The following is a 95191-nucleotide window of genomic DNA, read 5'->3' on the forward strand; positions in this document are numbered from 1 at the left end:
CACTCAAGATGATGCTCACGTATTCTGTACTGAAGACCAAGTTCAACAAGAAGTGAAAGCTTGTATTGAAATGGTTTACGATACTTACACAACTTTCGGCTTCGAAAGCATCGTTGTTAAGCTATCTACTCGTCCAGAACAGCGTGTAGGTTCAGACGAAATGTGGGACCGTGCAGAGGCTGACCTTAAGCAAGCGCTAGAGGCAATGGACATTGCATACGAGATTCAAGAAGGCGAGGGTGCGTTCTACGGACCTAAGATTGAATTTACTTTGCATGATTGTTTGGACCGCGCTTGGCAATGTGGTACAGTGCAGCTCGATTTTGCATTACCAGAACGTTTAGGTGCTACTTACGTAGGTGAAGATAACGAGCGTCACACGCCAGTTATGATCCACCGCGCGATTTTAGGTTCACTAGAACGCTTCATTGGTATTCTTATTGAAGAATACGCTGGCTTCTTCCCAACGTGGTTGGCGCCAGAACAAGCAGTTGTAATGGGCATTACAGACAAACAGTCTGAATATGTACAAGAAATTACGAAAAAACTGCAAAAAAGTGGATTTAGAGTCAAAGCAGACTTGAGAAATGAGAAGATTGGCTTTAAAATCCGCGAACATACTTTGAAACGTGTACCGTTCATGCTTGTGTGTGGTGACCAAGAAATGGAAGCCGGCGAAATTGCAGTACGTACACGTAAAGGTAAGGACCTTGGCAAATTTAAAGTGGATGACTTTATTTCATACATCCAAGCCGAGGTTTCAAGCCGTAAGCTCAATCTGGAGGAATAGCTATTAAAGGCGGAAGACGTGGCCAACAACCGGCCAAACAAAACCAGCACCGTTTAAACGGTGACATTCGTGGCGTTCGTGAAGTGCGTCTAACTGGCGCAGACGGCGAAGCTGTTGGTGTAGTATCAATCGCTGAAGCGATGGAAGCTGCAAATGAAGCTGGTATGGATCTTGTAGAGATCAGCCCTAACGCCGAGCCGCCAGTTTGTCGTGTGATGGACTACGGTAAGTTCCTCTTCGAGAAGAGCAAAGCTGCGAAAGAGCAGAAGAAGAAGCAAAAGCAGGTTCAGATCAAGGAAATTAAATTCCGACCTGGAACTGATATTGGAGACTATCAGGTAAAACTACGCAACCTGACTGGTTTCCTAGAAGACGGCAACAAAGTGAAGGTAACAATTCGCTTCCGTGGCCGCGAAATGGCTCACCAAGAAATCGGTGTTGACGTTCTTAATCGTTTGAAAGCGGATACTGAAGAATTTGCAGTAGTCGAATCTTTCCCAACGAGAATTGAAGGTCGCCAGATGATCATGGTGTTGGCCCCTAAAAAGAAGTAATTAACGGCTTTGCAAGTAATTGAACCCTGCAGCCTCAGGTTGCGGGGTTTTATTCGCCCTAATTACTATGTTATTAACAACTCAACAATGCGGAGTTATTCATCATGCCTAAGATGAAAACCAACAAAGGTGCTGCTAAGCGTTTCCAGAAAACTGCTGGTGGTATTAAGTTTAAGCACGCTGGTAAACGTCACATCCTGACTAAGCGTACTACTAAGAACAAGCGTCAGCTACGTCCGAACTCGATCCTTCCTAAATGTGAAGTTGCTCAAGTTCTACGTATGATGCCATACGCTTAATTCTTTTTAGTTTATAAATTCGTTTAGTTTAGGAGAAGCATAATGCCTCGCGTAAAACGTGGTGTACAAGCTCGTGCACGTCATAAGAAAGTTCTAAAACAAGCTAAAGGTTACTACGGAGCACGTTCACGTGTTTACCGCGTAGCTTTCCAAGCAGTTACCAAAGCTGGTCAATACGCTTACCGTGACCGTCGCAACAAGAAACGTCAATTCCGTCAACTTTGGATTGCACGTATCAACGCGGCATCTCGTCAAAATGGTCTATCTTACAGCCGTTTCATCAATGGCCTAAAGAAAGCATCTATCGAGATCGACCGTAAGATTCTTGCTGACATCGCAGTATTCGACAAAGCAGCATTTGCTGTTCTAGTTGAAAAAGCGAAAGCATCTCTATAATTTAGAGTTAGCTTAAAGGTTTAAGAAAAGGAGAACTTCGGTTCTCCTTTTTTATTGCCTGTAATTTGGCTTTGCCATACTCTCTCGCATCTCGCATCTCGCATCTCGCATCTCGCATCTCGCATCTCGCATCTCGCATCCCGCACCTAATTTTTATTCGCTTGAACACGCATTCTGGTATATAAACATTTACCTAACCTTTAAATGTAAAGCGACCGAAATAAATGACCGCACCGACCACTATGACGTTCTTCGAACGTTTTGAAACTGACATCCTATCTGGCAAGAAGACGATTACTATTCGTGATGAATCTGAGCGAGACTACCAGCCAGGCAGTGTTGTGGAAGTATCGACGCTAGAGCAAGACCGTGTGTTCTGTAATCTTAAGATCATCAGCGTTGAGCCAATTTTGTTTGATGACTTAGGTGAGTTCCATGCTCAGCAAGAGAACATGACGCTGCAAGTACTGAAAGACGTGATTCAAGATATCTACCCGGGTATCTCTCAACTGTATGTGGTTTCTTACGAGCTTGTGTAGCCCGCTTTAAATAGAATTTGTTGATCAATACTGCGTCTAACGCAGAGCAATGATAAAGGGAAGCCACAATGAGTGAATTACAGAGCGAAACAGTTCAGCAAATTTTGCTTCAACTTTATTGTCGTGAGCAAAATGAGCAGCCGTTAATCTCTAGAACTGATCTCGACATTGCTCTTTATGATAGCGAAGGCTTTCTAGCGTGGCGTGACACAAGGCGTAACTTTACGGTCAGTGATATCGAGAATCGAGTTTGGGTGAAGAGCTGCCCCGGCGGTTACATCACTGAAGTGCACTTCAATGCTGACGGTTCTTTGATTGAATATCGTTTGTTCGACCGATTTGAAACAACAGGGCAGTGGCAACTAAAAGACGGTTTGTTACACGTCGAGATTCTGAAGGGTGAGAACTGCTACCAGTTTGCTGTTGTGGCTCGTGCTGACCTTAATATTCACTCTGCGGTTGAGTATAAGAGCGGAGAGCTGCATTCGTACTTGAAGCTTGTTCAAGTTGAAAGCTAAACGCTGGTTCGTTTAATTAGCATATAAAAAAGCCAACAGTGATGTTGGCTTTGTTGTCTTCAATCTGACTGAATACTTCTATTAAGCTTCGAAGTTCGCCAATCGAGTATAAAGCTCGCTGTCTTGATCTTGCTTTGCACAAATCGTCAGTAGGTCTTCAATAAAGTACTTCAATGCACGTGCTTCAATTCGGCGAATACCTTGTTGATGTTCTTCAGTTAGGTAGCCGTAGATAGTCGCAGCGCCAAAGTCACCAAAGATCATCTGACCTTGTTCGTTCACTAAAGTGTTGTGAGCGTATAGATCACCATGAGAGACTTTATTGGCATGAAGGTGTTCAAACACATCAATCATCTGCTCTGTAATGCTATTGATTTGAGCAATTGAAAGTTCGAAACCTTCTGGGAAAGTATCACGCGTGCAAGTCTCGAGTGTTGGTGGTAGTCCTAGGTTGTAGTAGCTGTTTGGAATGAGTTCCATCACCAAAGCTAGGTAATCTTGTTCCTCTACTTGGGCGATAGATTTTACCAAGTTGTTATGGTGTCCAGCCTGCAAGCACGCTTCCAGTTCATCATGTGGGTAGCCGTCACTGGTGACTTCGCCTTTAAACACTTTAACCGCCACTTCCTGTGGAAAATCGAAGTCGCTGTTTAGCCAGCTTGCATGTGAGATCACGCCAGATGCGCCTTGGCCAAGTACTTGATTCAGTGAATAGCTTTGAGAGCTAACCGCAGGCACGCTATCTAAGCTGCTAGGGTGTTTGCAAAACGGGTTACCCGCAAACGCTAACCAAGCCAGTTTTGGTAGCTTGATAAGGAACTCTGGGAATTCAGTCAACTGGTTTGCAGACAGGCGAACTAGCTCAAGGTTGGATAGGTTTTCCATGCTTTCTGGTAACACGCGAATCTTGTTACCCGCCAATGCCAGTTTCTGTAGTCGCGGTCTTTCACCTAGTGAGCTAGGCAGGGCCTCAATCTCATTGTCGGTCAGGATCAACCAGCGTAATTGAGGTGGTAGAGATACTTCACTTACGGTTTTGATTTGGTTGGTCTTGAAACCGATCATTTCAAGCTTAGGAAGTGACCCAAGAACATCAGGCAGGTGCGTAAACAGGTTATTCGACGCGAAGATAATACGCAGGTTAGTCAGCTTTGATAACTCGGCTGGTAGGTCTGACAGCTGATTACCTGAAAGGTCTAGGATCTCAAGAGAATCTGCAAGCTCTATGATTTCTAGAGGAAACTCGGTGAGACTTTCCGACAGTTTTAAGCGCTTAATACCTTTAAGTTGCCCTGATTTTAATTGTTCTAGAGTATGCAAACCTTAGCCTTATGAATAGATGTTCGAGGCGCGTAGTTTACTTGTCTCAATCGAGAAAGGCGAGCACCGGAACGATGCTCACCTAACTAAGCTCAGTGAACGAATTTACAGAGCTTAAAGCTGTATGTGATCTTGGCTTACGCCGACCTCCTCAACAAAATCCGCATCATGACTGACCAAGATGAATGCGCCTTGGTATTCACGCAGAGCCGAAGCCAATATTTGCTTCGAGTCGATGTCTAGGTGATTGTCTGGTTCATCTAGCAGCAGTAATGGCGAATCCTGTTTATGGCTGACGATCAACATCGCCAGTTTCATTTTCTCTCCACCGCTTAGGTGAGCTATTTTGCGGTAGACGGAGTCTCGTCTGAATCCAATACCAGCTAACAAGGTTCGTGCGTCACTTTCTGTCATGCTGCCGCTATGTGTCACCAGGCTATCGAACATTGTGTCGTTGGTGTCTAATAGTCCAAAGTGTTGATCCAAGTATACTGTGGACCCTAAGCGTTTAATGGAACCTGTATAGTTCGAGTGTTGCCCATGAATGGCCTTTAACAGCGTCGACTTTCCGCAGCTGTTTGCACCAGTGAGATAACACCGTTCACCTTGCGACATAGAAAAGTTGATACGAGCGTCAGAACCAAAACTCAGATGGCAATCTTCAACGGTTAATAGCGAGTTCTTTTTACTGTTATTACTCTGTTGTAGATACAAGGCCTGTGGTTTTAGTTGTTCCTTTTGTTCTTTAAGAGATTGAAGCTTATGTTGGTTTTGGTCCTTTAAGTTCTTTTGACTAGTGGCTGATGCTCCTTGCGTTCGTCCTGCTTTATCTTTCATCGCATCCAATAATATCTTGGGTTGGCTACCGGACTTTCTGAGTCGATTACCTTGAGACTCACGTTGCTGTGCTTTTTCCTTATTAGCTTGAGTTTGGCGCTCCAGTCGTTTCTTTTCGGATTGGTGATGTGCAATCTGTTTATCTAGTGCATCGGCCTGATTCGACATTTGTTTGAAGTAGTCATCGTAGTTTCCTTTATAGAAACGTAACCCCAAACTGTTGAGATGGTAGATACCTTCCATTTGTCTCAATAAGCTTCGATCATGGCTGACGACAAGTACCTTACCTTCAAACAACTGGCATTGTTCTAGTAGCCAATTGCGTCCGTCGTTATCCAAATGGTTCGAAGGCTCATCGAGGATCAGTATGTCGTTATTTGATACGAATAGCTGATGAAGCTGTAACAGGGCGAGTTGCCCACCACTCAAAGAGCAACAAAGTGTGTTCAAATTACGAGTGATCTTTAATGTACCTAGCAACTGCTGGGTACGCGCCTCTAAATCCCAATCATCGCCAACGATATTGAAGTGCTGCAGTTCACAGCTACCTTGTTCTATGGCGCTTAACGCTTCTAACTTTTCGGTGAGTCCTAAGAAGTCAGCGATGGTGATGTTGGTATCCAGTAGCGTTGATGGTAACTGAGAGTAAAAGCCGATTGAACCTTGGCGCGAAACACTGCCCGTTGTGGGCTGTTTTTGTCCAACGAGCAACGAAAGTAACAATGACTTTCCAGCCCCATTTCTTCCGACTAGGCCTGTGAGGCGAGTGCTCAAATTAAAGGTGATGTTTTTGAATAACCACTCACCAGTATCGAGTTGGAATGAGAGATTATTGGCTAATATAGTCGGCATAGAAATACCTCCCTTTACGTGTAAACGAGTAAAAGGGGTGAGGCGCTTTTCTGTGCAAGCTCCTGCTGGATGCTAACAACAGATCGCCAAAGGCGTTACTTAGATAGATGACCAATGAAAGAGAGAAAGCGGTATTGAGATGGTTCCTGTCTTTGAGGTACTGATCTTAAAGATGTTTGTTTGTCAAAAAACGGATCTTTAAGAGCTTGATTTGTCGCGAAAATAGATGATGAAGTAACGCCCACTAACCCCGAGTGTCCAAATGATTTTTATAAAAATAAATCGGATGTCAGGATGTTAGTACTTCATTATGGCGTTATTCTCTTTTGAAATGATGGTGGGATGGTACTGAAAGAAAGTACTCTGAGTCAATATGTTGAGGTGATTAAATTGTGTTCAAATAATTAAAGCGCCTTTGTGGCGCTTTAGTGATCATTATTGGAAATCAGTTGAGTCTAGAACTTATATCTTTGGGTTTAGAGCTTAGAGCTTAGAGCTTAGAGCTTAGAGCTTAGAGCCTTGGGCTTAAAGCTAAAGCTACTTGGTTTGCCCACCAACGGCGCGCCAACACATATCAAAGCTATCGTTGATGTACTTCGATGTTTGCTCTGGTGGAGACTCGCTTTGTTCAATCAGCCAGTTTGCACAAATCAGAAAGTGGCTATGAATGAAGTGTCTAACAAGGTTAATGTCCAACACCATCAATTCACCATCTTGTTGCCCTTTCAAAATGATCTCGTCTAGCGATGCGAACATCTGTGAAACAATCACTTCTCGAGTTTGAGTCGTTGGGTCGAAATGAACATTGGTGAAGAACTTCATCGCAACCGGATTCTCTAATGCCCACTCAATTCCTGTGATCCACATGAACTTAAAGGTTTGGTAGCGATCTTCTACAGCCACATCAGTGTGCGGTTGAAGGGTCGAGAATAGCTCTAGCTTCAGCTCGCGAAACAGTTCATCAATCAATAGAGATTTATTCTCGAAGTGGTGGAACAACGTCGCTTTTGCCACGCCGGCTGTTTTCGCTATTTGTCCGGTAGATGTGCCCTCTAGCCCTTGTTGAGAGAAGAGCAGGAGTGCAGCATCTAGGATTTTTTGTCTTTTGGTGATCATCTATTGAGTACTTTGAACATCAGTTTCTTGATTGGGTTGTTGTAAGGAGGATGCATTAACTTGGTGAAGTTGATTTTTCCTCTACTTAGAACGGTTTTGGCATGGCTAAGGGTCTTGAAGCCCTCAATGCCGTGATAGTGTCCCATGCCTGAAGGGCCGATGCCACCGAATGGTGCGTCTTCTGCAGCCACATGCACCAAAGAATCATTAATACACACGCCGCCAGAGTGCGTGTCTGATAAAAGCTTGTCTTGGGTTTCTTTATTATGGCTCATTAGGTACAGAGCCAGTGGGCGTTCTCTCTCTGTGATGTAATTGATTGCTTCTTCGATGGAATCATAAGGCACGATAGGCAAAACAGGACCAAACAGCTCTTCTTGCATCGCGAGCATCTCATCGTTCACTTCGGTGAGAAGGTGCGGCGTCATTCTGTGGTTTACATCGTCTTGTGCTTGTTCGGTTACCGTGTGAATAACCGCGCCTTTGGCTTGTGCGTCTTCAATGACACCTTTCAAGCGATTGTATTGGCGCATGTTGATCACTGAGGTTAAGTCTTTGCTCTCAATACCGGCTTTATAAAGCTTCTTGAAATAACGCTTATAGGCTGTGATGAACTCGTCTGATTTTTCTCGCGGCAATAAGATGTAATCAGGCGCTACACATATCTGGCCAGCGTTTAGACTCTTGGCAAACAAGATACGTTCAACAGCGTCAGCCACATCAAAGTCAGGGGCAATGATGGTTGGAGATTTGCCGCCTAATTCCAAGGTAACTGGTGTTAAGTTGTTAGCCGCTGCTCTCATAACGTGTTTACCCACAGCGGTTGAGCCGGTAAATAGGATATGGTCAAACGGCAGTTGGCTAAATTTAGCGGAAACGTCAGCTTCGCCTTCGATAATCGCAACCTGATCTTTACTAAAGCCTTCGGCCAACATCGCTTTTAAAACTCGGTTGGTCGCTGGAGTAAACTCCGACATCTTGAGCATCGCCGTGTTGCCCGCTGCTAACGCTGTGATCAGAGGGCCTAAAGAGAGCATGACTGGGAAGTTCCAAGGCACGATGATACCAACCACACCTACTGGCTGATAATGAACCGTGATCTTTGCTGGCGTTAGCATCAAACCAGCTTTGCGGCGCGATGGCTTCAACCACTTCTTAAGGTTCTTCACGCTGTAATTGATCTGGTGAAGAGAAGGGGTGATATCAGCAATCAAGCTGTCGTGCTTTGCTCGATGGCCATAATCTTCAGATACTGCCTCAATCAATTGCTCTTGATAGCGCATTAACAACGCTTTTAATACTGAGAGGTTTTCTCTTCTCTGCTCAAGCGTAGGATTAACGTTATTGCGGTAGTGATCTTTTTGTCGGTTGAACATTTGATCCATGTCGTTGGTGCTCGACGTGTTTGGTTCAAGGTCTAGATTATGGCTCATAGTATCCCCTAAATTCGAAAGCTGACCGATTGGTTGGTCAGTTAAAATTACAAGAAGATTGAACCGAATACAAGATATGCGCGAGAAAAGTTCAAAAATTGAGCGGTTACAACATTGAAGTGAGCGAGTTCTAGTAGGAAGAATGAAGTGTTTATCGGCATCGAATCGCGGGACACAAGCTGTGTTGGTGATAGCGAGAGTTCAGATTGTGAAGTGCTTATATTTGTCACAACTCTGACTTAACCTCACTCAATTTACTAAAAATCTTTTGGTTTCTGCACATTTTTTCTCCCTAATTTAATGTGAGAAATTGCTTTATATTTAATGCGCTTCAGCCTGTTTTTTACCCTAAAACCTTGTAATTCCTTACCTGTCATTTTAAGTCGATCTGTCGATAAAAAAACGTAATCGTCACCACAAATATCAATGGTTGGACTCGCTCTTAATAATATCGGTTAATGCAGCCAACAAATCGTTTTTGAACGCTTTTTGTTGGGTTATACCTCGCTATTCCAAAGAGGTATCTTCTGTCGATGGCCCTATAGTGTGAGGTCTCTAGAATTGGAAAATTCGGTTAATTTGGAACGCATCCGTGCTGAGTATAATGTAAAGCACTGGAGCCAAGGTTTTTATGGAATTGATGATAACGGTGAGGTGTATGTTTCACCGAGCGAGACGGATCATCAAGTCCCACTAAGTAAGATCGTAAAACAGTTAGAGCAAAGAAATATTGGTTTACCTGCTCTTGTGCGTTTTCCTCAAATAGTGCATCAACGTGTGCACAATATCTGTAACGCATTTAACCAAGCGATCGACGAATATCAGTACGACAATCGTTACCTACTTGTTTATCCGATTAAAGTTAACCAACAAAAAGAAGTGGTTGATGAGATCTTAGCGAGCCAAGCTCAATTAGAGCAAAAGCAGCTAGGACTAGAGGCGGGCAGCAAACCTGAACTATTAGCGGTACTGGCGTTGGCTCAAAAAGCGAGCTCTGTGATCGTGTGTAACGGTTACAAAGACAGAGAATACATCCGCCTTGCACTGATTGGCGAAAAGCTAGGCCACAAAGTCTTTATCGTTCTAGAGAAGTTGTCTGAGCTTGATCTTGTTCTTTCTGAAGCGAAAGCACTTGGCGTAAAACCTCGTTTGGGTTTACGTATTCGTCTTGCTTCTCAAGGTGCAGGTAAATGGCAAGCAAGTGGTGGTGAGAAGTCGAAATTCGGTTTGTCTGCATCACAAGTGCTTACTGTTATCGAACGCTTGAAAGCCGAAGACCAGCTGGATGTACTTGAACTCGTGCACTTCCACCTAGGTTCACAAATGGCAAACATTCGTGACGTGCGAAATGGCGTGAGTGAAGCGGCTCGTTTCTACTGTGAACTGCGTGATATTGGCGCTCAACTGAAGTTCTTAGATGTTGGTGGTGGCTTGGCAGTCGATTACGACGGCACGCGTAGCCAATCTTCAAACTCAATGAATTACGGCTTGCTTGAGTACGCTCGTAACATCGTGATGACAGTAGGGGATATTTGTAAACTCTACAATCAGCCACAACCTGTGATTATTTCGGAGTCTGGTCGCTCACTGACTGCGCACCATGCTGTGTTGATCACCAACGTGATTGGTACTGAAAGCTACTCACCGGAAGATATGGCTGCGCCAGAAGCAGACGCACCACTGTTGCTAAACAACATGTGGAAGAACTTCTTAGAATTAGATGCTGGTAATGATGACCGTGCGTTGATTGAGATCTATAACGACACTCAGAGCGATATTGCAGAAGCGCACAACCAATTTGCGACCGGTATGCTGAATCTTCAGCATCGTGCTTGGGCAGAGCAAATGTCTTTGCGTATTAACTACGAGCTTAGCACTCGCATGAGCACAAAGAACCGTTACCACCGTCCAATTTTGGATGAGTTGAGCGAGCGTTTAGCGGACAAGTTCTTCGTGAACTTTTCACTATTCCAGTCATTGCCAGATGCTTGGGGTATTGATCAGGTGTTCCCTGTATTGCCTCTAAGTGGTTTGGACAATGCGGACGAGCGACGCGCGGTAGTACTGGATATCACATGTGATTCTGACGGTACGATCGATCAGTATGTTGACGGCCAGGGCATTGAAACAACATTGCCAGTGCCAGCGTGGAACCCAGATGAACCATACCTAATGGGCTTCTTCCTAGTAGGCGCGTACCAAGAGATCTTGGGCGATATGCATAACCTATTTGGTGATACGCACAGTGTTGTGGTGAATGTTGATGAAAGTGGTCAAGCGAATATCGACTACATCAACGAAGGCGACACAGTAGAAGACATGATGCGTTATGTTCATATCGATATGGACCTAATTCGTCAGAACTACAAAGAATTGGTAACGGCGAAAGTACCAGCTCAAGAACAGCAAAGCGTACTTGAAGAGTTAGAGCAAGGCTTGATGGGTTACACCTATCTTGAGGATTTTTAATGAACGATCTATTTACGAAACCAGATTACTCGCTGTATTCCAATGCGATGACGTTTATGCGTCGTCCTTTGGCACAGAACCCAATCGACAACGATGCTGATGTGGTTGTATTAGGCGCGCCGTTAGATATGGCGACGTCTGGTCGACCGGGTGCACGTATGGGACCGGATGCGATTCGTCGTGCTTCTGTGAACTTGGCGTGGGAAGGCAAAAAATTCCCGTGGGATTTCAATGTATTTGAACATACCTCGGTAATTGATGCTGGCGACCTTGTGTTTGATTGCGGTGATGCAGAAGACCTAACTCAACGTTTAGAAGCAGCTGCTGATGCGATTCTAAACAGTGGTAAAACATTGCTTGGATTAGGTGGCGACCACTTCATTACACTGCCTTTGTTAAGAGCATATGGCAAGAAGTACGGTGAGATGGCTCTGATTCACTTCGACGCGCACACTGACACTTACAGTCAGGGTAGTCGTTACGATCACGGTACTATGTTCTACCATGCGCCAAATGAAGGTTTAATTTCGCCTGAACATTCAGTGCAAATTGGTATTCGTACAGAGTACAAGCAGGAAGGGCACGGCTTTAACGTTATTAACGCGATGCAAGCGAACGACATGAGCGTGGACGATATCATTGCTCAAGTGAAAGGTATTGTTGGTAATAAGCCAGTGTACTTAACGTTTGATATCGATTGTCTGGATCCTGCTTTTGCTCCGGGTACCGGCACACCAGTATGTGGTGGTTTGAACTCAGATAAAGTGCTCAAAATCATCCGTGGCTTACAGGGTATCAACATGGTTGGTATGGACGTTGTAGAAGTGTCTCCTGCCTATGACCAAAGCGAAATTACGGCATTGGCTGGTGCGACGATTGCTCTCGAGCTGCTTTACGTCTGGACTGCAAATCGCCTTGCTAAATAGTTGTGTGTCATTGCTAACAGCATAACGCTATATACTGATTTTAAAGCCCACTAAGTTTCAACTTAGTGGGCTTTTTTGTTTTGCCGAGCAACAAAAATTCTATTCTCGCATCTCAGTAAGTAGTCTTTTCTTGGCTGTGAACTAATAGGCTAAAAGGCTCGTATTCTACGGTCTATCTCATGATTTGTGAGCGAAAAATCATCACATTGATTCTGAGAGGTGTCTCAAAGATGGGACTTGCCTCTGCTTTACTAAGGATGCAGAGCTTACCGCTATTAATGCCCTGTATTCGCTAATGATTTATCAACTTTGTTACTGTATATATTTATAAAACGAAGATGTGTATTTATATTGCGCGCTCATTTGCATATTAATCAGCATCCTACTAACTTTTGACTAGGGTTTTTAAGCCTTGAAAGAATACTTGGATTTGCGAAAAGATGTCTCTTCGCACAGACATGGCATTTTTTATGGGGAAGACTAGGCTTAAGGGTAAGTAAACTATAAAAAAACAGGTGAAATACTTCTCTCTTTTCAAGCCGATTGGGCATAACAATGGATTGCCATTGATGAGAGCTAAGTATGCGTTCAATTAAAACCTGAAATTGCTATTACAAATAATTTTCACAGCGCTTAAAAATAGTGCTTTGTGACAACGGGGGATGTATGGATATTGAAGTTTCGCGACAGGTTGCGGTAGTTGAAGCAACGAGTGGAGATGTCGTCGTAGTTAAGCCAGACGGCAGCGCAAGAAAAGTTTCAGTTGGCGATACCATCCGTGAAAATGAGATCGTGATTACGGCCAACAAGTCAGAGCTTGTATTAGGCGTTCAGAATGATTCGATTCCGGTTGCAGAGAATTGCGTCGGTTGTGTTGATGACAACGCTGCATGGGTAGATGCCCCAATAGCTGGTGAGGTTAATTTTGACTTACAGCAAGCAGACGCAGAAACCTTCACTGAAGACGACCTTGCTGCAATTCAAGAAGCCATTTTAGGTGGTGCCGATCCGACTCAAATCTTAGAAGCAACGGCTGCTGGTGGCGGACTAGGTTCTGCAAATGCTGGCTTTGTGACGATTGACTATAACTACACTGAAACTCATCCATCGACTTTCTTTGAGACCGCTGGTCTAGCAGAACAAACTGTTGATGAAGACAGAGAAGAATTCAGATCGATCACTCGTTCATCAGGTGGCCAATCAATCAGTGAAACACTGACTGAAGGCTCCATATCTGGCAATACCTATCCCCAATCTGTAACAACGACAGAAACGATTATTGCTGGTAGTTTAGCTCTCGCCCCTGACTCTTTCATTCCAGAAACTTTATCCCTCGCTTCACTACTTAGTGAATTAAACAGCGACATTACTTCAAGTGGTCAGTCCGTTATCTTCACCTATGACGCGACGACTAATTCTATCGTTGGTGTTCAAGGTACCGACGAAGTATTACGTATCGACATTGATGCCGTCAGTGTTGGCAATAACATTGAGCTTTCTCTAACCACAACGATTTCCCAGCCGATTGATCATGTACCGTCGGTTGGCGGTGGTCAGGTTTCTTACACTGGCGATCAAATAGATATTGCCTTTGATATTCAAGGTGAAGACACCGCTGGGAACCCGCTAGCAACACTCGTTAACGCACAAGTTTCAGTGTTTGACGGGATAGATCCGTCTGTTGAAAGTGTCAATATCACTAACGTTGAAACTAGCAGCGCGGCAATCGAAGGGACGTTCTCAAATATTGGTAGTGATAACCTTCAATCAGCCGTATTTGATGCAAGTGCACTGGACCAGTTTGATGGGTTGCTCAGTGATAATCAAAACACGCTTGCGAGACTTTCTGATGATGGAACAACGATTACTCTGTCCATCCAAGGTCGAGGTGAGGTTGTTCTCACTATCTCTCTAGATACCGATGGCACCTATAAATTCGAGCAGTCTAATCCGATAGAACAAGTGGGTACCGATTCACTGACGTTCGCTTTGCCAATCACGATTACCGATTTTGACCAAGATGTTGTAACCAATACGATCAACATTGCCATTACTGATGGCGATAGCCCTGTTATTACTAATGTTGACAGTATTGATGTTGATGAAGCGGGCATTGTTGGCGGCTCACAAGAGGGCACGGCGCCAGTGTCTGGCACTGGCAGTATCACCGCGGACATTTTTGAAAGTGACATCATTGACCATTATGAGCTAGAACCCACTGAATTTAATACTAATGGCACCTTGGTTTCAAATGGCGAGGCTGTGCTACTTGAGTTGATTGATGAAACCAACGGTGTAAGAACTTACGAAGGTTATGTTGAGGTCAATGGTTCGAGAATTACGGTCTTTGACGTTAAAATTGATAGCCCTTCATTGGGCAACTATGAGTTTAATCTTTATGAAGAACTTTCTCATCAAGGCGCTGAAGATGCGCTGTTAACTTTTGCATTGCCAATTTATGCTGTTGATGCAGATGGCGACCGTTCTGCACTGTCTGGAGGTTCGAACACACCAGAAGCTGCTGAGATCCTCGTTAATGTTAAAGACGATGTCGTTGAATTAGTTGATAAGGTTGAATCAGTCACCGAGCCGACCTTAGCGGGCGATACTATTGTTTCGTATAACCTGTTCAATTTTGAAGGCGCAGATGGTTCTACAATTCAATCGTTTAACTACGACGGTGTTGATTACTCACTCGATCAAAGCCTGCTCCCCGATGCTACCCAGATTTTCAGTTTTACTGAAGGTGTCGTCACTATCTCATTAAACGGTGACTTCAGTTTTGAAGTCGCTCGTGATATCGACCACTCAAGCAGTGAAACTATCGTCAAACAGTTCTCATTTTTAGCCGAAGATGGTGATGGGGATACTGATAGTTCGACGCTTGAGTTAAGTATTACCGATGGCCAAGATCCGATCATTGATTTGATCCCGCCTGTGACTCTCTCTGAAACCAACCTTAATGACGGCTCTGCTCCCAGCGGAAGTACAGTTAGCGCAACCGAGACGATTACCTTTACCGCAGGCAGCGACGATGTAGCAAGTTTCCGTATTGAACCAACAGAGTTTAATGTGGGCGGTGCACTTAAATCGAATGGATTTTCGGTTGAGATAAAAGAAGATTCGGCTAATCCGGGTACTTACATTGGCTTTATTACCAACGGTTCGGGCGCTGAAATCCCAGTGTTTACGATTGCTTTCTCTACGAGCACATTGGGTGAATACACCTTTACTCTGCTTGAAGCGTTAGACCATGTAGATGGTTTAGATAAGAACGATCTGAGCTTTGATCTGCCTATTTATGCGGTTGATACAGACGGCGACGATTCATTGGTGTCTCAGCTTAATGTGACTATCGGTGATGATGTTCAAATCATGCAAGACGGTACGTTAGATATCACCGAGCCAAATCTTGCTGACGGTACAATCACAACCAACACCATTGATGTAATGCCAAATCAAAGTGCTGATGGCGCGACGATCACTCAGTTCACTTATGACGGTGTCGTAAACACACTGGATCAAAGTATTTCAGGAGAACAGCAGTTCAGCTTCACAGAAGGCGAACTGTTTATCACCCTTGAAGGTGAAGTGCGCTTTGAGCCTAATCGCGATCTAGACCACTCAGTGAGTGAAGATATCGTGAAGTCGATTGTCGTGACTTCAAGTGATTTTGATAATGACGCTCTGACTTCAACCGTAACGCTGACGATTACGGATGGTGATAACCCTACGATTGACGTTATTCCGAGCGTTACTCTTTCTGAAACTAACCTGAGCGATGGCTCTGCTCCGAGTGGCAGCGCGGTGAGCTCTACTCAAACCATCATGTTTACCAATCAAAGTGATGATGTGGTTCGTTTCCGTATTGAGTCAACTGAGTTCAATACTAGCGACGATCTTAAATCGAACGGTTTAGCCGTTGAGTTACGTGAAGATCCGGCGGGGTCGGGTGACTACATTGGTTTTACTACCAGTGCGACGAATGTAGAAACCACGGTATTTACGCTGAGTTTCTCTAGCACCACATTAGGTGAATATACCTTCACTTTACTTGAAGCCTTGGACCACCAAGATGCCCGTGGCAATAACGACCTCAGCTTTGATTTACCTGTTTACGCGGTAGACAGTGATGGCGATGATTCACTGATGTCTCCGTTAAACGTCACCATCGGCGATGATGTTCAAATCATGCAAGACGGTACGCTCAATATTACTGAGCCGACGGTCGCTGATTTAGCAGCAGGCACACCGACGACGGCGATTTTCGATGTGATGCCAAATCAAAGTGCTGATGGCGCAACGGTGACGCAATTCACTTATGATGGCCAACTTCGAACGCTTGACCAAAATGACACTGGCGAGCAACAGTTTAGCTTCACCGAAGGCGAGTTGTTTATCACGCTTGAAGGTGATGTGCGCTTTGAGCCTAATCGTAATTTAGACCACACACTCAGCGAAGACATCGTGAAATCAATCGTGGTGACATCTAGCGATTCCGATAACGATGTGTTGACCTCAACCGTCACTCTGACCATTACCGATGGTGATATCCCAACCATTGATAATGTGCCAACAGTGAGCTTGTCAGAAACAAGTCTGAGTGACGGCTCTGTGCCAAGTGACAGCGCGGTAAGTTCAACTCAAACCATTACCTTTACTAACCAAAGTGATGACGTGACGAGTTTCCGTGTTGAACCGACTGAGTTCAATGTTGGTGGCGCTTTGACATCAAACGGCCTGGCAGTCGAACTGAAAGCTGACCCAACCACACCGGGTGGTTACATCGGTTTTGTTACGGATGGCTCGAACGTTGAAACCAACGTGTTCACGATTAGCTTCTCAGATACCAATTTAGGTCAATACACCTTCACTTTACTTGAAGCATTAGACCATGCGGATGGCCTTGCAAATAACGATCTGAGCTTTGATCTGCCAGTTTACGCCGTCGACAGTGATGGCGATGATTCATTGGTGTCTCAGCTTAATGTGACCATCGGTGATGATTTTCAAATCATGCAAGATGGTACGTTAGATATTATCGAGCCAAATCTGGCTGATGGAACAATCACAACTAGCACCATTGATGTGATGCCAAATCAGAGTGCCGATGGCGCGACTATCACCCAGTTTACGTATGACGGTCAAGTTCGCACTCTGGATCAAACTGACAATGATGAGCAGCAATTTAGCTTCACTGAAGGCGAGTTGTTCATCACTCTTGAAGGTGAAGTACGCTTCGAGCCAAATCGTAACTTAGACCACACAGCTAGCGAAGATATCGTGAAGTCGATAGTGGTGACCTCAAGCGATTCAGATAATGACGTACTGACTTCCACAGTGACGCTGACCATTACTGATGGCGATAACCCAACGATTGATGAGGTACCAAGTGTTACTTTGTCTGAAACTAGTTTAGCCGATGGCTCTGCGCCAAGCGGCAGTGTAGTCAGTCAAACCGAGATAATTACTTTCACCAACCAAAGTGATGATGTAGCGAGTTTCCGTATTGAGCCAACAGAGTTCAATGTGGGCGGTGCACTGAAATCGAATGGATTTGCGGTCGAGATAAAAGAAGATTCTGCTAACCCGGGTACTTATATCGGTTTTATTACCGATGGTTCGAATACTGAAGTTCCTGTATTCACGATTGCTTTCTCTACAAGTACGTTGGGCGAATACACCTTTACCTTACTTGGAGCGCTAGACCATGCAGATGGCCTAGATAAGAACGATCTGAGTTTTGATCTTCCTGTTTATGCGGTAGATAGCGATGGCGATGATTCACTGGTGTCTCAACTCAATGTGACCATCGGTGATGATGTCCAAATCATGCAAGACGGTACGTTAGATATCACTGAGCCAAATCTAGCTGATGGTAAGGTGACGACCAACACCATTGATGTGATGCCAGCTCAAAGCGCTGATGGCGCGACGATCACTCAGTTCACTTATGATGGTCAGTTACGAACACTTGATCAGAATGACACTGGCGAGCAGCAATTCAGCTTCACGGAAGGCGAGCTGTTTATCACCCTTGAAGGTGGAGTGCGCTTTGAGCCAAATCGCGATCTAGACCATTCCGTTAGTGAAGATATCGTGAAGTCGATTGTCGTGACTTCAAGCGATTTTGATAACGACCCGGTAACTTCAACCATTACGCTGACCATTACTGATGGTGATAATCCGACTATTGATGCGGTGCCGAGCGTATCACTTAAAGAAGCGGATCTCGCTGATGGCTCATTGCCAAGTGGTAGTGCGGTTAGCCAAACGGAAACCATCTCATTCACGAATCAAAGCGATGATGTTGAGAAATTCCGTTTAGAGCCTAGTGAGTTTAATAGTGATGACTCATTGAAATCCGATGGTCTGCCAATTGATCTGAAAGAAGATCCTGCAGGCTCAGGTAACTATGTTGGTTTTACAACTAGTGCCTCGAATGTAGAAACACAGATTTTCACATTAAGCTTTAGCGCTGCGACTCTGGGGCAATATACTTTTACGCTGTTGGAGAATATCGACCACGAGGATGGTCGTGGCAATAACGACTTCACGTTCGAACTACCAGTTTACGCGGTTGATACCGACGGTGATGACTCGTTAATGTCACCGCTATCGGTAACGATTACTGATGATGTTCAAGTGATGGTGAGTGGTTCGCTTAGTATCGAAGAGCCTACTGTTGCCGACTTGTCTGCAGGTACGCCAGCGACATCCGTTTTCGATGTATTAACATCCGCAAGTGCCGATGGCGCGAGTGTGACTCAATTTACCTATGACGGCACCGCTTACTCTCTAGACCCGAATGATGCGACCGAGCAAGAGTTTACCTTCACCGAAGGCTCACTGTTTATTACGACTCAAGGGGAAGTGCGCTTTGAGCCGAACCGAGATTTAGACCACTCAGCAGGCGATATTGTTAAAAATATCGTTGTGACATCAAGCGATGGCGATGATGACGTTCTTACCTCGACAGTGACGTTTACGATTACGGACGGCGATGTCCCAACCATAGATGTCATTCCACCAATTTCACTATCTGAAACGAATCTAGCCGATGGCTCTGATCCGTCGAATTCTGCGGTCAGTGACACCAAAGTCATTCAGTTTACTCATGAAAGTGACGATATTGAGTCGTTCCGTATCGAGCCAACAGAGTTCAATACTCTAGGTACGTTAACGTCAAACAACTTGGCGGTTCAGCTAAAAGAAGATCCTAACAGTGCTGGCGATTACATCGGTTTTGTTAAAGACGCGTCGGATGTTGAAACCAACGTCTTTATCGTTACCTTCTCTGGTACAAATCTAGGTCAATACACATTTACGTTACTTGAAGCGCTTGACCACGAAGATGGTCTGGTGAATAACAGTTTGAGCTTTGACCTGCCTGTTTATGCAGTAGACAGCGATGGCGATGATTCTTTGGTTTCTCAGTTAAATGTAACCATCGGTGATGATGTTCAAATCATGCAGGATGGTACGTTAGATATCACTGAGCCAAATCTTGCAGACGGCACAATCACAACCAGTACCATTGATGTGATGCCAGAGCAGAGTGCTGATGGCGCGACCATTACTGAGTTTACTTACGATGGTGGGACTCCACTGACGCTTAACCAAGCTGATACCGGTGAGCAAGAGTTTATCTTCACTGAAGGCTCTCTGTTTATCACACTTGAAGGTGAAGTACGCTTCGAACCAAACCGCAATCTAGACCACACGGTTAGCGAAGACATCGTGAAGTCGATTGTGGTGACTTCAAGCGATTTAGATAACGATGTACTGACGTCAACGGTCACTCTGACTATTACTGATGGTGATATCCCAACCATTGATGCAGTGCCAAGCGTTACTCTGTCTGAAACTAATCTTAGTGACGGCTCTGCGCCAAGTGGCAGTGCAGTCAGTCAAACTGAGACGATTACCTTCACCAATCAAAGTGATGATGTGACCAGTTTCCGTATTGAGCCAACAGAGTTCAATGTGGGCGGTGCACTGAAATCGAATGGATTTGCGGTTGAGATAAAAGAAGATTCGGCTAATCCGGGTACTTATATCGGTTTTATTACCGATGGCTCGAATACTGAAGTTCCTGTATTCACGATTGCTTTCTCTACAAGTACGTTGGGCGAATACACTTTTACCTTACTTGAAGCGCTAGACCATGTGGATGGCCGAGATAAAAACGATTTAAGCTTTGAGCTTCCTGTTTATGCGGTAGACAGCGATGGCGATGACTCATTGGTGTCTCAGCTTAATGTGACTATTGGTGATGACGTTCAAATCATGCAAGACGGTACGTTAGATATCATCGAGCCAAATCTTGCTGACGGCACTGTAACAACCAACACCATTGACGTGATGCCCGATCAAAGTGCAGATGGCGCGACCATCACTCAGTTCAATTATGACGGTGTCGTAAATACACTGGATCAAAGTATTTCAGGCGAGCAGCAGTTTAACTTCGCAGAAGGTCGCTTGTTCATCACCCTTGAAGGTGAAATGCGTTTCGAGCCAAACCGTAACCTAGACCACTCTGCGAGTGAAGACATTGTTAAGTCGATAGTCGTGACGTCGAATGACTTTGATAACGATCCGGTGACATCAACCGTTACTTTGACCATTACTGATGGTGATAACCCTACTATCGATGCTGTTCCGAGTGTTGCTCTTGAAGAATCGGATCTCGCTGATGGCTCATCACCAAGCGGCAGTGCGGTTAGCCAAACAGAAACCATCACTTTCACCAACCAAAGTGACGATGTTGAGAAATTCCGTTTAGAGCCTAGTGAATTTAACGTTGGCGATTCTCTCACGTCCGATGGTCTGGTGATCGAGATTAGAGAAGAACCTGCAGGTTCGGGTAATTATATCGGTTTCACGACTGATATTTCGAATACTGAAACTACCGTTTTCACTCTTGATTTCAGCAGTACTAATTTGGGTGAATACACCTTTACGCTTATCGAAGCGATTGACCACACGCCGATTCAAGGCAATAACGACCTCACATTCAACTTGCCAGTCTACGCGGTTGATAGCGACGGTGATGATTCGCTAATGTCGCCACTGGCTGTAACTATCACTGATGATATTCAAGTGATGGTTAATGACTCTCTCACAATTGAAGAGCCAACGGTTGCAGATTTGGCAGCAGGTACTCCGACGACAGCTTCCGTTAATGTACTTGATGAAGAAGGTGCTGATGGCACGACCATTACTCAGTTCACTTATGATGGTGGGGCGGTATTAACGCTTGATCAAAACGATACAGGTGAGCAGAAGTTCGTGGTTACTGATGGGGCATTATATATCACTCTGCAAGGCGATATTCGTTTCGAACCAAGTCGTAACCTTGACCATACTGGTGGCGATATCGTGAAGTCGATAGTCGTAACTTCAAGTGATTCCGATAGCGATCTTGTGTCTTCAACGGTAACGCTAACCATTACTGATGGCGATATCCCAACGATTGACACGGTGCCAAGCGTTACTCTGTCAGAAACGAATCTGAGCGACGGATCTGCTCCGAATGCAAGTGCGGTAAGTTCAACTCAAACCATTACCTTCACCAACCAAAGTGATGATGTGACGAGTTTCCGTATTGAACCTACTGAGTTCAATATTGGCGGCCTTCTAAAATCGAATGGACTGACGGTTGAGTTGAAAGTCGACCCAAGTACGCCGGGTGGCTACATCGGCTTTGTGACGACGGCGCCTAATGTTGAAACGAACGTGTTCACGATTAGTTTTTCGGATACCAATATCGGTCAATACACCTTCACACTGTTGGAAGCGTTAGATCACGTTGATGGGCTAGGAAATAACAACCTAAGCTTTGACCTGCCGGTTTACGCTGTTGATAAAGATGGTGATGATTCACTGGTGTCTCAACTCAATGTGACTATCGGTGATGATGTCCAAATCATGCAAAACGGCACATTAGATATCGTTGAACCGAATGTTGCTGATTTGGCTGGTGGTACTGTAACGACCAATACCATCGATGTGATGCCAACGCAAAGTGCTGACGGCGCGACAATCATTCAGTTCACCTACGATGGTCAACTTCGAACACTTGATCAAACTGACAATGGCGAGCAAAAGTTCAGCTTCACGGAAGGAGAGTTATTCATTACTCTTCAAGGTGAAGTGCGTTTTGAGCCAAATCGTAATTTAGACCACACAACGAGCGAAGACATCGTGAAGTCGATTGTGGTGACTTCAAGTGACTTCGATAACGATCCCGTGACAGCAACGGTTACGCTGACGATTACCGATGGTGATATCCCAACCATCGATGCCGTGCCAAGCGTTACTCTATCTGAAACTAACCTTAGCGATGGCTCTAGCCCGAGCGGTAGCGCAGTAAGTCAAACCGAGACGATTACTTTCACTAACCAAAGTGATGATGTGACGAGTTTCCGCATTGAACCAACTGAGTTTAATGTCGGTGGTGTACTGAAATCGAATGGGTTTGCGGTCGAGATAAAAGAAGATTCTACTAATCCGGGCACTTACATAGGCTTTATTACCAACGGTTCGAGCGCTGAAGTCCCCGTGTTTACCATTAGCTTCTCTTCAGCCACGTTAGGTGAATACACTTTCACTCTACTTGAAGCGCTAGACCATGTTGCTGGCCTAGCGAACAATGATCTGAGCTTTGATCTGCCTGTTTATGCGGTAGACAGTGATGGTGATGATTCACTGGTATCGCAGCTTAATGTAACGATTGATGATGATGTTCAAATCATGCAAGGTGGTGCGCTCAATATTACCGAGCCGACCGTCGCTGATTTAGCGGCTGGTACACCGACCACGGCTACTTTTGATGTCATGCCAAACCAAAGTGCTGACGGCGCGACCATCACTCAGTTCACTTATGATGGCGTCGTAAACACCCTCGATCAAAATATTGCAGGCGAACAGCAGTTTATCTTCGCAGAAGGCAAACTGTACATTACCCTCGAAGGTGAAGTTCGCTTTGAGCCTAATCGAGATCTTGACCATACGGCCGGCGATATTGTTAAGTCGATAGTGGTGACCTCAAGCGATTTCGACAAAGACTCAGTCACGTCAACCGTTACGTTAACGATCACCGATGGTGATATTCCAACCATTGATGTTATTCCAACGGTTAGCTTATCTGAAACGAACCTGACGGATGGTTCAGCCCCAAGTGGCAGTGCGGTAAGTCAAACCGAAACCATCACCTTCACTAATCAAAGTGATGATGTGGTCCGCTTCCGCCTTGAACCAACAGAGTTCAATACCAATGATGCACTCACATCGAATGGTTTAGCTGTTGAATTACGTGAAGATCCGCAAGGGTCGGGCAACTACATCGGATTTACAACCAGCTCGTCGAATGCGGTAACCACAGTATTTACGCTGAGTTTTTCTGGGACAACCTTAGGTGAATACACCTTTACCTTAATCGAAGCCTTGGATCATCAAGATGCACGTGTCAACAACGACCTGAGTTTTGATCTGCCTGTGTATGCGGTGGATAGTGACGGCGACGATTCGTTAGTCTCTCAGCTTGGCGTGACTATTGGTGATGATGTGCAGTTGATGCAAGGCGGCACAATAACCAGTCGTGAGCCTGCTGGAGTCGTCGAAACATCGAATACTCTGGACGTGATGCCAAATCAGAGCGCAGATGGAGCAAAAATCATTTCATTTGTGTTTGATGGAAACAGTGCAGAAAGCCTTGATCTCAATGTGAATGGCGAGCAAGAGTTTGTGTTCACTGAAGGTTCTGTATTTATTACCACAGAAGGTGAGATACGATTCGAGCCTGTGCGAAATCAAGATCACACGAGTGGTGATATTACTAAGACGATTGTTGTTACATCTACTGACATTGATGGTGATATCGTCTCATCTACCGTGACATTGAAGATTACCGATGGTGATCTTCCAACGATCGATTTGGTCCCTGGAATTACGCTCTCAGAAGTGGATCTCGCTGATGGTTCTTCGCCAACCGGCAATCCAGTGGCGATGACTCAAGTTATTACCTATTCAGAGGGTAGTGACGATGTTAGTTATTTCAGAATTGACCCTGCTCAGTTCAATACTGCGGGGGCTTTGAAGTCGAATGGATTAGAGGTTGAGATTAAAGAGCAGCCAGCGAATTCTGGTAATTACATTGGCTTCGTCAAGGACGGTTCTAACGTCGAAACCAACGTCTTCACGATCAGTTTCTCGACAACCAATCTAGGGCAATATACGTTCACACTGCTTGAAGCGTTAGACCATACAGATGGATTACAAAACAATACTCTAAGTTTCGATGTCCCTGTTTTAGCGGTTGATACCGATGGTGATGATTCTGCAATGTCGCCAATGACCGTGGTGATCACCGATGATGTACAAGGCGTTCAAGATGGGGCGTTAAGTATCACTGAGCCTTCACTTGCTGATATAGCAGCAGGTACGCCAACCACGCCAACAATCGACGTTATGCCGACACAGAGTGCTGATGGCGCGAAAGTGACTCAGTTTATCTACGATGGTGGCACGGCTGTTACGTTAGACCCAACTGTGTCTACAGAACAAGTTTTTACCGTAACCGATGGCTTACTGTACATCACGATTGAAGGTGAGGTGCGCTTTGAACCAAGTAGAAATCTAGACCATTCATCTGGCGATATCGTGAGAACGATAGTCGTGACGACCAGTGATTTTGATAACGATACCGATACCGCGGATGTCACGTTGACGATCAAAGACGGAATTGATCCGGTTATCGATGTAGTGCCAGATATTAACCTATCGGAAGTTGGTCTTGCTGATGGCTCTATGCCGAGTGGTTCAGCGGTTAGCTCGACACAAACGATCACTTATACCGTGGGTAGTGATGATTTAAGCCACTTTAGAATTGCAACCAACGAGTTCAATCCTGGCGACCTACTCAAATCAAATGGTCTTGTTGTTCAGTTAAAAGAAGATCCTGCTTCACCTGGCGACTACATCGGGTTTACTGATGACGGGGCCGGTAACGTAACTAATGTATTCACCATTGATTTTGATAGCGTTAATAAAGGGCAGTTCACCTTCACTTTGATTGAGGCGTTAGATCACCTTGATGGTGATCTTAATAACAGCCTCAACTTCAACCTGCCTGTTTACGCCGTTGATACCGATGGTGATGATTCGGTTAAACGCGATGTCATGGTAACGATACAAGATGACATTCAACAGATGCAAGATGGCACGTTAAGCATCACAGAGCCAAATACTGGCACACCAACCACTGCTACTGTTGATGTAATGCCTACACCAAGTGCTGATGGGGCGACCATTACTCAGTTTACTTTTGGTGGCGGTTCAGCGATCACCTTGGATCAAACTAACAATGGCGAGCAAGAGTTTACCTTCACTGAAGGCTCATTGTTTGTCACGCTAAGCGGTGATGTAAGGTTCGAACCAAACCGAAATCTAGATCATTCTGCGGGCGACATTGTTAAGTCGATTGTGTTTACGTCTTCTGACTTTGATAAAGATACCTTTTCATCAACAGTCACGCTTACGATTGTTGATGGCGATGGACCAACAATCAACGTTGTGCCAAGTGTCAGCTTGTCGGAAAGCTTACTTGCGGATGGTTCGACACCTAGCGGAACGCCTGTCAGTGTGACTCAGACTATCACCTCGCTAGCGAGCAGTGATGACATTGGAAAAATAGTCGTTGAAGCTGGGCTGTTCAATACCAACGGCGTGTTGAAGTCTGATGGCCTTGAATTGAGTTTACGTGAGGAGCCTGCGGGTTCTGGCGACTACATTGCGTTTACGACGGATGGTTCGGGTGGTGAGAAAATCATATTCACCCTAGATTTTGATGATACTAATCCTAGCCAGTATACCTTTACGCTGCTTGAGCGTTTGGATCACGTTGATGGCTTAGGAAGCAACGATCTGAGTTTTGATCTTTCTGTTTACGCGCAAGACACCGATGGCGATATTTCAGCGTCTAAACCGCTTTCAGTAACCATCACCGATGATGTCCAGTTAATGAAGTCTGGTGCGCTTAGCATCACTGAACCAAGCACGGGCACACCTACCACAACGACATTTGATGTGATGCCTGCGCAAAGTGCTGATGGCGCCACCATAACCAAATTTACTTATGGTAGTCAGCCTGAAGAGTCTCTGGTGCAAACCAACACTGGTGAGCAAGAGTTTGTATTTACGGAAGGTTCGTTGTTTATCACGCTTGAAGGTGATGTGCGCTTTGAGCCTAATCGAAACCTGAATCATTCTGGTGGTGATATCGTTAAGACGATTACCGTGACATCAGAAGATAAAGACGGTGATATTGTTACTTCGACCGTGACATTGACGATTTCAGATGGTGCTCCACCGGTAATTGATACTGTACCAACGGTTGCATTGGAAGAAGCGAATCTCGTGGATGGTTCATCTCCGAGCTTACCTGTGAGCCAAACTGAAACCATTGCTTTCACAGCGGGAAGTGATGATGTGAGCTATTTCCGTATTGATACCACTCAGTTCAACACGTCTGGTGATTTGAAATCGGATGGCCTAGTGGTTCAGCTTAAAGAAGATCCAGCCAACAGCGGAACCTATATTGGTTTCGTTGAGAGTGGGGGTGTTCAAACGGATATCTTTACCATCACTTTTAATAGTGTAGTGCTAGGCAAATACACCTTCACTTTGTTGGAAGAGCTCGATCATCTGCCTGTGCAAGGCAACAACGATCAAGTATTCACTCTGCCAGTGATCGCGGTCGACCAAGACAATACCGACTCTGTGATGAAACCTTTGATCGTTACTATCACCGATGATGTGCCTGTCATTACCGATACGACAGCGACCAGCACATTTGTGGTTGATGAAGATGATCTCGGCTCTGCGATTTCTCAAGCAACAGGTGCATTTGTTACCACAGAAGGTGCAGACCAAGTAGAGGTTTACGAACTGCGTAATATCTCTGCGCTTGAAGCGACATTGACCTCTGGAACTGAAGCGATTTCTATTACAGAAGTCACAGGTGCCGCCAACACAACGACCTATCAAGGTACGACGACAAGTGGAACTCCTATCTTCACGCTCGCGCTAGCGAATGACGGCTCTTATACGTTTACGTTGCTAGGTCCTCTAAACCACCCAACAAGCCCGAATTCCAATACCTTAACGATTCCATTTGATGTCGTTGCGGTTGATGGTGACGGCGATGATTCTAACCAATATGTATTGCCAATCGAGGTGCTAGACGATGCGCCAGTAATGAGTGCGCCGACGGGTGAAGCGGTTGTCGATGAAGACGATCTTACTGGTATTGGTTCCGATCAATCTGAAGACACCATTATTAATGGCCTGTTCACTGTCGATGAAGGCGCGGATGGTGTTGTGAAGTATGAACTGGTTGATGAAGATTTGGTTCTGACTGGCTTAACCTCCAACGGAGAAAGTTTAGAGTGGCTTGCTGTTTCACAAAGCGGCACAACATTTACTTACGTTGCTCAAACTGCAACGAGTAATGAAGCTGTGTTTGAGATTATTTTCGATACCTCGGATAACAGCTATCAGTTTGAATTGTTTAAACCACTTAAGCACCCTGATGGCGCGAATGAAAACGCAATTGACCTTAACTTTTCTGTTGTTGCAGAAGATTTTGATCAAGACCAATCAAACGCGATCGATTTGAAAATCACGGTGACTGATGATGTTCCATTGGTGACAACTCAATCGATCACACGAATTGAAGGCCAGGGCTATGGTAATTCCAAAGTTGACATGTTTGCTAATGCGACGGATGTCGGCGCGGATGGCGCGGTACTGAGTCGAATTGAGGGCATTACCAGTAATGGTGCAGATATTGTTTTCCGTACAGGAAACAGCGGGCCGTACAGCAGCAGTTTCGATTTAAATAGCGGTAGTCAACAAGTACGAGTGTACGAACAAACCGACGATGGTAGTGGTGGCGTGGACACCCGTGAGCTAGGGCGTTTGCGTATCAACTCAAATGGCGAGGTTGAATTTAGAGCTAACGGCTATCTCGATCATGACGGCCTAGACACCATCGATTTTTCGATTAATGTGATTGCGACGGATGGCGATTTAGATACCTCTGAAACACCGTTAGATATAACGATTACTGATAGGGACTCTACAAGAATCGCTCTGAAAGTGACGACCTTCGAGGATGCGGGTAGAGACTCAACCATACCTTATGCAACAGGCGATGAGCCGGCTCTTGAGAATATTCAAGATAACCAAAATGGTTTGCCTAATGCGCCAGCTCAAGTTGCGCTGCAAGTTAGTCTGTATGACCAAGATAACGCTGAATCTATTGGCCAGTTGACGATTAAAAGCCCGAACGGAGGTGATAGTCATCAAGGTACTTTTTATTACTTTGATGGTGCTGACTACATTGAATTAGTGCCTGAGTCAAATGGGAGCATTATATTTGGTCCTCCTCAACTCGAACAAAGCTTTGCTCCAAATCCGAATGAGTCAAGACAAACTATTGCGACGATAGACAACTTGTTCTTTGTTCCGGACCAACACGCTAGTTCGGGTGAAACTGGTGGGCGCGTTCGTTATGAGCTAGAAATTGAGAAAAATGGCAATACGGATCACACCGTTAACTCAAACTTCAGAATCGAGATTGAAGCGGTAGCGGATATTGCAACGTGGGATGACGCCAACAGTACTTATCAGTATCAAGTGAATGAAGATGAAGACAATGTTACGTTGCAGCTGAATGCTGAATCGCAAGATAACAGTAATACTGAGACGATTACCTATGAACTTGAAGCGATTCAGGGTGATGGGAAGTTTGAGTTACTTGATCAAAATGGCAATGTGTTAACGCCTGTTAATGGTGTTTATATCATCGCATCTGCTGATATCAATAGCACAGTCGTTAACCCAATCGACAACTTCTCTGGACAAATTGAGTTCAAAGCGACGGCAATTACGGAAGAGACGCTTAACCCATACGATGACTCAGCGAACGGCGGGTTAGACAAAACGACCGCTCGCTCTGTTGAGCAAAATATTATCATTGATGTGACTGCCGACGCGGATCCTGGTTCATTCAGTGTTAACAGGATTCGTATTAACGAAGACAATATTGATGACCCAGACTACCTAGGTCCTCTGGACAACAAAGATGCCTTCACGCTAGACGAAGTCATCACAATGAACGGCTCAGTGGACACTGATGGTTCAGAAGAGCTATTTGTTCGTATCAGTAATATTACCGAAGGGGCGGTGCTTTATTTCCTTGGAACTACGACCCCAGTTCCTACAATCACCATTAACGGTATTGATTATCAGGAAGTGGCGTATTCCGATCTCGCCAACGTAGAGATTGTTCCGACTAAACACAGCAATGTCGATTTTACTTTTGATGTAACCGGTGTGGTTAAAGACACTGCGAACCTCTCTACTGGTGCACAAGTTGATGAAGAAATCCTAGGAACTAAAACGGTTAACGTTGAGGTTAAAGGGGTTGCAGATATTCCTTATGGCGGTACAAACGGTTCGGCTTGGACAGCAATCACCGATGGCACAACACCTGGTGTTCAAACCACGATCCAAGAGAGCCAGAATGGAGACAGCTACGCCGAGCTTGATTTCACCGTGTTGTCGGGAGAGAGAAGACCTGATCCTGCAGCAGTAGATCAAACCCCATTACCTGACGATGGTTCAGAATCCATAACCGTTATCCTCTCGGGTATTCCTGATGGTGTTATTCTGGAAGACGGTGACGGTACCATTATTGACCTTAACTTTGTCGGTTACGAAACCGGTCCGGGTGGTAGCCCCGATCTTTCTAAACCTATCTACGAAGCGAACATCACTGACGCAGGTAAAACCTCAGGAATCCGCATCAGACCTGTCGATTCTTCAACAGAGAACATTCACATTCAGGGTAAAGTGATCGTGACTGAGAATGACGGTCATACGCTTACGTTTGACCAAGAAGTGCGAGTGTTGGTCGAACCTAGAATCGATACCTCAGCGACGTACAGCACAGTCACTAATGGCGATGAAGATACGGCGATCAGTATTGATTGGCACCCAGAGGGTACTGATTATATTGATGATGATGAGCATTTCACTTCTATTGTGATCAGTGCCATTCCGACAGATGTTGAAAGTGTTGTGGTTAATGGCGATGTAACTTGGGTTTACGATGCTTCAGCAGGCACTTTAACCATTACGCCGAAGAGTGGACAGACGGCAGAAGAGTTTACTCAAATTGCACTGAACAATAATTTTATTCAGATCACACCTGAACAAGACTCGAGCACCGACTTTACGCTTAATACGGTTGTCATGATCGAAGAGCGAGATCATGAGTATGTTGATGCGACTGATCCTGGTCAGGGCATCGCTACCGCGACAATCACGGGCTCGATTGATGTTATCGTACGTCCAGTCGTTGAGCCGAAAGACGCTAGCAACAAGCTTATCGTCGATGATGTGCTGGGTACTGGAGCACTAGCAACCGTAGTTGCTGATGCAAACACTGGCGTGCTTAAGTTCACAACCAACAGCGATAATACATCGGTTACGGATGAGTTCGTCATTCGATATCAAGAAACAGATGCTTCGTCCGCTATCGAAGAAGTTGACCAGTTAGTTATTGAATTAACAAACGTGGACGGTTCGGAGCTATCAGATGCTGTACTCAATCAACTGCTCGTTATTGGCGCTGCTTATGAAGGCAATGGGCGCTGGGTTGTAACGAATGAAGACATATTTAGCATCAGTGCATCGAACGGCCTTGTTCTTCCTTCAGGAAACAGCGGGGCAGGAGGGTTCAATGACATCAAGATGGATATCTTTAGCACGGTAATAGACCGAGGTGATGGTGCTGAGGTTGAGTCATCTACGGCCGCTCGTAGGGACGGAGAAGTCACTCTGTCATTCCCTCAAGTGGTGGCTGGGAGTACTAAGGTTGCAGCCGATATTGATATAACACCAGACAGTGTTGTTGATGCGATTGAGGACACCCAGTTAGATCTAGGTACGGCATTGAATGGTTTAATTACTTTCTCGGGCGAAGATGACTCAACTGATCAAGTGACCATCATTATTGATGACAGTGTGACCATTAATCCAGGAGCGGTGAACGAAGTCACCTTCCCAATTAGTTTATCGGGAAGCAGCGACCTAGACTTTGTTAATGGCAAATATGTATTCCAGACTACCGTCGATCAAGGGGTCTCGACCGACCTCTCTGGACTACTGCTTAACTTACCAGCCGACTACTCCGGCGACTTTAGGTTGCCGTTGACGATAGTAACTAAAGACGTATTGTCGGGGGATGAGAAAACTCTAGTGACAGAAGTAGTCATTAAAGTTGCTCCTGATGTTGAAGGTAACCCAGATATTGACGTTACTGTCGTTGGTTCGCTTGACGATTCGTTTAACCCTGTCGATACCGACGGTCAAGCAGGGCAAGATCCAGTCGGCTACGAAGATACCTATATCCAACTTGATTTCAGCTCGACCATTGATGACCAAGTAAGCGGAGTTGAAGGTGGTGACGAAAAATTCACCTCTATCACACTGACGTTAAATGACACGAGTGTTGGGGCTTTCTATACCAGCGCAGGGGTATCGCTTGGCACATCGGTGACCTTTAATGAAGCTGAGATTAATGCAGGCGCGTTGGATAATGTACTATTCCGACCGGCGTTAAATTACCCAACAGATAATGACGTAAATCAGGTGCAAGTGAATGTCAGCGGGACGATTACCGATACTGCTACATACAATGATGCAGCTTCGCCAACTGGCAGCGCGACTGATACCGATACTTTCTCTACCAATGTCAGTTTTGAAGTCGTTCCTGTGGTGGATGACGTGTCTGTCACTGGCCCGGGTAGCGATCCTGATGTTATCGAGATTACGGGTACTGAGGACCAGCTGATTTCTTTGTCGGGCACAGGGCCTGTATCGATTGCACTGACTGACCTTGATGGCTCAGAACAGTTTGTGTCGATTAAGTTTACAGATGTACCTGATGGCTTCCAGATGCGTGCAGATACTGGTTCGGCATACACGGTGAAGAATAATGGTGGTGGTGAGTGGAGTGTTCAACTACCTCAAGCATCAGGGTTATCGTTCGACTTGAGTGAGATTTCGATTTTACCGCCTAAGGACTTCAGTGGTACGGCTGAATTTGGTGTTGCCGTATTTACTCAAGAATCTTTGTTGGGTGTGCCTACTGCAGCATCAAATCTGCCAAGCTTTAAGCTGCATGTGGTACCTGTGGGTGATGATGTTGATACTAATCCAACAGATTCTGTGACAGGTAACGAAGGTCAAAACATTGATATCGAAATCAATGCGACGATTTTGGATAAAGAGCTATCTGCAACGGGCAACGGCACTTATACCGAGAATGCACCAGAGACACTTCGAGTAGAAGTTGCGGGCGTTCCTCAAGATGCCTCTATCTATTATCCAGACGGCACAACCTTGGCTAGTTATGATCCAGTTACGCAGCTTTGGACACTTGATGTTCCTGCACAGTCGCTCGATAAGATCGTATTCAATTCAGGTGAACACAATAGCGATACGGGTAATGTATTAGGCATTAATGGCCCGCTGCAGATTACTGTTCGCTCTGTGGATACTGACGCTGATAACACCGAATATTTGGGGACGCCAACCAGCTTCGATGTTGATCTGGTGATTGATCCTATTAACGATCAACCGATCTTTGTGAACGTAACGAATATTAAAACATCGGAAGACATTAGTGTTGCTATCGACAACTTTAGTATCTACGACGTTGATGCTAACTTTGATAATCCAGACGCTCCGTATGTTCTTACGTTGCAAGTCGATCAAACACTTCCGGGAGCGCAAGGTGTGTTTGAGTTTACGAGCTCACCTGACGTGACGTTTGTATTGCAACCTGGTGGCTCATTGGTGATTACCGGTAAAGAAGCCGATATCAATACCGCATTGACCAATGGAGCAGTGACGTTCAAACCCGATCCAGACCAGAATTACCTCAACCAGAGTGGTTTAGTCACGATCAATGCAACGCTCGATGATGGTGGTAATAACGGCTTGATTGACGCGGGTGATCCGAATACAGCACAGACCAACCAAACTACTTTCACCATTAAAGTAACGGAAGTGAATGACGCTCCTGTGGCAACTGATGTTGATTTAGGTTCGATTGCTGAAGATGGTCAAATAGTGATTGTGGAAGGAGACTTGATTTCAGTAAGTTCTGACATTGAAAACCATAACCTGACGGTTACGGGTGTAACCCTGACTCAAGGACAAGGCAAATTAACGCGCTTTGAAAACGCAGGTGGCGCCGATAACGCGGCGATTACCGGACCATTCTGGCTATTTGTAGCGGACAACGACTTTAACGGTGACGTTAAATTCAATTACTCAATTACTGATGACGGTACAACTAATGGCGCGGATGACTTCCTAACCGACAGTGCTGAAATTAGTCTTGAAGTAACGGAAGTGAATGACGCTCCTGTAGCAACGGACATCGACTTAGGCAACATCCTTGAAGAAGGTCAGTTGATCATCAAAGAGGGCGATTTAATTGCTGCGACGAGCGATCCGGAAAACGACACGATTACCGTGACTAATCTGGCGCTCGATGAAGGCCAAGGTCAACTACAACGCTTCGAGAACGTAGGTGGTGCTGATGATGCTACGATCACTGGCCCATACTGGGTATTTACGGCAGCTGATGAATACAACGGCAACGTTAAGTTTACCTATACCGTAGAGGATGATGGTACAACCAACGGCGCTAATGACTTCCTAACGGATACAGCGGAGATCACCGCGATTGTCGATGGAGTGAACGATACACCGGTCGTTAATGGTGACAGTGTCACTACGGTTATTGACGAGGATGCTGGTCAACTGTTGAGTGGTATCAATGTCAGTGACCCTGATTATGTAGATACATTTTCTGATGATCTGATGACCGTCACGCTGACGGTGGATTACGGTACATTGAATGTATCACTTCCAGCAGTGACGACGGTTGTTGTTAACGGCAACAACACGGGTTCAGTCATCTTAGTGGGGACATTGAGTGACCTGAATGCGTTGATTGATACGCCAACCAGTCCAAATGGTGTTTTCCTTGATGCGAGCCTGTCTCCAACCAATAGCATTGGATTAGAAGTTGTTGCCAAAGACAGCGGCAACCCTTCAGGTATTGCGATAGAGACAGCACCTGTGGTTTACAACATCGCGGTGACGCCAGTGGCGAATGCACCAACCCTGTCTATCGATAGTGCGACTAACTACGTGAGAAACATTACTGCGAGTCAGTCTGTGAGTGCGAGTGGCATTCCTTTAGTTGGGATTATCGCAGCCTTAACGGACATTACAGAAGAGCTAACGCTGCATATCAGTGATGTACCTGCTGGCGCTCAAATCACCAGTGCTGCGGGTTCTGTGACGGATCTTGGCGGTGGTGTTTGGGTAGCAACGGCAGATGCAATTGAAAGCTTGCAAGCGGTTGGGCTTTCTCAAACTCCAGGTAACTACACACTGAAAGTCGAGGCGGTTTCTGAAGAGACTGACAACAACGATACAGCAACCTCTGCATCGATTGACCTTAACTTGAACATTGTGTCTAACGCAGTTGATATTAACTTGGCTTCGGAAACCGATGATGTTCAGTTACTGGCTGGTGCTAATGCGACTGACTTAACGGGTGGTTCAGGGAATGATCGACTTGAAGGTGGCGCAGGTGACGATACGCTTGTTGGCGGTGACGGTAACGACACCCTGATTGGCGGCGGAGGCTCAGACATTCTGACTGGTGGTGATGGTATGGACTCGTTCGTATGGCTTAACATCGAAGATGGTGTTGAAGATACGATTACCGACTTTGATTTGTCGGAAGGGGACAGCATTGACTTGAGAGAAGTGTTGCCGGAGCTTAAAAATACATCTCCAGACATGACCGCGTTGCTACAACAAATAGACGCGAAAGTGGACGGGGATGATATTGAGCTTACGATCAACCCGGATGGCTTAGGTACTACGGAACAGGTGATTGTGGTTGAAGACCTTGCGCCACAGCTAACCTTAAGTAGCACCATGCCTTCGGACATTCTGGATGCATTGGTACAGCAGAATGTGATAACTCACGGTTAAAGCGAACCATTGAACCATAACGAAAGAGGCCAGCATTGCTGGCTCTTTTTTGTTACGGTATAAATTGAAAAGAGTTACTTAAGGGAGTTGTGGATCAGGAACTCTTCTTCAACACCTTTCAATTTCATCTCATCCATAATGAAGTTCACCGTGTTCAACAAACGTTGTTCACCTTTAGGAATCAGGTAGCCGAACTGACTGTTGGTGAATGGAGTTTCGCAGCGTGCCGCTTCAAGACGTTCGTCAGTTACTTGATAGAATAGACCTTCAGGCGTTTCTGTCACCATCACATCAACTTTGCCTTCTGCTACTGCTTTCGGTACGTCGAGGTTGTTCTCGTAGCGTGTGAAGCTTGCGTTCTGCAAGTTCGCGTCGGCAAAGATCTCGTTAGTGCCGCCAATGTTCACGCCCACACGAACAGAAGAAAGGTTCACTTTCTCAATGCTGTCGTACTGTTCTGCGGTGCCTTTCGCAACCAAGAAACACTTACCAAAGGTCATGTAGCCTTGAGTTTGTTCCGCGTTTAACTGACGCTGCATTTTACGCGTAATGCCGCCCATCGCGATGTCGTACTTATCGTCGTCTAGGTCGGTCAGTAGAGCTTTCCATGTGGTACGAACAATCTTCAATTCAACGCCTAATTGTTCCGCGATGTGCTGTGCAACATCGATATCGTAGCCAGAGTAGCTTTTACCATCGAAGTAAGAGAAAGGCTTGTAGTCGCCAGTAGTGCCCACACGCAAAGTGCCTGATTTTTGAATGTCTTCTAGCTGGTCAGCTTGTGCGACACCAGAAAGTGCCAGAGCAATGGAGGCAAGTAATAGTGATGTTTTTTTTATTGTAATTGTCTGTTGTGTTTGTGTTGTCATTCAAAGTAACAGAAACAATCAGAGAAAGAGATCAAACCATTGGAAAGGTTGGAAAAGAAGATAAAACGAGGGCAGGAGATAGGTATTTCTATGGTTTGTGAGCATTGATCGAGGTGCGTTTCATATTCCGTTTTGATAAACCGAAGACAAACAAAAAGCCCATGTTATCGAATAACATGGGCTTCATTTTGGTTTAACTTGTTAGCTGCTTATTTAGCTATTTAGCGACTGACTCGTTGTTCATCTTAGCCGGAGCTTTAGATGCGTTAACCAATAGGATACCAACGGTTAGTACCATTGAACCACATAGTAGGAACAACAAGCGTCCTGTTGGTTCGTTTGGAATCAGAGCCATTGCTAGGATACCGAAACCTGCTGTGCTGATAAGCTTACCAAGCATTGAACGCTGTTTAGTATCTAGGTTTTGTTGCTCTTCACCTTCCGCTACAAGCGGCGTGTTCCAGTTAGTGAATAGTTGGTCAACTTCTTTCTCACGCTCTGGCGATAGGCCTTTGTAGAAGCGAGAAGTCATGATGAAGTAACCACCTGTGAACACTACGTGAGCAGCTAAGCTAAGACCTACTTTCAAGTCGCTCCATTCACGGCCTGTAAGCGCTGTTTCTAGACCAAATAGGTTCTCGATGTCTTCTGCTTGCAGAGAGATACCGAAGATGTAAGAAACGAAACCACCAACCACTAGAGTAGACCAACCAGCCCAGTCAGGTGTCTTACGAATCCACATACCTAGTAGGACAGGGATAAGCATTGGGAAGCCAATCAACGCACCTACGTTCATTACGATATCGAACAAGCTTAAGTGACGCAGAGAGTTAATGAATAGACCAATCGCAATGATGAAAATACCCATCATGATAGTCGTTATCTTACTTACAATAACCAGCTCTTTCTGAGTCGCATTTTTACGAAGAATCGGGCTGTAGAAGTTCATTACAAAGATACCAGCGTTACGGTTCAAACCTGAATCCATAGAAGACATCGTTGCAGCGAACATTGCTGACATAAGAAGACCAACCATACCTGCTGGCATTACGTTTTGTACGAATGCTAGGTAAGCAGCATCACCGGCTTTGTCGCCCATTGATGTGTATTGCTCAGCGAACTCAGGCATGAATGCACTAACGTACCAAGGTGGTAGGAACCAAATTAGTGGACCAACAACCATAAGGATACATGCTAGGCCTGCCGCTTTACGTGCGTTTTCACTGTCTTTTGCACATAGGTAACGGTATGCGTTGATGCTGTTGTTCATTACACCGAACTGCTTCACGAAGATGAATACAACCCAAAGGATGAAGATGCTCATGTAGTTTAGGTTGTTACCTAACATGAAGTCGCCGTCGAAGTTAGCAACAATGTTAGTTAAGCCGCCACCGTGGAAGTAAGCTGCTACCGCACAAGTGATTGTCACGGCCATGATTACAAGCATTTGCATGAAGTCAGAAGCAACAACCGCCCAAGAGCCGCCGGTTACTGCCATCAATACTAGAACCATACCCGTTACCACAATGGTAGCTTCCATTGGGATGTTGAATACCGCTGCTACAAAGATAGCTAGACCGTTTAGCCAGATACCTGCAGAGATAAGGCTGTCCGGCATACCTGCCCATGTGAAGAACTGTTCAGACGTTTTACCAAAGCGCTGACGAATAGCTTCGATCGCCGTTACCACACGAAGTTGGCGGAACTTTGGAGCGAAGTACATATAGTTCATGAAGTAGCCAAAAGCATTGGCTAAGAATAGGATTACAATAACGAAACCGTCATTGAATGCGCGTCCTGCGGCACCTGTAAACGTCCATGCTGAAAATTGTGTCATGAAGGCAGTTGCACCAACCATCCACCACAACATTTTGCCGCCCCCTCTGAAGTAATCACTTGTAGAGGTGGTGAACTTACGGAACATCCAACCAATCGCGATTAAAAAGAAGAAGTAGGCGAGAACAACAAAAGTATCAATAGTCATCTTTTCAGCCTTTTAAATATCATAATTAACTGGGCTTAGATTAACGCGTCCCAAGGTTTATTTGTACTACAATATGTCTTTAGTATGATCTAGGTCGCATTGATTTTTCGGCCTCTAACACGTGGTTATATAAGTATTTGTTTTAATTGAATTTAAATGTGAGTGTATTTTGTTTGAGATCTAAAATAAATTGAGGGTTAAATGTTTATATGTATTACAATATAAACAAAAGCGCTTACTTTGCCGTATCTATAAGATTTTAATTATAACTGTAACAAATGTTCTACAAATTGGTGTGTTGTGCGACGACATTCACGTTAATTTGGAACCCTATACTGAAAATTTTTGTATTGAGATTTCAAGTGTAGCTCATTGTTTTCACTTCGCTATTTTCTGTTTATCTGCGGCCATGAAGCCTTTCTATGCTATTTATTCATCATAGAGGTGCGTATTTGGAATTTTTGTCACTGAGTGGGCGTTAAACTGGACGACGGGACACATTTTGCGGCTCACTTTGTCTATTGTGGTCTTCAGTGCATGCCATGAGAGATGCTTGATGACGTATCGAAAAGGACCATTGCTGGGTAAGGGGCTGGATAAGAAACTGGATAGGCGATAGGGGGCACCAGTAACGCTTCGCTAGATGCATACTGACGTAGATTGAAAGCCTTACATTACTCGTTCTTGCCTGTCTTAGTCACGGATCTTTACGAGCCCATAGGGAGAAAGGCGATAGGGTATAGGGGAAACAGAACGTTGATTGAGCGTGTTTACGGTTAGTCAGCGCAATAAATGACAGATAACAAAAAGCCCCACCGAGGTGAGGCTTCATCACTCAATCTAAAATAGATTAAGCGTTTACGTGATCAACTGCGTCACGAACTAGCTTGCCTAGTTCGTCCCACTTACCTTCGTCGATAAGGTTAGTTGGAACCATCCAAGTACCGCCACACGCAAGTACAGAAGGGATCGATAGGTATTCATCTACATTCTTCAAGCTTACACCACCAGTAGGCATAAATTTAACAGGGTAAACCGCTGTTAGTGCTTTAAGCATGCCAGTACCGCCAGAAGGCTCAGCAGGGAAGAACTTCAACGTGCGAAGGCCCATTTCCATTGCTTGCTCAACTAGGCTTGGGTTGTTAACACCCGGTACGATTGCAACACCCTTATCGATACAGTATTGAACAGTGCGCGGGTTGAAACCTGGGCTTACGATGAAATCAACGCCAGCTTCGATAGATGCATCAACTTGCTCGTTAGTCAGTACAGTACCTGAACCAATTAGCATGTCTGGGAATTCTTTACGCATGATGCGAATCGCTTCGATTGCACATTCTGTACGAAGCGTGATTTCTGCACATGGCATGCCGTTTTCAACAAGTGCTTTACCTAGAGGGATAGCGTCTTCAGCACGGTTGATAGCGATTACAGGAATTACTTTTAGGTTTGCTAGTTGTTCATTTAATGTCGTCATGAATTCTTTCTCACGTTAAATGTGGGCTTGCTTTCAACTAAGCAAACCCTTGATTAATAGTTAAAGTGCGTAATTATAGAGACAGATCAGGCGTCGCTTCTAGAGGAATGATAGCACCTGGATGCTGAATCACAGTCCCTGCCACAATATGACCTGCTAACGCTGCATCACGTGCATTGCCACCGCTTAAGCGCTTAGCTAGGAAGCCCGCGCTGAACGAGTCGCCAGCCGCTGTAGTATCAACAATGTTGTCTACTGGGTTTGGAGCAACGTACTGAGCGCTTTGGCTTTCAACTACTAGGCAGTCTTTAGCACCACGTTTAATGATGATCTCTTTCACACCAGATTCAGACGTACGTGCAATACACTGTTCAATGCTTTCGTCGCCGTACAACTCTTGCTCGTCATCGAACGTCAGTAGAGCCGTGTCAGTGTACTTAAGCATCTTCAAGTACCAAGAAATCGCTTCTTGTTGACTTTCCCAAAGTTTTGGACGGAAGTTATTGTCGAAGAATACTTGGCCGCCTTGCGCTTTAAATTTGTCTAAGAAGTTGAATAGCTGCGTGCGTCCATTCTCTGTCAAGATAGCAAGCGTAATACCGCTTAGGTAAACCGCATCAAAAGAGAATAACTTGTCAAGTAGAGCAGGTGTGTCTTCCTGGTCAAACATGAATTTTGCTGCAGCATCATTACGCCAGTAGTGGAAACTGCGTTCACCAGTTTCATCGGTCTCGATGTAGTAAAGCCCTGGTTGTTTGTGATCAAGCTGAGCAATTAAGCTAGTGTCGATACCTTCCGCTTGCCACTTTTCTAACATGTCGGTACTGAATGGGTCAGTGCCTAGCGCTGTTACGTAGCTCGTGTTGATATCTTGCTCTTTTGTTAAGCGAGACAAGTAAAGTGCAGTATTTAGTGTATCGCCACCGAAACTTTGCTTAAGCCCGTCTTGTTTCTTTTGTAGCTCAACCATGCACTCGCCAATGACCGCGATGTTTAATGATTTCATATGCTTACCTTAGCAACTGAGGTTGCGCTGTTTATTATTTTAGGAAATCTTCACGCGCAGGGTTGAAGATATCAAGAAGGATGCTGTCTTGCTCTAGTGCAACTGCACCGTGCATCATGTGTTTACGAGCGAAGTAAGCATCGCCTTCTTTAAGGACTTTCTTTTCGCCTTCAATCTCAGCTTCGAAGCTACCACGAACTACGTAACCGATTTGGTCATGGATTTCGTGAGTATGAGGGTGGCCAATCGCGCCCTTATCAAAACATAGGTGTACTGCCATTAGATCGTCAGTGTAAGCAACGATTTTACGCTTAATGCCGCCACCAAGTTCTTCCCATGGGTTTTCATCTAGGATAAAGAAAGAGTTCATTGTGTATCTCCTAATCTGTTTAAATCTTTTAAGTGTTACTTAACTTGCATCCATCATAAGGGAATGAGCCTAATTGTAATACAATATATCTAAATTTGTGTGATATTGATCAAGCGATACTTTATATAGCGTAAATAAATCAACAACTTAATAAATGGCTAATATTTACCATTAGCCAGCTACATCAATGACTTATGGCTAATTATGTGACTCTACTCATCATTTAGCGACGAATAGGTATAATTAAAGCTCATATTGTATTACTTTATATGGAGTTTGAAAATTTAATCAAAGTTTAAGCAGATAAACTCTTTATTGAGGGTGACAAAGAATATGACGACTAAACCAGTATTGTTGACTGAAGCAGAAATCGAGCAGCTTCATCTTGAAGTGGGCCGTTCTAGCTTAATGGGCAAAACCATTGCAGCGAACGCGAAAGATCTAGAAGCATTCATGCGTTTACCTATTGATGTCCCAGGTCATGGTGAAGCTGGGGGTTACGAACATAACCGCCATAAGCAAAATTACACGTACATGAATCTAGCTGGTCGCATGTTCTTGATCACTAAAGAGCAAAAGTACGCTGACTTTGTGACAGAATTACTAGAAGAGTACGCAGATAAATACCTAACGTTTGATTACCACGTACAGAAAAACACTAACCCTACAGGTCGTTTGTTCCACCAAATCCTGAACGAACACTGCTGGTTAATGTTCTCAAGCTTAGCTTACTCTTGTGTTGCTTCAACCCTGACACAAGAACAACGCGACAATATTGAGTCTCGCATTTTTGAACCAATGTTAGAAATGTTCACGGTTAAATACGCACACGACTTCGACCGAATTCACAATCACGGTATTTGGGCAGTAGCGGCTGTCGGTATTTGTGGTCTTGCTCTTGGCAAGCGTGAGTACCTTGAAATGTCGGTGTACGGCATTGACCGTAACGACACTGGCGGCTTCCTAGCGCAAGTTTCTCAGCTGTTTGCACCGTCTGGCTACTACATGGAAGGTCCTTACTACCACCGTTATGCGATTCGTCCAACGTGTGTGTTCGCTGAAGTGATTCACCGTCATATGCCTGAAGTGGATATCTACAACTACAAAGGCGGCGTGATTGGTAACACAGTACAAGCGATGCTTGCGACGGCTTACCCGAACGGCGAATTCCCAGCTCTGAACGATGCATCTCGCACAATGGGTATTACAGACATGGGTGTTCAGGTTGCAGTGAGCGTTTACAGCAAACATTACTCATCTGAAAACGGCGTTGACCAAAACATTCTTGGTATGGCGAAGATTCAAGACGCAGTTTGGATGCACCCATGTGGTCTTGAGCTATCTAAAGCTTATGAAGCGGCGTCTGCTGAGCAAGAAATCGGCATGCCTTTCTGGCCAAGTGTTGAATTGAACGAAGGCCCTCAAGGTCACAACGGCGCGCAAGGCTTTATCCGTATGCAGGATAAGAAAGGCGACGTTTCTCAGTTAGTGATGAACTACGGCCAACACGGCATGGGTCACGGTAACTTTGATACGCTGGGTATTTCTTTCTTCAACCGTGGTCAAGAAGTACTGCGTGAATACGGCTTCTGTCGTTGGGTGAACGTTGAGCCTAAATTCGGCGGCCGTTACCTAGACGAAAACAAATCTTACGCTCGTCAAACAATTGCACATAACGCAGTAACGATTGATGAAAAATGTCAGAACAACTTTGACGTTGAACGTGCAGATGCAGTACACGGCTTGCCGCACTTCTTCAAAGTAGAAGACGAGCAAATCAATGGCATGAGCGCATTTGCTAACGATCATTACGAAGGTTTTGACATGCAACGCAGCGTGTTCATGCTAAACCTTGAAGAATTAGAATCTCCGCTACTATTAGATCTTTACCGTTTAGATTCTGAGAAAGGCGGTGAAGGTGAGCATCAGTACGACTACTCACACCAATATCAAGGTCAGATTGTTCGCACTAACTTTGAATACCAAGCAAACAAAGAGCTGAACACGCTAGGTGAAGACTTCGGTTACCAACACCTATGGAACGTGGCAAGCGGTGAAGTGAAGGGCACAGCACTGGTAAGCTGGCTACAAAACAACACGTACTACACTTGGCTAGGTGCAACGTCTAACGACAATGCTGAAGTGATCTTTACTCGCACTGGCGCTAACGACCCAAGCTTCAACCTACGTTCAGAGCCTGCATTCATTCTACGCAGCAAAGGCGAAACAACACTGTTTGCTTCTGTTGTTGAAACGCACGGTTACTTCAACGAAGAATTCGAGCAATCAGTCAATGCTCGCGGTGTTGTGAAAGACATCAAAGTAGTGGCTCACACCAATATCGGTTCAGTAGTAGAAATTACGACAGAGAAATCAAACGTGACAGTGATGATCAGCAACCAACTTGGCGCGACTGACAGCACTGAACACAAAGTAGAACTGAACGGCAAAGTATACAGCTGGACAGGCTTCTACTCAGTAGAAATAATTTTAAACCCAGAATTAGCAAGCACAGCAGAGCAGGGGAAATAATAATGAGCTATCAACCACTTTTACTTAACTTTGATGAAGCAGCAGAGCTTCGTAAAGAACTTGGCAAGGATAGCCTTTTAGGTAACGCACTGACTCGCGATATTAAACAAACTGACGCTTACATGGTTGAAGTTGGCATTGAAGTTCCAGGTCACGGTGAAGGCGGCGGTTACGAACATAACCGTCACAAGCAAAACTACATCCACATGGATCTAGCCGGCCGTTTGTTCCTTATCACTGAGGAAACAAAATACCGTGACTACATCGTTGATATGTTAACTGCGTACGCGACGGTATACCCAACGCTTGAAAGCAACGTAAGCCGTGACTCTAACCCTCCGGGTAAGTTGTTCCACCAAACGTTGAACGAGAACATGTGGATGCTTTACGCTTCTTGTGCGTACAGCTGTATTTACCACACGATCTCTGAAGAGCAAAAACGTCTGATCGAAGACGATCTTCTTAAGCAAATGATCGAAATGTTCGTTGTGACTTACGCACACGACTTCGATATCGTACACAACCACGGCTTATGGGCAGTGGCGGCGGTAGGTATCTGTGGTTACGCGATCAACGATCAAGAGTCTGTAGATAAAGCACTTTACGGCCTGAAATTGGACAAAGTAAGCGGCGGTTTCCTAGCGCAACTTGACCAACTGTTCTCGCCAGACGGCTACTACATGGAAGGTCCTTACTATCACCGTTTCTCTCTGCGTCCAATCTACCTGTTCGCAGAAGCGATTGAACGTCGTCAGCCAGAAATCGGTATTTACGAATTTAACGATTCAGTGATCAAGACAACGTCTTACTCAGTATTCAAAACTGCATTCCCAGACGGCACATTGCCTGCTCTGAACGATTCATCGAAGACGATTTCTATCAACGATGAAGGGGTTATCATGGCGACGTCTGTGTGTTACCACCGTTACGAGCAGACTGAAACTCTGCTTGGTATGGCTGATCACCAAAAAAATGTTTGGGTTCATGCTTCTGGTAAAACACTGTCTGACGCGGTTGATGCAGCAGACGACATCAAACCATTCAACTGGGGTAGCCTGTTTGTAACAGACGGGCCTGAAGGCGAAAAAGGCGGCGTAAGCATCCTTCGTCACCGTGATGTGCAAGACGACGACACAATGGCGTTGATCTGGTTTGGTCAGCACGGTTCAGACCACCAGTACCATTCTGCGCTAGACCATGGTCACTACGATGGCTTGCACCTAAGCGTATTCAACCGTGGCCACGAAGTGCTGCACGATTACGGCTTCGGTCGTTGGGTAAACGTTGAGCCTAAGTTTGGCGGTCGTTACATCCCGGAGAACAAGTCTTACTGTAAGCAGACGGTTGCTCACAACACAGTAACGGTTGATCAGAAAACGCAGAACAACTTCAACACAGCATTGGCTGAGTCTAAGTTTGGTCAGAAGCACTTCTTCGTAGCAGACGACCAGTCGCTACAAGGTATGAGCGGCACAATTTCTGAGTACTACACTGGCGTAGACATGCAACGCAGCGTGATTCTTGCTGAACTACCTGAGTTCGAAAAACCGCTAGTAATTGATGTGTACCGCATCGAAGCTGACGCTGAGCACCAGTACGACTTACCAGTTCACCACTCGGGTCAAATCATTCGCACTGACTTCGATTACAACATGGAAACAACGCTTAAGCCATTAGGTGAAGACAACGGTTACCAACATCTATGGAACGTGGCTTCAGGCAAAGTGAACGAAGAAGGTTCTCTAGTAAGCTGGCTACATGACAGCAGCTACTACAGCCTAGTAACCAGCGCGAATGCGGGCAGCGAAGTGATTTTTGCTCGCACTGGTGCTAACGATCCAGACTTCAACCTTAAGAGTGAGCCTGCGTTCATCTTACGTCAGTCTGGTCAAAACCACGTGTTTGCTTCTGTACTAGAAACGCATGGTTACTTTAACGAGTCTATCGAAGCCTCTGTAGGCGCTCGTGGTCTAGTTAAATCAGTATCTGTTGTGGGCCATAACAGTGTCGGGACTGTTGTTCGCATTCAGACTACTTCTGGCAACACTTACCACTACGGTATCTCAAACCAAGCTGAAGACACGCAGCAAGCAACTCACACTGTTGAGTTCGCGGGTGAGACATACTCGTGGGAAGGGTCATTTGCTCAACTGTAAATGATCAACACACATACCGTTTAACGATGGTGTGTGCTGATGTGGTGCTTTGCGGGAACGAAGCGTCACATTGAATTCAGTCGTGATTGCAAAATCGTTCGTTGATACCAACAACGACTGAATACATCGGGAATAAGTCAAACCGAGTAACTCATTGCGAGTTGCTCGGTTTTTTTATGCGTGTAGGAAACAGAATAGAACGTTGCAACAAACGAAAGCCTACTCACTGAGTAGGCTTTGATCCTAAATAACCGTCTATTTGACGTTGTTTTAGTATTTAGATAAGGGCTTTTCTTGCTTTGGCTGCCACCCATTCGGAGAAGATGACCGTCACTAGAATCGCACAGAAAATCACAGTCACTTGAGGCCATGCCAGCATTGCCATCGATTCTTGCAGTTTTAAGCCGATACCGCCAGCGCCCACCAAACCTAAGACGGTAGACTCTCGAATATTGATGTCCCAACGGAACAAGCTCGTGCCGATGAAACTTGGCATTACTTGCGGAAGAATGCCGTAGTTCAAGACTTGCAGTGGAGATGCCCCCGTCGATTCAATCGCTGGCATCTGCGTGACGTTTACTTCTTCAATCGCTTCGTACATTAACTTCGCCACGAAGCCAATCGAGCGTAGCGCAATCGCGATAATACCGGCCAGTAACCCTGGGCCGATGATAGCCACTAACAGGAGTGCCCAAATTAATGAGTTGATTGAACGACTTGCCGCAATGATGAACAGTGCGATAGGCCTGATAAACGTTGTGCTTGGCGTTGTGTTGCGTGCGGCTAAGAATGCAACTGGAAATGCCAGTACGATTCCTAACAGTGTGCCAATTGTTGCGATGTTAATGGTGTCCCACAAAGGGCTCCAAAGTGACTCTAAGTAGCTCCATCTTGGTGGCCACATACGTGACGAAATATCAGCAAGTTGATTCGGTGAGTCAGTCACAAAGTACCAAATCGTGTCCTTGTTCATGACTTGCCATGCAAAAACCGTTAGCGCAACAAAGCAAAGCCAGCCAAGCCAAAGCATAAGGCTCTGTTTACTGTCGTAACGCTGCCATTGGGTACGATTCATGGCGCTTGTAGAGGTGTCATTTAGCGTGCTCATTGGTCGTTCCTTACTGCACATGCTTGCGGATAATGGTCGATAGGTATTCACACAACATCACAATCACAATAATAATCAATAGAATAGCGGCCGCTGCGCTGTATTCGTAACGGTCCATTGCGGTGTTCAATGTAGCACCGATACCCCCTGCGCCAACAATGCCAATTACCGCTGACTCTCGGAAGTTGATGTCGAGTCGGTACATCGAAAGCCCGATAAAGCGTGGCATTACCTGCGCTTGAATCGCATAGTTCACCTGTTGTAACCAACTTGCGCCAGTTGCGCGCATTGCGGTGAGTGGTGCTGGGTCGATGGCTTCAATTTCATCGGCAAACAATTTCGCGAGAAAGCCGATGGTTGCGAAGGTCAGCGTGACAAAACCCGCAAACGTACCAAAGCCAAACAGAGCCACACACAGAATCGCAACGATGATCTCTTGTAAGCTACGAGCGATCGAAATAAACGCACGGCAGAATAGATAAACGGGAGTAGGGGCAAGGTTTTTGGCTGCGCCTAATCCGAATGGGATTGAAAGAAGGACACCCGCCACGGTTGATGTCAGGGTCATGGTTAAACTCTCAATCAAACCTTGTGAGATGTTGTTCCATCGGCCACCAAAATCTGGGTTCATGAAAGCCAAAATGAACTGCCAGCCGCGTTCGCTGCCTTCGTAAATTCGAGTCCAGTTGACGTGTACCGATTGAGTCGCAAGGTACAAGTAAACCGCGACAATGATGATTAAGCTCCAGCGTAACCATGGGCTAGAAATCAGTGGCGGCTTTGTCCACTGTGTCGGGTATTGTTTGGAATTCTGTTTTCCTGACTTTAAATGCTGCTGAACTTGATTTGGATATGGTTGAGTCATATTGTTGCCTCAGACAAGCGAGGACTTGTGATGATGAGGTCATCGGCCTCTTCTTCTGCTTGTTGACTCCAGTCTTCTTCACCGTAGATTTGCGTTAAAACATATTCAGTGAGCAGGTTTGGTTTGTCATCAAATACGACACAACCTGCATTTAAGCCGACAACACGGTCAACAAACTGCTTTGCTAATTGAACATCGTGAATATTGATGATGGCAGGGAGCTGTTGCTCTGAACAAATCTCACTGATCAGTCGCATGATTTGGCGCGCTGTACGTGGATCAAGTGCGGCCGTTGGTTCATCAATCAACAGTAATTTCGGTTTCTGAGCAAGTGCACGTGCAATACCAACACGTTGACGCTGACCACCCGACAGAGCATCGGCCCTTTTATTGGCGTGTTCTAACAATCCAACACGGTCGAGTAGCGCATAAGCGGCTTGGATATCCGATTCAGGGAAACGGCGAGTAAAGCTTTGCCAGAAATTCACGTAACCCAAACGTCCTGAAAGTACGTTTTCCATCACCGTCAAACGCTCAATCAGCGCGTACTCTTGGAAAATCATCCCGATTTCACGGCGTGATTGTCTCAGTTGTCGCTTAGACAGCGTTTCTAGATTGGTATTGGAAAAGATCACTTCGCCGCTGGTGGGTTCGGTGAGCCGATTAATACAACGGATAAGCGTTGATTTACCCGCACCAGATGGACCAATTAAACCAACCACTTCACCGGCATTGACCGACAAGCTAACGTTGGTAAGGGCTTTATCAGAACTGGAGTAGTGCTTGGTAAGCCCTTTAAGGGTAAGAGTAGACATAGAATTCCTATAAGGACGGTGTACTAACAGTTCGCCTGAGGCAGAAATCGGAAGCAAACCGCTGAGAGTGGTGAGTAACTGCAGGCGATTACACCTGCAGTTAGTTTTATCGGTGTGTGATTGGCTTTTTAGTTCGGTTGAACTTAGCTACACGTGTAAGAGACTTTGTTTGCCGTATCGATCGTGCGGATCACTTCCCAGTGCTCTTTGTAAGTAATAGGAACGAACTGCGCTTCGCCGTTACGTTCGAATTCTTCTTGAAGCTTTGTGCCTTCCCAATCGAAAGTGAAGAACGCTTTTTGAATCTTCTCTTGCAGCTCTGGCGTCAGGTTGTGCGCTGTGCCGTAAGCGGTAGTCGGGAAGGTTTGAGATTTGTAGATGCTCTTGATTTGGTCTTCTTTCACAACATCGCGTGAAAGCATGCGGTTCAATACTGAGTTAGCAACTGCTGCAGCATCGTAATCTTTGTGCGCCACACCCAAAATAGAGTTGTCGTGTGCGCCAGAGAATGCTGGTTTGAAATCTCGGTCAGGTTGAAGTTGGTATTCAGCGTCCAAAATCGCAGAAGGTGCTTTGAAGCCAGAGTTAGACGTTTGTGATGTGAACGCTAGGTTCTTATCTTTTAGGTCTTCCACTTTCTCAATGCCAGAACCAGGGTAAGTGATGATTTCCATTTCGTAACCGAAAGAGCCATCTTCTGCAGCCATCATTGTGAATGGGGCAAAGCCTGCACAGTTAACCGCCAGTGGTGTAGAACCTGTGTTGAAACCTGCGATATGTAGGCGACCTGAACGCATTGCTTCAATTTGAGCAGCGTTATTTTGAACAGGGAAGAAACGAACCGTCTTTTCCGTTGTTTTTTCAAGGTGGCTCAAAAACTCGCTCCACACATCAGCGTATACTGCAGGATCTTCAACTGGCGTATAAGCAAAAATTAGCGTGTTTGGGTCAACCCATTGTGATTCATCTTGAGGAACATCAGCAACCAAGTTGCCAGAGCGATCTTCGTATCGTGTATCCATTGCTAATGCAGAACCAGAAAAAATCAGCGCAGCAGTAATAGCGCTCTTAAGCGTGAGATTTGTTTTTGTCGGTTTCATTATGTCAGCCCAATTGAGTGATGTTTTTGGGAAGGGAGTATAGAAATCGAGGATGACAGAACCGATGCGTTTTGATGACGGATTTATGAATGGTGTAACATAATGTTTCTAGCTGTGTGGAGTTAGATGCTTTATAAGTGTTTGATTCATTGAGTAAATTAATAGAACGCGACTCGTTGCTAATTTACTCAATTGGCGCTAGGTTGAAATCCTGTTATAGTGATCCTTAAATAATACATAAACATAACATATAAAATAAGTGAACTTATGGTTAGCACTTTTAATTCAATCTCGGGCTCGAAGCGCAGCCTGCACGTGCAAGTAGCGCGTGAAATCGCTCGTGGAATCTTGTCTGGTGAACTGCCACAAGGTTCTATTATTCCTGGTGAAATGGCGCTGTGTGAACAGTTTGGTATCAGCCGTACGGCACTTCGTGAAGCAGTTAAACTACTGACTTCTAAAGGCCTGTTAGAGTCCCGCCCGAAAATCGGTACTCGTGTAGTGGATCGCGCATACTGGAACTTTCTTGATCCTCAACTGATTGAATGGATGGATGGTCTAACCGACATAGACCAATTCTGTTCTCAGTTTTTAGGCCTTCGCCGTGCGATTGAACCTGAAGCGTGTGCATTAGCTGCAAAATTTGCGACTGCTGAGCAACGTATCGAGCTTTCAGAGATCTTCCAGAAGATGGTAGAAGTGGATGCTGCTGAAGTATTTGACCAAGAAAGTTGGACAGACATCGATATTCGTTTCCATAGCTTGATCTTTAATGCGACAGGTAACGATTTCTACCTGCCATTCGGCAATATTCTGACTACCATGTTCGTTAACTTCATCGTGCACTCTTCTGAAGAGGGCAGCACATGTATCAATGAACACCGTAGAATCTATGAAGCGATTATGGCTGGCGACAGTGAAAAAGCTCGTACAATGTCAGCGGCTCACTTGCAAGACGCTAACCACCGTTTAGCCACTGCAAGCTAAACACGGTTTTCAACTTCATTTGAACCAATCAAAAAGGTATGCCAAGTGCATGCTTTTTTGTTTTTAGAAAGCGTGTTGCACCATGTGTGGCACTGTTTTGGTTCATCCTCGCTTAACTCCTTCTTAAGCCAGTTCCTTCTTGTATACGCCTAGCGGTCGTTCTCTTTACCATCATAATAAAAATAATATTACGCTCGATATTCGTTTTAGACACTCTCGACCCCCAAATAATTATGCGTCATCCATGATTTTTCATTTTTGTATATTTTGAATCTACCATCGTTTGAACTGGATATGCCTCTTCTATATTGATTAATTTAAGTAGAATTCTAATGAAATTATCCACTCTCAATAGATAAAAAACGCTGGTTTATTGTGTGATAAATGAGGGTGATTTAGCTCTGATTTGGCTTTTATTATTTTTGAGGATTTTATATTTATATGTGTTTGGTTGTATTTGTTAATAAGTGTGCAAAGTCTCACTTTATCATAAGCCTTTGATTTTAATGGGTGTGATGTTCTTTGGCCTTGTTTTTTGAGTTTTTACCTCAAACACCAGTAATTGCCTTGATGGATTGGCCATATTCCATCCTATGTCATATATATAATTAACTTAATCAATCAAAATAAGATCGCCATCACTTATTTGGATTATTGTACTACAAATAAAGTTTGAGATTTCCTATAGTCCTCGTAACAAAATACAACGGACAAAGGATACACGATGGAACTCAACACGATTATTGTCGGCATTTATTTCCTATTCTTGATTGCGATAGGTTGGATGTTTAGAACATTTACAAGTACCACCAGTGACTACTTCCGCGGGGGCGGTAACATGTTGTGGTGGATGGTTGGTGCAACCGCCTTTATGACCCAGTTTAGTGCATGGACATTCACCGGTGCGGCAGGTAAAGCGTATAACGATGGTTTTGCAGTAGCGGTCATCTTCGTAGCCAACGCATTTGGTTACTTCATGAACTTCGCATATTTTGCTCCAAAGTTCCGTCAACTACGTGTAGTAACGGTAATCGAAGCAATTCGTATGCGTTTCGGTGCGACTAACGAACAAGTGTTCACTTGGTCTTCAATGCCAAACAGTGTTGTTTCTGCCGGTGTATGGTTAAACGCACTAGCAATCATCGCTTCTGGTATCTTCGGTTTCGACATGACAGCAACTATCTGGATTACCGGTTTGGTTGTATTGGCAATGTCTGTAACGGGTGGTTCATGGGCGGTAATTGCATCTGACTTTATGCAGATGGTTATCATCATGGCAGTAACCGTGACATGTGCTGTTGTTGCTGTTGTTCAAGGTGGCGGTGTTGGTGAAATCGTGAATAACTTCCCTGTAGCGGAAGGCGGTTCTTTCCTTTCTGGTAACAACATTAACTACTTAAGCATCTTCAGCATTTGGGCATTCTTCATCTTCGTGAAGCAGTTCTCTATTACTAACAACATGCTTAACTCTTACCGTTACCTAGCGGCTAAAGACTCAAAGAACGCGAAGAAAGCAGCGCTACTAGCGTGTGTGCTAATGCTTTGTGGTGTATTTATCTGGTTCATGCCTTCTTGGTACATTGCAGGTCAAGGTGTCGACCTAGCAGCAGCTTACCCAGAAGCAGGTAAGAAAGCGGGTGACTTTGCCTACCTATACTTCGTACAAGAGTACATGCCAGCAGGTATGGTTGGCCTTCTAGTTGCGGCGATGTTTGCAGCGACAATGTCTTCAATGGATTCTGGTCTAAACCGTAACTCGGGTATCTTTGTTAAGAACTTCTATGAACCAATCGTTCGTAAAGGTACGGCTAGCGAAAAAGAACTAGTAACGGTTTCTAAGATTACTTCTGCCGTGTTTGGTATTGCTATCATCCTTATTGCACAGTTCATCAACTCGCTTAAAGGTTTGAGCCTGTTCGATACCATGATGTATGTAGGCGCACTGATCGGCTTCCCAATGACAATTCCTGCATTCCTTGGCTTCTTTATTAAGAAGACTCCGGACTGGGCTGGTTGGGGTACGCTAGTGGTTGGTGGTTTTGTTTCTTACTACGTGGGTTTCGTTGTTAACGCTGAAATGGTGTCTTCAATCTTCGGTCTAGAAGAGCTAACAAGCCGTGAATGGTCTGATGTTAAGGTTGCTATCGGTCTGATTGCTCACATTACGCTGACAGGTGGTTTCTTCATCCTATCAACTCTGTTCTACAAGCCATTAACTGAGAAGCGTCAAGCAGACGTTGATAAGTTCTTCGGTAACCTGTCTACTCCATTAGTTGCGGAGTCAGCAGAACAGAAAGTACTGGATAACAAACAGCGTGAAATGCTTGGTAAACTGATTGCGGTTGCGGGTGTCGGTATCATGCTAATGGCTCTACTCACTAACCCAATGTGGGGACGTCTAGTCTTCATACTTTGTGGTGTGATTGTTGGTGGTGTTGGTGTGCTATTGGTTAAAGCGGTCGATGACGGCGGCAAGCAAGCGAAAGCAGTAACTGAAAGCTAATACATAGAAAACGATTATAATAGAATGCGACGACTCGAAAGGGCGTCGCATTTTTTTTGCTCTGCGAAACGGAAAAACGGTCAGGTGGAAGATATCTGACCTAAATCACGAAAACTGTACAAAATGGTTCAATCGAACCGAAATAGATTTAATTGTCCTACAATAAGACGTATATTATTGCTAATTCCTTTCAATCAACTTGAAAAATAAGTGAGTTAGAATGAGCGACCAAAAATCTCTTGATGCAATCAGGAAGATGAAGCTGGAGAATGATACTTCAGCAGGTAATCTTGTAGACCTACTCCCTATCGAAGTACAGAAACGTGACTTCGACCTATCATTCCTAGACAACTTGAGCGAAGCACGTCCACGTCTTCTTGTTCAAGCAGATCAGTTAGAAGAATTCAAAGCGAAAGTGAAAGCTGATGAAGCTCACTGCATGTTTGATGATTTCTACAATAACTCGACAGTTAAGTTCCTTGAGACTGCTCCTTTCGAAGAGCCTCAAGCGTACCCAGCTGACACGGTAGGCAAAGCTTCTCTATGGCGTCCTTACTGGCGTCAAATGTACGTTGATTGCCAAATGGCACTAAACGCGACACGTAACCTAGCAATTGCTGGTGTTGTGAAAGAAGACGAAGCGCTAATTGCTAAAGCAAAAGCTTGGACTCTAAAACTGTCTACGTACGATCCAGAAGGCGTGACTTCTCGTGGCTATAACGATGAAGCGGCTTTCCGTGTTATCGCGGCTATGGCTTGGGGTTACGACTGGCTACACGGCTACTTCACAGATGAAGAACGTCAGCAAGTTCAAGATGCTTTGATTGAGCGTCTAGACGAAATCATGCACCACCTGAAAGTGACGGTTGATCTATTGAACAACCCACTGAACAGCCACGGTGTTCGTTCTATCTCTTCTGCTATCATCCCAACGTGTATCGCGCTTTACCACGATCACCCGAAAGCAGGCGAGTACATTGCATACGCACTAGAATACTACGCAGTACACTACCCACCATGGGGCGGTGTAGACGGCGGTTGGGCTGAAGGTCCTGACTACTGGAACACGCAAACTGCATTCCTAGGCGAAGCATTCGACCTATTGAAAGCATACTGTGGCGTAGACATGTTCAACAAAACATTCTACGAAAACACAGGTGATTTCCCGCTTTACTGCATGCCTGTTCACTCTAAGCGCGCGAGCTTCTGTGACCAGTCTTCAATCGGTGATTTCCCAGGTCTAAAACTGGCTTACAACATCAAGCATTACGCAGGTGTTAACCAGAAGCCTGAGTATGTTTGGTACTACAACCAACTGAAAGGCCGTGATACTGAAGCACACACCAAATTCTACAACTTCGGTTGGTGGGACTTCGGTTACGATGATCTTCGCTTTAACTTCCTTTGGGATGCACCTGAAGAGAAAGCACCATCGAATGACCCACTGTTGAAAGTATTCCCAATCACGGGTTGGGCTGCATTCCACAACAAGATGACTGAGCGTGATAACCATATTCACATGGTATTCAAATGTTCTCCGTTTGGCTCAATCAGCCACTCTCACGGTGACCAAAACGCATTCACGTTGCATGCATTCGGTGAAACGCTAGCGTCAATCACTGGCTACTACGGTGGTTTCGGTGTTGATATGCACACTAAATGGCGTCGTCAAACGTTCTCTAAGAACCTTCCACTATTTGGCGGTAAAGGTCAGTACGGCGAGAACAAGAACACGGGCTACGAAAACCACCAAGATCGCTTCTGTATCGAAGCGGGCGGCAACATCTCTGATTTCGACACTGAATCTGATGTGAAGATGGTTGAGGGTGATGCAACGGCATCTTACAAGTACTTCGTTCCTGAAATTGAATCTTACAAGCGTAAGGTCTGGTTTGTTCAAGGTAAAGTATTCGTAATGCAAGACAAGGCAACGCTTTCTGAAGAGAAAGACATGACTTGGCTAATGCACACAACTTTCGCAAACGACGTGGCAGACAAGTCTTTCACTATCCGTGGCGAAGTTGCGCACCTAGACGTAAACTTCATCAACGAGTCTGCTGATAACATCACGTCAGTTAAGAACGTTGAAGGTTTTGGCGAAGTTGACCCATACGAGTTCAAAGATCTTGAAATCCACCGTCACGTTGAAGTGGAATTCAAGCCATCAAAAGAGCACAACATCCTTACGCTTCTTGTTCCTAATAAGAACGAAGGCGAGCAAGTTGAAGTGTCTCACAAGCTTGAAGGCAACACGCTAATGCTAAATGTTGATGGTGAAACGGTTTCAATCGAACTGTAATTCGCTGAAGCAACAGAAGCTAGATACTAAAAACTCCGAGTGAAAGCTCGGAGTTTTTTTGTTTGCACAGAACAGGCAGTAGCCTACGAGGTGGGAAGAGGTTGCGTTGGTTAGTTAGAGGCTAAGTAGCAAGAGTGCCAGGCTTAGTAAGTGGCGACAAAACTTGGTTTAAAACCCGTGTTCAGTAAACCTTACTAAGGCTAGGGCAGTGACTGTCTTCCAATAATTTGTCAACTACTGACAGTGGGCAGCCTTAATCTTGTCTGAAAAAAGGGACGGCAGGTTAATAATCGTTATTGGAGTGGCTTATTCTCATTAATCGTATGACATTTAGAGTGCATTATTTCATCAATAGGTTATTTTTTGATTGGGATATCGCTCTTGTAAGTACAAAGCGTGACCATATTTTCTCGTAAAGTGAATCCCCGTCACAACTTGCGTCTAAGCATTGAAGGATTACCCTAAAACTATTGCGTAACGGAAAAGACGTCGTTATTATAATGACCATATAATCATACAATACTATATTTGGAGTTTGAACATGACTAAACCTGTAATCGGTTTCATTGGCCTAGGTCTTATGGGCGGCAACATGGTTGAAAACCTACAAAAGCGCGGCTACCACGTAAACGTAATGGATCTAAGCGCTGAAGCTGTTGCTCGCGTTACAGATCGCGGCAATGCGACTGCATTCACTTCTGCTAAAGAACTAGCTGCTGCAAGTGACATCGTTCAGTTTTGTCTTACAACTTCAGCTGTTGTTGAAAAAATCGTTTACGGCGAAGACGGCGTTCTAGCTGGCATCAAAGAAGGCGCAGTATTAGTAGACTTCGGTACTTCTATCCCTGCTTCTACTAAGAAAATCGGCGCAGCTCTAGCTGAAAAAGGCGCGGGCATGATCGACGCACCTCTAGGCCGTACTCCTGCACACGCTAAAGATGGTCTTCTGAACATCATGGCTGCTGGCGACATGGAAACTTTCAACAAAGTTAAACCTGTTCTTGAAGAGCAAGGCGAAAACGTATTCCACCTAGGTGCTCTAGGTTCTGGTCACGTTACTAAGCTTGTAAACAACTTCATGGGTATGACGACTGTTGCGACTATGTCTCAAGCTTTCGCTGTTGCTCAACGCGCTGGTGTTGATGGCCAACAACTGTTTGACATCATGTCTGCAGGTCCATCTAACTCACCATTCATGCAATTCTGTAAGTTCTACGCAGTAGACGGCGAAGAGAAGCTAGGTTTCTCTGTTGCTAACGCTAACAAAGATCTTGGTTACTTCCTTGCTCTTTGTGAAGAGCTAGGTACTGAGTCTCTAATTGCTCAAGGTACTGCAACTAGCCTACAAGCTGCTGTTGACGCAGGAATGGGTAACAACGACGTACCAGTAATCTTCGACTACTTCGCTAAACTAGAGAAGTAATCGACGTACGACCTCGCTAGGGTATTGCCTGTCTTTTTAGGCGGCGATACCTCAGCGAGGTTCGTTTTTATCTGCCATACCCAACCCTTTGTTCCCTCGTTAAACTCTTCTACTTCTACTTCCTCAGCTACACCTACTCAAAACTCTGTTCAACTTTGTTACTGCCTCAATTCCTATTTTTGTTTCTATATCTATATCTATTTGTAAATTCAAAGCCTTCTAGCACCAACTCACTCACTTTTCCTCGCAAGCTTAAACCAGTGCACTTAACTGATTGTTGGCGATGGCTTAACACCGCTCGTATATCGGGTCTGAAAAGAAAGTAAAAAAAACCCACACAGCTGGTGACTGTATGGGCATGTTCGGACGAGCCGTCTGGAAAAACAAATGATCAATAGAAAGTGAAAAAACGAATAACGAGATCCCCCGACAGTTTCTACGTTAAACGAGTTCAATGACCTTAAAGCGGCTGCTTCAATTATCACTTTGAACTGAACAAAAGCATCCAGAAAGAACTTAAGTTATGATTCAAATACACCATAACTTAAGGCTTATTGTATTACAAATAAATTTTAAGATTGAATGCCTTGAGTGAATGGTTAGTTGGTAGAAGTGTGAGTTAAGACTCATTTTTGCATACTATTAGGTAGCGTGGGACAGTAAAATCTGGTGATGATAATTATCGACAGAAATATGACTTTTCACTATGAAATTGGACGTTTTACAAATTTATAGTGATTTTATTCAATGAGATGAAAGTCAAAACGCATAAATGATAACTATGTCACAGGGCTATTTTAGCCAGTTTTAATATGTCAAGATTGCTCACAGAATGATCGGTCAATTAAGCATACAATATTAATTAAATTGATGGTTGTGACGATGGAACGGCATGAACAAGTTTTGCTTCCCGTATCTTCGAATATCTAAAAAATGACCATTTCATTCGGATAAAAATAATAGACATAGGTTGATATGGATTATGAGTTTTATGAATTCAAAATTGTCTCTAGGGTTTAAAGGAAAATTGATTTTAATGGTGGCGATCGTCAGTTCCAGTGCCTTGGCATTTACGAACTGGTTCACGCTTAACTTGGCGACTGATCAAGTAAACCAAACGATTTATAACGAGATTGATCACTCGTTAACGATAGAAATTAATCAGATTGAAAGCACCGTCCAGCGCACCATCGATACGGTCAATTCCGTTGCACAAGAGTTCATGAAATCCCCATACCAAGTACCAAACGAAGCGCTGATGCATTTTGCCGCTAAGCTCGGTGGTATTGACAAGATTGTAGTGGGTTTTGATGATGGTCGTTCTTACACTTCTCGTCCTTCAGAGTCTTTCCCAAACGGTGTTGGAATCAAAGAAAAATACAACCCAACGACTCGTCCTTGGTATCAACAAGCGAAATTGAAATCAGGTTTATCTTTTAGTGATCTGTTTTTCACCAAGAGTACTCAAGTACCTATGATTGGTGTGACTTACACCTATCAAGATCGCGTCATCATGGCAGACATTCGATTTGATGATTTGGAAACTCAGCTTAAACAGCTGGACAGTATCTACGAAGCCAAAGGCATTATTATCGACGAGAAAGGGATGGTGGTCGCTTCAACAGTCGAAAACGTACTTCCGCAAAGCAATATATCTTCTGCAGATACTCAGATGAGACTCAATAGTGCCATTGAACAGCCTGACCAATTCATTGAGGGTGTGATTGATGGCAACCAGAGAATTTTGATGGCCAAGAAAGTGGATATTGGCAGCCAGAAAGAATGGTACATGATATCTAGTATCGATCCTGAACTCGCGCTCAATCAGTTGAATGGCGTGATGTCGAGTGCGCGTATCCTTATCGTGGCATGTGTGCTTGGCTCGGTGATATTGATGATTTTACTGCTGAATCGCTTCTACCGCCCAATCGTGTCACTGAGAAAAATCGTCCACGATCTATCTCAAGGTAACGGAGACCTGACTCAAAGGCTTGTTGAGAAGGGGAATGATGACTTAGGGCATATCGCCAAAGACATCAACTTGTTCATCATTGGTCTGCAAGAGATGGTTAAGGACGTCAAATTTAAGAACTCGGATCTCGATACTAAGGTACTGAGTATTCGTGAAGGTTGTAAAGAAACCAGCGATGTACTGAAAGTTCACACTGATGAAACGGTTCAAGTGGTCTCTGCAATTAACGGCTTATCTGAAGCATCAAACGAAGTCGAGAAGAGTTCTCAGTCGGCGGCAGAAGCAGCAAGAGAGGCCGCTGTGTTCAGTGATGAGACGAAACAAATTAACACCGTGACGGAAACCTATATCAGTGATCTTGAGAAGCAAGTCTGCACCACCTCTGATGATATTCGCTCAATGGCGAATGAAACGCAGAGCATCCAGTCTATCGTGTCTGTGATTGGAGGAATTGCGGAACAAACTAATTTGCTGGCATTGAATGCGTCAATTGAAGCGGCGAGAGCGGGTGAGCATGGCCGAGGTTTCGCGGTGGTTGCTGATGAAGTCCGTGCGTTAGCCAACCGAACTCAAATCAGTACTTCTGAAATTGATGAAGCGCTGTCTGGCTTGCAGTCTAAATCAGATGGTTTGGTTAAATCGATTGAGTTGACCAAAAGTAACTGTGAAATGACGCGTGCCCAAGTGGTTCAAGCGGTAAATATGTTGGCCAAGCTAACGGAACAGATGGAAACGGTAAGTCGTTTTAATAACGATATTTCGGGTTCGTCTGTTGAGCAGAACGCCCTTATTCAGAGCATTGCTAAGAACATGCATAAGATTGAAAGCTTTGTTGAGGAGCTTAATAAGCTAAGCCAAGATCAGTTGATTGAATCAGCAGAAATCAAAACACTTAACGGCAGCGTTAGTGACTTGATGAGCAGCTTTAAGGTTTAACTTTTCTAATATTTATATTTAAAAATCAACATACTAAGTTTAGTTGTTAATCTGAGAGCCACTCAATAGCTTGCGAGTTTAGAGTGGCCTTTCTGCGTTTTTCTTGAGTCTAACTCTACGCAATACTCATTCATCCCACTTCATTTGCCGCATCTCACATTCTGATAAATATATAATTGACATAAAATAGTACAAATATACATTGTCACTCTATTCTTATGGATAAGTGAGATAAATGTGAATAAGCCAATCTTCGTCGTAGTACTCGCTTCGCTTACGTATGGCTGCGGTGGAAGCAGCTCCAGTGACAGCAGTGATCCTTCCGATACCAATAACCCAGGAATGCCCGCTGGTGTTGTTGCTCCCTATGATATTACCAAGTATCAAAACATCCTTTCCAGCTCAGATCTTCAGGTCTCTGATCCTAATGGAGAGGAGGGCAATAAAACCTCTGAAGTCAAAGATGGTAACTTCGATGGTTATGTCAGTGATTATTTTTATGCTGATGAAGAGACGGAAAATCTTATCTTCAAAATGACGAACTACAAGATGCGCTCTGAAGTTCGTGAGGGAGAAAACTTCGATATCAACGAAGCGGGCGTAAGGCGCAGTCTGTATGCGGAAATAAGTTTGCCTGATATTGAGCATGCCATGGCGAGTTCTCCCGCTGATCATGATGAAGTGACGTTGCTGCAGATACACAATAAGGGGACTGATGAGAGTGGTACGGGTTATATCCCTCATCCGCTATTGCGTGTGGTTTGGGAGCAAGAACGAGATGGCCTCACAGGTCACTACTGGGCAGTCATGAAAAACAATGCCATTGATTGTAGCAGCGCTGCTGACTCTTCGGATTGTTATGCCACGTCATACAATCGCTACGATTTAGGTGAGGCGGAATTGGACAGTTTTACCAAATTTGATCTTTCTGTTTATGAGAACACACTGTCGCTCAAAGTGAATGATGAAGTAAAAGTGAATCAAGACATCGCTTACTGGCAGCATTTATTGAGCTACTTCAAAGCGGGTATCTATAACCAATTTGAGAATGGTGAAGCGATTGCTTACTATCAGGCGTTGAGATACACCACGACTCAAATCGATGGATCAAACGATTGGGACATTAATGATTGGAAGCTGACTATTCCACCGAGTAAGAATGATTGGTATGGAAGCGGTGGTGACAGTGCTGCTGAGTTAGAACCAGAACGTTGTGAATCGAGTAAAGATCTTCTTTCAAATGACAGCGATGTGTACGACAGTGATATTGATCTTTCTTACTTCAATACTGATGAAGGAAGAATGCACTTTAGAGCGGATATGGGATACGGCACCTCTACCCAAAACTCTAGCTATATTCGCTCTGAGCTCAGGGAGTTGTATCAAAGCAGTGTTCAACCGGATTGTAGCACCAGCGATGAAGATACAAGTTGGTATTTGGACGACACTAGAACGAACGCTACCAGTCACGAGTTAACCGCAAGCTTGCGAATTGAAGATTACCCGAACATCAACAATCAAGATCCAAAAGTGGTACTTGGACAAATCCATGGTTGGAAGATCAATCAAGCATTGGTGAAACTGTTATGGGAAGGCGAGAGTAAGCCAGTAAGAGTGATACTGAACTCTGATTTTGAGCGCAACAACCAAGACTGTAATCATTGTGACCCGTTCAGTGTCGAGTTAGGGACTTATTCGGCAAGTGAAGAGTGGCGATATACGATTCGTGCCAATCAAGACGGTATCTACTTGGCGACTCATGATTTAGATGGAACCAACACCGTTTTTCATTTAATCCCTTGGGGACAAGATTACACAGATAAAGATGGGGACACGGTTTCGTTAACATCAGATTGGACATCGACAGACATCGCTTTCTATTTCAAAGCAGGCATCTATCCACAATTTAAGCCTGATAGCGACTATGCGGGTGAAGTGTTTGATGTGAGCTTTAGTTCTCTTAGAGCTGAACACTATTTGAATTAGCTAACGTTTGAGTAACAACAATGACTGCTTTAAAGACCATATTGATTCCTAACAATGTGGTCTTTTTTTAACTGCTGCGACACTGTTAAATGAGATGTTCTGAACGATAAATGCTCTGCTCGAGTGATGCACATTCTCACCATTACCGCTCGGATTTTTCGCCCTTGATAGCCCATTTCGCATTCTAAATTTTCATATGTTGTCTTTTATCAATAGGAAGTGTGATCCAGTTAAAGTATGGAAAAAGCGAAAAGTGTTCCCAGTCTCATTTATTCAACGAAGTGTTTTATTTGTATTATAAGATTACGTAATATTTTTGTGTTATCGCAAATACTGAGAGAGAAAACGCCTTATAGCTCGTGTTTGCCAATTTATCTTTCACTTACGAACGCTGTCTTTGTATTATAATAATGGATTAGATATGAAACAAATTACTCTAAAAACCTTACTCGCTTCTTCTATTTTACTTGCAGTTGGTTGTGCGAGCACGAGCACACCGACTGTTGATTTCCCAAATAACAAAGAAACTGGTGAAGCGCTTCTGACGCCAGTTGCTGTTGCCGCTAGTAGCCATGATGGTAACGGACCTGATCGTCTCATTGACCAAGACCTAACTACACGTTGGTCTTCAGCGGGTGACGGTGAGTGGGCAATGCTAGATTATGGTTCAGTTCAAGAATTTGATGCGGTTCAAGCATCTTTCAGCAAAGGTAACGAGCGCCAGTCTAAATTTGATATTCAAGTAAGTGTCGATGGTGAAACCTGGACAACCGTACTTGAAAACCAACTGAGCTCAGGTAAAGCGATCGGCCTAGAGCGTTTCCAATTCGAGCCAGCAGTGCAAGCGCGCTACGTAAGATACGTTGGTCACGGTAACACCAAAAATGGTTGGAACAGTGTGACAGGGTTAGCTGCGGTTAACTGTAACATTAACGCATGTCCTGCTAGCCATATCATCACTTCAGACGTGGTAGCAGCAGAAGCAGTTATTATCGCTGAAATGAAAGCAGTGGAAAAAGCACGTAAAGATGCGCGCAAAGATCTTCGTTCAGGTAACTTTGGTGTAGCAGCGGTTTACCCTTGTGAGACCTCAGTTGAATGTGACACACGCAGTGCACTGCCAGTTCCGACAGGCCTGCCAGCGACACCAGTTGCAGGTAACGCGCCAAGCGAAAACTTTGACATGACGCATTGGTACCTATCTCAACCATTCGACCATGACAAAAACGGTAAGCCTGATGATGTTTCTGAGTGGAACCTTGCAAACGGTTACCAACACCCAGAGATCTTCTACACAGCTGACGATGGTGGTCTAGTCTTCAAGTCTTACGTGAAAGGTGTTCGTACCTCTAAAAATACTAAGTATGCGCGTACAGAGCTTCGCGAAATGATGCGCCGTGGTGACCAGTCTATTAGCACTAAAGGTGTTAACAAGAACAACTGGGTATTCTCAAGCGCACCTGAGTCTGACTTAGAAGCTGCTGCTGGTATTGATGGCGTTTTAGAAGCAACGTTGAAAATCGATCACGCAACAACAACAGGTAATGCGAACGAAGTAGGCCGCTTTATCATTGGTCAGATTCACGATCAAAACGATGAACCAATTCGTTTGTACTACCGTAAACTGCCAAACCAAGCAACGGGTGCGGTTTACTTCGCACACGAAAGCCAAGATGCAACTAAAGAGGACTTCTACCCTCTAGTGGGCGACATGACGGCTGAAGTGGGTGACGATGGTATCGCACTTGGCGAAGTGTTCAGCTACCGTATTGACGTTAAAGGCAACACGATGACTGTAACGTTAATGCGTGAAGGCAAAGACGACGTTGTACAAGTGGTTGATATGAGCAACAGCGGCTACGACGTAGGCGGCAAGTACATGTACTTCAAAGCCGGTGTTTACAACCAAAACATCAGCGGCGACCTAGACGATTACTCACAAGCGACTTTCTACCAACTAGACGTATCGCACGATCAATACAAAAAGTAATCTAACCGAATAACACTTAATATTAAAGCTATCGCAATAGCCTCCAGCCTTAGGGTTTGGAGGCTTTTTTGTGCCTGCTGTTGGTTGGGCTTAAGCGTATGATTTAATTGAGTAGGAGAGGGGTAGTTATCAGTTGCACAGAGTTTAAGACATTATCATTAAGCTCATTCAGTATTAACTTTAGTCATTATCAGTTTCAGTCACTATCCTTTCCCCAATCGCCGATCACCATTAACCTCAGTCATGATTAATCTCAGCTGATAACAGGTCATATTGGCTCTCATTCAAAGCTAAACAATGCCAATATTATTTTGGAATCGCCATAGCTAGAAAACTTCGACTTCGTTCTCAAGGTATGTACTAATGCGACGTCTACACATGAACGTATTGTTTTGCCTGGTCTACTAATAAGCGTTAGCTCGGCTGATTACTCCCGTTTTGTTCTTGAAACCGTCACTTTTGGGTTGTTTAGCAAGACTCTTAGCAACAGCCATAAATCGTGCTCTAACTCTTGCATAAATAGAAGGGCGGTTAGCCATCACTTTATTAGCGCCAATGCTTAATGAAATACTCAGGCGGGCTCAAGTCGATGATCAAACGCATCTAGTGCTCAAGGGGATACGCTTGAGGGTTAGTTGCTTGCAGGCCGTAAATACCTTGATTGTATGCTACGGTGATGCTGAATAATAATTTGTGGGTTGAGTGCAGAGCTGAGGGGTTTTGTTTATCTATGATAGATACAGGGCTTTTGAGAGGGTTAAATAAGTTAGAGAGGCAAGGGGGCATTCGTTACTAGCAGCATCGGTGCTTATTCAACGCTGAAGCAAAGTTCCGCTGAGTCAGAGAGCTTAACTGAATCGCCAGTCTGCTTTTTATTCTTGAGCTAACAATAAAAAATCCCTATCAAATTACGTTGATAGGGATTTGTTTTATCTAGCAATCAAGTCAAACAGACTTTCTAGTGAGAACTAGAATAGGTCTGAATCTAGGTTGTCGAAGTAGGTGTATGTCCCTTTTGAACCATTGTCACCATTGTATAGCGCAATAGCGGTCGGGGAACCACCTGCACTTTCAGCTTTTAACCCAGTGTAGTCTGTTCCATCAACATTGACGGTAATGTCTGTATCTACCCATGAAATGGTCACATCTACCCATGTGTCTTTTGAGTATGAAGCAAGGTCAACTTGGCTGCCTGATTCGTTGCGGAATTTAATCATACTAGATGTAAATACAACTTCAGTGAAGCGACCACTAGATGATGCATCGTTATTAGAACCTAAGAAAATGTATGATGCTTTTACATAGCCATCGCTAGGGATGTATACAGATGTAGAAACAGAGCCAGTTTCTGCTGCGCCATTAGCAAAGTCGCGGCCAACGATAGCTTTGTTATTATCAGTGGTTGAGTCCGCACCATCTTCAATTCGTAAAGAGTTAGAACCCGACTTGGCAAAGTCACTACTGATCACTGCTGTATTTAAAACCCCATCAACACCTTTTGTCTGGTACGCAGGGTTAGCCACATCGATCTGCGTACCTACAGTATAAGAATCGAAGTTGTCTGTTACTTCGCCGGGTTCTGGATCTGGTTCAGGTTCTGGCTCAGTATTGCCGCCATCAACAACAACAGTCGCTTCCGCAGTATTGTTGTTATACGGATTGCCTGACAAAAGTTGCCCATTCGGATAGTTATTAAAGTTATCTTCAAATACTAACTCGTCAGTAGTCGTGTCATTTGAATAAACTTTAAAGTTATCAGCGTTCAATTCGTAATGTGTTGTGTTGGAAGTATCACCAAGCTTCAATGACACGATAGTAACGGCAGCTTTGTCGAAAGCCTCAAAACCGTTGCCGCTATTGTCGTATACAGTGTCATTGACTTTGAATGTGTAGTAACCGCTCGCCCAACTGATTTCAACCGCGAGATCTTCACCTAAAGTGTAAGTGCCTACAGGCTCATCAGGAATTTGAGGTTTACCGCTACTATCGGTAACCGTGGAACGGTAGAAAATTTCTCCAGCATTAAAAATAACTTCGCCGTGTAAATTAGTGTTAGAAGTACCAGAAGCGTAGAGACTAATATAAGCGTTGTTACCTGAACCATTCGCTTCTTGCTCGGTGTCTTCATCTACTTGGTAGATTAAGTCAACGGTTACCTTTCCTGATGCGATACTGTCTACTGTTGCCCCTGTGCTGCTGTCAGACAATTTCAAACGTAGTTCACCCACATCATTCTTTACACCGCCATTGTTGGTGTCCAAGATTTGAACGTAGCCATTGATACCATTTGCTTTATTGGCTTCACTGATAGCTTCTTGTACGGCGTCAGTCGCAGTTTGGTCTGAACCAGAGTAGTCTATGCCAGTGGTGTTATCTGAAATATTCAGAGCACCAGCGTCATCGAAAGAAAAAACACCATCTAGAATTTCGATCGTTGATGTGCCTGTTTCATAATATGTGAAAGAGACCGTACCGGCTTCTTCATCATAATTATTAGTAGAAGCACTTGCATCTTTAATCGTGTAAGTACCTAAGTCGTCGTCGTCGTCATAGTATTTATGATTACCATCTTCTTGGAAAACATACACATTTGGAAGATCTGCATTTGATGACGCGGATATTGAAGCGGAGTTACCATCACTGATTTGCCAGTAACCCGTAGTTAATGCTGAAGGTTGGTTACCTGGATCGGTAGAACCATCCGTCGGAATAGGTAAACCATCACTGTTACAACCAAATAATAAACCTGTCGAAAGAGCAACAGCTGTAGCGACTTTAGAAATCTGCATAAAATATTCTCTTTATGATATTAAATCCATATGTAAATCACATAAGAAGTAGATAATGAATAGTCGTTAAATATTTATTAGGATGAAACTAACGTTAATTAGAACATCCTATTATTTAAGTAAAGTGCTTAAAATATGCCCCAAAAATTTACAAGAGGAGAGGGGTATTTTATAAATTGACTATTTCTAATTAGAATGAGTAAGCAACACCAACACGGTATTTTGCTTCGCGATCTTTAGAAGATGAGCTGATATCAGAAGACCAAATCTCAGCAAAAGGTTTCCAAGAACCGAACTTGTAGTTTACTTTTAAGCCAGCATCCCATTCCCAGTCATCACTATTATAAAGAAGTACGTTATCCAAAGATTTTACATAGTTTGCTTCGTAAGAAAGACCAAGCTTCGGTAGAGACTCAATTTTATATGCACCTGTTAGCGTTATTTTGGATTTTTGAGCTGATTCTAAACGTTCGCCAGTTTCTGAATCCTTATCACCAAATTGAGTGTGGTTGCGGAAATCAGCATACTCGTGACGGTAACGAATGGCAGTCGTTAATCCCATATCCGCATTATAACCAACACGGAATTGAGGTTTGTAAGTGACTTTTTTCATCTTCCAGTCACCGCCGTTGTAGTTCGGCTCATCCCAGTCCCAAGCGATCGGCATACCAACTTGTAGATACCAGTTGTTATCGACTTTGTAAGTTGCTGTATTTTCTACTTCCATACCGTAAATATACCAATTGCCGTCATAGAAGCTTCTACTGTTTGCTGATTTAACTTCGCCAGAATCTGCGTCGTAGTAAGAATCGTCAGTATGGAATTTAACTTCAAGGCCCGTTGAGTGCTTCCACTTATCTGACAGTTTAAAGCTTTCACCTAGCTTCACTCGGTGTTGATGGCGAGCGTCTACGTGAGCCGTGTCGCCATTTGTTTTTGTATAATCCGTCGCAGCACGATACTCGTAACGATAATCAAGAGATGCACCAGTAGCTGTGCCCGCTAAAAGAGTACATGCAACAGCTGCAGAAATTTTTGTAACAGAATTCATACCTTTGTCTCACTATTATTTTTTTATTCTGGATACATCCAATGTACCCGTGGCTCACAAACCAATACCTTACATGGTATTAAATTAATGTATGACAAATATGGTATTTACTATTGAGTCAGATTTCTGTGAGATCTATCAAAAAGTTCTGACTAATGGCCCAAATATATAGCTAAATGTTATGAATATCTCAATTTAGGGCTTGTGTATTAAATCAATCATGACGTACTTCTCATATTCACAAACCTTAGAAACTCACTTTTTTGCATGTGTTAAAATAATACAAATATTAAGTGTTTCTATATGTTAATAATGATGATTTTAACCATCGTGGCTTAAACATAGGGAGCATGTTGAGAGGCATAAATATAAACCATAGCCAGATGTTTAATAAAAGTTACAAAATGGCTAAATGTAAATTCTATTTATCGGTTGGCTTATTTAAGTCGAAGAGAAAATATTTAGTACTAATTCGTGTTCAAAAGTGGTTTCTGTACTGAGTGTGTACTCGGTATCTGTTAACAATAAAGGATGAGTCATGTTTAAGAAAAACATATTAGCAGTGGCGCTATTAGCGACTGTACCAATGGTTACTTTCGCAAATAACGGTGTTTCTTACCCCGTACCTGCCGATAAATTCGATATGCATAATTGGAAAATAACCATACCTTCAGATATTAATGAAGATGGTCGTGTTGATGAAATAGAAGGGGTAGCCATGATGAGCTACTCACATAGTGATTTCTTCCATCTTGATAAAGACGGCAACCTTGTATTTGAAGTGCAAAACCAAGCGATTACGACGAAAAACTCGAAGAATGCGCGTTCTGAATTACGACAAATGCCAAGAGGCGCAGATTTCTCTATCGATACGGCTGATAAAGGAAACCAGTGGGCACTGTCGAGTCACCCAGCGGCTAGTGAATACAGTGCTGTTGGCGGAACATTAGAAGCGACATTAAAAGTTAATCACGTCTCAGTTAACGCTAAGTTCCCAGAAAAGTACCCAGCTCACTCGGTGGTTGTTGGTCAGATTCACGCTAAAAAACATAATGAGCTAATCAAAGCTGGAACCGGTTATGGGCATGGTAATGAACCACTAAAGATCTTCTATAAGAAGTTTCCTGACCAAGAAATGGGTTCAGTATTCTGGAACTATGAACGTAACCTAGAGAAAAAAGATCCTAACCGTGCCGATATCGCTTATCCAGTGTGGGGTAACACGTGGGAAAACCCTGCAGAGCCGGGTGAAGCGGGTATTGCTCTTGGTGAAGAGTTTAGTTACAAAGTGGAAGTGAAAGGCACCATGATGTACCTAACGTTTGAAACCGAGCGTCACGATACCGTTAAGTATGAAATCGACCTGAGTAAGGGCATCGATGAACTTGATTCACCAACGGGTTATGCTGAAGATGATTTTTACTACAAAGCGGGCGCATACGGCCAATGTAGCGTGAGCGATTCTCACCCTGTATGGGGACCTGGTTGTGGCGGTACTGGCGATTTCGCTATCGATAAAAAGAATGGCGATTACAACAGTGTGACTTTCTCAGCGCTTAAGTTGAACGGTAAATAGCACATAGCATAACCAATAGGCTAGCTAGACGCAGTCCTTAAGGAATATTTTCGAAGACCACTTAACCGAATGTTGAGTGGTCTTTTTGTTTTATATGAGTTTTAAGATGACCTTGGTATTAATGTGACCTTGGTATCAATGAGGGTGTGCTGAAGCCTACCAATGAATGGTACAGCTAAAACAATACAACCTTGTCAAAAGACAAGGTTGTATTCAGAACGCGTGGGAAGATTTTAGGACGGCAACTCGATACGGAGTTTAGTCATACATCAACTCTTTAGCTTTGTCGGCATCAAACTCTTTAAGAGACTTTCGAGCCAAATGACGGAATGGGAAAGCTTTAACGACTTCTTCGAATGGTTGGATAGCGAAAGCCCAAAAGATAGAACCGTCTAATCCAAAGATGATCAATGCACACAATGGAATTGAAATTACCCATTGACCAGTAAAGTTGATTTTGAAGACTGCGGTCGTTTTTCCTAGTGCTCTTAGTACATTCCCATGAACCGTGTTGTAGCCACGAACAATTGGCAAGAATATGTAGAGTGGGGCGATAACGGCCAATGCTTGATAGGTAGATTCATCCAAGTTCGGGTAAATGTCACCAATGACCAGACTTAATCCTGCGAATAAGAGTGCACAAACGAAAGAAATGACGACTGCAATATCGATACTGGTATCGACGTTTTTGACTAGGTCATCCATCTTTTTGGAGCCAATCGCTTGGCTGATAGTAATCGCGGAAGAGTGAGCCCAAGCGGTAATAAATTGAGAGACAGCCCTGATCCAAGGCATCACCAAAGTAATCGCTACGTAAGCGTTGATGTTAAGTTGCGAATACAACAATTGATATATCGTTGCGCCAATCAAAAGCATGGTCACGTTCGCTGCTACGGGGAATATTTCGATAAAGTGACGGCGAACGTTGGTAAAGAATTCAGATCGCTGAGCGTCTAATTTGAGTGAAATCGCAGAGCTTAAATGCACGCACAAAACTAAATACAGCAAGCGGATCGTTATTGCAATAATGCTGCCTAATGCAGCACCTTGTACACCAATGCCTTCAAAATTAGAAAAGCCATGAATCAGCACATACGAGAGTACAGCATTGATAGGCAGTTCAATTAAGTAACCTTTGAATGGGACTTTGGTTCTGCCTAGCGCATTAAATAAAGCAATGATCACCTGCGTTAACGCGGTAAAAATAACGATGTATTTCGAGATGTCTAGATAGCGGCTGATTTCTAAGTGAAGGGAAGCGTCGTCTGTTAATGCTTGAATCAATGGTTGTTCGAAAAAAGTAAGTAGAAGCCAAAACAGTGTTGCTACGCCAAGGTTGATAAATAACCCTGCCCAAAATGCTTTAGATAATGACGCGGCGATACCAGAGCCCACTGCGCGGCTTAATACTAACTGAGTACCGTTTGCCAGCGCCATTTGAATTCCCAGTACAAAGGCAACGATAGTCGTCGCAATCCCCATTGCAGCTAAAGGGATTTCACCAAGAGGAGAGACAAGCAGTGTGTCGATCATCAACATCGACTGCATCAAGATACCGTTTAAGGCGAGGGGCCAGGCGAGAGAGAAATTTTTCCTTACGTACGATTGTGAAGACACAAACAACACCTTATGTGTATAACCGTAAGCTTTCTCTGAGGTGGCGGAGTAGAGCGTTTAAAGAAGAAAACACTACGGTAGTTGATGGTTAAAAAATGGGTGCTAAAACAAGACTGACTTGTGTCTTTGAAAAACAAGTCAGTTTGGTTAATCTCGGTTATGCGATGGCTAATTCAACCCTAGAGAGCTTTTGGTTCTCATCGTCTAGCAGGACTTGAGAAGCAATTCGAGCTTGCTTGGCATCGCCAGACATTATTGCGTCGTAAATCGCTTTGTGTTCTTCTAAACAGAAGCGACCGCCTTCAGCGGAGTGGTCGATAAACTGCTTGAAGATAGTCGACAGAATGTTCGCGAATGGAATGTAAAATTGATTACCTGTCGATAAGAAAATCGTTTGGTGAAACAGGTGATCGTTGGTCGTCCACTCTTCATAATCGAAGCTATTTGCTGCGATGGTCATTTTCTGGAAAAGAATCGAAAGCTCTTTGCGTTGCTCTACAGTTGCATTGGTTGCAGCGAGCGCACACGCTTCCGGGTCAATCGCTTTTCTTAAGCCTAAAAATTGAGACAAGAAGGGTTTAGTATCTTCTAAATCTTGGATCCAGTACAGCAATTGCGGGTCCAAGAAGTGCCACTGTGTTCTCGGTTTGATACGAGTGCCCACTTTTGGCTTCGACTCGATTAAACCTTTTGCCGAAAGTAGCTTAGTTGATTCTCGAAGGGCAGTTCTGCTCACTCCAAAGATTTCGCACAGCTCCATTTCGCTGGGTAACTTTTGATTTTCTTCTAACTCGCCTGACAAGATCTTGCGAGCAATTTGTCTCGCCACTTGAACATGAATTCGGCGGCTTGAATCTTCCACCAATGTAAATATTGACATTTAAACCACCTGAAATTGAAACTTTGAAAACACTAAAAGCCAGACGAATCTGGTGTTTAGTGTCAGTGTATACGTCGAATTTAGTGTGAGGTTTTCCCTCATCTACTCGGGTCTGTTAACCTTATATAGTGTGGCGAACTTAAATCGCTGAGTGAGCTTATATAAACCAGCTAACTAGGGCGTTATTTGTCCGCCATTAACATCTAGGATTTGACCTGTGATGTAACCGCTGCAAGCGTGCGATGCAAAGAAAGCAAATGACGGAGCAACTTCATCAATATTGCCAAAGCGTCCCATTGGAATGTTGTTAGCAATGGTCGCTTTCAAATCGTCGCTCTTGCCATCGTGAAATGCGGTGTCGATAGTGCCCGGTGAAACAATGTTGAAACGGATATTGTCTTGCGCGAACTCTTTCACCCAATTACGGTGAATATCGTGTAACCAAGCTTTCGATGCGGCATAGATGCCAGCACCAACACCACCGCCTTCGCGAGCGGCAATAGATCCTGTGCTAATCACACAAGATGTTTGCCCGGACTCAGCAGCAGAGGCGCGTAAGTGCGGGATAGAGAACTTAGTTGTCATCAGCGCAGAGCGAACATTAAGGTTCATTACGCGCTCATAAAACTCATCATCGATATTTTCTAGGTTGGCACGACCGCCAAGACCGCCTGCGTTATTGATCAACACATCCATCCCACCGAAGTGTTCGGTGAACTCGTTAACTAATTTTTCGCAATCCGATGTTTCCATCAAGTTCGCAGGGAAAAATGCAACATCGCCACCAAGCTCCTTGAGTTCGGCAACAACGTCATCAACTTTTGGGCTAGAAGCACGACTATTGATACCAATTTTTGCACCATACTTTGCGAAAATACGTGCTGTAGCTAAGCCCATACCTGCAGTAGAGCCAGTAATTAGAATGCGTTTGCCTTTTAAATCGTTAAACATCACAGTCGCCTATATTGTAGATCATTCGCGTTAATAAATCATACAATAACACTTGCAGTATTCAAGGATAGTCATCTCAAAACTGATCATCAACGACATAAATAGTGAGAGTAAGAGTCGTTTTGTGAGTTTGCGCATACAAAAAACGGTGTAAATAAGAACCATTTGTATGAATAAATGTTTTTAATTAGTTTGATGAACTAAATACTTATAATATTCATAAAATCTTCGCTAGCCTATATCATTCGTGACCTCACGTTATTCTTATACTTAGTTGGTGCAGATATAAATCAGTGCTATAGTCCGAGTTAAATAATACATATCTAATAAGTAAGTAGACACATGGCTGGCTCTTTCAATTCTATTTCAGGCTCTAAGCGAAGCCTTCATGTGCAAGTTGCACGTGAAATCGCTCGTGGTATTTTGTCGGGCAATTTGCCTCAAGGTTCTATTATCCCTGGTGAGATGGCTCTGTGCGAGCAATTTGGTATCAGTAGAACAGCATTAAGAGAAGCGGTTAAGCTTCTGACTTCAAAAGGCCTATTAGAATCTCGTCCTAAGATCGGTACTCGCGTTGTTGACCGTGCATTCTGGAACTTCTTAGATCCACAATTGATCGAATGGATGGACGGTTTGGCCGATACAGACCAATTCTGTCATCAGTTTTTGGGTTTACGCCGCGCGATTGAACCAGAAGCATGTGCATTGGCTGCTCAGTTCGCGAGCGCTGAACAACGCATTGAACTGTCGGGCATTTTCCAACAGATGGTAGAAATATCAGGTGCTGAAGAGTTTAACCAAGACAGTTGGCTAGATATTGATATGAAATTCCATAGCCTCATCTTCAATGCAACAGGTAATGACTTTTACCTTCCATTTGGCAATATCTTAACGACAATGTTTGTTAACTTTATTTCTCATTCTTCAGAAGAGGGAAGTACGTGTATTAATGAACACCGTCAAATTTATGAAGCAATCATGGCGGGTAACAGTGATAAAGCACGCCAAGCTTCTGCAAGTCATCTATTAGATACTAACCACAGATTGCCAGTAGCAAGCTAGCTTAGTGTTTTGGGTGAGGTTTCAACTCTAAGGTCTTAGCCGTTTCTATCGAGCGTTGCTCTGGATACCTAGTGGAGTCAACCTAAAATTGCTGTTACTACAGACAGTTATCTATTGAAAGCACGTTTAATACGTGCTTTTTTTACATCCAAAATTGATGAAAACTTGACCGATGTCCAATATTTAGTCTTATGTGCGTTGTTTTGCTAAAACCGCTAGTAACCAGCATTGTTAGTTATATAATAATACTAATCAAATTAATGCGAGTGTGATTATATGCCTCAGTCTCTATTGCCAAATATTCTTCAGTTCATCGGTCAGATAGACCCTTTCGATAAGATCCCTAAAGAAGCGCTTCGTGACCTCGCTTTTAATGTTCAGATTACCTATCTAGCCAAAGGGGATGTCGTCGATCTATGCGAGTCAGGAAAAGAAAAGTCGCTCTATATCATTCGAACAGGATCTATGGAGCAAAGAAAATCGGACGGTGTGCTTCGTGCACGGTTAGGCAGTGAAGATCTGTTCGGCTTCACGTTCTTAGATTCTGAAGTTAATGATGATAAAGGCTATAGAGCTGTCGCAATTGAAAACACCTTACTTTATGTTATTCCACACTCGGCGCTTCAAACACTTTTCAAAGCTTTTCCAAGTTGTGCTGAGCATTTTGCTTCACAGGCCCAAGTTCGTTTGAAATCGGCACTGGATGTGGTTTGGTCAAACAAAGAGAAAGGCTTGTTCATTCGTAAGGTTGAAGAAGTCGCAAGCGGACAGGTGGCAATTGTTAAGTCCCAGCAAACCATCCAATCGGTCGCGGTTGAAATGCTTCATCAACGCTCACCCTGTGCTGTAATTTATGAGGATGAGTCGATTGTAGGCTTAATTACTGACCGAGATATGACTAAGCGAGTGATTGCCCACGGCGTGAGTACTGATAGCCTTATTTCTGAGGTGATGACGCATTCTCCTCTTACGGTTAAACCGGACGATTTAGTGCTACACGCCGCGTCTATTATGATGCAGTTTAATATTCGCAACTTGCCGGTTGTGAAAGAGAACAAAGTCATTGGGCTTCTTACCACGTCTCACTTGGTTCAAAACCACCGTGTTCAAGCCATTTTCTTGATTGAGAAAATCAAATACGCGGGCAGTGTGAAAACCATGTCTTCATTTACCTCGGAACGACAAGCTATATTTGAAGCGCTGGTGGAAGGTAAAGTTGCACCGGAAACAGTGGGTAAGGTAATGACCATGATTATGGATGCCTACACCCGCCGATTAATTCAGATAGCAATTGACAAGTTAGGCCCACCACCTTGTGACTTTTCTTGGATTGTTGCGGGTTCTCACGCTCGCAATGAAGTACACATGTTATCGGATCAAGACAGCGCGATTGTACTTTCTGACGATGCAACCGACAGTGACCGTATTTATTTCAAGCATTTAGCGATGATGGTAACAAATGGATTGGCAAGTTGTGACTATCCGTTATGCCCAGGAAAATTCATGGCTGCGACGCCAAAGTGGTGTCAGCCACTGGGTGTTTGGAAGCACTACTACAAGAAGTGGGTAGCAAACCCTGAATATGAGCGTCTACTCAATATCAGTGTTTTCCTTGAAATTCGCACTATTTACGGTAACAGTGAATTTGAGGGCATTCTTCGTGATGAGTTGCACTCCAATATTCGCAATAATCGAGAATTTTTGAGCACGTTGGTGAAAGATGCGGTGAACACTAATCCACCATTGGGCATTTTTAACAGCTTGGTGTTAGAGAAGTCGGGAGAGAACAAGAAAACGCTCAATGTGAAGAAATACGCGATTAACCTGATTATCGATCTCGCACGTATATACGGGCTAGCCGTTGAATGTGATTTGTCTGCAACCGACGAGCGTTTTGCAGCTGCGAACGAGAAAGGTATGCTCAGTGATGACGCGTTCAAGAACATTCTGGGTGCGTATCAGTTCATTTTATCTTTCCGATTTGGTCATCAACTTGAAGCTTTGAAGAATGGGGAGGTACCAGACAACAACATCAACCCTGATAGCTTTGGTAGCTTTGAACGTAAGCACTTGAAAGATGCCTTTAGGATCATAGCTGATCTCCAAGAGGCGGCGAAGATTCGTTTTGGAGCGCGCTAATGAGAGCATTGTTAAATTATTTTCATCCGCTTGAGCGAGTCAAGCGCAAGCGAAAGCAATACCTAAATACGGTTAAACTGCCTGAAGCATTACACGATCTTGTTGAACAGCCGTGTCCAGAGATGGCGGATTTGGCTAAAGATAGTGAGTATATTGTGTTAGATCTTGAAACGACGGGCTTAGACAGTGAACAAGATCTGATTTTATCGATGGGGTGGGTTGATGTGGTTAAGGGGCGAATTGATTTGGCATCTGCCAAACACATCTATCTTAACAACGACTCTCAGATCAACGCAGAAACCGCGGTTATTAATCACATTACGCCGCAAATGTTGGAAGAGGGCGCGTCAATTCATGATGCCATGCTGACCTTTTTTGAAGCCGCAAAAGGTAAAATCATTGTTGCGCACGCTTGTGTTGTAGAAGAGAAGTTCATTAGTCAATATCTACTTCGATGTTACGGATTGAGAACGGTGCCTTTGCTTTGGTTAGATACATTGTGTATTGAAAAATCTATGGAGAAAGCGATCAGTAATCATGAAGAGGTAGATTTAACTTTGGCAGGCACACGTGACAGGTATGGTCTTCCTGAGTATAACAGCCACAATGCGTTAGCTGATGCCGTTTCGACAGCGGAATTGTTTTTGGCTCAGCAGAAGCGAGTTGTGCCTAACGATAATGTGACCGTTGCCTTTCTCTATCGGATTAGTCACTAGGAAAAAGAGCTGCAAGTGCGCGGCTCTTATTTTACTGATTTTAAAGGAAAAAAAGCCAGCGATTAAGCTGGCTTTTGTTTAGGTCTTAGAAAATTAGGACAGTAATTATCTTAGATTATTCATGTAGCTATCGATTAGAAGCTGTAAGTTAGACCAACACGGCTACGCAGTTCACGAGTCGCTTTAGTTGATGAAGTGCTCACATCACCAAACTCTACATATGGTGCCCATTGACCCATAATATGGCGAATGCTTGCGTTCAACTCGTAGTTGGTATCGTCGTTGTCGTAGATGTCATAGCCATCCGCTTTGTAGTAGTTACCTTCTAGACCAAAGCGCCAGTTTTCCATTGAGTAGTTAACGTTTGCCGTTAGACGGTGACGACGTTGATTAGAAACGTTTTTATTAACCGTGATTGGAACACCGTCACTATCAACAATAACATCACCATTGTCATCGAATTGATACTCTGAGCTGCTAGTGTTCTGTCTCATATCGTAACGGTAACGAGCACTTAGGCTTAGGCCATCAACGCTATCCACTTTGTATGTTGCACGAACTTGAGGCTTGTATGTAACGCCAGATTCACGAGCTTCAATTGGCATACCGTAAGTCATTGTCCAGTTATCGTTTAGTACATGACGGTAGTTTAGACCAAGCTCCCAACCATTGTTCTTCAAATCTTCCATGAATTTACCGTCTTCTCCCTTGAATTTCGCTTCGATATCTACAAGGAAGTTGCCAATGCTATCGCCAAGTTTTACACGAGTAGCGTGTTGATCTGTATGACTCTTGTATTCGTGTCTCATATCGAAAGACGCAGCAGATACAGAGCCAGCAGCGAGTACAGATGCCACAGCAATCACGATTTTAGTTTTATTCATGGTATTAATTCCATATTTATATGGTTGAGTATTGGCCATAATTACAAGCCAAATAGAGTAGTTCTTGTCTTAAATGCATTTTGTTTTTGAAATTATTTCTTGGTTATTTCAAATTTGTTTTGCATTTAAATAATACAAATATGGTAGCGATCCGAGGCGTGATGATCTGTGAACTTGATCGTGTTGTTAGGACAAAACCACTATTTACAAAGGGTTACAAAATCGAGTTGTTTCGTTAAGTTGATGTTTTTTAGTGATTTGTTTGGCTGTTGATAATGGTTTTGAAGAGTTTTGTTCATCAATAAATGTGCGCTACAGCAAAAAATTGAACCTTTAGATATCATTTTTATTTGTAATACATTATTATTTACTAACTTTCTGTAGCAACACATAACTTTGCTGTGTTGATTGCATGAACAGACGGTGTGAAGCCGAATAAGTAAGAGTGGTCTTGAAGCTAAATGGATTAAATCCACCGCTTTAAGAACATGAGACATTTACTTGAGGTGATTTAAAGCTCAATCAGAGAAGGTTTGAAATGTAGTAGGCAAGGTAGTGACATAGCCTGCTATATAAGTATGAACTTGATAGGAATGAACTGGGTTCGAATCGTTACCCGTTGTTCTCATCAGCGACAAAGAAGAAATCGTTGAAGTGCTTGCGAAAGCATTTTGATTATTGCTCCCAACTATTCTAATTATAACTTCTGCTTTCATCTAGAAAGGTAGGAGATGGTAGTCGAAGATCTACCCTTGCGCTCATGTTGATACAGGCAACATGAGCGTTTTTTTATTTGAAATTTGAGTAGAGAGTCGTGTGCGGCTCAATAAGCGTGTAAACCGCGGCTTAAGAATAGGCTTTTAGGTTGGTGACAACACGCTCAAGTGAGTCTGTTACAGCATCAAAGCCACGAACATTCACGCTTAATCACATGAATGTTCGTTTCTCTTCTCTTCTCTCTTAGTTGCAGACGTGTAGCTGCAAACTTTAACAGCAGGCGTTTAGTTATATCAAAGAGCTCCGTGAGAGCTGTTCTTGAGGCTTAGCTTTCTGTAGGCATCCACACCTGTTTAGAGGTGACTTTGTGATCTTTAAAGGTCAGTTCTTCAACTTTGTCACCGTTAGTATTCCAGCGAGTAAGTTTTCCGTTCGCGACTTCACCTTCATCAAACTTCGCTTGGCTGGCCTTATTACCGTTCGGGTAGTAGTCCGTTACCAATCCATCTTTTTGTCCGTCGCTGTATTCAGCTGTCAGGCTTTGTTCCCCATTGGGATACCAGCGAGAGGCGGTGCCTGATAGTTCATTGTCTTTATAATTGAGTTCTGCTTTTTTCTGTCCGTTTGGATACCAGGTTTCAGCTTTGCCTTGCAGTTCACCTTTTACGTAATTCACTTTAGAAGCGACTTGGCCATTCGGATACCAGTTAGTTTCTAGCCCAAGTTCTAAGCCATCGGCAAACTGAGCTTGGGTCGCGACTTGGCCGTTATCGAACTTCTCTTCAAATTGACCAGTGAAAGGTTTTGAATGGTTTACTTGGTAAGCCACGCCTTTACGCATCTGTAAGTAGTCAACAGCATCTTCACGCGGTGTTGCTGCATAGCTCATAGAAGATACCGTACTAAGAGCAATTAAGATTGGAACGTATTTCTTCATAATGACACCTTTTTATTGGACGGGGAAAGTGTAACGGGTGTGTTAAAAGCATTTCACTTCCGTGTATCCCTGTCAGTATCTAATAGTGGTTTTCAAGTTTTCATTATTGGCTGCCTAATATAGGGAACTTTTAAAAGAAAATTTCCAATTCTATTTGTACTACAAATGAGTTGGTTTGATTTATTTTTATAAATTATATCTAACGATATTTTTGCTGCTCTTCTTTAAGTTTTGATCGTCAAGAATAATAGTTTTTAACGATGAATCTTCGATTTTTAGAGACTTTGTTCATGTTTTTCGGGGTTTTGGTCGAAATTTAGTGCGGATAACTGCACTGACTTGAGGAATTGCGCTCCTAGGTGGTGCAACTTTGAACTCGATCACTTGTATGATTAATTGAGTGTCAGACTGTAAGATCATTGTCACGCATTTGGATTATTGTAGTACAAATATACTTGCCATTTATTTATAGTGACCTCAACAAAAAAACATAAATAAAAGGTCTAACGATGGAACTCAATACCCTGATAGTTGGCATCTACTTCCTATTCTTAATTGCGATAGGGTGGATGTTTCGAACGTTTACAAGTACGACAAGTGATTACTTCCGTGGGGGAGGTAATATGCTGTGGTGGATGGTAGGTGCAACCGCATTTATGACCCAGTTCAGTGCTTGGACATTTACTGGTGCAGCAGGTAAAGCCTTTACCGATGGCTTTGCCGTAGCGATTATCTTCATCGCGAACGCATTCGGTTACCTAATGAACTACCTTTACTTCGCTCCGAAGTTCCGTCAACTGCGTGTTGTGACGGTAATTGAAGCGATTCGTATGCGTTTTGGTAAGGTGAATGAGCAAGTATTTACTTGGTCTGGTATGCCAAACAGCGTTATCTCTGCAGGTATTTGGTTGAATGGTCTAGCAATCATCGCATCGGGTATCTTCGGCTTTGATATGACAACGACGATTGTCCTAACGGGTCTGGTTGTACTGGTGATGTCAGTGACGGGCGGCTCTTGGGCGGTAATCGCATCTGACTTTATGCAGATGGTTATCATCATGGCAGTAACGGTGACATGTGCAGTCGTTGCTATTTACCACGGTGGCGGTGTTACGCAGATCATTAGCGACTTCCCAACGGATTCGTTCATCACGGGTGACAACCTTAACTACATGAGCATCTTCAGCATCTGGGCTGTGTTCATCTTCTTAAAGCAGTTCAGCATTACCAACAACATGCTTAACTCTTACCGTTACCTTGCTGCAAAAGATTCAAACAACGCACGTAAAGCAGCACTGCTTGCTTGTGTACTAATGACGCTTGGTCCAATCATCTGGTTCATGCCTTCTTGGTTCATGGCTGGTCAAGGTGTTGATTTAGCAGCTGCTTACCCAGAAGCTGGCAGCAAAGCCGCTGACTTCGCTTACCTTTACTTCGTTCAAGAATACATGCCTGCAGGTATGGTTGGCCTTCTGATTGCCGCTATGTTCGCAGCAACAATGTCTTCAATGGACTCAGGTCTAAACCGTAACTCAGGTATCTTCGTTAAGAACTTCTACGAGCCGATTCTTCGTCCTAAAGCGACAGAGAAAGAGCTAATGGTTGTTTCTAAACTAACGTCTACCTTCTTCGGTATCGCGATCATCTTGGTTGCTCTGTTCATCAACTCTCTTAAAGGTCTGAGCCTTTTCGACACCATGATGTACGTGGGCGCATTGATCGGCTTCCCAATGACAATTCCAGCATTCTGTGGCTTCTTCATCCGTAAAACACCGGATTGGGCAGGTTGGGGCACGCTAGTTGTAGGTGGTGTGGTTTCTTACTTCGTTGGTTTCGTTATCACTGCGGACATGATTCAAAACTGGTTCGGTCTAAATGAACTAACTGGCCGTGAGTGGGCTGACCTGAAAGTGGCTATCGGCCTTATCGGTCACATCATATTTACTGCTGGCTTCTTTATTCTTTCAACACTGTTCTACAAGCCTCTTGCTGAGCACCGTGAGAAAGACGTAGACAAGTTCTTCAACAACCTAGCGACGCCACTAGTTGCTGAAAGTAATGAACAGAAGAAACTGGATAACAAGCAACGTCGTATGTTGGGTTCACTTATCGCGGTAGCGGGTGTGGGCGTAATGACTATGTTCGTACTGCCAAACCCAATGTGGGGACGCATGGTATTCGTTCTGTGTGGCTTGATTGTGTTCTCTGTTGGTCTGTTACTTGTTAAAGCAGTCGATGACAAAGTCGAGCAACAAGACGAAGTGACTCCAGCCGAAGGCTAATTTAATACGCATCCTAAATAACATCACGGCCACCTGAACGGGTGGTCGTCATTTTTATAATCCAAACTTTAATGTGAGATGTACGATGAACAAAAAACTATTATCGGTAAGCATTATTAGCGCGTTCACACTCGCTTTTGCAACAGGCTGTACAACACAAGAAAAAACAGCATCCGTAGTCAGTGTCGCTGAACAAGCTACGCCTGCTGTTAGCGAAATTGACCGTAGTTACCTATTGAGCAGTGACCGCTTAACAGAGGTAGATGGCGACACTTTAGCCGTTGCTTCGGAAGAGCAAGTGGCTGCGCTTAAAGCACAATTTGAAAACCTAAAAGATGGCGACGAAGTGGTTATCCCTGCCGGTAAATACGCGAACTTAGGTCAAGTGACGATCACGGCGAATGACATCACTATCAAGGCAGAGCAAGCAGGTTCTGCGTGGATCACGGGGTTGATTCAGTTTGAACTGAAAGGCGATGACATCACGCTTGATGGCTTGGTATTTACTGAAGGCGGCCCTAAAGAACGCTTTGGTGCAGTTCGTATGATGGGTAATGGCAATACGCTTCAAAACTCAACATTCTACTACTTCAACCACGATTACACGTACGAGCCAGACGAGCGTCGTTCTGAGTATCCAAAGTACCTTTGGGTTTCTCTATGGGGTAAAGACGGCAAAGTCATCAACAACCGTTTCGAAGGTAAGCAAAAACGCGGCACTTTGATTGGCGTACAAAAAGATGACACAGCTGATAACCACCTGATCGCAAACAACATCTTCATGGACCAAAAGCCTAACCAGTTCAACGAATTCGACATTAAAGAAGCGATTCGTTACAACGGCAACAGCTGGGAAGCGATCCGTATTGGTGATTCTAAAGCTTCACAGTGGGATTCAAGTTCTAAGTTCGTGAACAACCTAATGATCGATATGGATGGTGAGCGTGAGCTTATCTCGATTAAGTCGGGCGACAACACGATCTCAGGTAATACTATTTTCCAAAGCACTGCGCTTATTTCACTGCGTCACGGAAAAGGCAACACAGTTGAGAACAACATGATTCTTGGTAATGGAAAGCGCCTAACGGGCGGCGTCCGTATCTACGATGAAGACCATGTGATCCGCAATAACTACATTGCAAATACTCGAGGCCGCGATGGCTTGATTGAAGGCAACGCTGACCTACGTGGCGGCATTGTTATCAACACAGGTATCATCGACGTAGCGAATGGTGAGCAGTTAGATCAATCGGTGAAAGGCAAAGAGCTTAACAAGCAGTGGACACCGAAAAACATCACTATCGAGAACAACTCTCTAGTTGATACTGAGTGGGGCATTGTTTACGGCAACCAAAGTCACCGTGTAAGTTTGTTTGACAACGCAGAAGTGGAAGGCATTTATGCGGGTGTTGATGTGGCGTTTAAACACAATGTGGTTGATAACTCGCAGTCACCTGAATTTGTAAGTGTCCGTGCAACGCAAGACTTCCCATTAGTTGGCGCAACCTACACAGACGAAACTTACGTAGGTCAAGTAACGGATTCTGAACTGATCGAAGGCTACTCGGTTGAGCTACCAAAAGTCGTTGTAGAAAATGGCATTAACGCTTACCAAGGTGAAGGCGCAGACGTGTCTAAACTTGCGGTTGTGACAGCTGAAACAGCGGGTCCAGACTACGTGCTTGAGAATACGACTAAGTAATTTATTAGTTAATGGCTAATGGCTAATGGCTAAAGGTTAATGGCTTGAGCTACCAAATCAATTCACGATAGCTGTCCTGACCATAACACTTAAAAAGCCTCAACAGATAATGTCTGTTGAGGCTTTATCGATCTTAGGTCGTGATCATCTCAATCTTACGTCGAGACTACTGTGATTTATACTTATGCAGTAGATCCCAAGGGATATGACATAAGTGGTGATCTTCAGGGAAGTGACTTAAGTGATGCTGGTGGATGTCGTCGCTGGCAACATAATTGGTCAACGGCAACACCTCAACAGCGATACGGTCGGCATCATCTCTTGAAGAAATATAGTGCTTAGCTTCGGTTAAGTGTTCTGCATTAGTGCTGTATACACCTGTGCGGTATTTCTCTCCGACACCTTGTTTATTCAAGCTGTAAGGGTCGATAATCTCAAACAAGTGTTCCATCAAAATCGTGACTGACGTGATGTTTGGATCAAATTCAATTTGTACGCACTCCGCGTAGCCATTGTAATCGCTTTGTGTGCCGTCGCTTTGTGTCGTTTTGTTCTCTGTTGGCTGGGCGCTTCCATTAGCACGGCCTGCTTCTGTGCTGATAACACCAGGAACGTACTTAATAAATTCTTGTACACCCCACAAGCAGCCGCCAGCTAAATAAATTTGTTCCATACTTCTCTTTGAGCTCTCTGTGTTTGTTGATGTTCGTTAGGTACCCGAATCAATACGATGATACCCGTACGTATAAAAAAGCGTCTATAAAAATGAGCGCGCAAATAAAAACAAGCGTTTAGGCATTGTAAACCTGTGCGACTGAACAAACATAAGTTTAATATGATTTGTGATTATATAAGTCAGTATTGCTTTGTCATCAACTCGAATCTCAACATCAAGTGAGCGTTACTCTAAACATGTTTGATCAAATAAAAGACTTCATTAATCCGAGCAAGAACCCAGACTTGACTCAGGCTCATGAATATCAGCGCAAGCATCTTCCTACATTGTGGCTGTTGGGCAAAACGGGGGCGGGCAAGTCATCGTTTATTCAAGCGGTCACGGGCGACTCTTCTGTAGAAGTGGGCAATGGTTTTGCGCCTTGTACCATGACGGCGATGTCGTATGAGTTTCCGCAAGACAAACCCGTGATGAGGTTTCTTGATACCAGAGGACTCAGCGAAGCGAATTACGATGCGAAAGAGGATTTGGAAGAGATTGGTCAGGCAGGTAATGCGTTAGTCGTTGTAATGAAAGCCGACGAACCTGAACAATCCGCTGTGCTTACGGCTCTAAAACAGATTAAGAAACAGAAGAAGATTAAACACTTGTTGCTGGTTCATACGGCGGTGTTGTCTTCCAGTGAACCAGATCGAGCAAGGCAAATTCAGTTCAACACCAACCAAGTAGAGAAGGCTTGGGGTAAAGAGTTTGAATCGGTAGCGGTCGATTTCGAAACGGATGACAACGCTATGTCTAACAGCGAAGCGGTTTACAACTATGACATCTTGTTAGAAAAGCTGAGCAGTATTCTTCCGGTGATAGGAATGATGGTGCAAGACAAAGAACATTCCACGCAAGAAGAAGCCAACTTTGATCAAGTAGAAAACGAAGTGCTTTGGTATGCAGGAAGTGCCGCAGCGAGTGACCTGATTCCGGGTGTTGGTTTGGTGTCGGTACCTGCGATTCAAGCCAAAATGCTTCACAGCTTGGCCAATCAATATGGGGTCGAATGGAATAAGAGAGTCTTTAGTGAGTTGATAGGCACTCTGGGAAGCAGCTTTGCTTTGCAATACGGAATGAAGCTGGGCACTCGACAGTTGATAAAGCTGATTCCAGTTTATGGTCAAACGGTAGGTGCGGTGGCTGCAGCGGCAATGAGTTTCGGCACCTCTTATGGTTTAGGTCGCGCGGCTTGTTTTTACTTCTATCATAAGAACAAAGGTGAAGAAGTGTCTGAACAAGAGATGCAGAAGATCTACAAAGAATCTCTGAAAAAAGGAAAGGCGGCGTCGGGTTATGAAGAAAATTAGAAACCTATTTCGATTACTGGCGGTGCTATCGAGCGGACGCTGGGGCATTGCCCTGATTTCGGCGATCTTCCCAAGCATTATCATGATGGGTTTTGGTGTCTTCTTGGCGATCAAATACGGTTATCTACTCGAAATGTCGATTGCCATTGCCGTGAGTACCTTGGTGTTCACCATTCCTTTATTCATTTCTAGCCGTTCTTCAAGCCGCTCTTCAAATAAAGAGTCTTTCTCGAATAAAGAGAGTGGCGGCCTTGGCGAGGATACTGCTGAAGCTGAATCACAGCATAAAAAAGCTGATATCAACGATGCATTGGTTAAGGCTTCGGCTGATTGGTCTCAAAAAGAACTGTCGATCTGGAATGATTCAAAACACCATGTACGCCAACAATTAATGGTCGACATAGAGTGGGGTAACCTAGACCAAACCGGTTTAGAGGTACTTGAATTTGTTGCGAAAAAGTTTGATAAGAAATCGCTCGATTTCTCGATTCCTGAAGGGCTAAAGCTGTTCGAAGAGGTAAGCCGACGCTACAAATTGGTAGTGCGAGAGCATATCCCCGGCATTGAGTATCTCAAGGTTTCTTACATCAAAGCGGGCTACGAAGCCTACGATAAATACGGTGAGCTAGGACAGAAGATCTTCAAAGCGGCTATTTGGGGTAACCACCTTAAAAACTTGTATTTGAATCCACTCAAGGTGATTTCTGATTTAGGGAGAGAGCAAGCGACATCTTCAATGACAAGAGGTGTGGTTGATGACATGCAATACGCCGCCAAACAAGCCTTATTAGATGAAGTTGCGGCGGTGGCGATTGATCTCTATAGCGGACGTTTCAGCATTGAAGATGAAGCATTGAAAGCGTCCGATGTTTCTGAACTCGACGAACAACGCTTTGCTCCAGAGCTAGAGCCTGTGCGAATCGTGCTGGTGGGACAAACCAGTTCGGGTAAATCTTCACTTATCAATGCACTCAAGCAAGAGTTGGTTGCAGAAGTGGATGTGCTGCCATCAACCGACACTTCAACGGTGTATAACGCGTTTGTCGACGACAATGATGTTCGCGTTGTTGATCTTCAGGGGCTTGATGGCAATCCTAAAACCGAAGCCTTAATGCTGAAAGAGATGACCCAAGCGGATGTGGTGCTATGGGTGCTTAAAGCCAATCAGTCTGCACGTGATTTGGATAAGCAATTGAAAGATAAATTTGATGCTTTCTATGACGATCCTAAGAACATCTCACGCAAGAAACCGATTGTGGTGTCGGTTGTGAATCAGGTAGACAGATTAAAGCCTGTAGACGATTGGCAGCCACCGTATGACTTAGAGAATCCAACATCGACCAAAGCGAAGATCATTGCTCAAGCGCTCGAATACAATCATATATTGCTGCAAACCGATATCGTGTTACCGCTGGCGATTGCGCCAGAAAAGGTACAGTTTGGTTTAGATAGTTTAAGGCAGACGTTGATAGAGCGTATCGCTGACGCAAATAACGTTCAGAGAAACCGCCAACGTTTAGAAGCCATGAAAAGAGGCTCGTCGGTTAAAGGCCAACTGAATAAAGCAGTCAAAGTGGGTAAGAAGGTGGCACCCAGCGCATTGAAAGCGGCGACACCAAAACTGGCTGAAATGGCCATCAAGCAAGCCGTGAAGAAGAAGTAAGTCATTCACTGCGAATACGGTTCTGGTGAGGTTTGAGCCTCATCAGAATTTATCTTTTCTAGATCGGCGAGTTTTGGATCTTGGCTTTATTAGATGATGGCTTTATTAGATGATGGCTTTTTTAGAAAATAGCTATCTTCGCCCCTTATTAGAGAGGTGTTGATTTCAAAAGAGATTTGATATTATTAAGGTTCTCGCTGAACTAGTTTAATAGCATATAAACAGCTGTGATTCACATTTTATATAACACGCTATCGTATTTAATCATCATTCTAAATATTGATCACATTTATACTTTTTTAAGCTGTATTTATAAAACAATTGCACTATATTTAAACTTCGGATCATCTTGATTTCAACGTAGGGATATATTGTGAACATGTATCTGAAATGGCAATCAACAACTTGGCTAACCTTGTTAGCTTGGTATACCTTAGATCACCAACTCTCGTTCCACCTTTCTTCAGAGTAGTACCCTCTAGGCGTCACGCGCCAGCAAAGCAGCGAGCTTTGTTTACCTATCAGCAGCTTTGATAACCTTTGAACGTATGAATGTCGCACTTATTATTCCGTGTGGGGTATTCGTTTTTTGTCGTTCTCGCTAATTATCTTAGCCTCTGTTTAGGTTTGATTAATAAGTCATTATTTAATTTGTTTATTTTCACTGTTAATTTTCTGTGTATCTTTATACGGAACTATTAATTTAATAGTGAGGACTCGTGACATCTAAAGAAAATACATTTCGACCTGATCGGAATGTATTGAAAGGTATTATTATGGAAAACTTCAAACATCTACCAGAACCGTTTCGTATTCGTGTTGTAGAGCCAGTAAAAAGAACAACTCGCGCCTATCGTGAACAAGCCATTGTCGACGCGGGCATGAACCCATTTTTGCTCGACAGTGATGATGTGTTTATCGACTTACTGACAGACAGCGGAACAGGATCTATCACTCAGCGTATGCAAGCCGCGATGTTAATGGGTGATGAAGCTTACAGTGGTAGCCGCAGTTACTACGCATTGTCGAATGCGGTTAAGGATATCTTCGGTTACGAGTTGACGATTCCAACACACCAAGGACGCGGTGCAGAGCAGATCTACATTCCGGTTCTTATTAAGAAGCGTGAAATGGAGAAAGGGCTCGATCGCAGCAAAATGGTCGCCTTGTCGAACTACTTCTTCGATACAACACAAGGCCACACTCAAGTGAATTGCTGTGTGGCGAAGAACGTTTATACCAAAGAAGCGTTCGATACCTCAGTGAACGCGGATTTCAAAGGCAACTTCGATGTGGTGAAGCTGGAAGAAGCGATCTTAGAAGCGGGCGCAGCCAATGTTCCCTACATTGTGAGCACCATTACTTGTAACTCTGCTGGTGGACAGCCAGTGTCTATCGCCAATCTAAAAGCCGTGTATGAAATCGCTCAGAAGTACGATATTCCTGTGATCATGGACTCGGCACGCTACGCAGAAAATGCCTACTTCATTCAACAACGTGAAGCGGGTTATCAGGATTGGACAATCGAACAGATCACGCGTGAGTCTTACAAATACGCGGATGGTTTAGCTATGTCTGCCAAGAAAGATGCCATGGTACAAATGGGCGGCTTGTTGTGCTTTAAAGACGACGCTTTCATGGATGTGTACACAGAGTGTCGAACCTTGTGTGTGGTGCAAGAGGGCTTCCCAACCTATGGTGGCTTAGAAGGTGGCGCGATGGAGCGTCTTGCGGTTGGCCTTTATGACGGCATGCGCCAAGATTGGTTAGAGTACCGTATTGGCCAGGTTCAATACCTTGTTGATGGCTTAGAAGCGATGGGCATCGTGTGCCAGCAAGCAGGCGGTCATGCTGCGTTTGTCGATGCGGGTAAATTGCTGCCTCATATCCCGGCTGGTCAGTTTCCCGCACATGCTTTGGCGTGCGAACTCTATAAAGTCGCGGGTATCAGAGCGGTTGAGATTGGGTCTTTGCTGCAAGGACGCGACCCAGCAACAGGTGAACAACACCCATGTCCTGCTGAGTTGTTGCGCCTTACCATTCCTCGCGCGACCTACACACAAACGCACATGGACTTCATCATCGAAGCATTCGAAAAAGTGAAAGAGAATGCTGGGAAAGTGAAAGGGCTCGATTTTACTTACGAACCGCCGGTGTTAAGACACTTCACCGCGCGCTTGAAAGAGGTAGAGACTAGCGAGAAAAAAACAGGAAAAAAGAACGAACAAACGCTCGAAGAAGCATTTTAAAATAAAAACATAAGCGAATAGTCACTAGAACCCTAATCAAAGGCTCCCTCGGGAGCCTTTTCTTTTTTTGGATGGTAGGGGAGTTAGGCAGTTAAGCCTTTAAGTAGTTAACCCGTTAAAAGCTGAACTACGCTTGTTTGTTTTTCAGGGTAGACTTCAACATTTGGAATAACCACTGATTCAAAGGTGCGTCTTTTTGCGAGCGGCGGCAGCTCATCACATAGCTCACATCTATGGTTCATGTTCGATTGTTAAAGTTACTCCAACAAAAACACAGATACCAAACGAACAAAGAATTAGAAATACAACGAGGTGATGTATGAACAAGTTAATCGCACTAGGCTTAATGGCTCTTTCAATGAACACGGCTTTTGCTGCCGACGGTACGTATACAGGGACTATCGACATGACAAGAAGCGAAGGTAATCAAGTAAAGGCTGAGCGTGTTGAATCTGACTTAACACTGGAAGGAAGAAATGAAGCGTCTAACGGCGGAATCCAATTCCAAAAGAACGTAGATCAAGACCAAACGATCCAGCTTACAGGTCGTCGTGATTAACGTTAAAGATGTGCTTACCATTGTCATGAGAAATGCTGCGCCCTCGGGTGCAGCATTTTTCGTTATTGGGTTGTGGAGTATTTTATAAACTCTAGCGATCTAGCCTTGGCATGTTGTGTAACGTGTGGCATTTTGTTGTTCTCAAATTTAGATCGCTATTAGGTGTTGGTTAAGCATTACAAACCAGTAAGCGAACGACTCGAAAGGACAAGGAATGACTCAAAAAGAAACGGGAATGATTCGTCATATTCTACTGATTAAGTTTAAAGAAAACGCTGAGGCTTCAGAGGTTCAAAAACTAAAGATGCTGTTTGAAGCGATGCCAAACAAGGTTGAAGGGGTCACTTCAGTAGAATGGGGATTAAATGACAGCCCTGAAAACAAGAATCAAGGTTATACCCACTCGGTGTTAATGACGTTCGCCGATGAAGAAGGCCGCCAGAATTACCTTCCGCACCCTGAGCATGATGCGCTGAAAGATGTGTTTCGTCCGCTTTTAGAAGACATCATTGTGTTTGATTACTCCCTGTAATTAGGTTCTGAGTAGGTCTCTTGTGTTTGACTTACCTTCGATAATGAAGAGTTAGGGCCTAGAGATTAAGCCCTAACTAAATAAGAAACGACTTACTCTGTTGGCGAAATCGTGACTGGTGCAAACGATGCGACAGCATTTCCGCCTGCGCCCGGACGGTCTACATAAGGCGTGTTCTGCATTAAGGTGTAGTACACATCCACGAAGTCATCATCATTCACTAATACGCCATCAGGAATCACGTCGATAATCTTGCCTGTGATCTGAGGGATGATCGCATAACCTTGAACTTCTGGATCAGGAATCATCTTCAGTATCTCTTCTGCGGCTTGAACTAAGAGTTTTGCTAGCGCTTTGTAGTCTGTGCCATCATCGTGTTCCATTAAGATCATGTCTGCAGCGCCCCAACGGTAGCGAGGCCAGAAGATGACGGTCTGGTTCGGGTAGTACGTTTGTTTGTCGTAGTCCAGATAAGGCATCTCAACGAGGTCGATCTGGGGCTCTAAACGACTTGAATCGACACCCGTCACGATAGCGTAGATTTCCGCTTTACCAGAGATCCAAGGTTCTTGGTCGACGGCTAAACGGATTTTGGTTAATTGTGTGGTATTCAACGGCTCAGGTTCCGACAAGGCCATCGAGCGACGTGCCCTGTTCATCAAAGACGATTTTTGAGGTTTACTCTCGTCGGTATTGGTATCGCTAACGGCATTGATTTGCGTTGTAGTACCCAGGTTTTGCATCTCTGCCTGCATCGCCATTAGGCCTGCTTTGAGCTCTTCAGCACCGTTACTATCAACCACAAACACTGGGACGTCTGGCATTTGGTACACGTCTAGTTCGTGAACCTGCCCATACACATCATAGGCTTCGATGTATTGCCAGTTTGAATCATCGCCTGATGGTTCGAAAGCAAACAGCGGGTTTTCACCATTCTTCCAAGCTTCGATCATCGCTTCATCAGCCATGCGAACCTCTAACACAGAGTCGCTGAAGTCGTTGATCCCTTTCATCTTGCGATAACCAAGATCCGCTTTCTGCATCCGGCTTGAAAATGCAGAGTAGGGCTGAGTAGAGCTCAATTTATCTACAGGCGCGGATAAGTTCTTTTCTGAGATCTGAGCCTTCAATGAAAGCTCAAGATCGGAATAACGCTCGCTGATTTGTAACGCCAAAGATTGCTTTTGCGCAGCGCTACTTTCTGCAATACCTAATGAATCCGTTGTCTCAATATTTTGCGCATAAGACTGGAAGCCAACCACTGTCGTTGCAAGCACCATACTGATAGGAAAAGATGGTCTCATAAATAGTCCTTATTTTAGTTTTTATCATTAATAGAGCATTTGCCCTATAAGGATTAACCTATCAGTAACGTGAATGTGTTCAAAAGTTAGTCAGTTATTTTTGTTTCGTTGTGCAGCACAGGATCTCAATTTAAACTGTTTTTATAAAACAATACCTAAGTAACCTTGATATTTATAAATTAATAAACGTATCAGTAAATAACTTACAATATTATTAGCTACTACGGTGTGTCATAAAAAAACCTACTCAAAGTGAGTAGGTTTTTATTTCGCGGTTAACCGCTAGTTCTCGATTTACAACTTGTTTGAGAGGCTCGCTCTAACTCAATCTAAACGTAACGTTAGGCCAGAGTAGTTCGAGTATCCGCGCAGTAACACATGATAGGTCACACCCGACTGAGCGCTCACACTGCACTGCTCAATGTTTCCAGCGCGATAAGGGCGACAGTCGTAACTTGATGTTGTTGGCTTGCTTCCCGATTTCACATAAAGGTCGGCATCACCTGAACCACCAGACATTGAAACCGTCACGTTGGATGCAGAATCAACGGTGAACGTGTAGAAGCTCTCTGAAGATTGGTTTCCACTTAAGTTCGAAATCGGTGTGCCTTTCGTTAATACATTGCCAGTTGGAGGCGTGACACCACAACTTGCATTAACGCCGACGGTATTAAAAGCATCTTCAACATCGGCAACCACATAGCCCATGTCTGCTGCGGCTTTCGCTACGCCACAAGCTCCTGCGTCAAAGGTACTGTTTGCCGTCCAATACAACTGGTTGGCAACCGTGAATATTTCAAAGCCCTTACGTACATTCCAACCCGATTTGTTCGCTAAAAGATAAAAGGCACGGTTATAAACACCGCTAGATAAGTGAACGTTTAAACCGTCGTAGTATTGCGAGGCGTGATCAATCGAACGACCATCTTTTGAAGGTTGATCAAAGTAACGCAAGCCGCCTTCTGATTTGAATATATCGCTTCCGACCACCCAATCCACACTGCCACGTAAGTAGTATTCAGCCGCTTCGCCCGCAATATCGGAGAAGGCTTCATTGATACCGCCCGACATGTTTTGGTACACAAGGCCGGAGTTTTGCTCGGTGAACCCGTGGCTAACCTCGTGAGCACTCACGTTGATATCGACCAATGGGTAAAAGGTGTTTTTGCCATCTCCAAATGTCATGGATGAGCCATTCCAAAAGGCGTTTTCATAATCGGTACCGTAATGAACGCGCATCGTCAGCTGGAAAGTTAAAGGCGACGTGTTCATCCAATCTTTATACATATCGAACACGACATTACCAAAGTAGTGCGCATCGTTGAGAGGCGAGTAAGCCCCGTTGATGTATTTATGATCGGTGTAGTTGGTTCCGTCGGCACAGTTGTAGCTGTAGGCTGCGCTGCCAGACGTTCCGTTCCTCAAATCGACTGTCTTAACTGAATCATTTTCTAACGTACAAGTCGTGCCTGCTTTGTCGATGGGAAAGCTAGGGAAGTCACTACCATATTCATATCGAGTGGTTTTTATATTACCACCGGGGCCAGTACCCAATGCTTTAGCGTGGTTCAACCCATTCCATTTTTGGAGCACATCGCCAGTCGTGGCATCAATAAAGTAGAAAGGGCGCTCTGGCATAGAGGACGCGATAAAGAAATCGACCAGATACACCACTTGGGCGACTTGGTTCTCATCCAATCTCACCATCAGTTTCGCGTTTTTGTTTTCAATCGACTTTTTGCCGACAGTAAACGTGCGGTGAGAGGATATCGCAGCTTCAATCGCTTGTTCTCGATTCAGTTTTGGCGCGATGCTGGATAGGTCACCACTGATCCCCTGTGCCATGGAGCCGAACACCTGAGTGGGTTGGTTCTTGGAAAGGGTGGCGACAACGGAGGTATCAAAGACGGGTAAACCTAGGTGAGTTTGTTGATAGCGGACTTTCGTTTTTCCATTGGGCAATACCACCCGTTTAACTTCAGAAAAACCTAATTCAAGTGGGGCAACACTCTTCGACTGCTCGACGAGGCTTTGTTGTAGTAATGCATCATTATCGACTCTGACCATTTCTGCAGCGTGTGCATTAAAGCCAAAAGATGTACCTAGAATAGCTGCTATTTTCCAGCTTAGTTGACGTTGTTGGTTCATTTTTCGTTCCTGATTTTAATATAAACTCCTTCTTCCCAACGGCTTTATAGGAAGTCTATATGCAATACATCTGTGCCATGTGTTGCGAATCAAGATTGGAAGAGCATTTGGATTTATGACAAGTTTATCAGGGAGATTTATTTTTAGAGTATGTAATTCAAAGTTTACAAAACTCTTATTGATCAAATTGTTTTTTATAAAATTAAATTTTATAATTTATCGTAAACATATGAAGGGGTGGGAGTTATTAAAATCTGTTTTGTTTGAATATATAGAATGAAATTATCTAAGTTAACTTCGATATTTTTCTGATTTTATCTTAATTACAAATTAGTAAACAACTGGTTTTTTGAAGTGGGAATATTGTCTTTATTATCAATAGTAAACTTGTATTAACAATACCACTAAGCACAGATCTCATCTTTTTTAACACTTAGTCTCGTTAGATAGGAAAACATCTACATTTTCATGTTCAATCACAAACTAAGAACGATAAGTCATTGTTATGAATGGAGTGAGTCGCTTAAGATAGACAGCATAAGAAACTAGACAGAAAAATTCTGCATTTAAATACAGAATTTGTCTGTCTAATAGCTGTTAGTTGCCTTCAACAACTTTGAGTAAGGGTTTAACAATGATCGAGAATCTTCCCGAACCAGATGAATTTAAAAGTCTTAGCATCCAATATTTGGCGCAGTCTATAGATCATGTTTTCAAAACGGAGCAAGCTATTTCGCCCGCTGTAATTGTAACGGGTTTTGGTGACAGTGACTTGGAAGAGGAATGGGAGTCAAGGCAAGGGGTCCTTGGTAACTCATTGATAATGCTATTTCTTAGCATTGAAAACTACTTTAAGTATGAAGTCAGCAAACTAAATCCATACGAATTATTAACTGATGAGTCCAAAGTTCATATAGAAACTCCAGAAATAGTTGATTTTGAAGAACTGTATTTAGAGGGGAGTGAAATTTTATGCGCAAAGTATCAAAAACTCACAGGTGAGACTCTAGATGGTAATGCACTAAAGATGCTCGATGAACTAAGAGTTAAACGAAATAAGTTTACTCATGGTTTGCATCGAGACTTTATCGAACCAAATTACATTGTTGAGGTTATTGCAGAGTTCTTAACTTTAATTTGGGGTACATCTTGGATTTCAGATTTCAGAGAGGTTATGGTCACAGAACCATTATATGGTCTCTTTGACGAAGATGAAGAGAACATGCAGTTGCTGCAGTACTTTAAGTTCTTTGAAGACTACTTGTCCCAACGAAAATTCAAAAAGTTGATCGGTATGCCTAACAGTGGGCGGAGATACCTTTGTCCCCATTGCCAAGAAAACTCTATTGAAACAGGTGGTTTAATCAATGCAAATTTTGCATGTTTAGAGCCAAATGAACCGGATGCCATCGAACTTCACTGTTGGTTATGCGACGGGTATGCAGAGGTAAATCGAACCCCATGTGAACATGAAGAATGCCTTGGCAACGTTATTTATCCTGAGGATTCGAGTATGTTTCATATGACTAATATTTGTTTAACCTGCAGTGGTGAACAAGGCAGCTAACAAACGACTATGGCGTCAATGATTAATTTTTGGCTGTGTTTTCATCCCACATGGCGCCATCTCTGAGCATAGAGTTAAGTGTCACAACCATCTTTCGTACGCACGCGATTATTGCGACTTTTTTAGGTTTCCCAGCAGCTAAAAGTCGAGCATAAGTCGCTTTGAATATGGGGTTACATTGCATGGCTGACATCATCGCCATGTATAAAACGGTTCGTACTTGCGCTCGACCGCCTTGGATCACGCGCTTACCT

At 44.1% G+C, this 95191-nt stretch carries 54 protein-coding genes and 1 pseudogene (1 of these 55 running past the window's edge); 30 read left to right on the forward strand and 25 right to left on the reverse strand.

Going from position 1 to position 95191, the window contains the following annotated elements:
* The 6 genes from thrS to ACED41_RS05825 form a co-directional block, all read left to right on the forward strand.
* On the forward strand, window positions 1–790 hold the end of the coding sequence (thrS, locus tag ACED41_RS05800; protein WP_017059786.1) for a threonine--tRNA ligase. Its footprint begins 1139 nt before the window's first position; only the last 790 of its 1929 coding nucleotides appear in the window; the start codon falls outside the window, past its left edge; the stop codon is at window positions 788–790.
* A 2-nt stretch (window positions 791–792) separates the two neighbouring features.
* Window positions 793–1344 carry a translation initiation factor IF-3 gene (infC, locus tag ACED41_RS05805; protein ID WP_076654893.1) on the forward strand — a complete coding sequence of 184 codons (552 nt, stop codon included), beginning with the start codon at window positions 793–795 and terminating at the stop codon, window positions 1342–1344.
* Between the two features lie 104 nt (window positions 1345–1448).
* Window positions 1449–1643 carry a 50S ribosomal protein L35 gene (gene rpmI / locus ACED41_RS05810; protein ID WP_004738430.1) on the forward strand — a complete coding sequence of 65 codons (195 nt, stop codon included), beginning with the start codon at window positions 1449–1451 and terminating at the stop codon, window positions 1641–1643.
* A gap of 42 nt (window positions 1644–1685) precedes the next feature.
* Window positions 1686–2039: a 50S ribosomal protein L20 gene (gene rplT, locus ACED41_RS05815; protein ID WP_004733517.1), complete on the forward strand. Its 354-nt coding sequence runs from the start codon at window positions 1686–1688 to the stop codon at window positions 2037–2039.
* A gap of 224 nt (window positions 2040–2263) precedes the next feature.
* Entirely contained in the window at window positions 2264–2578 is a 315-nt protein-coding gene (gene yqfB / locus ACED41_RS05820) for a N(4)-acetylcytidine aminohydrolase (protein ID WP_017063603.1), read from the forward strand.
* A 68-nt stretch (window positions 2579–2646) separates the two neighbouring features.
* On the forward strand, window positions 2647–3096 hold the full coding sequence (locus tag ACED41_RS05825) for a hypothetical protein (protein ID WP_017063604.1): 450 nt from the start codon (window positions 2647–2649) through the stop codon (window positions 3094–3096).
* Window positions 3097–3177: 81 nt separating this feature from the next.
* Here the strand turns inward: ACED41_RS05825 and ACED41_RS05830 are convergent, their stop codons facing one another.
* The 4 genes from ACED41_RS05830 to ACED41_RS05845 all read right to left on the reverse strand — a co-directional run bounded on the left by ACED41_RS05830 (window position 3178) and on the right by ACED41_RS05845 (window position 8654).
* A complete protein-coding gene (locus ACED41_RS05830) occupies window positions 3178–4416 on the reverse strand; it encodes a leucine-rich repeat-containing protein kinase family protein (RefSeq protein ID WP_017063605.1) in 1239 nt (412 codons plus the stop codon).
* 114 nt (window positions 4417–4530) lie between these two features.
* Window positions 4531–6105, reverse strand: coding sequence for an ATP-binding cassette domain-containing protein (locus tag ACED41_RS05835; protein WP_371724634.1), 1575 nt, complete (start codon window positions 6103–6105; stop codon window positions 4531–4533).
* 537 nt (window positions 6106–6642) lie between these two features.
* Window positions 6643–7221 carry a TetR/AcrR family transcriptional regulator gene (locus ACED41_RS05840; RefSeq protein ID WP_017066051.1) on the reverse strand — a complete coding sequence of 193 codons (579 nt, stop codon included), beginning with the start codon at window positions 7219–7221 and terminating at the stop codon, window positions 6643–6645.
* Entirely contained in the window at window positions 7218–8654 is a 1437-nt protein-coding gene (locus tag ACED41_RS05845) for a coniferyl aldehyde dehydrogenase (protein WP_371724635.1), read from the reverse strand. Before ACED41_RS05845 ends, ACED41_RS05840 begins: the two co-directional genes overlap by 4 nt.
* A 561-nt stretch (window positions 8655–9215) precedes the next feature.
* Between ACED41_RS05845 and speA the strand changes: the two genes are divergently transcribed.
* From speA to ACED41_RS05860, 3 genes are all read left to right on the forward strand, one after another.
* Complete coding sequence (gene speA / locus ACED41_RS05850) at window positions 9216–11123, forward strand: arginine decarboxylase (protein ID WP_371724636.1); 1908 nt, start codon at window positions 9216–9218, stop codon at window positions 11121–11123.
* Complete coding sequence (speB, locus tag ACED41_RS05855) at window positions 11123–12049, forward strand: agmatinase (protein WP_371724637.1); 927 nt, start codon at window positions 11123–11125, stop codon at window positions 12047–12049. The genes speA and speB overlap by 1 nt, the downstream gene beginning before the upstream one ends.
* A 666-nt stretch (window positions 12050–12715) precedes the next feature.
* Window positions 12716–35206: a retention module-containing protein gene (locus ACED41_RS05860; protein WP_371724638.1), complete on the forward strand. Its 22491-nt coding sequence runs from the start codon at window positions 12716–12718 to the stop codon at window positions 35204–35206.
* A 74-nt stretch (window positions 35207–35280) separates the two neighbouring features.
* On the opposite strand, the gene ACED41_RS05865 is transcribed toward ACED41_RS05860, so the two are convergent.
* From ACED41_RS05865 to ACED41_RS05885, 5 genes are all read right to left on the reverse strand, one after another.
* On the reverse strand, window positions 35281–36045 hold the full coding sequence (locus ACED41_RS05865) for a transporter substrate-binding domain-containing protein (protein ID WP_029235150.1): 765 nt from the start codon (window positions 36043–36045) through the stop codon (window positions 35281–35283).
* Between the two features lie 247 nt (window positions 36046–36292).
* Window positions 36293–38059, reverse strand: a complete 1767-nt coding sequence (locus tag ACED41_RS05870; protein ID WP_017061487.1) for a sodium:solute symporter family protein — start codon at window positions 38057–38059, stop codon at window positions 36293–36295.
* Between the two features lie 850 nt (window positions 38060–38909).
* Window positions 38910–39536 carry a bifunctional 4-hydroxy-2-oxoglutarate aldolase/2-dehydro-3-deoxy-phosphogluconate aldolase gene (locus ACED41_RS05875; protein WP_017069898.1) on the reverse strand — a complete coding sequence of 209 codons (627 nt, stop codon included), beginning with the start codon at window positions 39534–39536 and terminating at the stop codon, window positions 38910–38912.
* A gap of 73 nt (window positions 39537–39609) precedes the next feature.
* Window positions 39610–40542, reverse strand: coding sequence for a sugar kinase (locus ACED41_RS05880; RefSeq protein WP_017061485.1), 933 nt, complete (start codon window positions 40540–40542; stop codon window positions 39610–39612).
* A 34-nt stretch (window positions 40543–40576) separates the two neighbouring features.
* Window positions 40577–40912: a cupin domain-containing protein gene (locus ACED41_RS05885; RefSeq protein WP_009846518.1), complete on the reverse strand. Its 336-nt coding sequence runs from the start codon at window positions 40910–40912 to the stop codon at window positions 40577–40579.
* Between the two features lie 333 nt (window positions 40913–41245).
* Here ACED41_RS05885 and ACED41_RS05890 point away from each other — a divergent pair, with 333 nt between their 5' ends.
* Window positions 41246–43444, forward strand: coding sequence for a heparinase II/III family protein (locus ACED41_RS05890; RefSeq protein ID WP_017067324.1), 2199 nt, complete (start codon window positions 41246–41248; stop codon window positions 43442–43444).
* Window positions 43445–43446: 2 nt separating this feature from the next.
* The gene (locus tag ACED41_RS05895) at window positions 43447–45600 is read left to right on the forward strand and encodes a heparinase II/III family protein (RefSeq protein WP_371724639.1); all 2154 of its coding nucleotides are present in this window, start codon (window positions 43447–43449) and stop codon (window positions 45598–45600) included.
* A gap of 277 nt (window positions 45601–45877) precedes the next feature.
* Here ACED41_RS05895 and phnE (ACED41_RS05900) read toward each other — a convergent pair whose 3' ends face one another.
* From phnE (ACED41_RS05900) to phnD, 4 genes are all read right to left on the reverse strand, one after another.
* Window positions 45878–46708, reverse strand: coding sequence for a phosphonate ABC transporter, permease protein PhnE (gene phnE, locus ACED41_RS05900; protein ID WP_371724640.1), 831 nt, complete (start codon window positions 46706–46708; stop codon window positions 45878–45880).
* 10 nt (window positions 46709–46718) lie between these two features.
* On the reverse strand, window positions 46719–47573 hold the full coding sequence (gene phnE / locus ACED41_RS05905) for a phosphonate ABC transporter, permease protein PhnE (protein WP_240698126.1): 855 nt from the start codon (window positions 47571–47573) through the stop codon (window positions 46719–46721).
* Window positions 47570–48388 (reverse strand): phosphonate ABC transporter ATP-binding protein, encoded by an 819-nt coding sequence (phnC, locus tag ACED41_RS05910; protein ID WP_102320520.1) that lies wholly within the window; start codon window positions 48386–48388, stop codon window positions 47570–47572. Before phnC ends, phnE (ACED41_RS05905) begins: the two co-directional genes overlap by 4 nt.
* 143 nt (window positions 48389–48531) lie before the next feature.
* The gene (gene phnD / locus ACED41_RS05915; RefSeq protein WP_048607068.1) at window positions 48532–49488 is read right to left on the reverse strand and encodes a phosphate/phosphite/phosphonate ABC transporter substrate-binding protein; all 957 of its coding nucleotides are present in this window, start codon (window positions 49486–49488) and stop codon (window positions 48532–48534) included.
* 267 nt (window positions 49489–49755) lie between these two features.
* Here phnD and ACED41_RS05920 point away from each other — a divergent pair, with 267 nt between their 5' ends.
* The 7 genes from ACED41_RS05920 (at window position 49756) to ACED41_RS05950 (ending at window position 63584) form a co-directional block, all read left to right on the forward strand.
* On the forward strand, window positions 49756–50475 hold the full coding sequence (locus tag ACED41_RS05920) for a FadR/GntR family transcriptional regulator (protein WP_371724641.1): 720 nt from the start codon (window positions 49756–49758) through the stop codon (window positions 50473–50475).
* 724 nt (window positions 50476–51199) lie between these two features.
* The gene (locus ACED41_RS05925) at window positions 51200–52978 is read left to right on the forward strand and encodes a transporter (RefSeq protein WP_017061477.1); all 1779 of its coding nucleotides are present in this window, start codon (window positions 51200–51202) and stop codon (window positions 52976–52978) included.
* Window positions 52979–53198: 220 nt separating this feature from the next.
* The gene (locus ACED41_RS05930; protein WP_017061476.1) at window positions 53199–55277 is read left to right on the forward strand and encodes a DUF4962 domain-containing protein; all 2079 of its coding nucleotides are present in this window, start codon (window positions 53199–53201) and stop codon (window positions 55275–55277) included.
* 541 nt (window positions 55278–55818) lie between these two features.
* Window positions 55819–56700 carry an NAD(P)-dependent oxidoreductase gene (locus ACED41_RS05935; RefSeq protein ID WP_004733521.1) on the forward strand — a complete coding sequence of 294 codons (882 nt, stop codon included), beginning with the start codon at window positions 55819–55821 and terminating at the stop codon, window positions 56698–56700.
* A gap of 1036 nt (window positions 56701–57736) precedes the next feature.
* Window positions 57737–59608, forward strand: coding sequence for a methyl-accepting chemotaxis protein (locus ACED41_RS05940; protein ID WP_102320524.1), 1872 nt, complete (start codon window positions 57737–57739; stop codon window positions 59606–59608).
* 237 nt (window positions 59609–59845) lie between these two features.
* Window positions 59846–61594: a polysaccharide lyase family 7 protein gene (locus ACED41_RS05945; RefSeq protein WP_371724642.1), complete on the forward strand. Its 1749-nt coding sequence runs from the start codon at window positions 59846–59848 to the stop codon at window positions 61592–61594.
* Window positions 61595–62015: 421 nt separating this feature from the next.
* The gene (locus tag ACED41_RS05950) at window positions 62016–63584 is read left to right on the forward strand and encodes a polysaccharide lyase family 7 protein (protein WP_017069952.1); all 1569 of its coding nucleotides are present in this window, start codon (window positions 62016–62018) and stop codon (window positions 63582–63584) included.
* A 968-nt stretch (window positions 63585–64552) separates the two neighbouring features.
* Here the strand turns inward: ACED41_RS05950 and ACED41_RS05955 are convergent.
* Window positions 64553–66373, reverse strand: coding sequence for a hypothetical protein (locus ACED41_RS05955; RefSeq protein WP_371724643.1), 1821 nt, complete (start codon window positions 66371–66373; stop codon window positions 64553–64555).
* 190 nt (window positions 66374–66563) lie between these two features.
* Window positions 66564–67424 carry an oligogalacturonate-specific porin KdgM family protein gene (locus ACED41_RS05960; RefSeq protein WP_065584138.1) on the reverse strand — a complete coding sequence of 287 codons (861 nt, stop codon included), beginning with the start codon at window positions 67422–67424 and terminating at the stop codon, window positions 66564–66566.
* A gap of 538 nt (window positions 67425–67962) precedes the next feature.
* Between ACED41_RS05960 and ACED41_RS05965 the strand changes: the two genes are divergently transcribed.
* On the forward strand, window positions 67963–69000 hold the full coding sequence (locus ACED41_RS05965; RefSeq protein ID WP_017063622.1) for a polysaccharide lyase family 7 protein: 1038 nt from the start codon (window positions 67963–67965) through the stop codon (window positions 68998–69000).
* Between the two features lie 258 nt (window positions 69001–69258).
* Here ACED41_RS05965 and ACED41_RS05970 read toward each other — a convergent pair whose 3' ends face one another.
* The 3 genes from ACED41_RS05970 to ACED41_RS05980 all read right to left on the reverse strand — a co-directional run bounded on the left by ACED41_RS05970 (window position 69259) and on the right by ACED41_RS05980 (window position 72448).
* The gene (locus ACED41_RS05970; RefSeq protein WP_081322222.1) at window positions 69259–70626 is read right to left on the reverse strand and encodes an MATE family efflux transporter; all 1368 of its coding nucleotides are present in this window, start codon (window positions 70624–70626) and stop codon (window positions 69259–69261) included.
* 148 nt (window positions 70627–70774) lie between these two features.
* Entirely contained in the window at window positions 70775–71497 is a 723-nt protein-coding gene (locus tag ACED41_RS05975) for a FadR/GntR family transcriptional regulator (RefSeq protein ID WP_017063624.1), read from the reverse strand.
* Between the two features lie 174 nt (window positions 71498–71671).
* Window positions 71672–72448, reverse strand: coding sequence for an SDR family NAD(P)-dependent oxidoreductase (locus ACED41_RS05980; RefSeq protein WP_371724644.1), 777 nt, complete (start codon window positions 72446–72448; stop codon window positions 71672–71674).
* 342 nt (window positions 72449–72790) lie between these two features.
* On the opposite strand from ACED41_RS05980, the gene ACED41_RS05985 reads away from it, so the two are divergent.
* The 3 genes from ACED41_RS05985 to ACED41_RS05995 all read left to right on the forward strand — a co-directional run bounded on the left by ACED41_RS05985 (window position 72791) and on the right by ACED41_RS05995 (window position 76365).
* A complete protein-coding gene (locus ACED41_RS05985; protein WP_010438385.1) occupies window positions 72791–73510 on the forward strand; it encodes a FadR/GntR family transcriptional regulator in 720 nt (239 codons plus the stop codon).
* A gap of 276 nt (window positions 73511–73786) precedes the next feature.
* Complete coding sequence (locus ACED41_RS05990) at window positions 73787–75649, forward strand: DUF294 nucleotidyltransferase-like domain-containing protein (protein ID WP_010438388.1); 1863 nt, start codon at window positions 73787–73789, stop codon at window positions 75647–75649.
* Window positions 75649–76365: a 3'-5' exonuclease gene (locus ACED41_RS05995; RefSeq protein ID WP_371724645.1), complete on the forward strand. Its 717-nt coding sequence runs from the start codon at window positions 75649–75651 to the stop codon at window positions 76363–76365. The genes ACED41_RS05990 and ACED41_RS05995 overlap by 1 nt, the downstream gene beginning before the upstream one ends.
* 134 nt (window positions 76366–76499) lie before the next feature.
* On the opposite strand, the gene ACED41_RS06000 is transcribed toward ACED41_RS05995, so the two are convergent.
* Window positions 76500–77249: an oligogalacturonate-specific porin KdgM family protein gene (locus ACED41_RS06000; protein ID WP_371724646.1), complete on the reverse strand. Its 750-nt coding sequence runs from the start codon at window positions 77247–77249 to the stop codon at window positions 76500–76502.
* 1042 nt (window positions 77250–78291) lie between these two features.
* The gene (locus tag ACED41_RS06005) at window positions 78292–78903 is read right to left on the reverse strand and encodes a toxin-antitoxin system YwqK family antitoxin (RefSeq protein ID WP_017061462.1); all 612 of its coding nucleotides are present in this window, start codon (window positions 78901–78903) and stop codon (window positions 78292–78294) included.
* A 509-nt stretch (window positions 78904–79412) separates the two neighbouring features.
* Between ACED41_RS06005 and ACED41_RS06010 the strand changes: the two genes are divergently transcribed.
* Together ACED41_RS06010 and ACED41_RS06015 are read left to right on the forward strand one after the other, a co-directional pair.
* Window positions 79413–81185, forward strand: a complete 1773-nt coding sequence (locus ACED41_RS06010; RefSeq protein WP_371724647.1) for a transporter — start codon at window positions 79413–79415, stop codon at window positions 81183–81185.
* A gap of 85 nt (window positions 81186–81270) precedes the next feature.
* Window positions 81271–82887, forward strand: coding sequence for a polysaccharide lyase 6 family protein (locus tag ACED41_RS06015; RefSeq protein ID WP_371724648.1), 1617 nt, complete (start codon window positions 81271–81273; stop codon window positions 82885–82887).
* 166 nt (window positions 82888–83053) lie between these two features.
* On the opposite strand, the gene ACED41_RS06020 is transcribed toward ACED41_RS06015, so the two are convergent.
* Window positions 83054–83560 (reverse strand): peptide-methionine (S)-S-oxide reductase, encoded by a 507-nt coding sequence (locus tag ACED41_RS06020; protein WP_371724649.1) that lies wholly within the window; start codon window positions 83558–83560, stop codon window positions 83054–83056.
* Window positions 83561–83799: 239 nt separating this feature from the next.
* Between ACED41_RS06020 and ACED41_RS06025 the strand changes: the two genes are divergently transcribed.
* The 3 genes from ACED41_RS06025 (at window position 83800) to tnaA (ending at window position 88827) form a co-directional block, all read left to right on the forward strand.
* Complete coding sequence (locus tag ACED41_RS06025; RefSeq protein WP_017063633.1) at window positions 83800–84915, forward strand: YcjF family protein; 1116 nt, start codon at window positions 83800–83802, stop codon at window positions 84913–84915.
* Window positions 84902–86578, forward strand: coding sequence for a GTPase family protein (locus ACED41_RS06030; protein ID WP_371724650.1), 1677 nt, complete (start codon window positions 84902–84904; stop codon window positions 86576–86578). The genes ACED41_RS06025 and ACED41_RS06030 overlap by 14 nt, the downstream gene beginning before the upstream one ends.
* Window positions 86579–87354: 776 nt before the next feature.
* Window positions 87355–88827, forward strand: a complete 1473-nt coding sequence (tnaA, locus tag ACED41_RS06035) for a tryptophanase (RefSeq protein ID WP_371724651.1) — start codon at window positions 87355–87357, stop codon at window positions 88825–88827.
* A gap of 127 nt (window positions 88828–88954) precedes the next feature.
* Here tnaA and ACED41_RS06040 read toward each other — a convergent pair.
* Window positions 88955–89065: pseudogene (locus ACED41_RS06040) on the reverse strand (LysR family transcriptional regulator); the annotation flags it as partial.
* 81 nt (window positions 89066–89146) lie between these two features.
* Here ACED41_RS06040 and ACED41_RS06045 point away from each other — a divergent pair.
* Together ACED41_RS06045 and ACED41_RS06050 are read left to right on the forward strand one after the other, a co-directional pair.
* Window positions 89147–89386 (forward strand): hypothetical protein, encoded by a 240-nt coding sequence (locus ACED41_RS06045; RefSeq protein ID WP_108092771.1) that lies wholly within the window; start codon window positions 89147–89149, stop codon window positions 89384–89386.
* Between the two features lie 214 nt (window positions 89387–89600).
* Window positions 89601–89918 (forward strand): Dabb family protein, encoded by a 318-nt coding sequence (locus ACED41_RS06050; protein WP_009846539.1) that lies wholly within the window; start codon window positions 89601–89603, stop codon window positions 89916–89918.
* A gap of 92 nt (window positions 89919–90010) precedes the next feature.
* On the opposite strand, the gene ACED41_RS06055 is transcribed toward ACED41_RS06050, so the two are convergent.
* Both ACED41_RS06055 and ACED41_RS06060 read right to left on the reverse strand, forming a co-directional pair.
* Window positions 90011–91222: a DUF3103 domain-containing protein gene (locus ACED41_RS06055; protein ID WP_371721981.1), complete on the reverse strand. Its 1212-nt coding sequence runs from the start codon at window positions 91220–91222 to the stop codon at window positions 90011–90013.
* Between the two features lie 324 nt (window positions 91223–91546).
* Window positions 91547–93370, reverse strand: a complete 1824-nt coding sequence (locus tag ACED41_RS06060; protein WP_371724652.1) for a M4 family metallopeptidase — start codon at window positions 93368–93370, stop codon at window positions 91547–91549.
* Window positions 93371–94004: 634 nt separating this feature from the next.
* On the opposite strand from ACED41_RS06060, the gene ACED41_RS06065 reads away from it, so the two are divergent.
* A complete protein-coding gene (locus tag ACED41_RS06065; RefSeq protein ID WP_108190239.1) occupies window positions 94005–94937 on the forward strand; it encodes a hypothetical protein in 933 nt (310 codons plus the stop codon).
* A 22-nt stretch (window positions 94938–94959) separates the two neighbouring features.
* Here the strand turns inward: ACED41_RS06065 and ACED41_RS06070 are convergent.
* On the reverse strand, window positions 94960–95191 hold a 232-nt coding region (locus ACED41_RS06070; RefSeq protein WP_371724653.1), incomplete at its 5' end, for a transposase.

Source organism: Vibrio sp. 1F255 (genome assembly GCF_041439145.1).
GTDB classification, from domain to species: domain Bacteria; phylum Pseudomonadota; class Gammaproteobacteria; order Enterobacterales; family Vibrionaceae; genus Vibrio; species Vibrio crassostreae_C.

Bases quoted from the DNA above. Each gene is read 5' to 3' on its own strand.
- ACED41_RS05995 (WP_371724645.1), top strand. From the start codon at position 75,649: ATGAGAGCATTGTTAAATTATTTTCATCCGCTTGAGCGAGTCAAGCGC.
- rpmI (WP_004738430.1), top strand. From the start codon at position 1,449: ATGCCTAAGATGAAAACCAACAAAGGTGCTGCTAAGCGTTTCCAGAAA.
- ACED41_RS05940 (WP_102320524.1), top strand. From the start codon at position 57,737: ATGGTGGCGATCGTCAGTTCCAGTGCCTTGGCATTTACGAACTGGTTC.
- ACED41_RS05950 (WP_017069952.1), top strand. From the start codon at position 62,016: ATGAAACAAATTACTCTAAAAACCTTACTCGCTTCTTCTATTTTACTT.
- ACED41_RS06010 (WP_371724647.1), top strand. From the start codon at position 79,413: ATGGAACTCAATACCCTGATAGTTGGCATCTACTTCCTATTCTTAATT.
- ACED41_RS05955 (WP_371724643.1), bottom strand. From the start codon at position 66,373: ATGCAGATTTCTAAAGTCGCTACAGCTGTTGCTCTTTCGACAGGTTTA.
- ACED41_RS05885 (WP_009846518.1), bottom strand. From the start codon at position 40,912: ATGAACTCTTTCTTTATCCTAGATGAAAACCCATGGGAAGAACTTGGT.
- ACED41_RS05925 (WP_017061477.1), top strand. From the start codon at position 51,200: ATGGAACTCAACACGATTATTGTCGGCATTTATTTCCTATTCTTGATT.
- speB (WP_371724637.1), top strand. From the start codon at position 11,123: ATGAACGATCTATTTACGAAACCAGATTACTCGCTGTATTCCAATGCG.
- ACED41_RS05840 (WP_017066051.1), bottom strand. From the start codon at position 7,221: ATGATCACCAAAAGACAAAAAATCCTAGATGCTGCACTCCTGCTCTTC.
- rplT (WP_004733517.1), top strand. From the start codon at position 1,686: ATGCCTCGCGTAAAACGTGGTGTACAAGCTCGTGCACGTCATAAGAAA.
- ACED41_RS05860 (WP_371724638.1), top strand. From the start codon at position 12,716: ATGGATATTGAAGTTTCGCGACAGGTTGCGGTAGTTGAAGCAACGAGT.
- ACED41_RS05835 (WP_371724634.1), bottom strand. From the start codon at position 6,105: ATGCCGACTATATTAGCCAATAATCTCTCATTCCAACTCGATACTGGT.
- ACED41_RS05965 (WP_017063622.1), top strand. From the start codon at position 67,963: ATGTTTAAGAAAAACATATTAGCAGTGGCGCTATTAGCGACTGTACCA.
- phnC (WP_102320520.1), bottom strand. From the start codon at position 48,388: ATGTCTACTCTTACCCTTAAAGGGCTTACCAAGCACTACTCCAGTTCT.
- ACED41_RS06055 (WP_371721981.1), bottom strand. From the start codon at position 91,222: ATGAGACCATCTTTTCCTATCAGTATGGTGCTTGCAACGACAGTGGTT.
- ACED41_RS06045 (WP_108092771.1), top strand. From the start codon at position 89,147: ATGAACAAGTTAATCGCACTAGGCTTAATGGCTCTTTCAATGAACACG.
- tnaA (WP_371724651.1), top strand. From the start codon at position 87,355: ATGGAAAACTTCAAACATCTACCAGAACCGTTTCGTATTCGTGTTGTA.
- ACED41_RS05870 (WP_017061487.1), bottom strand. From the start codon at position 38,059: ATGACTATTGATACTTTTGTTGTTCTCGCCTACTTCTTCTTTTTAATC.
- ACED41_RS05930 (WP_017061476.1), top strand. From the start codon at position 53,199: ATGAGCGACCAAAAATCTCTTGATGCAATCAGGAAGATGAAGCTGGAG.
- ACED41_RS05990 (WP_010438388.1), top strand. From the start codon at position 73,787: ATGCCTCAGTCTCTATTGCCAAATATTCTTCAGTTCATCGGTCAGATA.
- ACED41_RS06000 (WP_371724646.1), bottom strand. From the start codon at position 77,249: ATGAATAAAACTAAAATCGTGATTGCTGTGGCATCTGTACTCGCTGCT.
- ACED41_RS05875 (WP_017069898.1), bottom strand. From the start codon at position 39,536: ATGACGACATTAAATGAACAACTAGCAAACCTAAAAGTAATTCCTGTA.
- phnE (WP_240698126.1), bottom strand. From the start codon at position 47,573: ATGACTCAACCATATCCAAATCAAGTTCAGCAGCATTTAAAGTCAGGA.
- ACED41_RS05825 (WP_017063604.1), top strand. From the start codon at position 2,647: ATGAGTGAATTACAGAGCGAAACAGTTCAGCAAATTTTGCTTCAACTT.
- ACED41_RS05920 (WP_371724641.1), top strand. From the start codon at position 49,756: ATGGTTAGCACTTTTAATTCAATCTCGGGCTCGAAGCGCAGCCTGCAC.
- ACED41_RS05975 (WP_017063624.1), bottom strand. From the start codon at position 71,497: ATGTCAATATTTACATTGGTGGAAGATTCAAGCCGCCGAATTCATGTT.
- ACED41_RS05935 (WP_004733521.1), top strand. From the start codon at position 55,819: ATGACTAAACCTGTAATCGGTTTCATTGGCCTAGGTCTTATGGGCGGC.
- ACED41_RS06020 (WP_371724649.1), bottom strand. From the start codon at position 83,560: ATGGAACAAATTTATTTAGCTGGCGGCTGCTTGTGGGGTGTACAAGAA.
- ACED41_RS06025 (WP_017063633.1), top strand. From the start codon at position 83,800: ATGTTTGATCAAATAAAAGACTTCATTAATCCGAGCAAGAACCCAGAC.
- ACED41_RS06030 (WP_371724650.1), top strand. From the start codon at position 84,902: ATGAAGAAAATTAGAAACCTATTTCGATTACTGGCGGTGCTATCGAGC.
- ACED41_RS05985 (WP_010438385.1), top strand. From the start codon at position 72,791: ATGGCTGGCTCTTTCAATTCTATTTCAGGCTCTAAGCGAAGCCTTCAT.
- ACED41_RS06060 (WP_371724652.1), bottom strand. From the start codon at position 93,370: ATGAACCAACAACGTCAACTAAGCTGGAAAATAGCAGCTATTCTAGGT.
- phnD (WP_048607068.1), bottom strand. From the start codon at position 49,488: ATGAAACCGACAAAAACAAATCTCACGCTTAAGAGCGCTATTACTGCT.
- phnE (WP_371724640.1), bottom strand. From the start codon at position 46,708: ATGAGCACGCTAAATGACACCTCTACAAGCGCCATGAATCGTACCCAA.
- ACED41_RS06005 (WP_017061462.1), bottom strand. From the start codon at position 78,903: ATGAAGAAATACGTTCCAATCTTAATTGCTCTTAGTACGGTATCTTCT.
- ACED41_RS05895 (WP_371724639.1), top strand. From the start codon at position 43,447: ATGAGCTATCAACCACTTTTACTTAACTTTGATGAAGCAGCAGAGCTT.
- yqfB (WP_017063603.1), top strand. From the start codon at position 2,264: ATGACCGCACCGACCACTATGACGTTCTTCGAACGTTTTGAAACTGAC.
- ACED41_RS06050 (WP_009846539.1), top strand. From the start codon at position 89,601: ATGACTCAAAAAGAAACGGGAATGATTCGTCATATTCTACTGATTAAG.
- ACED41_RS05880 (WP_017061485.1), bottom strand. From the start codon at position 40,542: ATGAAATCATTAAACATCGCGGTCATTGGCGAGTGCATGGTTGAGCTA.
- ACED41_RS06015 (WP_371724648.1), top strand. From the start codon at position 81,271: ATGAACAAAAAACTATTATCGGTAAGCATTATTAGCGCGTTCACACTC.
- ACED41_RS05890 (WP_017067324.1), top strand. From the start codon at position 41,246: ATGACGACTAAACCAGTATTGTTGACTGAAGCAGAAATCGAGCAGCTT.
- ACED41_RS06065 (WP_108190239.1), top strand. From the start codon at position 94,005: ATGATCGAGAATCTTCCCGAACCAGATGAATTTAAAAGTCTTAGCATC.
- ACED41_RS05960 (WP_065584138.1), bottom strand. From the start codon at position 67,424: ATGAATTCTGTTACAAAAATTTCTGCAGCTGTTGCATGTACTCTTTTA.
- ACED41_RS05980 (WP_371724644.1), bottom strand. From the start codon at position 72,448: ATGTTTAACGATTTAAAAGGCAAACGCATTCTAATTACTGGCTCTACT.
- ACED41_RS05845 (WP_371724635.1), bottom strand. From the start codon at position 8,654: ATGAGCCATAATCTAGACCTTGAACCAAACACGTCGAGCACCAACGAC.